The sequence below is a fragment of the Mesorhizobium sp. B2-5-4 genome (assembly GCF_006441095.1).
GTDB classification, from domain to species: Bacteria; Pseudomonadota; Alphaproteobacteria; order Rhizobiales; family Rhizobiaceae; genus Mesorhizobium; species Mesorhizobium salmacidum.
Genome location: NZ_VFUR01000015.1, coordinates 1 through 110568, shown reverse-complemented (window position 1 = coordinate 110568; position 110568 = coordinate 1). Strand labels below are relative to the sequence as shown.

112 protein-coding genes, 3 pseudogenes and 1 riboswitch (1 of these 116 only partly in view) are annotated in these 110568 nt (G+C 63.1%); of the genes and pseudogenes, 68 read left to right on the top strand and 47 right to left on the bottom strand.

From position 1 onward, the window contains the following. From FJ492_RS19650 to FJ492_RS19640, 3 genes are all read left to right on the top strand, one after another. A protein-coding gene (locus tag FJ492_RS19650) for a 2'-5' RNA ligase family protein (RefSeq protein WP_140771674.1) crosses the window boundary here: on the top strand, window positions 1–624 show its 3' portion. The gene continues 12 nt to the left of window position 1, outside the view; only the last 624 of its 636 coding nucleotides appear in the window; the start codon falls outside the window, past its left edge; it ends in the stop codon at window positions 622–624. A 123-nt stretch (window positions 625–747) separates the two neighbouring features. After that, window positions 748–1101, top strand: coding sequence for a nuclear transport factor 2 family protein (locus FJ492_RS19645; protein WP_140771672.1), 354 nt, complete (start codon window positions 748–750; stop codon window positions 1099–1101). Window positions 1102–1217: 116 nt separating this feature from the next. Continuing rightward, entirely contained in the window at window positions 1218–1571 is a 354-nt protein-coding gene (locus FJ492_RS19640; protein WP_140771670.1) for an ArsC family reductase, read from the top strand. 62 nt (window positions 1572–1633) lie between these two features. Here FJ492_RS19640 and FJ492_RS19635 read toward each other — a convergent pair whose 3' ends face one another. Genes FJ492_RS19635 through FJ492_RS19625 form a run of 3 tightly spaced genes read right to left on the bottom strand, consistent with a single transcriptional unit; the run spans window position 1634 to window position 4259 of the window. Then, the gene (locus FJ492_RS19635) at window positions 1634–1990 is read right to left on the bottom strand and encodes a DUF488 domain-containing protein (protein WP_140771668.1); all 357 of its coding nucleotides are present in this window, start codon (window positions 1988–1990) and stop codon (window positions 1634–1636) included. 14 nt (window positions 1991–2004) lie between these two features. Then, window positions 2005–3270 carry an aminopeptidase gene (locus FJ492_RS19630; RefSeq protein ID WP_140771666.1) on the bottom strand — a complete coding sequence of 422 codons (1266 nt, stop codon included), beginning with the start codon at window positions 3268–3270 and terminating at the stop codon, window positions 2005–2007. Beyond that, on the bottom strand, window positions 3267–4259 hold the full coding sequence (locus FJ492_RS19625) for a LysR substrate-binding domain-containing protein (protein WP_140771664.1): 993 nt from the start codon (window positions 4257–4259) through the stop codon (window positions 3267–3269). Before FJ492_RS19625 ends, FJ492_RS19630 begins: the two co-directional genes overlap by 4 nt. Window positions 4260–4354: 95 nt before the next feature. On the opposite strand from FJ492_RS19625, the gene FJ492_RS19620 reads away from it, so the two are divergent. The 3 genes from FJ492_RS19620 (at window position 4355) to sbmA (ending at window position 7191) form a co-directional block, all read left to right on the top strand. Then, on the top strand, window positions 4355–4579 hold the full coding sequence (locus tag FJ492_RS19620) for a propionyl-CoA synthetase (protein ID WP_140745759.1): 225 nt from the start codon (window positions 4355–4357) through the stop codon (window positions 4577–4579). A gap of 77 nt (window positions 4580–4656) precedes the next feature. After that, window positions 4657–5817 (top strand): YbfB/YjiJ family MFS transporter, encoded by a 1161-nt coding sequence (locus tag FJ492_RS19615; RefSeq protein WP_140771662.1) that lies wholly within the window; start codon window positions 4657–4659, stop codon window positions 5815–5817. 114 nt (window positions 5818–5931) lie between these two features. Beyond that, window positions 5932–7191, top strand: coding sequence for a peptide antibiotic transporter SbmA (gene sbmA / locus FJ492_RS19610; RefSeq protein WP_140507891.1), 1260 nt, complete (start codon window positions 5932–5934; stop codon window positions 7189–7191). A gap of 30 nt (window positions 7192–7221) precedes the next feature. Here the strand turns inward: sbmA and FJ492_RS19605 are convergent, their stop codons facing one another. Beyond that, the gene (locus FJ492_RS19605) at window positions 7222–8229 is read right to left on the bottom strand and encodes a polysaccharide deacetylase (RefSeq protein ID WP_140771709.1); all 1008 of its coding nucleotides are present in this window, start codon (window positions 8227–8229) and stop codon (window positions 7222–7224) included. A gap of 215 nt (window positions 8230–8444) precedes the next feature. On the opposite strand from FJ492_RS19605, the gene FJ492_RS19600 reads away from it, so the two are divergent. Both FJ492_RS19600 and der read left to right on the top strand, forming a co-directional pair. Further along, window positions 8445–9110: a tetratricopeptide repeat protein gene (locus FJ492_RS19600; RefSeq protein ID WP_140771660.1), complete on the top strand. Its 666-nt coding sequence runs from the start codon at window positions 8445–8447 to the stop codon at window positions 9108–9110. Beyond that, window positions 9107–10537, top strand: coding sequence for a ribosome biogenesis GTPase Der (gene der / locus FJ492_RS19595; RefSeq protein ID WP_140716919.1), 1431 nt, complete (start codon window positions 9107–9109; stop codon window positions 10535–10537). Before FJ492_RS19600 ends, der begins: the two co-directional genes overlap by 4 nt. 28 nt (window positions 10538–10565) lie before the next feature. Here the strand turns inward: der and FJ492_RS19590 are convergent, their stop codons facing one another. Then, entirely contained in the window at window positions 10566–11483 is a 918-nt protein-coding gene (locus tag FJ492_RS19590) for a LysR substrate-binding domain-containing protein (protein ID WP_140771658.1), read from the bottom strand. Window positions 11484–11599: 116 nt separating this feature from the next. Here FJ492_RS19590 and FJ492_RS19585 point away from each other — a divergent pair, with 116 nt between their 5' ends. The 7 genes from FJ492_RS19585 to FJ492_RS19555 all read left to right on the top strand — a co-directional run bounded on the left by FJ492_RS19585 (window position 11600) and on the right by FJ492_RS19555 (window position 17166). Further along, the gene (locus tag FJ492_RS19585; protein ID WP_140771656.1) at window positions 11600–12892 is read left to right on the top strand and encodes an MFS transporter; all 1293 of its coding nucleotides are present in this window, start codon (window positions 11600–11602) and stop codon (window positions 12890–12892) included. A 143-nt stretch (window positions 12893–13035) separates the two neighbouring features. Next, window positions 13036–14217 (top strand): cell wall hydrolase, encoded by a 1182-nt coding sequence (locus FJ492_RS19580; RefSeq protein ID WP_140771654.1) that lies wholly within the window; start codon window positions 13036–13038, stop codon window positions 14215–14217. A gap of 257 nt (window positions 14218–14474) precedes the next feature. Then, window positions 14475–14876, top strand: a complete 402-nt coding sequence (locus tag FJ492_RS19575; protein ID WP_027142300.1) for an AtpZ/AtpI family protein — start codon at window positions 14475–14477, stop codon at window positions 14874–14876. Window positions 14877–14933: 57 nt separating this feature from the next. After that, on the top strand, window positions 14934–15692 hold the full coding sequence (locus FJ492_RS19570) for a F0F1 ATP synthase subunit A (RefSeq protein ID WP_027142301.1): 759 nt from the start codon (window positions 14934–14936) through the stop codon (window positions 15690–15692). A gap of 85 nt (window positions 15693–15777) precedes the next feature. Further along, entirely contained in the window at window positions 15778–16002 is a 225-nt protein-coding gene (locus FJ492_RS19565) for a F0F1 ATP synthase subunit C (RefSeq protein WP_013896722.1), read from the top strand. A gap of 62 nt (window positions 16003–16064) precedes the next feature. Continuing rightward, a complete protein-coding gene (locus FJ492_RS19560) occupies window positions 16065–16664 on the top strand; it encodes a F0F1 ATP synthase subunit B (RefSeq protein ID WP_140771652.1) in 600 nt (199 codons plus the stop codon). A gap of 10 nt (window positions 16665–16674) precedes the next feature. Continuing rightward, the gene (locus FJ492_RS19555) at window positions 16675–17166 is read left to right on the top strand and encodes a F0F1 ATP synthase subunit B (protein WP_140716911.1); all 492 of its coding nucleotides are present in this window, start codon (window positions 16675–16677) and stop codon (window positions 17164–17166) included. Window positions 17167–17284: 118 nt separating this feature from the next. Here the strand turns inward: FJ492_RS19555 and FJ492_RS19550 are convergent, their stop codons facing one another. After that, a complete protein-coding gene (locus FJ492_RS19550) occupies window positions 17285–17983 on the bottom strand; it encodes a ribonuclease HII (protein ID WP_140771650.1) in 699 nt (232 codons plus the stop codon). Window positions 17984–18136: 153 nt separating this feature from the next. Beyond that, a complete protein-coding gene (locus FJ492_RS19545; protein ID WP_140771707.1) occupies window positions 18137–19291 on the bottom strand; it encodes a PA0069 family radical SAM protein in 1155 nt (384 codons plus the stop codon). Between the two features lie 151 nt (window positions 19292–19442). Between FJ492_RS19545 and FJ492_RS19540 the strand changes: the two genes are divergently transcribed. After that, window positions 19443–19970 carry a glycosyltransferase gene (locus FJ492_RS19540; RefSeq protein ID WP_140507875.1) on the top strand — a complete coding sequence of 176 codons (528 nt, stop codon included), beginning with the start codon at window positions 19443–19445 and terminating at the stop codon, window positions 19968–19970. Between the two features lie 31 nt (window positions 19971–20001). Here the strand turns inward: FJ492_RS19540 and moaB are convergent, their stop codons facing one another. The 6 genes from moaB to FJ492_RS19510 all read right to left on the bottom strand — a co-directional run bounded on the left by moaB (window position 20002) and on the right by FJ492_RS19510 (window position 23706). Continuing rightward, the gene (moaB, locus tag FJ492_RS19535; protein WP_140771648.1) at window positions 20002–20556 is read right to left on the bottom strand and encodes a molybdenum cofactor biosynthesis protein B; all 555 of its coding nucleotides are present in this window, start codon (window positions 20554–20556) and stop codon (window positions 20002–20004) included. Window position 20557: 1 nt separating this feature from the next. After that, window positions 20558–21445, bottom strand: coding sequence for a 4-(cytidine 5'-diphospho)-2-C-methyl-D-erythritol kinase (locus FJ492_RS19530; RefSeq protein WP_140771646.1), 888 nt, complete (start codon window positions 21443–21445; stop codon window positions 20558–20560). A gap of 26 nt (window positions 21446–21471) precedes the next feature. Next, on the bottom strand, window positions 21472–21657 hold the full coding sequence (locus FJ492_RS19525; protein WP_027142309.1) for a membrane protein: 186 nt from the start codon (window positions 21655–21657) through the stop codon (window positions 21472–21474). Window positions 21658–21740: 83 nt separating this feature from the next. Continuing rightward, window positions 21741–22604: a S49 family peptidase gene (locus FJ492_RS19520; RefSeq protein ID WP_140507976.1), complete on the bottom strand. Its 864-nt coding sequence runs from the start codon at window positions 22602–22604 to the stop codon at window positions 21741–21743. A gap of 77 nt (window positions 22605–22681) precedes the next feature. Continuing rightward, entirely contained in the window at window positions 22682–23482 is an 801-nt protein-coding gene (locus tag FJ492_RS19515; RefSeq protein ID WP_140771644.1) for a methyltransferase, read from the bottom strand. Beyond that, window positions 23482–23706 carry a DUF2007 domain-containing protein gene (locus tag FJ492_RS19510; RefSeq protein ID WP_027142312.1) on the bottom strand — a complete coding sequence of 75 codons (225 nt, stop codon included), beginning with the start codon at window positions 23704–23706 and terminating at the stop codon, window positions 23482–23484. The genes FJ492_RS19515 and FJ492_RS19510 overlap by 1 nt, the downstream gene beginning before the upstream one ends. Before the next feature lie 189 nt (window positions 23707–23895). On the opposite strand from FJ492_RS19510, the gene FJ492_RS19505 reads away from it, so the two are divergent. From FJ492_RS19505 to FJ492_RS19485, 5 genes are all read left to right on the top strand, one after another. Further along, on the top strand, window positions 23896–24912 hold the full coding sequence (locus FJ492_RS19505) for a polyprenyl synthetase family protein (protein ID WP_140507870.1): 1017 nt from the start codon (window positions 23896–23898) through the stop codon (window positions 24910–24912). A 108-nt stretch (window positions 24913–25020) separates the two neighbouring features. Next, on the top strand, window positions 25021–25689 hold the full coding sequence (locus tag FJ492_RS19500) for a GntR family transcriptional regulator (RefSeq protein ID WP_140507868.1): 669 nt from the start codon (window positions 25021–25023) through the stop codon (window positions 25687–25689). A 107-nt stretch (window positions 25690–25796) separates the two neighbouring features. Beyond that, window positions 25797–26390: a biotin transporter BioY gene (locus FJ492_RS19495; protein WP_140771642.1), complete on the top strand. Its 594-nt coding sequence runs from the start codon at window positions 25797–25799 to the stop codon at window positions 26388–26390. Further along, window positions 26387–26836: a DUF1284 domain-containing protein gene (locus tag FJ492_RS19490; RefSeq protein WP_140507865.1), complete on the top strand. Its 450-nt coding sequence runs from the start codon at window positions 26387–26389 to the stop codon at window positions 26834–26836. Before FJ492_RS19495 ends, FJ492_RS19490 begins: the two co-directional genes overlap by 4 nt. Before the next feature lie 142 nt (window positions 26837–26978). Further along, the gene (locus tag FJ492_RS19485; RefSeq protein WP_140771640.1) at window positions 26979–28754 is read left to right on the top strand and encodes a tetratricopeptide repeat protein; all 1776 of its coding nucleotides are present in this window, start codon (window positions 26979–26981) and stop codon (window positions 28752–28754) included. Between the two features lie 98 nt (window positions 28755–28852). Here the strand turns inward: FJ492_RS19485 and FJ492_RS19480 are convergent, their stop codons facing one another. Further along, window positions 28853–29314: a GNAT family N-acetyltransferase gene (locus FJ492_RS19480; RefSeq protein ID WP_140507863.1), complete on the bottom strand. Its 462-nt coding sequence runs from the start codon at window positions 29312–29314 to the stop codon at window positions 28853–28855. Between the two features lie 210 nt (window positions 29315–29524). Between FJ492_RS19480 and FJ492_RS19475 the strand changes: the two genes are divergently transcribed. After that, the gene (locus FJ492_RS19475) at window positions 29525–30457 is read left to right on the top strand and encodes a glycine--tRNA ligase subunit alpha (RefSeq protein ID WP_181165853.1); all 933 of its coding nucleotides are present in this window, start codon (window positions 29525–29527) and stop codon (window positions 30455–30457) included. A gap of 3 nt (window positions 30458–30460) precedes the next feature. Here FJ492_RS19475 and FJ492_RS28800 read toward each other — a convergent pair whose 3' ends face one another. Continuing rightward, the gene (locus FJ492_RS28800) at window positions 30461–30637 is read right to left on the bottom strand and encodes a hypothetical protein (protein WP_181165842.1); all 177 of its coding nucleotides are present in this window, start codon (window positions 30635–30637) and stop codon (window positions 30461–30463) included. Between the two features lie 194 nt (window positions 30638–30831). On the opposite strand from FJ492_RS28800, the gene glyS reads away from it, so the two are divergent. Together glyS and FJ492_RS19465 are read left to right on the top strand one after the other, a co-directional pair. Further along, window positions 30832–33219 carry a glycine--tRNA ligase subunit beta gene (glyS, locus tag FJ492_RS19470; protein ID WP_140771638.1) on the top strand — a complete coding sequence of 796 codons (2388 nt, stop codon included), beginning with the start codon at window positions 30832–30834 and terminating at the stop codon, window positions 33217–33219. Window positions 33220–33395: 176 nt separating this feature from the next. Beyond that, on the top strand, window positions 33396–33695 hold the full coding sequence (locus FJ492_RS19465; RefSeq protein WP_140771636.1) for an ATPase: 300 nt from the start codon (window positions 33396–33398) through the stop codon (window positions 33693–33695). 78 nt (window positions 33696–33773) lie between these two features. On the opposite strand, the gene FJ492_RS19460 is transcribed toward FJ492_RS19465, so the two are convergent. Together FJ492_RS19460 and FJ492_RS19455 are read right to left on the bottom strand one after the other, a co-directional pair. Beyond that, window positions 33774–34160: a hypothetical protein gene (locus FJ492_RS19460; RefSeq protein ID WP_140771634.1), complete on the bottom strand. Its 387-nt coding sequence runs from the start codon at window positions 34158–34160 to the stop codon at window positions 33774–33776. Window positions 34161–34300: 140 nt separating this feature from the next. Continuing rightward, window positions 34301–34747, bottom strand: coding sequence for a hypothetical protein (locus FJ492_RS19455; protein ID WP_246676073.1), 447 nt, complete (start codon window positions 34745–34747; stop codon window positions 34301–34303). Window positions 34748–34913: 166 nt separating this feature from the next. Here FJ492_RS19455 and FJ492_RS19450 point away from each other — a divergent pair, with 166 nt between their 5' ends. The 3 genes from FJ492_RS19450 to FJ492_RS19440 all read left to right on the top strand — a co-directional run bounded on the left by FJ492_RS19450 (window position 34914) and on the right by FJ492_RS19440 (window position 38085). Beyond that, window positions 34914–35876, top strand: a complete 963-nt coding sequence (locus FJ492_RS19450) for an L-threonylcarbamoyladenylate synthase (protein WP_181166695.1) — start codon at window positions 34914–34916, stop codon at window positions 35874–35876. A gap of 21 nt (window positions 35877–35897) precedes the next feature. Beyond that, window positions 35898–37328 (top strand): FAD-binding oxidoreductase, encoded by a 1431-nt coding sequence (locus tag FJ492_RS19445; RefSeq protein ID WP_140771628.1) that lies wholly within the window; start codon window positions 35898–35900, stop codon window positions 37326–37328. Window positions 37329–37518: 190 nt separating this feature from the next. After that, entirely contained in the window at window positions 37519–38085 is a 567-nt protein-coding gene (locus FJ492_RS19440; RefSeq protein ID WP_140507971.1) for a DUF6101 family protein, read from the top strand. 37 nt (window positions 38086–38122) lie between these two features. On the opposite strand, the gene ubiA is transcribed toward FJ492_RS19440, so the two are convergent. Further along, window positions 38123–39106 (bottom strand): 4-hydroxybenzoate octaprenyltransferase, encoded by a 984-nt coding sequence (gene ubiA, locus FJ492_RS19435; protein ID WP_181166699.1) that lies wholly within the window; start codon window positions 39104–39106, stop codon window positions 38123–38125. Window positions 39107–39174: 68 nt separating this feature from the next. Further along, a complete protein-coding gene (locus FJ492_RS19430) occupies window positions 39175–40086 on the bottom strand; it encodes a LysR family transcriptional regulator (RefSeq protein WP_140771626.1) in 912 nt (303 codons plus the stop codon). 90 nt (window positions 40087–40176) lie between these two features. Between FJ492_RS19430 and FJ492_RS19425 the strand changes: the two genes are divergently transcribed. Continuing rightward, the gene (locus FJ492_RS19425; RefSeq protein ID WP_181166694.1) at window positions 40177–40998 is read left to right on the top strand and encodes a phytanoyl-CoA dioxygenase family protein; all 822 of its coding nucleotides are present in this window, start codon (window positions 40177–40179) and stop codon (window positions 40996–40998) included. Between the two features lie 164 nt (window positions 40999–41162). Further along, entirely contained in the window at window positions 41163–42440 is a 1278-nt protein-coding gene (gene purD / locus FJ492_RS19420) for a phosphoribosylamine--glycine ligase (RefSeq protein ID WP_140771624.1), read from the top strand. Window positions 42441–42459: 19 nt separating this feature from the next. On the opposite strand, the gene FJ492_RS19415 is transcribed toward purD, so the two are convergent. Next, the gene (locus FJ492_RS19415; protein ID WP_140771703.1) at window positions 42460–43572 is read right to left on the bottom strand and encodes a glycoside hydrolase family 25 protein; all 1113 of its coding nucleotides are present in this window, start codon (window positions 43570–43572) and stop codon (window positions 42460–42462) included. A 384-nt stretch (window positions 43573–43956) separates the two neighbouring features. Further along, the gene (locus tag FJ492_RS29265; protein WP_140771622.1) at window positions 43957–44193 is read right to left on the bottom strand and encodes a hypothetical protein; all 237 of its coding nucleotides are present in this window, start codon (window positions 44191–44193) and stop codon (window positions 43957–43959) included. Window positions 44194–44402: 209 nt separating this feature from the next. Here FJ492_RS29265 and FJ492_RS19400 point away from each other — a divergent pair, with 209 nt between their 5' ends. Next, on the top strand, window positions 44403–46172 hold the full coding sequence (locus tag FJ492_RS19400; RefSeq protein WP_140771620.1) for an acyl-CoA dehydrogenase: 1770 nt from the start codon (window positions 44403–44405) through the stop codon (window positions 46170–46172). 19 nt (window positions 46173–46191) lie between these two features. Then, complete coding sequence (locus FJ492_RS19395) at window positions 46192–46944, top strand: crotonase/enoyl-CoA hydratase family protein (protein WP_140507836.1); 753 nt, start codon at window positions 46192–46194, stop codon at window positions 46942–46944. Between the two features lie 11 nt (window positions 46945–46955). Here FJ492_RS19395 and pdxH read toward each other — a convergent pair whose 3' ends face one another. Continuing rightward, window positions 46956–47573: a pyridoxamine 5'-phosphate oxidase gene (gene pdxH / locus FJ492_RS19390; protein WP_140771618.1), complete on the bottom strand. Its 618-nt coding sequence runs from the start codon at window positions 47571–47573 to the stop codon at window positions 46956–46958. 40 nt (window positions 47574–47613) lie between these two features. On the opposite strand from pdxH, the gene FJ492_RS19385 reads away from it, so the two are divergent. The 4 genes from FJ492_RS19385 (at window position 47614) to FJ492_RS19370 (ending at window position 50671) form a co-directional block, all read left to right on the top strand. Beyond that, on the top strand, window positions 47614–48075 hold the full coding sequence (locus FJ492_RS19385) for an RT0821/Lpp0805 family surface protein (RefSeq protein ID WP_140507832.1): 462 nt from the start codon (window positions 47614–47616) through the stop codon (window positions 48073–48075). Window positions 48076–48175: 100 nt separating this feature from the next. After that, window positions 48176–49108, top strand: coding sequence for a J domain-containing protein (locus FJ492_RS19380; protein ID WP_140771616.1), 933 nt, complete (start codon window positions 48176–48178; stop codon window positions 49106–49108). Between the two features lie 104 nt (window positions 49109–49212). Further along, the gene (gene fabI / locus FJ492_RS19375; RefSeq protein ID WP_140507828.1) at window positions 49213–50031 is read left to right on the top strand and encodes an enoyl-ACP reductase FabI; all 819 of its coding nucleotides are present in this window, start codon (window positions 49213–49215) and stop codon (window positions 50029–50031) included. 52 nt (window positions 50032–50083) lie between these two features. Further along, entirely contained in the window at window positions 50084–50671 is a 588-nt protein-coding gene (locus tag FJ492_RS19370) for a histidine phosphatase family protein (RefSeq protein ID WP_140771614.1), read from the top strand. Window positions 50672–50795: 124 nt separating this feature from the next. On the opposite strand, the gene FJ492_RS19365 is transcribed toward FJ492_RS19370, so the two are convergent. Then, complete coding sequence (locus FJ492_RS19365) at window positions 50796–51059, bottom strand: DUF1344 domain-containing protein (protein WP_023783490.1); 264 nt, start codon at window positions 51057–51059, stop codon at window positions 50796–50798. Between the two features lie 183 nt (window positions 51060–51242). Between FJ492_RS19365 and aroC the strand changes: the two genes are divergently transcribed. Further along, window positions 51243–52343 carry a chorismate synthase gene (gene aroC, locus FJ492_RS19360; protein ID WP_140507825.1) on the top strand — a complete coding sequence of 367 codons (1101 nt, stop codon included), beginning with the start codon at window positions 51243–51245 and terminating at the stop codon, window positions 52341–52343. Between the two features lie 108 nt (window positions 52344–52451). After that, window positions 52452–53552 (top strand): 3,4-dihydroxy-2-butanone-4-phosphate synthase, encoded by a 1101-nt coding sequence (ribB, locus tag FJ492_RS19355; RefSeq protein WP_140771612.1) that lies wholly within the window; start codon window positions 52452–52454, stop codon window positions 53550–53552. A 19-nt stretch (window positions 53553–53571) separates the two neighbouring features. On the opposite strand, the gene FJ492_RS19350 is transcribed toward ribB, so the two are convergent. Next, window positions 53572–54792: an MFS transporter gene (locus FJ492_RS19350; protein ID WP_140771610.1), complete on the bottom strand. Its 1221-nt coding sequence runs from the start codon at window positions 54790–54792 to the stop codon at window positions 53572–53574. Window positions 54793–54911: 119 nt separating this feature from the next. On the opposite strand from FJ492_RS19350, the gene FJ492_RS19345 reads away from it, so the two are divergent. Next, on the top strand, window positions 54912–55520 hold the full coding sequence (locus FJ492_RS19345; protein ID WP_140771608.1) for a TetR/AcrR family transcriptional regulator: 609 nt from the start codon (window positions 54912–54914) through the stop codon (window positions 55518–55520). Between the two features lie 87 nt (window positions 55521–55607). Continuing rightward, the gene (locus FJ492_RS19340) at window positions 55608–56591 is read left to right on the top strand and encodes a hypothetical protein (protein WP_246676072.1); all 984 of its coding nucleotides are present in this window, start codon (window positions 55608–55610) and stop codon (window positions 56589–56591) included. A gap of 164 nt (window positions 56592–56755) precedes the next feature. Here the strand turns inward: FJ492_RS19340 and bluB are convergent. Continuing rightward, window positions 56756–57265 (bottom strand): annotated as a pseudogene (gene bluB / locus FJ492_RS29260) (5,6-dimethylbenzimidazole synthase); the annotation flags it as partial. A gap of 171 nt (window positions 57266–57436) precedes the next feature. Then, window positions 57437–57619: riboswitch (cobalamin riboswitch) on the bottom strand. Between the two features lie 178 nt (window positions 57620–57797). On the opposite strand from bluB, the gene FJ492_RS19330 reads away from it, so the two are divergent. The 6 genes from FJ492_RS19330 (at window position 57798) to FJ492_RS28795 (ending at window position 62753) form a co-directional block, all read left to right on the top strand. After that, window positions 57798–58724, top strand: a complete 927-nt coding sequence (locus FJ492_RS19330) for a histone deacetylase family protein (protein WP_140507816.1) — start codon at window positions 57798–57800, stop codon at window positions 58722–58724. Window positions 58725–58727: 3 nt separating this feature from the next. Beyond that, window positions 58728–58979 (top strand): exodeoxyribonuclease VII small subunit, encoded by a 252-nt coding sequence (locus FJ492_RS19325; RefSeq protein ID WP_140771604.1) that lies wholly within the window; start codon window positions 58728–58730, stop codon window positions 58977–58979. Between the two features lie 91 nt (window positions 58980–59070). Continuing rightward, window positions 59071–59337, top strand: a complete 267-nt coding sequence (locus tag FJ492_RS19320; RefSeq protein WP_140771602.1) for a DUF2277 domain-containing protein — start codon at window positions 59071–59073, stop codon at window positions 59335–59337. A gap of 40 nt (window positions 59338–59377) precedes the next feature. Further along, on the top strand, window positions 59378–60298 hold the full coding sequence (locus FJ492_RS19315; RefSeq protein ID WP_140507812.1) for a pirin family protein: 921 nt from the start codon (window positions 59378–59380) through the stop codon (window positions 60296–60298). A gap of 75 nt (window positions 60299–60373) precedes the next feature. Continuing rightward, a complete protein-coding gene (dxs, locus tag FJ492_RS19310; RefSeq protein ID WP_181166693.1) occupies window positions 60374–62311 on the top strand; it encodes a 1-deoxy-D-xylulose-5-phosphate synthase in 1938 nt (645 codons plus the stop codon). A 148-nt stretch (window positions 62312–62459) separates the two neighbouring features. Continuing rightward, on the top strand, window positions 62460–62753 hold the full coding sequence (locus FJ492_RS28795) for a hypothetical protein (protein ID WP_181166692.1): 294 nt from the start codon (window positions 62460–62462) through the stop codon (window positions 62751–62753). Here the strand turns inward: FJ492_RS28795 and FJ492_RS19300 are convergent. Then, window positions 62750–63151 (bottom strand): GFA family protein, encoded by a 402-nt coding sequence (locus FJ492_RS19300; RefSeq protein ID WP_140716845.1) that lies wholly within the window; start codon window positions 63149–63151, stop codon window positions 62750–62752. The two genes, FJ492_RS28795 and FJ492_RS19300, sit on opposite strands and share 4 nt — an antisense overlap. 171 nt (window positions 63152–63322) lie before the next feature. Here FJ492_RS19300 and FJ492_RS19295 point away from each other — a divergent pair, with 171 nt between their 5' ends. The 3 genes from FJ492_RS19295 (at window position 63323) to FJ492_RS19285 (ending at window position 68164) form a co-directional block, all read left to right on the top strand. Then, window positions 63323–64087 (top strand): TlyA family RNA methyltransferase, encoded by a 765-nt coding sequence (locus tag FJ492_RS19295; protein WP_140771598.1) that lies wholly within the window; start codon window positions 63323–63325, stop codon window positions 64085–64087. After that, window positions 64084–65325: a class I SAM-dependent RNA methyltransferase gene (locus FJ492_RS19290; protein ID WP_140771596.1), complete on the top strand. Its 1242-nt coding sequence runs from the start codon at window positions 64084–64086 to the stop codon at window positions 65323–65325. Before FJ492_RS19295 ends, FJ492_RS19290 begins: the two co-directional genes overlap by 4 nt. Window positions 65326–65482: 157 nt before the next feature. After that, on the top strand, window positions 65483–68164 hold the full coding sequence (locus FJ492_RS19285) for a caspase domain-containing protein (RefSeq protein WP_140771594.1): 2682 nt from the start codon (window positions 65483–65485) through the stop codon (window positions 68162–68164). Between the two features lie 143 nt (window positions 68165–68307). Here the strand turns inward: FJ492_RS19285 and FJ492_RS19280 are convergent, their stop codons facing one another. The 4 genes and pseudogenes from FJ492_RS19280 to FJ492_RS19270 all read right to left on the bottom strand — a co-directional run bounded on the left by FJ492_RS19280 (window position 68308) and on the right by FJ492_RS19270 (window position 71504). Continuing rightward, entirely contained in the window at window positions 68308–68970 is a 663-nt protein-coding gene (locus FJ492_RS19280) for a transglutaminase-like cysteine peptidase (protein WP_181166697.1), read from the bottom strand. Between the two features lie 135 nt (window positions 68971–69105). After that, window positions 69106–69261 (bottom strand): annotated as a pseudogene (locus FJ492_RS29255) (AbrB family transcriptional regulator); the annotation flags it as partial. 81 nt (window positions 69262–69342) lie between these two features. Continuing rightward, complete coding sequence (tldD, locus tag FJ492_RS19275) at window positions 69343–70755, bottom strand: metalloprotease TldD (RefSeq protein ID WP_140771592.1); 1413 nt, start codon at window positions 70753–70755, stop codon at window positions 69343–69345. A 188-nt stretch (window positions 70756–70943) separates the two neighbouring features. Next, complete coding sequence (locus FJ492_RS19270; RefSeq protein ID WP_140771590.1) at window positions 70944–71504, bottom strand: invasion associated locus B family protein; 561 nt, start codon at window positions 71502–71504, stop codon at window positions 70944–70946. Between the two features lie 259 nt (window positions 71505–71763). On the opposite strand from FJ492_RS19270, the gene coxB reads away from it, so the two are divergent. The 13 genes and pseudogenes from coxB to FJ492_RS19205 all read left to right on the top strand — a co-directional run bounded on the left by coxB (window position 71764) and on the right by FJ492_RS19205 (window position 81915). Then, window positions 71764–72780 (top strand): cytochrome c oxidase subunit II, encoded by a 1017-nt coding sequence (gene coxB / locus FJ492_RS19265; protein ID WP_181166691.1) that lies wholly within the window; start codon window positions 71764–71766, stop codon window positions 72778–72780. Between the two features lie 37 nt (window positions 72781–72817). Continuing rightward, window positions 72818–74470: a cytochrome c oxidase subunit I gene (ctaD, locus tag FJ492_RS19260; protein ID WP_027142356.1), complete on the top strand. Its 1653-nt coding sequence runs from the start codon at window positions 72818–72820 to the stop codon at window positions 74468–74470. Between the two features lie 74 nt (window positions 74471–74544). After that, complete coding sequence (locus FJ492_RS19255; RefSeq protein WP_140507795.1) at window positions 74545–75489, top strand: heme o synthase; 945 nt, start codon at window positions 74545–74547, stop codon at window positions 75487–75489. Window positions 75490–75491: 2 nt separating this feature from the next. Further along, complete coding sequence (locus FJ492_RS19250) at window positions 75492–75653, top strand: hypothetical protein (protein WP_084636429.1); 162 nt, start codon at window positions 75492–75494, stop codon at window positions 75651–75653. Next, a complete protein-coding gene (locus FJ492_RS19245; protein WP_140771586.1) occupies window positions 75653–76285 on the top strand; it encodes a cytochrome c oxidase assembly protein in 633 nt (210 codons plus the stop codon). The genes FJ492_RS19250 and FJ492_RS19245 overlap by 1 nt, the downstream gene beginning before the upstream one ends. Window position 76286: 1 nt before the next feature. Then, window positions 76287–77168 carry a cytochrome c oxidase subunit 3 gene (locus tag FJ492_RS19240; RefSeq protein WP_140771584.1) on the top strand — a complete coding sequence of 294 codons (882 nt, stop codon included), beginning with the start codon at window positions 76287–76289 and terminating at the stop codon, window positions 77166–77168. A 166-nt stretch (window positions 77169–77334) separates the two neighbouring features. After that, a pseudogene (locus FJ492_RS19235) lies at window positions 77335–77520 on the top strand (L,D-transpeptidase family protein); the annotation flags it as partial. A 50-nt stretch (window positions 77521–77570) separates the two neighbouring features. Then, the gene (locus FJ492_RS19230) at window positions 77571–77957 is read left to right on the top strand and encodes a DUF983 domain-containing protein (RefSeq protein WP_027142361.1); all 387 of its coding nucleotides are present in this window, start codon (window positions 77571–77573) and stop codon (window positions 77955–77957) included. Continuing rightward, complete coding sequence (locus tag FJ492_RS19225; RefSeq protein ID WP_181165835.1) at window positions 77954–78709, top strand: SURF1 family protein; 756 nt, start codon at window positions 77954–77956, stop codon at window positions 78707–78709. Before FJ492_RS19230 ends, FJ492_RS19225 begins: the two co-directional genes overlap by 4 nt. Window positions 78710–78779: 70 nt before the next feature. Continuing rightward, the gene (ispH, locus tag FJ492_RS19220; RefSeq protein WP_140507789.1) at window positions 78780–79790 is read left to right on the top strand and encodes a 4-hydroxy-3-methylbut-2-enyl diphosphate reductase; all 1011 of its coding nucleotides are present in this window, start codon (window positions 78780–78782) and stop codon (window positions 79788–79790) included. Window positions 79791–79796: 6 nt separating this feature from the next. Continuing rightward, complete coding sequence (locus FJ492_RS19215; protein WP_140771582.1) at window positions 79797–80759, top strand: homoserine kinase; 963 nt, start codon at window positions 79797–79799, stop codon at window positions 80757–80759. Further along, window positions 80756–81289: a ribonuclease HI gene (rnhA, locus tag FJ492_RS19210; RefSeq protein ID WP_140771580.1), complete on the top strand. Its 534-nt coding sequence runs from the start codon at window positions 80756–80758 to the stop codon at window positions 81287–81289. Before FJ492_RS19215 ends, rnhA begins: the two co-directional genes overlap by 4 nt. 41 nt (window positions 81290–81330) lie before the next feature. Then, on the top strand, window positions 81331–81915 hold the full coding sequence (locus tag FJ492_RS19205) for a histidine phosphatase family protein (RefSeq protein WP_140771578.1): 585 nt from the start codon (window positions 81331–81333) through the stop codon (window positions 81913–81915). A gap of 2 nt (window positions 81916–81917) precedes the next feature. Here the strand turns inward: FJ492_RS19205 and FJ492_RS19200 are convergent, their stop codons facing one another. From FJ492_RS19200 to FJ492_RS19190, 3 genes are all read right to left on the bottom strand, one after another. Continuing rightward, complete coding sequence (locus FJ492_RS19200; RefSeq protein ID WP_140716829.1) at window positions 81918–82394, bottom strand: DUF2938 domain-containing protein; 477 nt, start codon at window positions 82392–82394, stop codon at window positions 81918–81920. 91 nt (window positions 82395–82485) lie between these two features. After that, a complete protein-coding gene (locus FJ492_RS19195) occupies window positions 82486–82968 on the bottom strand; it encodes a peroxiredoxin (protein WP_140771576.1) in 483 nt (160 codons plus the stop codon). A gap of 186 nt (window positions 82969–83154) precedes the next feature. After that, a complete protein-coding gene (locus tag FJ492_RS19190; RefSeq protein WP_140771574.1) occupies window positions 83155–83961 on the bottom strand; it encodes a protein-disulfide reductase DsbD domain-containing protein in 807 nt (268 codons plus the stop codon). A gap of 173 nt (window positions 83962–84134) precedes the next feature. Here FJ492_RS19190 and FJ492_RS19185 point away from each other — a divergent pair, with 173 nt between their 5' ends. Then, the gene (locus FJ492_RS19185; protein WP_027142370.1) at window positions 84135–84743 is read left to right on the top strand and encodes a YqgE/AlgH family protein; all 609 of its coding nucleotides are present in this window, start codon (window positions 84135–84137) and stop codon (window positions 84741–84743) included. Between the two features lie 7 nt (window positions 84744–84750). Here the strand turns inward: FJ492_RS19185 and FJ492_RS19180 are convergent, their stop codons facing one another. Genes FJ492_RS19180 through thrC form a run of 4 tightly spaced genes read right to left on the bottom strand, consistent with a single transcriptional unit; the run spans window position 84751 to window position 90952 of the window. Next, on the bottom strand, window positions 84751–87639 hold the full coding sequence (locus FJ492_RS19180) for an EAL domain-containing protein (protein WP_140507778.1): 2889 nt from the start codon (window positions 87637–87639) through the stop codon (window positions 84751–84753). Between the two features lie 2 nt (window positions 87640–87641). Beyond that, entirely contained in the window at window positions 87642–88238 is a 597-nt protein-coding gene (locus FJ492_RS19175) for a GNAT family protein (RefSeq protein WP_140716825.1), read from the bottom strand. Between the two features lie 12 nt (window positions 88239–88250). Further along, window positions 88251–89543, bottom strand: coding sequence for a pitrilysin family protein (locus FJ492_RS19170; protein ID WP_140507776.1), 1293 nt, complete (start codon window positions 89541–89543; stop codon window positions 88251–88253). Window positions 89544–89557: 14 nt separating this feature from the next. Further along, window positions 89558–90952: a threonine synthase gene (gene thrC / locus FJ492_RS19165; RefSeq protein ID WP_140771572.1), complete on the bottom strand. Its 1395-nt coding sequence runs from the start codon at window positions 90950–90952 to the stop codon at window positions 89558–89560. 130 nt (window positions 90953–91082) lie between these two features. Between thrC and FJ492_RS19160 the strand changes: the two genes are divergently transcribed. Next, window positions 91083–91808, top strand: coding sequence for a hypothetical protein (locus FJ492_RS19160; RefSeq protein WP_140745661.1), 726 nt, complete (start codon window positions 91083–91085; stop codon window positions 91806–91808). Between the two features lie 97 nt (window positions 91809–91905). Here the strand turns inward: FJ492_RS19160 and FJ492_RS19155 are convergent, their stop codons facing one another. Then, window positions 91906–93468 carry a winged helix-turn-helix domain-containing tetratricopeptide repeat protein gene (locus FJ492_RS19155; protein ID WP_140771570.1) on the bottom strand — a complete coding sequence of 521 codons (1563 nt, stop codon included), beginning with the start codon at window positions 93466–93468 and terminating at the stop codon, window positions 91906–91908. A gap of 109 nt (window positions 93469–93577) precedes the next feature. Here FJ492_RS19155 and FJ492_RS19150 point away from each other — a divergent pair, with 109 nt between their 5' ends. After that, window positions 93578–94039, top strand: coding sequence for a cupin domain-containing protein (locus FJ492_RS19150; protein WP_140507770.1), 462 nt, complete (start codon window positions 93578–93580; stop codon window positions 94037–94039). 139 nt (window positions 94040–94178) lie between these two features. Here the strand turns inward: FJ492_RS19150 and FJ492_RS19145 are convergent, their stop codons facing one another. Then, window positions 94179–94868 carry an HAD family phosphatase gene (locus FJ492_RS19145; protein WP_027142378.1) on the bottom strand — a complete coding sequence of 230 codons (690 nt, stop codon included), beginning with the start codon at window positions 94866–94868 and terminating at the stop codon, window positions 94179–94181. 176 nt (window positions 94869–95044) lie between these two features. Here FJ492_RS19145 and FJ492_RS19140 point away from each other — a divergent pair, with 176 nt between their 5' ends. Then, window positions 95045–96178, top strand: coding sequence for a site-specific DNA-methyltransferase (locus FJ492_RS19140; protein WP_140771568.1), 1134 nt, complete (start codon window positions 95045–95047; stop codon window positions 96176–96178). Between the two features lie 65 nt (window positions 96179–96243). Here the strand turns inward: FJ492_RS19140 and FJ492_RS19135 are convergent, their stop codons facing one another. Both FJ492_RS19135 and mutY read right to left on the bottom strand, forming a co-directional pair. Next, a complete protein-coding gene (locus tag FJ492_RS19135) occupies window positions 96244–96855 on the bottom strand; it encodes an HAD family phosphatase (protein WP_140507767.1) in 612 nt (203 codons plus the stop codon). Then, window positions 96848–97987: an A/G-specific adenine glycosylase gene (gene mutY, locus FJ492_RS19130; RefSeq protein WP_140771566.1), complete on the bottom strand. Its 1140-nt coding sequence runs from the start codon at window positions 97985–97987 to the stop codon at window positions 96848–96850. The genes FJ492_RS19135 and mutY overlap by 8 nt, the downstream gene beginning before the upstream one ends. A 53-nt stretch (window positions 97988–98040) precedes the next feature. Here mutY and FJ492_RS19125 point away from each other — a divergent pair, with 53 nt between their 5' ends. From FJ492_RS19125 to smc, 3 genes are all read left to right on the top strand, one after another. Further along, complete coding sequence (locus FJ492_RS19125; RefSeq protein ID WP_027142382.1) at window positions 98041–98541, top strand: DUF721 domain-containing protein; 501 nt, start codon at window positions 98041–98043, stop codon at window positions 98539–98541. A 165-nt stretch (window positions 98542–98706) separates the two neighbouring features. Then, window positions 98707–99450 carry a DsbA family protein gene (locus FJ492_RS19120; protein WP_140507764.1) on the top strand — a complete coding sequence of 248 codons (744 nt, stop codon included), beginning with the start codon at window positions 98707–98709 and terminating at the stop codon, window positions 99448–99450. Between the two features lie 123 nt (window positions 99451–99573). Continuing rightward, on the top strand, window positions 99574–103032 hold the full coding sequence (smc, locus tag FJ492_RS19115; protein WP_140771564.1) for a chromosome segregation protein SMC: 3459 nt from the start codon (window positions 99574–99576) through the stop codon (window positions 103030–103032). A gap of 136 nt (window positions 103033–103168) precedes the next feature. On the opposite strand, the gene FJ492_RS19110 is transcribed toward smc, so the two are convergent. The 6 genes from FJ492_RS19110 to FJ492_RS19085 all read right to left on the bottom strand — a co-directional run bounded on the left by FJ492_RS19110 (window position 103169) and on the right by FJ492_RS19085 (window position 110558). Next, window positions 103169–103924 (bottom strand): GGDEF domain-containing protein, encoded by a 756-nt coding sequence (locus FJ492_RS19110; RefSeq protein WP_140771562.1) that lies wholly within the window; start codon window positions 103922–103924, stop codon window positions 103169–103171. Window positions 103925–104061: 137 nt separating this feature from the next. Then, window positions 104062–104724 (bottom strand): thermonuclease family protein, encoded by a 663-nt coding sequence (locus tag FJ492_RS19105; RefSeq protein ID WP_140771560.1) that lies wholly within the window; start codon window positions 104722–104724, stop codon window positions 104062–104064. Between the two features lie 45 nt (window positions 104725–104769). Beyond that, complete coding sequence (locus FJ492_RS19100) at window positions 104770–105972, bottom strand: ABC transporter substrate-binding protein (RefSeq protein ID WP_140771558.1); 1203 nt, start codon at window positions 105970–105972, stop codon at window positions 104770–104772. A gap of 94 nt (window positions 105973–106066) precedes the next feature. After that, on the bottom strand, window positions 106067–106810 hold the full coding sequence (locus tag FJ492_RS19095; protein ID WP_140771556.1) for a transglycosylase SLT domain-containing protein: 744 nt from the start codon (window positions 106808–106810) through the stop codon (window positions 106067–106069). 28 nt (window positions 106811–106838) lie between these two features. After that, window positions 106839–107207: a hypothetical protein gene (locus tag FJ492_RS19090; protein ID WP_140771554.1), complete on the bottom strand. Its 369-nt coding sequence runs from the start codon at window positions 107205–107207 to the stop codon at window positions 106839–106841. A gap of 72 nt (window positions 107208–107279) precedes the next feature. Then, complete coding sequence (locus FJ492_RS19085; protein ID WP_210241544.1) at window positions 107280–110558, bottom strand: calcium-binding protein; 3279 nt, start codon at window positions 110556–110558, stop codon at window positions 107280–107282. Window positions 110559–110568 lie beyond the last annotated feature (10 nt).

The window sequence follows — 110568 nt, the reverse complement described above, 5'->3', positions numbered from 1 at the left end:
CCTGCATTCGGGACAGCAAGGAACGGCCAGACCTTTTTCCGATGGGAGCAGGCCGAGCGACATTTTCATAATCGAATATTCTTCGCTATCCTTGCTGAGAGTGCGACCGCGGCCATGGTCGCGCGAAAGGCTGTCGCCTTGAGTGGAGAGTTCGAACTACAGGGTCGGTTCGTTCCGGAAAAGCACATCCATATCTCGCTCGTCGGTCTCGGCGACCATCATGAATTTCCAGAAGAGCTGGTTGAAATCGCCCGGCATATAGGCTCGATGATCGTTGCAAAACCTTTCGAGGTTTCCTTCAATCGGTTGGCGGCTTTTGGTGGTGGTGCTCTGGTTCTGCGTAGCAGCGACGGCAATCCGGCGCTGCAGACGTTCTGGCGTGATCTCACCGCGGTGATTTCCGACAGTCCGCTGAAGCCTTTCATTACGAAATCCATCGAACCGCACGTCACATTGCTTCGCGACGAAGTGCGTGTTCCCAGGATACGCGAACGATCAATCGATCCGGTCGGCTGGACTGTACGGGATTTTGTGCTGGTCCACAGTCTTATTCGGAAGCGTGCCTACAGAGTGCACGGGCGTTGGGAACTGAACGGCCAGGACGATGCCCGGCCCGCGATCTAGAGGTTGGTCCTCGTGCCCGCCTCACCCATCCTGACAGCGCCATGTCAGCTATCGAACGGTCCGGCAATGGTCGGCCAGCAGGCGGTTCCCTATTTGCAATGGGTCTGAACAGGAGGAACACAAATGACGACAGCGGAAATTGCCAAGGATTTCACCGAGCTTCTCAAGCAGGGTGACAATGAAGGCGCTGCCGAGAAGTACAATGCCGACAATATCGCCAGCTACGAAGCCATGGAGGGGCCGATGGCCGTCAGCCACGGCAAAGCGGCTCTCAAGGAGAAGAGCCGGTGGTGGCAAGAGAACAACGAAGTCCATGGCGGCTCGGTCGAGGGTCCCTATGTCAATGGTGACCAGTTCGCGGTGCGCTTCACGTTTGACATAACGCCCAAGGCCACGGGCCAGCGTGTCACCATGGATGAGGTCGGCCTTTACACGGTCAAGAACGGCAAGATCACCGAAGAGCGATTCTACTATTGAGCTACCGGGCCGGAACGATCGGTTCCGGCCCACTTCGCGCCTACGATTTGCTGGCAAAGCGGGAAGGGCAGTTTTAGGCTGTGGGCGGATTCGACTGTCAGCCAGAGGACCACGCTTTGACGATCACCATGTACGGCATCACCACCTGCGACACGATCAGGAAGGCGCGCGTCTGGCTGGAGAGCCATGACGTTGCCTATCGGTTCCACGATTATCGCGCGGAAGGGATCGAGGCAGACAGGCTGAATGGCTGGGTCGGCAAGGTCGGCTGGGAAAAGCTGCTCAACAAGGGCAGCACGACGTTTCGCGAACTGCCGGAAGCGGACAGGCAAGGCCTCGACGAGAAGAAGGCGAAAGCGCTGATGCTGGCCAGACCGACAATGATCAAGCGGCCAGTGCTGGAAGTCGGCGACAGTATCCTCGTCGGGTTCAAGCCGGATGTTTATGAGGGGGCGGTGGGCGGGAAGTAGAACCGACTCTCACCCCCGCCGCGATCCTTCGCGCCCCCTTCTGTCCCGCCGGCGCCTCGATGTTATGCGTGGGCTCGCAAATACCCCGCCAGCGCCACGGCGTTGTTATGCGCTTCGTCATGGGCGCCATAGAGCAGCGTCACCTTGCCGTCGCCGAGCAGGGCGCGCAGTTGCGCCACCGCCTTTTCATTCCCATCCAGCTCGCCACGATACCGTTTCTGAAACTCCGCCCAGCGCGCCGGCTCATGCCCGAACCATTTGCGCAGTTCGTCACTCGGCGCGATCTCCTTGAGCCACAGCGCCAGCGCCGCATCCTTCTTGGCGACGCCGCGCGGCCATATCCGATCCACCAGCACCCGCTGGCCATCGTCCTTCCCGGGTGCTTCATAGACGCGCTTGACCGCGATATCGAAGGCCATCACACCTCCGCTGGCTAGAGCCCCTGGGCCCACTCGCCCTTGCGCATCACCGGCACGCGGCTGCCATCCCCGGCGACGCCGTCAATGTCGATCTTGTCCGACCCGATCATCCAGTCGATGTGGATGAAGCTCTTGTTGCCGCCGCGCGCCGTGATTTCATCCTGGCTGAGCGACGCGCCGTCGACGAAGCACTTCGAATAGCACTGGCCGAGCGCGATATGGCAGGCGGCGTTTTCATCGAACAGTGTGTTGAAGAACAACAGGCCGCTGGCCGAGATCGGCGAGGAATGCGGCACCAGCGCCACCTCGCCGAGGCGGCGCGCGCCTTCGTCGGTGTCGAGCACTTTCTTCAGGACGTCCTCGCCTTTCGAAGCCTTGGCGTCGACGATCCTGCCTTCCTCGAAGCGCACCGAGATGTCGTCTATCAGCGTGCCCTGGTAGGACAGCGGCTTGGTCGAAGAGACATGGCCCTCGACCCGCCTCGCATGCGGCGTGGTGAAGACCTCCTCCGTCGGGATATTGGGATTGCAGGTGATGCCGTTCTTGGCGGTCGAGGCGCCACCCATCCACTCATGGCCATCCGCCAGCCCGACCGTCAGGTCGGTGCCCGGTCCGGCAAAATGCAGCGAATGGAAGTTATGTTCGTTCAGCCATTTGGTGCGCTCGGCTAACGCTGCATTGTGCGCCTTCCAGTTGCCGATCGGATCCTCGACGTCGACGCGCGAAGCGGAAAAGATGGCCTCCGCGAGCTTCGCCACGGCGACATCGTCGGGCTCGCCCGGAAACACCTGTTTTGCCCAGGCCAGATCCGGATAGGCGACGATGTTCCAGTTAATGTCGAAGCCGGTGATCTTCTCCAGCGCCGGCTGGTAGGCCATCGAATTGGCCTTGTTGGCGCGCGCCACCTTCGCCGGGTCCTGCGCCGACAGCAGCGACGGATCCTCGCCGCGCACGGCAAGCCTGGCGGCGTTGTTGGAAAAGGCCTTCGCCATGCCTTCATAGAGCCAGCCGGCGGCGCGGTCGAAGCCGGCGTCGGCGCCAAAACGGTAGCGCGCCAGCGTCATCTCGTCATCGTTGAAGATCGGCGTCACCAGCCCCGCGCCGGCCTTGTAGGCATGCTCGACGATGCGCCTGGACAGCGGCAGCGCCGCGATCGACGATGTCAGCACCAGATCCTGTCCGGGCTGCAATTGCAGCCCGACCTTGATTGCGACCTCCGCCAGCCTGTCGAGCTTCACCGGGTCGATCGTTGCGGAAACGCCGCGCGAATGTGTGGTCATGATCCTGCCTGTCGTAGTGGGATGTCTGATTGAACATAGACCGGTGCCGCGGTGCTTTCCACCGCGATCGCGCCGCTTGGCTCCGCGACCGACGATCCGAACTGCGCCATCGTCGCCGCGATCTCTTCCTTGATCCAGATTTTGAAGTCCCGGACCTTGCGGCTCTCGGCTTTGGTGGTGGAGGTCACCAGCCAGTAGCCGAGTCCGCTCTGGGCGCGGATTCCGAACGGTGCCACCAGCCGCCCGTCGGCCAGCGCATCGGCCGTCAGCAATTGCCAGCCCAGCATCACGCCATGGCCGGCGATTGCTGATTCCAGGCACAGCATCGGGTCGGTGAAGCGCGCGCCTTTCTGGAAGGTGACGGGTTGAACGCCGGCTGCCGCGAACCAGCTTTCCCAGTTGATCATCGCCCGCTCGTCGGTGATGGCGCAGGTCTGGGCGAGGTCGCCGATCGACGTCAGTTTTCTGGCAATCCCGGGCGCGCAGACCGGGAAGACTTCCTGCGCCAAAAGCAGCTCCGCCTTTCCGCCCGGCCATTTGCCGTCGCCAAGCCGGATAGCAATGTCGACGTCCGAGTGATCGAGATTGGCCAGCCGCACCGAGGCATCGATACGCAGCAGCACGTTGGGATGCCGGTCGAAGTGCCGAGACAGCCGTGGCAGCAGCCATTTGGAGGCAAAGGCCGGTGCCGCCGAAACAACCAATGTGCACTGGCTGGCTTCGTCGGCCAGTGCCACGGCCTGGGCAAGCTCGCGAAATCCAGCGCCAAGGCGGGCCGCGAAGACGGTGCCGAATTCGGTCAGCACGAGACCGCTCGTCGTGCGCTCGAACAGTGCCTGGCCGAGCTGTTTTTCGGTGCGGCTGATCTGCTGGCTGACGGCGCTGACGGAAACATTGAGTTCGCCGGCGGCGCTCGCGAGCGAGCCGAGACGGGCGACGGTTTCCACGGCGCGAAGGCCGTTGAGATGAACGCGGTTGAGCATGGCCATTTGAGATTTTCTAAACCGATCCGGCCGAAATCTCAATTGAAAGACTCACCGAAACGGCTGTCTTTATTGATGGGAGAACCTCCCGGGAGCCGGAAATGCTGAGGATATTGTCGTCGCTGAAGGTCCTGTTCGCCGCCAGTTCGTCGGATGACACGCGCTGCGATATCGATACGCTGAGGTGGCTGACCGATCCGCTTGCGCATCCGGCGCTTGACGCTATGTCGGAGCGCGAGCTCGGTGATGTGCCGTTCCGGCTGACGGCGCGCCGGACCGTGCATGAGACCGTTTCACTGAGCGCCGGTTTCAGCGGGCGCTGCTGAGCGTGCGATCAGGGTACTGAACTGGCCCAACATAAGGCGGATTGTTTCACCCGCCCGCACATTTATTGTGCACTGCAATGACTTCGCCCCAATCGACAGCGCTGCGTTACGCCTTCGCCGGCATGATCGCCATGGCCGTCGCCATGGGCATCGGCCGCTTCGTCTACACGCCGATCCTGCCCGGCATGATGGAGGAACTGCATCTATCGCCGGCCGATGCCGGCTGGATCGCCTCGGCCAACTATCTCGGCTACCTCGTCGGCGCGTTGGCGGCGGCGGGCAACTGGGCGCATGGACGCGAGCGTTTGCTGATGCTCGTCGCCCTCGGTGCCAGCGCCATGCTGGCCGCCCTGATGGGGTTGACCGACGCCATGGCCGCCTTTCTCGCCATCCGTTTTCTGGCCGGTCTGGCGAGCGCCTTCGTCATGGTGTTCATGGCCAGCATCGTTTTCAGCCATATCGCCGCGGCCGGGCGCGGCGACTTGCAGGCCTGGCATTTCGGCGGCGTTGGCCTCGGCATCGCGATATCGGCGGCGATGATGGCCGTACTGGTCACGGGTCACGCCGGGTGGGCGCAGGGCTGGCTGTGGTCAGGTGCGATTTCGGCTTGCGGCTTCGTCGCCGTGGGGCTGCTGGCGAACCAGGGCCCGCTCACCAATGGCGAAGCCCTCCCTGAACCGGCGCTGCCGAAAGACCGGTCGCTGATGAAGGTGATCGTCGCCTATGGCCTGTTCGGTTTCGGCTATGTGGTGACGGCGACCTTCCTCGTCGCCATTGTCCGGCAAGGCGGCGGCAGCCGCGTCTTCGAGGCCGTGGTGTGGATGGTTGCCGGCCTTGCCGGTTTCCCTTCGGTCTGGCTGTGGCAGAAGGTAGCGGCGCGGATCGGGCTCTATGCCGCCTATGCCTTGGGATGCTTCGTCGAAGTTGTCGGCGTTACCGCGAGCGTCGCCGCCGGCGGGCGCACGGGGCCGCTGCTTGGGGGCGTGCTGCTTGGCGGCACCTTCATTGCCATCACGGCATTTGGCCTGCAGGCGGCGCGGCAGCAGGCGCCAGGGTCGCCCCGGCGCGTCTTTGCCCTGATGACCGCCTCCTTCGGTCTTGGCCAGATCATCGGCCCGATCGCGGCCGGGCTTCTGGCGCAGGCGTCGGGCGATTTCTTCCTCGCCTCCATCGTCGCCGCGGCCGTCCTGGTCGTCTCCGGCGCCGTCACATGGTCGGCTGCGCCAAAATCGCCATGATTTGCCGTCTTGCTCCGCGCCTGAGATCGGGCAGGCATTTTCTTTCCCCCTAATGTGTGACTTTATGCCCGCCGAACCCACCTGATTTGCGCATAGATCGAGGAATTCGCCACAGTGTTCGTATCCTTCTTCCCGCAGCCGAAGCTCTTCTTCTCTTCGGCCGCCATCTGGAGCCTTGCGGCGATCCTGTTCTGGTTTTTCGGCGGGGAGCAGTTGGGAGGCCTTGTGGGCCTTCCGCCGGCAGCCGCCGATGCGGCGCCCATCATCGGTATCGCCGTGCTGGCGTCGAAACCGTTCATCTGGTTTTATATCTATTTCGCGCTGTGCGTGGCCATCTTCTATGCGTTCTGGAGTTGGTATTCGCCGCATCCATGGCAGCGCTGGTCGATCCTGATGACGGCGGTCATCCTGTTCTTCATCTATTTCAATGTGCAGGTCAGCGTGGCCGTCAACGCCTGGTACGGTCCGTTCTTTGACTATGTACAGGGGTTGATGTCGGGGACCGGAAAGTCGACGAACGCGGAGTTCTATATCGGATTGGCCGACTTCTCATGGTTGGCGCTGGTCGGCATGAACGTGCAGGTGGTCAACGCCTTCATTGTCAGCCACTGGATCTTCCGCTGGCGCACGGCCATGAACAATTACTTTATCGAGAACTGGAGCAGGCTGCGCCATATCGAGGGCGCCTCGCAGCGTATCCAGGAAGATACGATGCGGTTCTCCCAGATCATGGAGGATCTCGGTTCCAGCTTCGTTCAGTCGATCATGACCCTGATCGCCTTCCTGCCGGTCATGATCCAGTTGCAGGCCCATATCAGCGAACTGCCGATCGTCGGCGCGATCCCGCAGCCATTGGTGGTCGCGGCACTTGCCTGGTGCCTGTTCGGCACGATTTCGGTGATGATTGCCGGCATGAAGCTTCCGGGGCTGCAGTTCCGCAACCAACGCGTCGAAGCCGCTTACCGCAAGGAACTGGTCTATGGCGAGGATCATGCGGACAGGGCGCAACCCGCCACCACCACCGAGCTGTTCGCCAATGTCCGGCACAATTATTTCAGGCTCTATTTCCACTACATCTATTTCAACGTCGTCCGGTACACCTACCTGCAGGCCGACAATATTTTCTCGCTGTTGATCCTGGGTCCGTCGCTGGTCGCGCACAAGATAACATTCGGTGCGCTGAACCAGATCTCCAACGCCTTCGGCAAGGTGACGGGTTCGCTGCAATTCCTGCTCACCTCCTGGTCGACCATCGTCGAACTTCAGTCCGTGCACAAACGCCTGCGCGCCTTCGAGGCGACGCTGCTGGGTGAGCCGCTGCCGGATATCGATCAGCGTTATCTCGCAAGGCACGGCGCCGAAGATCCGGCTTGAGGAAGCTCTGACGAAAGACGGGTTGGCGGTTTAACCGCCAACCGAGGCCTGCTTTTGGATGCCATCCTGCCGCGAAACATAATCGCGAAAACTGATGCATTCGACATCTGATTTGACGCAGACCTCGCCGGCAAAGCGTTCCAGCGCGTTCCAGTAGGCGCCGTCATTCATCAGCGTGAAGTGGAAGCCGAGTTCCAGCGGAATGCGCTTGCCCTGATATTGCGCATCGAACGCGGCGCGAAACGCCTGATAGGTCCGGTCGGCGAACTCCCCGGCCTTGCTCGGCCGCTCGAAGCCGCCGGAATGCCGGACATAGAGATTGTAGTCCATGGCGATCACCGGCCGCGATGTCGGTCCCTCCGGGATTAGCGGTAGGGAAAAACGGGTGATGCCGCCGACGGTCGGCGGCAGGGCAGGGCCCTTTGAAACGCCGCTGGCGTCGAATTTATAGCCGGCCGCCGGCAGTGCCTCGTAAAGCGCTTTGCCTGTCGACAGATACGGTGCCCGGAAACCCACCACCGCATGCCGCGCGAAATCACGCCAGCCCTCGGGTTCGGGCGCAATGCCGTTGATCGCATAGGCGTTCTCGAGAATGTGCTCGAAGGAGCCGAACTCTTTCAGCCAGTCGGCCTTGGTCCAGTCCTTGCCGTCGAAATGGCCGCAGACGTGGCTGGCGATGTCGTGGCCCTCGTGGGCAGCGAGGCCGATCTGTTCCAGCCGCTCGGCCACTTCCTGCCTGGAAATGGCAAAGCCGATGTTGGATTTGCCCGCGCTCTTGCCCGGCGCGGTATATTGGCCGCGTGTCTCGGGCGACAGCAGGAAGACGCAGGACAGGAAATAAGTAAAATGCGCGCCGGTGCGCTGGGCCAGCGCCCTGCTGCGCTTCCACTGCGAGATGTCGCGCGCGCTGTCGAAGGAGATGATGACGACCTGCTTCGGCCTTGCCGGTGCTGGTGGCGCGGGCGGATCGGCCAGGGCCGCGCCGGCGGTGGCGAACGAGGCAAGCGAGAATGCGACAGCGCGGGACAAACAAGGGATCGGCAAATTTACGGGCTCCGGGTGGTCGGCAAGCCGGCTATCGCGCAAATGTGGCGCCGGTGCGATTGGGGTTTTCGTGGGTTTGCCCCGGGGACAAACATTCGTTTGCCCCGGCAATAGCCGATTTTCCGCTCGAACCCCTTCCATGCTGACAAAATTTCGCTAAAACGCGGGCTCATGAACCGCCCCGGCCCGGGGCAGGAATGGTTTGATTGATGTCCGACGACAGTTTTATCCGCGAAGTCAATGACGAGATGCGTCGCGAACAGGCGCAGAAGCTGTGGGACCGTTTCGGCCCGGCCTTGCTTGTGATTGCCATCCTGGTGGTGCTCGGTACCGCCGCCTTCGTCGGCCATCGCTATTGGGACGAGACACGTGCCAACCGCTCCGGCGACGCCTTCTCGCAGGCGCTGAAGCTCGCCAATGACGGCAAGAACGATGACGCGCTGGCCGCGCTCATTCAGCTGGAGAAGGATGGCTACGGCGCCTATCCGCTGCTCGCCCGCATGCGCGCCGCGACCGTCAAGGCCAACAAGGGCGACGTCGATGCCGCCGTCAAGGATTTCGACGATGTCGCCGCCGACACCGCTATTCCCCAGGGTCTGCGCGACATGGCGCGGCTGAGGGCGGCGCTCCTGCTCGTCGATCACGGCTCCTTCGCCGACGTGTCGAGCCGCGTCGAGGCGCTGACATCGGACACCAACACGCTGCGCCACAGCGCACGCGAGGCGCTTGGGCTTGCCGCCTGGAAGGAAGGCAAGACCCAGGACGCCCTGAAACTGTTCGACCAGATCGCCTCCGATGACGGCGCCCCGCGCAACACGCGAGAGCGGGCGACCTTGATGTCCGAGCTGATCCGCGGGTCGGGCAGTGCATCGTGACCTTCAAAGTCGCCATCATAGGCAGACCTAACGTCGGCAAATCGACGCTTTTCAATCGGCTGGTCGGAAGGAAGCTGGCGCTTGTCGACGACACGCCGGGCGTTACCCGTGATCGCCGTGTCCATGCCGCCAAGCTTTACGATCTTCATTTCGATGTCATCGACACAGCGGGCTTCGAGGATGCCGGCGCTTCGACCTTGCCGGGACGCATGCGCGCGCAGACCGAAATCGCCATCCGCGAGGCGGATCTGATCTTCTTCACCATCGACGCCAAGTCCGGCCTGTTGCCGGATGATAGGACCTTTGCCGAGATCGTGCGCAAATCCGGCAAACCGGTTGTGCTGGTCGCCAACAAGGCCGAGGCGCGCGGCGCGCAAGGCGGCATGCTGGAAGCCTGGGAGCTCGGGCTTGGCGAGCCGATCCCGGTTTCGGCCGAGCACGGCCAGGGCATGCCCGACCTGCGCGACGCCGTGATCGAAGCGCTTGGCCAGGCGCGCGCCTTCGGTGAAGACGAGGACGGCGAAGACGAAGAAGCCGCCGCCAACGAAGTGCTGATCGGCGAGGACATCGCCGATCCGGATGCAGAGCCGGCCTATGACGACACCAAGCCGATGCGCATCGCCGTCGTTGGCCGTCCTAACGCCGGAAAGTCGACGCTGATCAATGCACTGATCGGCGAGGAGCGGCTGCTGACCGGACCGGAAGCCGGCATCACCCGCGATTCCATCTCCGTCGACTGGGACTGGCGCGGCCGCCGCATAAAACTGTTCGACACGGCCGGCATGCGCCGCAAGGCCAGGATCCACGAGAAGCTGGAAGTGATGTCGGTGCAGGATGGCTTGCGCGCCATCCGCTTCGCCGAGATCGTCATCATCGTGCTCGACGCCACCATTCCCTTCGAGAAGCAGGATCTGCAGATCGCCGACCTGATCATCCGCGAGGGCCGGGCACCGGTGATCGCCTTCAACAAATGGGACCTCATCGACAACCCGCAGGAGCTGTTGGCCGAACTGCGCGAGAAGACCGAGCGGCTGTTGCCGCAGGCGCGCGGCATCCAGGCCGTGCCGGTCTCGGCCGAGACCGGACGCGGCCTCGACAAGTTGATGGATGCGGTGCTGAAGACGCACAAGGTCTGGAACAGCCGTGTTTCGACCGGCAAGCTCAACCGCTGGCTCGAAGCCATCCTGACGCATCATCCGCCGCCCGCCGTTGCCGGGCGCCGGCTGAAGGTCAAATACGTCACCCAGGCCAAGACGCGGCCGCCGGGCTTCGTGGTCCAGTGCTCGCGGCCGGACGCGATGCCGCAAAGCTATGTCCGCTATCTGTCCAACAGCCTGCGCGAAGCCTTCGACATGCCTGGCGTGCCGATCCGCATCGCTCTCCGCACCTCGGACAACCCCTTCGCTGGCAGGGCGAAGAAGCGCTGAGGCTCGGCTCGGCTCGGCTCGGCAACGCTTAAGCGACTTTCAGCAGGTTCTCTTTCGTGTCGGCGTCAGGCAGCGCCTCGAACGCCGATTGCAGCAGGATGTCGGCCAGCCGCGCCGCGACCGGATCGAGCTCGGCATCCTTCTGCTGCAGGTGCAGCGCCATCTTCGGCAGCGGCGGCAGCCCGAGCACTCCGGGCGCGAGCGCCCTGACATTTGCGGGCAGGCCGATATCGGTGCGGATCGTCAGCCCGAGGCCTGCTGCCACCGCCGCCCATATGCCGCCAAGGCTAGGGCTGGAGAACGCCATGCGCCAGGGCCGCCCGGCACGATCCAGCGTCTCGGTCGCCACGGTGCGCAGCAGGCAAGGCGCCTCGAACACAACCAGTTGCAGCGTCTCGTCAGTGTGTGGGCCTGCCTCCATCGGTTTTGCCGGGCCGATCCAGCGCGCCTGCACGTCGGCGACATGCCGGCTGTATGGCAGCTTCGTGCCGTCATGCCAGGCGAGTGCGATGTCGAGATTGCCGGAGAGGATACGCTCGGCCAATTCGTGGCTGCGCCCGATCCGTGCTTCGATCCGAACTTTGGGATGGGCACGGGCGAAGCGACCGAGCACTTCCGGCAACACGGCTTCGCCGAAATCCTCCTGCAGGCCGAGCCGCACCCAGCCCTCCAATTCGACGTCACGGATGGCCAATGCTGCCTCGTCATTGAGCTCGATCAGGCGCCGCGCATAGCCGAGCATCGTCTCGCCGGCTTCGGTCAGTGACAGGCCGCGCCCCGCCTTGCGGAAGATCGGCGTATCGGCCTGCTCCTCCAGTTTCTTCAACTGTGCGCTGACGGCGGAGGTCGAGCGGCCAAGCCGCTCGGCTGCCCTGGCGAAACTTCCCAGTTCCATCCCGGTGATGAAAGTTCTCAGCACGTCAAGATCGAATGTGACACGTCGCATCGGATCGTCCTTGTTTTCAGGATTATTAATCAAAAACTTCCTGATTTTATGGATGAAGCTATGGCGCTACATCCATCCCGTCAAGGCCGCTCGACCGGCGTCACGGGAATGGAATCATGTCTGCCACCGTCATTCGCAACGATTACCAGCCATCCGGGCGAGGCGCCGCCACCATCCCAGCCGGCCGGACCTTCGGGCCTAATCATCGCTGGAAGGTCCTGGGTATCGGGGTTGCCGCGAACGCCGGTTTCTCGGCCACTTTTTCGGGCATACCGGCCACGGCGGTCGTGCTTCGCCAAGGCTATCACTTGAACAATGCCGAACTCGGCCTGGCGCTCGGCCTTCTCGGGCTGGGGGTTGCGCTCAGCGAACTGCCATGGGGTCTGCTCACCGACCGCTGGGGGGATCGCCGCGTGCTTCTGATCGGGCTTGGCGCGACGGCGGCGTGGCTGCTTGCAATGGCGATGCTCGTGGTGCCGACAAGGGCGGGCATTCCCGATGTCACGCTGCTGGCGGCAAGCCTGCTCGTCACGGGACTGCTCGGCGGCAGTGTCAACGGTTCGAGCGGTCGCGCCATCATGGCCTGGTTCAGCGAGAATGAGCGCGGTTTTGCCATGAGCATCAGGCAGACGGCGGTGCCGCTTGGCGGCGGCCTCGGCGCGCTCGTCCTGCCTTCGCTTGCCCTGGCTTTCGGTTTTGCCGCGGTGTTCGGGCTCCTGGCGGCGGCATCCGCTCTCTCCGCCCTGTTCGCCTGGCGTTGGCTGCACGAACCGCCGGCGGCGGGTGGCGGCCACGCCGTTCCGTCTGGCGTGGCCGGTCCGGCACCGTTGCGCAACACAGAGGTCTGGCGCATCTCGACCGCCATCGGCCTGCTCTGTTTTCCGCAAGTGGCGGTCCTCACTTTCGCATCGGTGTTCCTGCACGACTTTGCCGGACTTGGCACGACGGCGATCAGCACCAGCCTCGCCGCAGTACAGGTCGGTGCCATGGTCATGCGCGTCTGGAGCGGCCGCTTCACCGACCGCCACGGCAACCGCCGTCAGTTTCTTCGCTTGTGCAGTGCGCTGAGCGCCCTGGCCTTCGTGATGCTCTGGGTGCTGGTTCTGGCCGTACCCGCAATGCCTGGCAGCCAATCCTTCCTGATCGCTGTCCTGCCCTTGGTGCTCGTCGTCGCCGGCATCTCGGTCTCCGCCTGGCACGGCGTTGCCTATACCGAGCTTGCCACGCTGGCCGGTGCCGGCCATGTCGGAACCGCGCTCAGCCTCGCCAACAGCTTTGTCTTCGTCGGCTTCTTCCTGGTGCCGGTAGCCATTCCGGGGCTGCTGCACCTCTGGTCCTGGCCCGGCGTCTGGCTGTCGGCCGCGGTTTGCGCGCTGATCGCCTGGCCGATCTTCCTGCCGCGGGCCTGAGTTCCCGCCGCAAAACCGCCCGACTTCGAAGCCACGACCTTGAGCCGACCGGGAAAACCCGACCGATCCCGTTAACGTCCCATCAAGGTTAATGCATCATTTTGCTCTCCAGTGGGGTCAGTTGCGTTCCTGGAGAGAGTTCCGTGCATCGACGTCTGTTGAAGCGGCTGATGGCCGCCGCCGGTGAGAAACGCAGCCTTGTGTCTCCGTTCATCATCGGTCTCGGTATCTGGATCGGCTTTCCGACCGTCGCCGCCTACCAGGACATGACCAGCCTCGTTTCCGGCCTTGAATCGCCGACCGCGCGCTGGAACTCCTATGTCGAGAAATCCGTCGCCGGTTCGGTCCACGCGGCCGAGATGCCGTTCGTCGAGTCCGACATCACCGGCTCGATCTCGGGTTCCGGCGTTCGCCTTCCCGGCATCGGCTCCGTTTCGTTCCGCGGCAAGGGCGGCAAGGTCAGCGGGTCGCCCGACGAGGATCGCGTCGTGCGCGCCGACAAGAAGGGCCGCATCGTCCAGGTCTCTCCCGTAGCGCCGCCGAAGAACTTCAATGCCGGCTCGATCTTCCAGCGGACCTCCTCGCTGATGCGGCCGAGCATGGACAGCGACCTGAAAATGGCATTCGCCAAGCCTCAGATCAAAGGCAAGGAAATCCAGATCGCCGCGGCCTTCCACGCGCGTGAGGACAGGAAGCCGGATCCCGGCGTGCCGGCCATGCTTGCCCCCCTCGTCAACAACGACCATCCCGATGTGCTGGCGACCGCCTATGCGCAATCCGCGCCGGACTATGCCAAGGCCTCGCCCTTTGAAGCTTTGCTTCAGGACGAGCAGCCCAACAGCGGCCGCTTCATTCCGCCGATGGCCAAGGGCGACCACGCCTGGATCCAGAATCCGCTTCCTGCCGGCGTCTTCTCCAAGCCGGAGCAGAAATGCCTGGCCAACGGCATCTATTTCGAGGCACGCGGCGAAGCCGTGCGCGGCCAGGCCGCCGTCGCCCAGGTGATCCTCAACCGGGTCCGCAATCCCGCCTATCCCAATTCGATCTGCGGCGTCGTCTACCAGAACGACAACTGGTTCAACCGCTGTCAGTTTTCATTCGCTTGCGACGGCAGGAAGAAGCGCATCGACAATCCTGTCGCCTACCAGACCGCACAGGACATCGGCATGGCCGTCACCGCCGGCAAGATCTTCATTCCGGAAGTAGGATCGTCCACCCACTACTATGCCAATTATGTCCATCCCGGCTGGGCGCGCACAATGCAGAAGATGACCAAGATCGGCCTGCATATCTTTTACCGGACCTATGGTGGCGGCTGGAGTTGAGCGGCCCGCCGCCCGCCGTTCTTTTCGCGCCGTCGCGCGGTCGATCGGAGAGCCATTGTCTGGGGGATTCGCGCGGCGCATCCCCCAGATCGCCGCGGGCACGATGTCGCACCTTGCTAGTACATTGATTTCATTGTCTAAAATACACAGCTCGGAAGTTCCGTCCGTGGCTTGACGGGCGCAAACCCTCTAACTATGTTGCCGGCGACTTTAGAAGCGGACGGACGGTGACGGTCTGCCCGGGCAGGGGGGTTGCGATGGCCGAAAAAAAAGGGCCAGACGGAACCGGAGAAACCGGCCGTGGCAAAGAGCATGACCCCGAAATCCGCGACGACGATCTTGAGCGACGTCGGCGTGAACTTGGAGCATCGCTTGCGACAAGGCTGCCGAACCGGCTCGAGGGGAAAGACGACGCGAAACCAGTGACCGGATACGGTCAGGCGATCAAACTATCCAGCGAGTTTATCGCCGGGGTGGTGGTGGGCGCCGGCATCGGCTGGATCATCGACCGTATGGCGGGGACATCGCCGTGGGGTCTGATCGTTTTCCTGCTGCTTGGTTTTGGCGCCGGCGTGCTCAATGTCATGCGTTCGGCTGGCGTTGTGGCGGAATTCGGACAAGGTGCCAAGCCGCGCCATGACCGGGACGACAGCAAATGACCGCCCTTCAGGCGGCAATGGTAATTTAGCCGTACGCGGCATTGACGGGGTTTGAAAGTGGCAGCTGACAAGGTCGATCCGATCCACCAGTTCCATATCAACAAGCTGATACCGATCGAGATCGGCGGCTATGACCTGTCTTTCACCAATTCCGCCCTGTTCATGGTCGCCACCGTCGTCGTTGCCGCGGCGTTCCTGTTCCTGACGACGTCGAGCCGCAGCCTGGTTCCAGGCCGACTGCAGTCGGTCTCCGAAATGGCTTACGAATTCGTCGGCAACATGCTGCGCGACGCCGCCGGCACGCAGGGCATGAAGTTCTTCCCCTTCGTGTTCTCGCTGTTCATGTTCGTGCTGGTCGCCAATCTGCTCGGCCTGTTTCCCTATTTCTTCACTGTCACAAGCCACATCATCGTCACCTTCGGCCTCGCGGCCCTGGTGATCGGAACCGTGGTGGTCTACGGCTTCATGAAGCATGGTCTTGGTTTCCTCAAGCTGTTCGTCCCGCATGGCGTGCCGGTGTTCCTGCTGCCGCTGGTGGTGCTGATCGAGGTCATCTCCTTCGTGTCGCGCCCGGTCAGCCTCTCGGTTCGTCTGTTCGCCAACATGCTTGCCGGCCACATCACTCTCAAAGTGTTCTCTGGGTTCGTCGTCAGCCTCTCCGCGCTGGGCGCGGTCGGTGTGGCGGGTTCGATCCTGCCGTTGGCGATGGCGGTGGCGCTGACGGCGCTTGAACTGCTGGTCGCTTTCTTGCAGGCCTACGTCTTCGCCGTGTTGACCTGTATGTATCTCAACGACGCCCTGCATCCCGGGCACTGAGGCCAAGAGTTCCGGCCCAAGAGTTTCCAACATTGGTGCCGGATGAAATCGCAACGGAATTTTCAGATCCAAAGGAGTTGAACAAATGGACGCAGAAGCAGCAAAGTACATCGGCGCCGGCATCGCTTGCCTGGGCATGGGTGGCGCGGGCATTGGCCTGGGCAACATCTTCGGCAGCTACCTCTCGGGCGCGCTGCGCAACCCGTCGGCTGCCGACGGCCAGTTCGGCCGCCTGATTTTCGGCTTCGCTGTGACCGAAGCTCTGGGCATCTTCTCGCTTCTCATCGCGCTGCTGGCCCTGTTCGGCTGAGTACTGAGAAGATTGGACAGGCCAGCCGCGCTAGCGGCGGGCCTGATATCTGGGGATAGTCCATGTTCGTGACATCTGCCTTCGCGCAAGAGTCCGCGCCATCAGCCGACACCAGCCACGCTGTGACCGGAGGCGACACGCATTCCGGCACCAGCGTGCCTGCCGAAGCGCACGGCACGTTTCCGCCATTCAATCCGGAGACGTTTCCGTCGCAGCTTCTGTGGCTGGCGATCACGTTCGGGCTGTTCTACCTCTTCCTGAAGCGGGTCGTGATGCCGCGCGTCGGGGGCATCATCGACGTCCGCAACGACCGCATCAGCCAGGATCTCGACCAGGCAGCCAAGTTGAAGGGCGAGGCAGACGCCGCCGTTGCCGCTTACGAGCAGGAACTGGCTGAAGCCAAGAAGAACGCCAACTCGATCGGCCAGCAGGCCAACGATGCGGCCAAGGCGGAAGCCGAGACCGCGCGCAAGAAGATCGAGGCCGCGCTCGACGCCAAGCTTGGCGAGGCGGAGGCACGCATTGCTTCCATCAAGGCCAACGCCATGAAGGAAGTCGGCAGCATCGCCGAGGACACCGCTTCGGCGATCGTCGAGGCACTGGTTGGCGGCAAGACCAGCAAGGCCGAGATCGCGGCCGCGGTCAAATCCGTGGCCCGGTGAGGAGCGCATCATGGACGCTACATCTCTCGCAACGCTCTGGGCCACGATTGCCCTGATCATCTTCCTGGGCATCGCCGTCTACATCAAGGTGCCCCGCATGATCGCCAAGGCGCTCGACGCCCGCGCCGCCAGGATCAGCAGTGAACTCGACGAGGCACGTAAGCTGCGCGAAGAAGCCCAGCAACTGCTCGGTCAGTACAAGAAGAAGCGCAAGGAAGCCGAGCAGGAAGCTGCCGACATTGTCGCGGCCGCCAAGCGCGAGGCAGATCTGCTGGCCGCCGATGCCCACAAGAAGACCGAGGATTACGTTGCCAGGCGCACCGCGCTTGCCGAGCAGAAGATCGGCCAGGCCGAACGCGAAGCGATCGGCGAAGTGCGTGCTAGCGCCGTCGACATCGCTGTCGAGGCGGCACGCGCATTGCTCGCCACCAAGGTCGACTCCAAGGCCGGAGCCGACCTGTTCAGGTCCGCGCTGCAGGATGTGAAGGCGAAGCTGAACTGAGCTGAACGACCAATATTGAAGAGCCGCCCGGGCAACCTGGCGGCTTTTGTATGCGGTGCGTCAACGCTGCCAATCTCCCCCACAACGGGGGAGATCGGCCGACACCGCTGCCGTCGTTTTACTCCAGCCCGGCGAAGCTTTCTTCTTCTTCCGTCACCTCGGCGCCGCCCAACCGGAACGGCGCAAACGAGGTGCGGTGCAGCCGAGCGACGGGGCCATGCGCCTCGATCGCCGTACGGTGCCGGACCGTGGCGTAGCCCATATGGACTTCGAAGCCGTAGCGATCGTGATGATTGCCGCAGCCGCACATCATGCGGTCGCGCATGACCTTGGCCACGATCGAGGCCGCGGCGATCGACTGCGAGCGCTGGTCGCCCTTGATCAGCGCGCGCCCTTCGCAGGGCAGTCCCGGCGGCACGTCGCGCCCATCCGCCAGCGCGAGCTTTGCCTGGATGGGCAGCCCGACAAGTGCGCGGCGCATCGCTTCGAGGCTCGCCTTGAGGATGTTGCTGCCATCGATGCCTTCGGCGCTGACCGACGCCATCGAGACGCCGAGCGCGGAGCCGATGATGCGCAGAAACAGCGCTTCACGCTGCAAGTGGCTAAGCCGCTTGGAATCGTCGAGCCCTTCGGGAATGTTGGCGGGGTCGAGTACCACTGCCGCCGCGACCACCGGCCCGGCCAACGGGCCACGGCCGGCCTCGTCCATCCCTGCGACCGGCCACATGCCATCGGCCATCGCCTTCGTCTCGAAGGAGAAATCGGGTTTCTCGACGATTTCGAAGAGAAGCGGAGAATCAGAACGCGCGCGAGCCATGTTGCGGCGAGGTTCGCATCGGCTCTGATTCTCCGCAAGTCCCTCCGGGTCGGGTGGGGCGCCGGACCGGGAGGGCACCGTCTGCAGGCCGGGGCAGGCCGGACGGGATTTTTTTGCCACGGCGGTAATGAACAGCCGCGGTGTTTTTCGGCTTCAGAGCAGAATCAACTGCTCCTGGTCCTTACCGGCCGCGACGAACTGGTCGGTCCGCAGCGTGCGCCGTTCGGCATTGAGGCCGAGCCGCTTGGCGGTGATCTCGAAGCGCCGGCCGATCTGCCAGGCATAAGGTCCGGCACCCTTCATGCGCTTGCCCCACTCCGAATCGTAGTCCTTGCCGTCGCGCATCGAACGGATCAGCGACATGACGTGGCGATAGCGGTCGGGATAGTGGCGCAGCAGCCAGTCCTTGAAAATCGGGCTGACCTCCAGCGGCAGGCGCAGCACCACATAGCCGGCCTCGCGCGCACCGGCATGGTGTGCCGAGTCGAGGATGCGTTCCATCTCCTGGTCGGTCAGGCCCGGAATGATCGGCGCCACCATCACCGAAGCCGGGATACCGGCATCCGAAAGCTGCCTGATCGCTTCCAACCGCTTGGTCGGGGTCGATGCGCGGGGTTCCATCGTCCTGGCCAGCATGCGGTCAAGCGTCGTCACCGACAGCGCCACCTTGGCGAGCCCGCGCTCGGCCATGCGCGACAGAATGTCGATGTCGCGCACCACCAGGGCTGACTTGGTGACGATGCCGACCGGATGACCGCGTGCCTCCAGCACTTCGAGGATTTCGCGCATGATCCGGTACTGCTTCTCGATCGGCTGGTAGGGATCGGTGTTGGTGCCGATGGCGATGGTGCGCGGCTGGTAGCCATCCTTCGACAACTCCTTGTCGAGCAGGCGTGCCGCATCCGGCTTGGCGAACAGCTTGGATTCGAAATCCAGGCCCGGCGACAGGCCCATGAACGAGTGCGTCGGCCGCGCGAAGCAATAGACGCAACCGTGCTCGCAACCGCGATAGGGATTGATCGACCGGTCGAAGGAGATGTCGGGCGATTCGTTGCGGGTGATGATGGTGCGCGGCTTCTCCACCTGCACCACGGTCTTGAACGGGGGCAACTCCTCCAGCGAACTCCACCCATCGTCGAAGACATGCCGGCTGACAGGTTCGAACCGGCCAGACGGATTGATGCCCGCCGATCGGCCACGGTTGCGGTCCGGACGGACCCGCATGCCACTCTGCTCGATCATCGCGTTGGCCATCTCGGCTCGTCCTGCTCCGAAGGCCGCAATATCGGCGCGCATGATCGGTTCCATCTTCGCCCGCTCCCAGGGACTGTCCATGTTGTGTCGAATCGCTCTGCTCATGAAATTATTCCTATTTTATTGATGAGAACAAATCAAGAACTTTTCTATGGCGCGATGCAAAAACTGGCGTCGGTCAGTGGTTTCCGCTATTCGGCTCACGATGCTCAGTGTTCTCATCGAAACGCATAATGACGAGGAGGGTCTCGCCCGCACGCTGGCGACGCTGATTGGCGGCGCGGTCGAGGGCGTGGTGCGAGAGGTCGTCGTCTGCGACACCGGCTCCACCGACCACACGCATCGTGTCGCCGAGCATGCCGGCTGCCACTATGTGGGGAGCGGCGGCATCGCCGCCGGCATCCGCCAGGCCAAGGGTGACTGGCTGCTGTTTCTCGAACCGGGTGCGAGGCTGGTAGAGGGCTGGATCGACGCGGTCGTCGCCCATACGGCCAGGCAGACCATGGCCGCCCGGTTCGCGCGGGCGCGGGGCAGCCGTACGCCGTTCCTGGCTAGGGTCTTTTCCGCAAACCGTGCTCTCGCCGATGGACTGGTGATCAGCAAGCGGCAGGCGGCATCTCTGTCCAAGACTGCCGGCAGCGCCGAGGCGTTGGCGCGCGGTCTGGCGACTAAGAAGCTCGACGCCGAGATCTGGGTGGCGCCACCGAGGCAGGCGCAGCGCTCTCCCAGTTGATTTTTGCAGCTGCTCTGCGTGGCGTTGCTTTTTAAGGGGCCGATTTGCCGCGCCGCAGATGTTCGTCCAGGCGCGGCATGATCTCGACGAAGTTGCAGGGCATGTGCCGGTAGTCGAGCTGTGCCTTAAGGATGCCGTCCCAGGCATCCTTGCAGGCGCCGGGCGAGCCCGGCAGCACGAAGACGAAAGTGGCGTTGACGACGCCGCCGGTCGCCCGGCTCTGGATCGTCGAGGTGCCGATCTTGTCGTAGGAGATGCGGTGGAAAACTTCCGAAAAGCCATCCATGCGCTTTTCGAAAATCGGCTCCAGCGCCTCGGGTGTCACATCGCGGCCGGTGAAACCGGTTCCACCGGTGGTGATCACGACGTCGATGGCCTTGTCCCGCGACCACGCCAGAACGGTGTCACGGATTTTTTCGCGGTCGTCGGTGACGATATCCCGGCCGGCCAGGATGTGGCCGGCCTCGGTGATGCGATCGGCCAGCGTCTGGCCGGATTTGTCGTTGGCGAGGCTGCGTGTGTCGGAAACCGTCAGCACCGCGATGCGCACCGGAATGAAGGCACGGCCCTCGTCAATCCTGGCCATCTCACTCAGCCTCCGATGCAATGCTGCGTGTTGCGGCGACGAACCAGTCGGGCTGGCGGCTGCGGATCTCGGCCGCCGCGCGCTTGGCGACATTGCCGGTCTCGAACAGGCCGAAGCATGTCGCGCCAGATCCGGACATTCGTGAAAAACCCGATCCGGCCTTATCAAGCCATGAAAGCGCCCTGCCTATGGCGGGCCGCATCGCAAGGGCCGCAGGTTCGAGATCGTTGCGGGTGATCTCCAGCCAGTTGCGCAGGCTGTGAAACTCGATGTCGCGCGGCAGCGGCGGCAGTGGCTCATTGTCGCGCCGGGACAGTGCTGCGAAGATTTCCGTCGTCGAGACCGGCGTGCCCGGATTGACCAGCACCAGACCGAGCGCCGAAAAATCCGGCACCATCGACAGCTCCTCACCGATGCCGCGCGCCACCAGCGGCTTTGCCGCCAGGCACATCGGCACATCGGCGCCAAGCGAGAGACCGATCCGCGCCAGCTCGGCGCTATCGATGTCCAGCCCCCAGCTGTCGGCCAGCCCGCGCAGCACGGCCGCCGCGTCGCTCGACCCTCCGCCCACGCCGGACGCGACTGGAAGGTTCTTTTCGAGCCTGATGATCACGGGCGGCGTGCTCCGAAGACCGGTGGCCTGCCGTAGCGCGTCGCGTGCCTTGAGCACCAGATTGTCGCCATCGGGCGGAACGTCCGGCGCGTAGCGGCCGGATACGGCGAAGTCGTCGCCTTCAGCCGGCGCGATCTCGATCCTGTCGCCAAAGCGCGTGAACACAGCCAGGCTTTCGATGAGATGATAGCCGTCGGGGCGCCTGCCGGTGACGTGCAGGGCAAGGTTTATCTTGGCGGGTGCTGCCCATGTCCGGACATGCGGACCGGACTCCACAGTCTCGATTGCGAGTGAAATGAGGGTCAGTCCTTGGCCAGCCGGTATTCGCCGGTCTTCGGATCCTTGACCAGCGTTCCCATCGCGCCGTTGGCCGCCTGCTTTTCGGTCCGCCGTACCTTGGCCGTCACGCGCTCAGCCTCGCGCAGGAAGGTGCGGTAGCCGAAATAGGCGGCAATGCCGACGACGGCGAAGAAAATAAGTTGCGGCATGTCAAAACTCCTACCACGCTGGGCCGGTAAGGGCGGCCGGTCGGGTCTTTCGGGCAACCATGCTAGACGCTTTCACGGCTTTTTCAAAGCCCGAAGCGCGCCCACAATGCGCGCTCTTCCGCCGCATCAATGACGCCGCTGGCCGCTGCCGCGGCGATATCGGGCGCTGAAAAGCCCTTGCTCGAGCCGAACAGGCCGAAGCGGCCGAACAGACCGCGCGGCGCCGTTATCAGCTTGAGCTGGGTCTTCGGCCCGAAGCGGGTCTTCAGTACCGTGCGCATGTCGCCGAGTGCATCGACGAGGCCGAGTTCCAAGCCTCTCTTGCCGGTCCAGAACAGTCCGGTGAACAGCTCCGGATCGTCCGCCAGCTTCGTGCCGCGCCGCTCCTTGACCAGATCGATGAAGGTCTCGTGCACTTCGAGCTGCAGCACCTTCAGCCGCTCGACGTCTTCCTTTTTCTCAGGCTTGAACGGATCGAGCACTGCCTTGTTCTGGCCGGCGGTGTGGACACGGCGCTCGATGCCGATCTTCTTCATCAGTTCCGGGAAACCGAACGAGGCCGACACCACGCCGATCGATCCGACGATGGAGGAGGGGTCGGCGAAGACCTCGTCGCCGGCGACAGCGATCATGTAGCCGCCAGACGCCGCGACATCCTCGACGAAGACAAGCACCTTTTTGTTCTTCTCGACCGCAAGGTCACGAATTCGCTTGAAGATCAGCCGCGACTGCACCGGGGAGCCGCCGGGGGAGTTGATCGAGATCGCGACTGCCGGCGCGTCGAAGGAAAACGCCTTTTCGATCAGCCCAGCGGTGGAGGCAAGCGACAGGCTCGGCCGGAACGGACCGCCGCCGGCCATGATGGTGCCGTGCAGCCGGATGACCGGAATGGTGTCGACGGTGGAGCGCCACGACTTCGGCAGCAGACGGTTGAAAAGACGTTTCACGATGAAGTGGTCTCCGGCGATGGTTGCAGGCATGTAGTGATTTCCCGGCCAACGGCAATGTTCAGGCCGCGAACAGCTCAGTCTCCGAACAGCGAGGCGAGCCCGTTGGTTATCATTTCGCTGCGCTCGTCGGGGCCGTTGCCCGATCGCGCGTGAAGCATCAGGGGCGGACGGATGGCGAGCTTTCCCCGCGCCCCAAGCGCCGCCCGCACGATAATGCGGATCGCCGCCGCGTCGGGGCGAGGGTGCACGGCGAGCATCTCGGCTTCACCGAAGCGGCCTGAAATCGCGTCGAGAATGGAGCCGAGCTGTTCGGGGCGGGCGATCACGGCAAGCCCGCCGCGCGGCCTGACAACCGCTGCCGCACTGCGGATCCAGTTTTCGAACAGGCCATCCTCCATGACATGGGCCTCTTTTCGCAGGCGGTCCGATGTGGCGCGGTCCCGTGCGGCGTTGAAAGGTGGGTTCATGATGACGAAGTCGAAATCATTGTCGGCAAGGCCGGCGGCGGCCCGGGCCCGGCCCGAAACGGTGACATCGGCGACAAGCACGGCCGCGCGATCGCTGAGATGCGCATTGCCGGGATGGGCAAGCGTGGCCGCCGCGAAGGCAGCCATCTCAGGCGCGCGTTCGACCAGCACAGCCTGGGCGTCCGGACAGCGCGACAGCACTGCCAGACCGGCAGCACCGGCGCCGGCCCCGAAATCGGCGAGCCGCCCGCCAAACGAGGATGGCACCGATGCGGCCAGCATCATCGCATCCATCCCGGCGCGATGGCCGCCATGCTTGGGCTGCACGAGCCAGAACCGGCCGCGGTGGAAGGCATCGACCGTATGGGCCGGCATATCCGTGTCAAGGGTGGCTGGCGCGGCGGACATTATTTCTGGCGGATCTCGTTGGCGATGCCAGCGTCGGTCAGGATGCGTCGCGCTGCGTCGGCCTGGTCGGCGTCGACCATGACGCGCCGCGGCAGGATGCCGAGCGAGCCGTCGAGCACGCTCATATTCTGGTCGGCGACGAAGCAGCCGATGCCGGCGTCGCGCATCAGCGATTCGACAAACGAGATGATGACGGCGTCGTTGGTGCGGATTAGCTCTATCATCGCAAGAAACTCGCAGGTTGCAGCATGCATGTAAACGTGTGGCCGCGCTCCCGCATTTGCCGACGTTGACAGGTTGTCGTCGCCGCCGCGCCAATTCGCCACTTGCCGTGGCCGTGCCCGCCGCCCTAGAGTCCGTGCCGGGACTAAGGGTGCCGTCGCACGCGTTATACCAAGACGGGAGTGATTGTCGTGGGTGTCGTTCTCAACATCGAAAACGGGAAGCGGGAGCCCGCCTCCATCCAGGATTTGATCGATCTGACGGCGGCCGATATGGGGCGCGTCAACAAACTGATCCTGTCCAAGGCCGGCTCCGACGTCGAGATGATTCCCGAAGTCGCCAACCATCTGATCTCGTCCGGCGGCAAGCGGCTCAGGCCAATGCTGACGCTGGCTGCGGCGCAGATGTTCGGCTATGCCGGCGAGGGCCACGTCAAGCTCGCCACTTCGGTCGAGTTCATGCATACGGCCACGCTTCTGCATGACGACGTTGTCGATGAAAGCGGCATGCGGCGCGGCAAGAAGACCGCCCGCATGATCTGGGGCAACCAGGCCAGTGTGCTGGTCGGTGACTTCCTGCTCGGCCAGGCCTTCCGCATGATGGTCGATGTCGGCTCGCTCGAAGCGCTCGACATCCTGTCGAGCGCCGCCTCGATCATCGCCGAGGGCGAGGTCATGCAGCTTGCCGCCGCCAAGAACCTCGAAACCACCGAGGACGAGCACTTCGCCGTCATCAAGGCGAAGACCGCAGCGCTGTTTTCGGCCGCCGCCGAGGTTGGCCCGGTTATCGCCCAGGCGACCCGCAACGATCGCGCTGCGCTGCGCTCCTACGGAATGAATCTCGGTCTTGCCTTCCAGCTCATCGACGATGCGCTGGACTATGGCGGCACCAGCAAGGATCTCGGCAAGAATGTCGGCGACGATTTCCGCGAGGGCAAGGTGACCTTGCCGGTCATCCTCGCCTACCGGCGCGGCAGCAAGGCCGAACGCACCTTCTGGAAGCGTGCCATCGAGGACAATGTGGTCGACGACGCCGGGCTGGAAAAGGCGATCGGCCTGATGACCCGCCACGGCGCCATTGCCGACACGATCGGGCGCGCCCGCCATTTCGGCGAGATCGCCCGCGACGCCTTGGCGCCTCTGGAAGAGACGCCGCAGAAATCGGCGCTGATCGACGTCATCGATTTCTGCATCAGCCGGGTGAACTGAGGCGACCGGCTTTCGCTGGGCTTTCCGGGGCTGCGCCAGTGAAAAGACGCCTGTGAATTCGCCCCTGCCGTCTCGACAAGCCGCCTTGCCGCAAATTATCTATAAATCATGGCAAAGGGCACGGACGACACCATAGCGGTGCGCATCAGCAAGGTATTGGCGGATCGCATCATTTCCGGCGCGATCGAGCCGGGGGCGAGGCTGCGGCAGGATCATGTCGCCGAGGAATTCAACACCAGCCATGTTCCCGTGCGCGAGGCCTTCCGCCGCCTCGAGGCGCAGGGGCTCGCCGTCAGTGAGCCGCGCCGTGGCGTGCGTGTCGCAGCCTTCGATCTGGGTGAGGTCAAGGAGGTCGCCGAAATGCGGGCGGCGCTCGAAGTGCTGGCACTGCGCCACGCCGCGCCGCATCTGACCTCGGCCATTCTCGACCAGGCCGAGGAGGCGACCAAGGCCGGCGACAAATCCCGCGATGTCAGGTCGTGGGAGGAGGCCAATCGCGCCTTTCACCGGCTGATCCTGGCGCCATGCGGCATGCCGCGCCTGCTTGCCACCATCGACGACCTGCACGCGGCAAGCGCGCGCTTCCTGTTCGCGGCATGGCGCTCGGAGTGGGAGACGCGCACCGATCAGGACCATCGGGCGATCCTCAGCGCCTTGCGGCAGGGAAATACCGAATCGGCCGCGGCAACACTGGGACGGCATGTCCAATGGATTGGCCGCAAGCCGGTCAGGACAGCGTCCGGCGCCACGCGCGAAGCCTTCGCGATCGTGGGTTAAACGCCCTTTTCCCAAGCCTGGGCTTGCTATCGCTCCAAAAATGTGGATTCGATAATAGATCGAAAGCATAAATTATCTATAATTTTGGATTGACCAAAGGGAAGCCTATGACCAACCTCGCATTCTCGTCCGCCAGATCATCCTTCAGCCCGCTGCGCCTCCAGCAGCGATCGCTCGGCTGGCAGGCCGGCGCCGTCGTGCTCGGCACGCTCTTCCTTGCGCTCTCCTCCTACATCGAGGTGCCGATGGTGCCTGTTCCCGTGACCATGCAGACCTTCGCGGTAACGCTGATCGGCGCGCTCTATGGCTGGCGGCTTGGCGCGGTGACGATCGCCGCTTGGCTGGTCGAAGGTGCTGTCGGCTTCCCGGTCCTGGCCGGCGGCGCTGCCGGCATACAGCATTTCGTCGGCCCGACGGGCGGCTATCTCTTTGCCTTCCCCATCACCGGCGCGCTGGTCGGCTGGTTGGCCGAACGCGGCTGGAACGGCAACAGGGTTTTGCTTGCCTTCGCCGCCATGCTGCTCGGCAACGTCGCCTGCCTGGCTCTCGGTACGGCCTGGCTTGCCGTCATGATCGGCGCCGAGAAGGCCATCACCTTCGGCTTCGTTCCGTTCATCGTCGGCGGGTTGCTGAAGTCGGCGCTTGGCGCCGCGACACTGATGGCGCTCCCGCGCGGCAAGATGAACTTGCCGAAGCCGTGACGATCAGGCTTCGCGCCCATCATCTCCTTTGCCTGCTCACCTATGTGGGCAAGGGATACAGCCCCGCCTTCACCGCCAATTATGACGGGATCGCGGAGCGCCTGAGCCGGGGCGAGGACATCCTCCTCGTCTCCGGCCCGGACGACATCTGCGCCCCGTTGCTTGGCGAGCCGGAACCGCACTGCTTGCGCGACAGCGCGGCCGGGCGGGACCGGCAGGCCGGCGATGACGTGGAAGCGCTGCTGGCTCGGCCGATCCGGGACGGCGTCCGCCTCGATCTCGATGCCGCGACCCTGATGCGGCTGCGGCTGGCGTTTTCGGCCGGCCACGTGCGCAAGGCATGCGGGGGCTGCGAATGGAGCGGGCTGTGCGGCACGGTGGCAAGTGGCGGCTATCGCGATACGCGGTTGCAACGGCCCGTTAAGACGCAAAACTGTCCCTTTTAGCCATGGTTTGTTAATCGGGTGACCCGATTGTGAATTTCGGGCGGATTGAAGCGCGACCCCAAAAAGGCCATGCTTTGCTTGGAAGATCGAGTCTGGGTCGATCCCGCTGACGCGGAGATGGCGCCTGGCTGAAAGGGATATGATGCAGCAAGGACGTGCGCGCTGGCTGACAAGGCTGGCAATTGTGACGGGCATGGCGATCTCGGCTTTGCCGGCCTATGCCAAGCAATCCACCGAACCGGTCAAGATCTCGTCGTTCTCGGGCGCTTATCTGGCTGCCCGGATCGCCGAGGGCGACAACGACCTCGACAGCGCTATCGCGTACTACAAGCAGGCCTTGGCCTTCAATCCGAGCGACACCGCACTGCAGCAGAGCCTGATGCTATCGTTGATCGCGCAAGGCCGCTTCGACGAATCGCTGGTCTATGCCGACAAGCTCAAGGAAGTGCCCGATGTGGAGCGCTTCTCGCGCCTGGCGCTGGCCGTCGATTCCTTCCACAAGAAGGATTTCACCAAGGCGCAGTACTGGCTCAAGCTGTCGCTGGAATCCGACCTCGACCGGCTGATTTCCGGCGTCATGTCCGGCTGGGCCGAACAAGGTACCGGTCAGGCCAGCGAAGCGATGGCTTCGATCGACAAGTTGCAGGGGCCGGATTGGTTCGGCCTGTTCAAATCCTTCCACCGCGCCCTGATCGCCGATGCGTCTGGTATGCCCGAAAAGGCCGAGGCGATCTACGCGGCGACGATGCAGGATACCACGGCCGGCGGTGCGGCACCTGAAACCTGGATGCGCAACGCGCAGGCCTATGCATCGTTCCTGGCCCGCAAGGGTGACAAGGCCAAGGCGATCTCGGTGCTCGACCAGGCAGAGGCGTTCTCGCCGGGCAAGCTGGAAATCGTCGCCTTGCGTGACAGGATCAGCAAGGGCGAGAAAATTGCGCCCTTCGTTTCCGGTCCGTCCGACGGTGCTTCCGAAATCCTGCTCGATCTTGCCACCGCGCTCAACCGTGGCGGCGGCGAGCCATTCGTGCGCCTCTATCTGCAATATGCCTTAGCCCTGAAGCCCGACAGTGACGCGGCCCTCGTGCAGCTCGCCGCCGTCGCCGAACAGCTGAAGGACGGGGAAGGCGCCATCGCGCTCTATCGGCGCATCCCGGACTCTTCGCCGCTGAAGGAGATTTCGGACCTGCAGCTTGGCCTCAATCTTGCCGACCTCGACCGCCATGACGAGGCGATCACGCATTTGAAGGCCTTCGTCGAAGCCCATCCCAATGACATGCGCGCCTATCTGGCGCTTGGCGGAGTCTACTCCTCAAAGGATGATTTCCGCTCCGCCGCAAATCTCTACGACAAGGCCGTCGAGGCGCTGAAGACGCCAACCGCCGCCAACTGGAACATCTTCTATCAGCGCGGTATCGCCTATGAGCGGCTGAAGGAATGGCCGAAGGCCGAGCCGAATTTCCGCAAGGCACTGGAATTGCAGCCGGATCAGCCGCAGGTGCTGAACTATCTCGGCTATTCCTGGGTCGACATGAACACCAACCTGAAGGAAGGCCTGGAGATGATCCAGAAGGCCGTCGATCTCAGGCCAAGCGACGGCTACATCGTCGATTCCCTGGGTTGGGCCTATTTCCGCCTCGGCCGCTTCGATGACGCCGTGCGCGAGATGGAACGCGCGGTCGCGCTGAAGCCGGAAGATCCGGTTCTGAACGACCATCTCGGCGACGCCTATTGGCGCGTCGGCCGCAAGCTGGAAGCCACCTTCCAGTGGAACCAGGCCCGCGACCTGAAGCCCGATCCCGATGTGCTGGCCACCCTGCAGCAGAAGCTGATGAAGGGCCTGCCGCCGATCGAATCCAACACGGCGCAGGAGACCCCGAAGGTCAAGCCGGAGCCGGTTCCGGCCCCCAAGGGCTGAAAATCGCCTTTTTTGGAATGCGAACGGGGCTCTCAGGGCCCCGTTTTCGTTGATATCCGTTCCGCTCAAAAATGCCTGCCGGCGCGCCGGAAACGTCCTCAGAACATCTTACGATAGACGACGAAGCCCGAGCGTTCGCCGACCGTGTCATAGAGCTTCATTGCCGTGTGATTGGTTTCATGCGTCAGCCAATATACCCGGCCGGAACCGGCCGCCTGGGCGCGCTCGTAGACGCCTTCGATCAGCGCCCGGCCGATGCCTTTGCCGCGCGAGCCCTCGTTGGTGAAAAGGTCCTGCAGATAGCAGTTCGGCGCGATCGCCGTGGTGCTGCGGTGGAACAGGTAATGGACGAGGCCAAGAAGCTGGCCCCCGCTCTCGGCGACCAGCGCATGGACCGGCTCGTAGGCGTCGAAGAAGCGCGACCATGTCATCGCGGTGACGTCGCTTGCCAGCGCCGTCTCGCCCGAACGGCCATAGAACGCATTGTAGCCGTCCCACAGCGGCATCCATCGGTCGAAATCCTGGCGCGTGACGGGGCGGATGGTGATCGGGTTGGACATGGCTGAACCTGCTGTGCTTGAAGCGGACGCTTTGTTGGATCGCGGAGCGTGGCGGCGAGCAATGGGCCAGTCGCACGCAAAGTTTTCAACATCGCCCGGCATGCTCACGACGGCCGGCATCGGACGCGCCTTGCTTGACGCTTCGCCGCCGTGTCTCTAGGACGTGGCCGCAAGCTAGCCTGTGTCGCCGAGGCCACCGTGACGATTGAAATGTCAGCCCATATGCATCCCAGCCGCTCCTTCCAGGGGCTGATCCTGACCTTGCACAATTACTGGGCGGCTTATGGCTGCGTTATCCTGCAGCCCTATGACATGGAGGTCGGGGCCGGCACGTTTCATCCCGCAACGACGCTGCGCGCGCTCGGGCCCAGGCGCTGGAACGCCGCCTATGTCCAACCATCGCGACGTCCGAAGGACGGCCGCTACGGCGAGAACCCCAACCGGCTGCAGCATTACTATCAGTACCAGGTGATCCTGAAGCCCAACCCGCCGAACCTGCAGGAGCTTTACCTCGGCTCGCTTGCGGCGATCGGCGTCGACCCGTTGCTGCACGACATCCGCTTCGTCGAGGACGACTGGGAAAGCCCGACGTTGGGCGCCTGGGGGCTTGGCTGGGAATGCTGGTGTGACGGCATGGAAGTGTCGCAGTTCACCTACTTCCAGCAGGTCTGCGGCATCGAATGCGCGCCGGTCGCGGGCGAACTCACCTACGGCCTGGAGCGCCTGGCCATGTATGTGCAGGGCGTCGACAATGTCTACGACCTCAACTTCAACGGCCGCGAGGGCGCCGACAAGGTCACCTATGGCGATGTGTTCCTGCAGGCCGAGCAGGAATATTCGCGCCACAATTTCGAATACGCCAACACGGCGATGCTGCTCAGGCATTTCGAAGACGCCGAGGCCGAGTGCAAGGCGCTGCTCGAGGCCGGCGCGCCGGCCTCAAACGACAATCTGCCGATACACGAGATGGTCTTCCCGGCCTACGACCAGTGCATCAAGGCGAGCCATGTCTTCAACCTGCTCGACGCGCGTGGTGTGATCTCGGTCACCGAACGGCAGAGTTACATCCTGCGGGTGCGCAATCTGGCGAAAGCCTGCGGCGAGGCGTTCTTGAAGACGCAAGCCGGTGGCCTGGCGGCCTGAGTCTCAACCGCCGTTGATCATTTCGAGGGAAGCGTTGATCGGCGGCAGGATCTGGCCGCTCGGACCAGCCATCGTCCGCAGCGCCTGCCGCACGCCCGGCATCGAGAAGGCGCCGTGAGCCTGCGCGGCGAAGCAGGCGCTGAGCGCGAGGATCTGAAGAAGTCTGGATGCCGTTTTCATGATCGTTCAGCCAATAGTTCCCTGCCTGAGCGTGGGTCGCTTCAGCGCTGCGTTCGGTTCATGGAAATCTTTGATCCAAGGACGGGCCGGATCGCATCATCCCGACAGGAGGGTCAAAATTTCCGGAAAGGGTGACAGCGGCCAGCCGAGTTGCTATGCCCCGCGCGGACCATTTTGCCGCGTGAGCCCCAACCATGCCTGACCTGCTTCTAGAACTTCGCTCGGAAGAGATTCCCGCTCGCATGCAGCGCAAGGCGGCGGGTGATCTGAGGAAGATGCTGGCCGACGGTCTGGTCGAGGCGGGGCTGACCTACGAGGCGGCGCGTGAGTATTGGACGCCGCGGCGCCTCACCCTCGATATCCGTGGCCTCAACGCACGCTCGAAGGATATTCACGAGGATATCAAGGGGCCGTCGACATCGGCGCCTGAACAGGCGGTCCAGGGTTTTCTGCGCAAGGCCGGGTTATCTTCTATCACCGAGGCGCATGTCCATTCCGACCCGAAGAAGGGCGACTTCTATGTCGCGCACATTTCGAAGCCGGGCAGGGCGGCCGAAGAGATCATCGCCGGTCTGGTGCCAGATATCATCCGCACTTTCCCCTGGCCGAAATCGATGCGCTGGGGGCCGGCCTCGGCCAAGCCCGGATCACTGCGCTGGGTGCGGCCGCTGCAATCGATCCTGTGCACCTTCGGCCCCGAGACCGAGGAGCCGGTCGTGGTCGATTTCGAGATCGACGGCATCCGCTCGGGCAACATCACCTATGGCCACCGCTTCCATGCGCCGGGCGAAATCACCGTGCGCCGCTTCGACGACTATGTGTCGAAGCTGGAGGCGGCCAAGGTCGTGCTCGATGCAGACCGGCGCAAGGAGATCATCCTCGCCGATGCCCGCAATCTCGCTTTCGCCAACGGGCTCGACCTTGTCGAGGACGAGGGACTGCTTGAAGAAGTGTCCGGGCTGGTCGAATGGCCTGTCGTGCTGATGGGCGAGTTCGAAGAGGCTTTCCTGGCCATTCCGGCGGAGGTGATCCGCCTGACCATCCGCGCCAACCAGAAATGCTTTGTGACGCGGCCGCAGGGCGAAGGCGAGGCGCTCTCCAGCCGTTTCATTCTCACCGCCAACATCGAAGCCAGTGACGGCGGCAAGGAAATCGTGCACGGCAACGGCAAGGTGGTGTGCGCCCGCCTGTCCGACGCGCTCTATTTCTGGAAGACGGACCAGGGCGATCTGCCTGATCTCGTTGAGCTGGAAGCATCGGCTGAAAAGTTCGGGCTCGATCTGAAGAAGCCGCTCGACCAGCGCATGGCTCGGCTCGACCATCTCAATGTGACTTTCCATGCCAAGCTTGGCACGCAGGGCGAGCGGGTGCAGCGCATCAAGCGACTGGCGGAAGAACTGGCGCCGATCGTTGGCGCCGATCGTTTGCCTGCAGGTCGCGCTGCCGTTCTGGCCAAGGCCGATCTCACCACTGAAGTCGTCGGCGAATTTCCCGAGCTGCAGGGCGCCATGGGCCGCAAATACGCGCTGCTGCAAGGCGAGCATTCCTCGGTCGCCGCAGCGATCGAGGAGCATTACAAACCGCAGGGCCCGTCCGATCGTGTGCCGACCGATCCGGTATCGATCGCTGTCGCGCTCGCCGACAAGCTCGACACGCTGGTCGGTTTCTGGACAATCAACGAGAAGCCGACGGGATCCAAGGATCCGTACGCGTTGCGAAGGGCGGCGCTCGGGGTCGTGAGAATTTTGATTGAGAACGGGATTCGGTATCCACTTCTGCAATTGCCGGTGTACGAGATTATAGAGCCCAGCTATCGACCGAAAGTGTCTATAGTTGATGATCTGACTTCCGATGATTTTTACCGCGATGATTTCGACAACATTATCGAATCGATCGAGGACGATCAGGTGGAGCAGGTCGATCGCGAGTTGTTGGAAAGAGCGATCAGATTTGCGCGTAGGCAATTCGATCTTGGGAAGTTCGAAGATTCAAAATCTGAAGAAGATGGCTCACGGTATCACATTGAGATCAAGGGGCCGGTTTTTGATTTTGCCAACCCTCACCGCGACCTCCTCGCCTTCTTCCACGACCGCCTTAAAGTCTATCTCCGCGACCAGGGCGCGCGCCATGATCTGATCGACGCGGTGATCACGCCTCAGTCCGACGACCTGCTGCGGATCGTGCGTCGCGTCGAAGCGCTTGGTTCCTTCCTCGACACCGAGGACGGCAAAAACCTGCTCGCCGGCACCAAGCGTGCGGCCAACATTCTGGCTGCCGAGGAGAAGAAGAAAACGGCGGTCGCCGAAACCGTTGAGCCGGCGTTGTTCCGGCAAGATGCGGAGAAGTCGCTGTTTGCCGCGGTGAATCAGGCCGAGAAGCAAGCCGGCGAAGCGATTCAAAACCAAGACTTTTCGGCTGCCATGCTGGCGCTTAGCGTGTTGCGTGAACCCGTTGATTCATTCTTTGAGCATGTTCTCGTGAATGATGAGGACTTGTCGGTACGTGCCAACCGTCTTGCGCTGCTCGCCCGCATTCGGACCGCTACCGGCCAAGTCGCCGATTTCTCGAAAATCGCCGGCTGAGAAACATGATCCCGAAAAGTGGGCACCGGTTTTCGGACAAGATCATGCAGGGATAAACCGGGCTGTAGGCCCACGAAAAATATCTCCCAGCCGGTCGTTCGAGCCGGCTTACAGTCATATGACGATGATCTCTCCGTGGCAAAAGGGACATGTTCCCCAACCCAACGGAGGCTTCCATGAATTCCGATCACGAAATCGAAGTGACAGAAGAAATCTCGGCGCCCGCCGAGGCGATTGAATCCGCTTCCGAAACCGCCCTCGATCATGCCGCCGCCGCCACGTTCGAAGCCGCGGATCTGTCTGATGAAGACGAGGATGGCGATGACGAAGATGGCGATGATGAAGACGGCGAAGAGTCTGACGAAGACGACGCCGATGACGCTGTGAAGGCCGAAGGCGACGACGCCGAGGGCGAAGAAGAATCCGACGACGGCGAGTCCGACGAAAAAGACGACGACAAGGAAGAAGCGGCCTGATTTCAGGTGACAGGTTTTCTCGAGGAATGGGCGGTGCTTTGGCGCCGCCCTTTTGGTTGTCTTCTCAAACTGATTTGATCAGTTCTCCAGAATGCTGACGCGCACGCTGTGTTCATAGACGTCGACCTGGATCAGCGGCTCGCCGTTAACGATGGCGCGCTTGGTCGAGGAACTCATCGCGCCGGGGCGCTCCAGCATGCGCTGCAGGTCGGCGCGCTGATCGTTGGTCATGAACCAGGCATCACCCTCGTCGTCGCTGTCGCGGCGATGGAATTTGTGCCAGTTGGCGCGGTCCTGCCGCACCATCTGCGCGGCGCCATCCAGCGCATAGCCGTCGCTTGCCTGGTGATCGCGATCGGAAATGCGCGCGACATAGGACCCCAGCATGTCGTCCGCATGAGCCGCGCCGCCAAGCAATGACGCCAGCAGAAGCCCTGCCACTGTAACGGTCTTCGATTTTTTCATGAGCAACCCCCTTGCCTTGAACAATGCAATCCCGTCTGCGGAAGCGGCTACGCCGGACGAAATTTGCCTGACAATGGTGCGCAGCGCGCCAGACCGCCGTCAAGCAGCCGAGCATTTGACTGCCCGGTTTGGCGAGGTCGCTATTTGACCTTGCCGGCTCCCGAAGCGGGCTGTCGGGCTGCCGGCCGTGGTGCGGCTGCCGCCGGTGCCGCTGCTTTCCCTTGCACTGCAGGCGCGGGGGCGGCCGAGGCGGTCGCCGTGGCGGGGACGGTTGCCGCTGCCGGGGTTTTGGCCTGCACCGGTGTCGAGAAGGCGCCGCCGACGACCCCGCCGCGAATGATCATCGGGCTCTGCGGGAAGGCGTGCCTTGCCCCGGCCTTGTCCGGGATTGCCGCCACCTTTTCATCGGTGACGTCAGGCTCGCCGAGCGCAACGACGGACACCACGTCGCTCGCCTTGCCGTCGGCGGCCTTCAGGACAAGGATGGAAGGCGTCGAGGCCGGCGCACCGGGAAAGACCAGCGACGAGGCCTGAGCCCCGCCAGCCATAGCAGCCAGACTGATAGCAAGCGTTCCCCAGATACGCATAGACACTGACATAGCTCCTCATTGCCCAGAAGCCGCACGATAGTGCCCGGCGATTGATACCGGCTTTCATGGAAACATAGCATTTTAGGAATTGGTGAATTGCCAATGCCCGCTTGCCCCGGCGGCGCTGTCGTACTACGCAGCCGGCATCCGCGAGGTGACGAGAGTGGCTGAAATACTTGCCGTCGGCGAAGCGATGGAACCGGCGCTGGCGCTGCTTGAGGGCGGCGATGTCGTCGCCATTCCGACCGAGACCGTCTACGGGCTGGCCGGCGACGCCACCAACGGCATTGGCGTGGCGCGCATTTTCGAAGCCAAGGGGCGGCCGCGTTTCAATCCGCTGATCGCCCATGTCGCCGACATGGCGATGGCCGAGCGCATTGCCTCGTTCGATCCGCTTTCGAAGAAGCTCGCGCTTGCCTTCTGGCCGGGTCCGCTGACGCTGGTGCTGCCGCAGCGCTCCGGCAACGGCATTCATCCGCTGGTCACCGCCGGGCTCGACACGATCGCCTTGCGCATGCCGAGGGGTTTTGGCGGTGACCTGATCGCAAGGCTTGGCCGACCGCTTGCGGCACCGAGCGCCAATTCATCCGGCAAGATCAGCGCGACGACGGCGCAAGCCGTTGCGGCGGACCTCGGCGCCCGCATCAAGCTGGTGGTCGATGGCGGCGCAACACCGGTCGGGCTGGAATCGACCATCGTCAAGGCCGAAGGCGAGAGATTGCACCTGCTTCGGCCCGGTGGCATTGCCGCAGGGGAAATCGAGGCGGCCACCGGCATCGACCTGCTGCGCGGCGGCGCTGCCGGCGTCGAAGCGCCGGGCATGCTGGCCTCGCACTACGCGCCGGGTGCCGCGGTGCGGCTCAATGCGCGGGCGGTCGGCGAGGGCGAAGCGCTGCTCGGCTTTGGCAGCCAGAGAGCGGAAGGCTGGCGCGGCGCAACCGCTTTCCTCAACCTGTCGGTTTCAGGCGACCTGCGTGAAGCGGCAAGCAATCTCTTCGCCTACATGCAGGATCTCGACCGCAGCGGCGCGCGCACCATCGCGGTCGAGCCGATACCCTTTGACGGCCTCGGCGAGGCTATCAACGACCGGCTCTCCCGTGCCGCCGCTCCTCGTGACAATGCATAGCCCTCGACGTAGTTTTGCCAGATGACCGAAACTGCAAAGACACTCGATCCCGCTCTCGTCGATCGTTTCGCGGCGATCGTCGGCGACAAATATGCGCTGCGCGACCAGCAGGACATCGCACCTTATCTGATCGAGCGACGCGGCCTCTGGCATGGCGCGACGTCCCTGGTGCTGCGGCCGGGCAGCGTCGACGAGGTCAGCCGGATCATGCGGCTGGCGACAGAGACCGGAACGCCAATCGTGCCGCAAAGCGGCAACACCGGGCTGGTCGGCGCGCAGGTGCCGGACAAATCCGGCCATGAAATCGTCCTGTCGCTGTCACGGCTGAACCGCATCCGCGAGATCGATGTCTTGTCGAACACGGTCACGGTCGAGGCCGGTGTCATCCTGCAGACCTTGCAGGAAGCGGCCGACGCCGCCGACCGGCTGTTCCCGCTCTCGCTCGCCGCGCAAGGCTCCTGCCAGATCGGCGGCAATCTGTCGTCCAATGCCGGCGGCACCGGCGTGCTTGCCTATGGCAATGCGCGCGAACTCTGCCTCGGCGTCGAGGTGGTGCTGCCGACCGGCGAGGTGTTCGACGATTTGCGCAAGCTGAAGAAGGACAATACCGGCTACGACCTGAAGAACCTGTTCGTCGGTGCCGAAGGCACGCTCGGTATCATCACCGCCGCCGTGCTCAAACTGTTTCCGAAGCCGAAGGGGCGCGACGTCGCCTTCGTCGGCCTGTCGTCGCCCGAGGCCGCTCTTTCCCTGTTCAGCCTGGCCATGGACCGCGCCGGGGCAGCGCTCACCGCCTTCGAACTGATCGGCAAGCGGCCATACGATTTCACGCTGGCGCATGCCCCGGGCGTGACGCGGCCGCTGATGGAGGATTGGCCCTGGTATGTGCTGATGCAGGTATCGTCCGGCCGCTCATCGGAGGATTCTCGGGCGCTGATCGAGGACGTGCTTTCCGCGGGCCTCGAGCAGGAATTCGTCGGCGACGCGGTCATCGCCGCCAGCCTCGGGCAGGGCGACGCCTTCTGGGATTTCCGCGAGCTGTTGCCCGAGGCGCAGAAGCCGGAAGGCGCTTCGATCAAGCACGACATTTCAGTGCCGATCGCATCGATACCGCGCTTCATCGCGGAGGCCGCTGGCGCGGTAGCCTCGGTCAGTGCTGGCGCCAGGGTGGTCTGTTTCGGCCATATGGGAGACGGCAACCTCCACTATAACATCTCGCGGCCCGTCGACGGCGACGACGAGGCATTTCTGGCGCTCTATCATGCCATGAACAAGGCCGTGCATGACGTGGTGCGCAGCCTGCATGGTTCGATCTCGGCAGAGCATGGCATCGGTCAGTTGAAGCGCGACGAACTGATCGCCACCGCGCCGCCGACGGCCATCGATCTGATGCGCCGGGTAAAGGCTGTCTTCGATCCGGCCGGCATCATGAATCCTGGTAAGGTTATCTGATCCTTTCAACATCTTGTGGCTGGTGGCATTCCGATAACCATCCCTGAGATCAGCAAAATTTAACCGACTTTCTTAAGCGCGGCGGTAAGGAGCCGGCGCTACTGTTTCCCCATAACGAGGCCGGGAAAACTGGCCCGGAGAGAACCGGACACCGGCTCTCAGGAGACAGACAGGAAGGCACTCTATGAACGTGAACACTGGACTGAAGCCAGTCTGGGCGGGACGCAACATGCGTCTCGACCCATTCCGCCTGCCGCAGGTAGTGAGCTACGCGACACGCGACGATTACGGCGACGTGACCTTCACCATCGACCAGCGTGGCGCCGTGATCCGCCGCCTGCTCGAGATGAGCGGCCTGCCGGCGATCATTGTGCTGCCCGCCAATGCATTTCGCGGTGTCGCCGCTCGTGCGATGGAGGATCCGGAAGGCAATGTCACGGTGACCCTTGAACTCCTGCACAACGATCCGATGTTGTCGGTGCCGCTGCTGGTGGCTGACGATCTCGAAGACGTCGCCGCCGACTGGCGCGCCTGGGCCGATGCCTACCGCCTGCCGATGCTGTTGATCGAATCCGACGGCGTCGCCCGCACCCTGGAAGAATCGCTCGGCGCCGCCATCAAGACATTGCCGCCGCGGGAGCGCCGCAAGGGCCGCGTTTCCAATATGCGCCGCCCCCGCTTCCTTGCCCGCCGCAGACCCGGTGACCTCGGCCTCAGGCTGGTCATCGGCGGCCAGGAGATCATTGCGCGGGAATAAGCACCTTTACTGTTCCGGATTGCCGACACTGGGGCCGCTACACCAGCGGCTTCAGCGCCACCCACAGCGCGCCGCCGATCAGGCCGAGGAAGATCAGCCAGCCGACTTGGTTGTTCGACCGAAACAGCCGCAGGCACTGGTCCGGATCGTCGATATCCAGAACCGCGATCTGCCGGGCCATGTGGGCGCCGGCGGCGATCAGTCCCGCCAGTGCCACCACCGGGGCCTGTGCCGAGGCGAAGGCGATGGCGAAGCAGATCAGCGTACCGCCATAGAGCCCCGCGAGCCATGCCTTGGTGTTGTCGCCGAACAGCCGCGCGGTCGAACGCACGCCGACAATGGCGTCGTCTTCCTTGTCCTGATGGGCATAGATCGTGTCGTAGCCGATCACCCACAGGATCGAACCGATATAGAGCATGATGGCGGGGCCATCGAGATCACCGAACTCGACCGCCCATCCCATCAGCGCGCCCCAGGAAAAGGCGAGGCCGAGAAACAGTTGCGGCCAGTTGGTTATCCGCTTCATGAATGGATAGACAGCCACGATCACCAGCGAGCAGACGCCGAGCAGGATGGCGAAGCTGTTGAACTGCAACAGCACCGCCAGGCCGACCAAGGCCTGCAGCACAAGAAACAGCCAGGCCCGCCGGCGCGTGGTCTGGCCGGATGGCAGCGGGCGTGAGCGGGTGCGTTCGACCTGGTTGTCGATGTGCTCGTCGACAATGTCGTTATAGGTGCAGCCGGCGCCACGCATGGCAATGGCGCCAATCAGGAACAGCACGAGATAGAGTGGCGCCGGCAGCAGCGAAAGCAGCGGGTCGCCGGGCCGGGGATAGGCGCTCGCCGCCAGTGCGGCCGACCACCAGCATGGCCACAAAAGCAACTGCCAGCCGATCGGCCTGTCCCACCGTGCAAGCTGTGCATAGGGCCAGATCGCGCGCGGCAGCACGCGGTAGACCCAATGGCGGTTCGGCGCATCGGAGACGCGGCCCTGGGACGCTTTCGACTGGACAGGTTCCATTGGCATGGAGTGGCAGCAGCGGCGGAAACCGTCAAGCGGCAAGCAGGGCAGGAGCGTCCGTCCACCCGTCAGGAGGTGAAGATGTCGCGTGTGGAAAACCAGACTTTCGCCACCTCGATGAAAGCCAGCGCCGCATTCGACACGCGCTGATGCGTATCGTGGGTGAGGATGATGCGCTGCATGGGCAGCGGATCCGACAGCGGTTTGCAGACGAGGCGCAAGCCGTCATAGCTGTGGTCGCCATGCGGGCGGGTATAGCTGACCGCGACGCCGAAGCCGTTCGCCACCATGCTGCGTTGGAGTTCGAACGAGCTTGTGCGCATGTCGGCGACGGGTGACAGGCCACGGCTGCGGAACAGGTCAAGCATATGCTGCCAGCTATGCGGCTGGTCGGTCGTGATCAGCGGGTAGGCGGCCAGATCCGCCAGGCTGACCTCCTGGCGGTTCGCCAGCGCATGGCCCGCCGGCAACAGCGCATGCGGCCGCAGCTCGTGCAGCAGGATGCGGGCGAAATGCGACGGCAGGCCGAGATCGTAGCTGAGGCCGAGATCGACGGCGGCGTCCGCCAGGCGTCGCCCGAGTGTCTCGAACGTCTCGTCGCGGACGATGACGGCGACCGCTGGATGGCGTTCGGAGAAGGCGCGGATGAGGCCCGGCGCGAAATAGGGCGCCAGATCCTCGAAGCAGCCGAGCACCAGCTCGCCGCCGATCGCCGAGTTGACCTTTCCCAGGGCAAGGAGTTCGTCTGTCTCGGCAAGAACCTGCTTTGCCTTTGCCACGGCGGTACGACCGAAAGAGGTCAGCGAGACACCGCTTCCACGCTGGCGCACGAACAGTTTCTGGCCGAAATCCTGTTCGATGGCGTCGATCGCCACCGAAATAGACGGTTGCGAAATGTTGAGCGCCCGGGCCGCGCCCGTGACGCTGCCATGGCGGGCGACGGCGACGAGATAGCGTAGCTGGGTAAGCGTCAGGCTCATAGTTCAAACCTATGTGTCAGATGAGAAGTTATTATTTTACTGAATGAGCGGCCGTTGCGATAGTCGCCTCGATCCTGAAAGGAGGACAACATGGCTTCCCAACCCGCTCCACCGGCAATGGACACCGAAATCATCGATGCGCGGACAATCGCCGACTACCAGCGCGACGGGGCGGTCTGTGTCCGCGGCGCCTTCAAGGGCTGGGTCGACACGATCGCCGCCGGCATCGAGCGCAACATGCGGAGCCGCAGCGCCACCGCCTCCGACATCGCTGGCGGCAAGGGCAGCTTCTTCGACGACTACTGCAACTGGGAGCGCATCCCCGAATTCGTCAAGGTGGTGCGCGAATCGCCCGCGGCGCGACTGGCAGCCGCGGTGATGCAGTCGCGTACCGCGCAGTTCTTCCACGACCACGTGCTGGTCAAGGAACCCGGTACGCAGAAGCCGACGCCGTGGCACCAGGACATTCCCTATTATTTCGTCGACGGCCAGCAGACGGTGAGCTTCTGGATCCCCATCGACCCGGTGAAGGAGGCGACGCTGCGTCTGATCGCCGGCTCGCACAAATGGGACAAGATGATCCTGCCGGTACGCTGGCTGGACGACGGCAATTTCTACGCCGCCGAGGGCGATTATCGTCCGGTGCCCGATCCCGACACCGATCCATCGATGAAAGTTATCGAATGGGAGATGGAACCGGGCGACGCCATCCTGTTCGACTTCAGGACGGCGCACGGCGCCCGCGGTAACATGACCTCGGCCCGGCGCCGGGCGCTGTCGCTGCGCTGGGTCGGCGACGATGCCCATTATGTCGAGCGGCCGGGTCGCACCTCGCCGCCCTATCACGGTCATGGCATGCAGCCGGGGCAGAAGCTGCGCGAGGATTGGTTTCCGGTGGTCTTTCAGGGCTGAACGAGAGCCAGAATAGGGGCCGCCGGTGGCCTGCGCCCCCTATTCGGCAGGCATAACGTTCCCGTGTGCAATTCCGATCAATCCACCCTGATGCCTTGACCCGTCGTCCAGAGAGCAATAGCGGGTTGTTCTCTCTATGGGATAGTCGGCATCATGAGGTGGCCATGAACGTTCTTCTTCTCGGCTCCGGCGGCCGCGAACATGCGCTGGCCTGGAAGATCGCCGCTTCACCGCTGCTGACCAAGCTCTACGCGGCTCCCGGCAATCCGGGCATCGGCGCCGAGGCCGAACTGGTGAAGCTCGATATCGCCGATCATGCCGCCGTAGCCACCTTCTGCCGCGAGAAGAAAATCGATCTCGTCGTGGTCGGTCCGGAAGGGCCGCTGGTCGCCGGTATCGCCGATGATCTGCGCGCCGAAAACATCCGCGTCTTCGGGCCTTCGAAGGCCGCCGCGCGGCTGGAAGGCTCGAAGGGTTTCACCAAGGATCTCTGCGCCCGCTACAACATCCCGACCGCCGCCTATGGCCGGTTCGGCGATCTGGCCTCCGCCAAGGCCTATGTCGAGAAGATGGGTGCGCCGACCGTCATCAAGGCCGATGGGCTCGCAGCCGGCAAGGGTGTCACCGTCGCCATGACGATGGTTGAAGCGCAGGCGGCACTCGCTTCCTGCTTCGACGGGTCCTTCGGCGCCGCCGGCGCGGAGGTGGTGATCGAGGAATTCATGACCGGCGAGGAGGCGAGTTTCTTCTGCCTCTGCGACGGCACAACGGCGCTTCCCTTCGGCACCGCGCAGGACCACAAGCGCGTCGGCGACGGCGATGTCGGTCTCAACACCGGCGGCATGGGCGCCTATTCGCCGGCCCCGGTGATGACGCCTGACATGATCGAGCGCACCATGCGCGAGATCATCGAGCCGACCATGCGCGGCATGGCCGATCTCGATGCGCCTTTCGCCGGCATTCTGTTCGCCGGGCTGATGATCACGGAAAACGGGCCGAAGCTGATCGAATACAACACCCGCTTCGGCGATCCTGAATGCCAGGTGTTGATGATGCGGCTGAAGGACGATCTTCTGGTGCTGCTCAATGCCGCCGTCGACGGCCAGCTTGCGCATACCTCCGTGCGCTGGCGCGACGAGGCGGCGCTGACCGTTGTGATGGCGGCGAGGGGCTATCCCGGCACGCCGGAGAAAGGCTCCGTCATCCGCGGCGTCGAGGACGCCGCGGGGGAAGGCGTCCAGATTTTCCATGCCGGTACAGCCATCAATGGCGGCGCGCTGGTCGCCAATGGCGGCCGTGTGCTCAACGTCACGGCGACCGGCGCCACCGTTGGCGAGGCGCAGGCGCGGGCCTATTCCGCGCTCGACCGGATCGACTGGCCGGACGGGTTCTGCCGCCGCGACATCGGCTGGCAGGCCGTGGCGCGCGAGCAGGCAGGCTGAAGCTCCGACCGGGTGGCGGCTACCGCTGGCCGCCGTCGAGAGTTGTCGAGGCCGTGCTCAGCGGGTCGGCGGCCGTTGCGAAGGCTGCGTCGAGTTGCTCGGGTGAACGCTGCCCGGCCCGCTTCCAGGCGACATATTGGACAATACCGAAGCCCGGCCCTCGCGGCACCATCTTCACGACAGGCATGCGGAACCCGTCGCGGAATTTCGACCAGCGCGAACCGAGCACGGCGGCCATTTCCTCGAATGTCGGCGGCGTCGCCACATCGGCATAGATGATGGTCGCTTTGCCGGCCAGGGCGGCTTCCCGCGAGAGCGGCACCGGCACGCTGGCAAGATAATCGGGAGGCACGTCAATCAGGCCGCCGAAAGGCCATTGCTGGCGTAGCGTGACGGCATCCGTGGGCGCCACGTTGACGTCGATGTTGTCGGGCGTGCCGGCAACCCTGTAGGGGCAACGGAAGCGCCCGCAATTGGCCTGCGCCGAAAACTGCCAGAGCGCGTAGCCTTGCCAGTTGCCCATCGGAAAATGCACGTCGATGTCGGGCTTGTAGCGCGCGTACCACAGAGGCAGGCGCGACAGGAGCCGGTATTTGTAGCGGTTGTCGGCGATATATTGTGCGGTCTTGCCATTGGTGTAGAGCACCGGGAAGCGGCCGACGCGCCGATGCACCTGGCGCGCGAACTCCTCGGCGTCATCGAGCGACATCCATTGCGAGGGATCGTTGCCCTCGAGGTCGAGAGCCATGAGATCATCCGGCGCGGGGTCGGCGAAATCGAGGAAATTGTTGGCCTGCTCGACCGGATTGCCGGGACGGGCGAGATGATAGGCGCCCCATTTCATGCCGAGCGCCTTGGCCACGACCCTGCGTGTTTGGAACAATTCACGCGTCACCGCGTGGCGTTTCCACAGCGCCTTGCACAGCTTCACGTCGGTGTCGCTGCCGAAACAGAAGTAGGGCGGCGGCATGCCGTCGGACGCCTTGTTGATGAAAGCGACGATGCGCTTGTCGGTGGCAAGCCGGGCCCAGTCGATGGAATTGTACTCGTAGGCATCGACCACCAGGGCACGGTCGGCACTTTTCCACGGCTCGGAAAAATCCGAGGCCTTTGCCGCCATCGACAGCGCCATTGTCGCCGCAAGAGCGAGAAGCGCTGTGCGGCGAAGGAAACACGCCTTCCTTTTCAAACAGGGAATCCCCGTTGATCAAAGGCAAATCCTGGACCGCTATGGTTAAGGAAATGCTTCGGGAATGGCCAGGATCGACGCGGTCCTTGGCAGATAGCTGGCAAGCGCGAAATTTACCGGGAATCCACGACCAGCCTTTTGTAAGCATTGGCGGCTGCGCGTAGCGCTTCATTCGGTTCGGGCGGATTCACAATCGCCTACGCCCAGGCGATCTGATCCTCGATTGAGAGGCGCATGACTGCGGCCTCGTCAGGGGAGGGCAGCGCTGACCGGGTCCGCGCAATAACGGCCTGCTTGTTTGGCATCATGTCTCCTCTGGCCCAGCTTTCACCGCTGGCTGAGCGGCTGAAATTCGAACGGGTCCGGCGCGGGCTCTTGCTGCAATGTCCCTTCGGCGGCGCGTTTGCGGTGGTGGGCAAGCGAGCATCGCGGCGAGCACAATATGCCGCGATCCGACCAGTAGGCGGCACCGTTTGCCACGTCGCCGTGATAGCAGGAAAATCCCGCTGCCCGATAGGATAAGCCGCATTCAATACAGCGATAGGCGTCAGGTCTAGCAAGCATTGGAATGTTCCGGTCGGCTGGTTTTCTGTCGCCGTTCGATCTGATCCGACATCGGTCGAATTTAATATAGGCCGGCCCGATTGCAAAATCCGCGTGACAAATTTGACGTTTACGTAAAAAGAAATGGGAGACCGCCCAAAGGCGGATGGTTTTGCGGCGGCACTGGCTCTAGGGTCGGCGAGGCCGGTGCATCAGGAGGATCGAGCGGCATGTATCGGGCACCGGTCGAGGATATTGCGTTCACCCTGAAGCACGTCGCCGGCATGAAATCGGCCATCGATGCCGGTGCGTTCGGCGATCTTGGCGAGGATCTGGTCGATGCCGTCCTTGGCGAAGCTGGCCGCTTCGCCACCGAGGAGATGGCACCCCTTTATAAGATCGGCGACGAACAAGGCGCCCTGTTGAAGGACGCGGTCGTCACCACCCCGCCGGGCTGGAAGGAACTCTATCGCCGCTGGATCGAAGGCGGCTGGAACGCGCTCTCCGGGCCGGAAGAGTATGGCGGTCAGGCATTGCCGACCATGCTCGGCGTCGCCGCGCTCGAAATGTGGAATTCGGCCGCCATGGCGTTCGGCATCGGCCCGACGCTGACGATGGGCGCGGTCGAAGCGCTGGACCAGCACGCCTCTGAAGACCTCAAAGCGAAATATCTGGCAAAGCTCGTCTCCGGCGAGTGGATGGGCACGATGAACCTGACCGAGCCGCAGGCCGGATCGGATCTCGCCGCCCTGCGCAGCCGCGCCGAGCCGGCCGGCGACGGCACCTACCGCATCTTCGGCCAGAAGATATTCATCACCTATGGCGAGCACGATTTCACCGACAACATCATCCATCTGGTGCTGGCGCGGCTGCCCGATGCACCGGCCGGAACGCGCGGCATCTCGCTGTTCCTGGTGCCGAAATTCCTGGTCGACGACGATGGCACGCTGGGTGCGCGCAACGACGTCTTCTGTTCCGGCCTCGAGCACAAGCTCGGCATCCATGCCTCGCCGACCTGCACCATGATTTATGGCGATGGTTTCCAGGGTGCCCAACCCGGCGCCATCGGCTGGCTGATCGGCGAGGAGAACAAGGGCCTCGCCTGCATGTTCACCATGATGAACAATGCGCGGCTTTGCGTCGGCATGCAGGGCGTCGCTGTCGCGGAAGCCGCGACCCAGAAAGCGATCGCCTATGCCAATGACCGGCGTCAGGGCAAGGCGGCAAGTTTTGGTGGCACCGGCTTGGCGCCGATCGTCCATCACCCGGACGTGCAGCGCAATCTCCTCACCATGAAGGCGCTGACACAGATCGCCCGCGCGATCAGCTATTCCTGCGCCCACGCCATCGATCTCGCGCGCGTATCGTCTGGTGACGAGGCGGCGCATTGGCGCGACCGTGCCACTCTCTTGACGCCGCTCGCCAAGGCCTTTTCCACTGATGTCGGCGTCGAGGTCGCCTCGCTTGGCGTCCAGGTGCATGGCGGCATGGGCTTCATCGAGGAAACGGGTGCGGCAGCCCTCTACCGCGACGCGCGTATCGCGCCGATCTATGAAGGCACCAACGGCATCCAGGCGATCGATCTGGTGATGCGCAAGCTGCCGCTTGGTGGCGGCGAGCACGTGCATGGCTATATCGACGAACTGGCTGGTATTGCCAATGCGGTGCGAACGTCGAACCTCGAAGGGTTTGGCCGCACCGCTGATGCTCTCGATCAGGCGCTCTTCGATTTGACGCAGGCAACGCGCTTCCTGCAGAAATCGTCGGCCGACGGCCGGACGGAGGAGGCGCTGGCGGGTGCGACGCCTTATCTCAGGCTGATCTCGCTGGCCGCCGGCGGCGCCTATCTGGCGCGGGCCGCTCTCGCCGACCAGGGCCGCATCGCGCTTTGCCGCTTCTTCGCCGAAAACCTGCTTGGCGAAGTCGGCGCTTTGAAGGAGCGCGTGATCGGCGGCGCCGAAAGCCTGGCTGCTGCCGGCAAGGCACTGATTTCTGCCTGACCTTCACAAGGAAAAGACCGTGACAGACCACATCCTCGTCGAGCGCCAGGGCGCCATCCAGATCATCCGCATGAACCGCCCGGACAAGAAGAACGCCCTGACGCGCGCCATGTATGCCAAGATGTCGACGGCCCTTGCCGAAGGCGACGCCGATCCGGCGGTCCGCGTTCATGTCTTTCTCGGTGTGCCCGGGGCCTTTTCATCCGGCAACGACCTTGCCGATTTCATGGTTATGGCTACCGGCGGCGATGGTGGCACCGAAGTCTGGGATTTCCTGCTGGCGTTGGCCCGGGTCGAAAAACCCATCGTCTCTGGCGTCGACGGCATCGCGGTCGGCATCGGCACCACGATCAACCTGCATTGCGATCTGACCTTCGCCACGCCACGCACCGTGTTCCGCACGCCCTTCGTCGATCTCGGCCTCGTGCCGGAAGCTGGATCGAGCCTTTTGGCGCCGCGCATCCTGGGTCAGCAAGCTGCGTTTGCGCTGCTTGCCCTCGGCGAAGGCTTCTCGGCCGAGCGCGCGAAGGCCGCTGGAGTGATCTACGAGGTGGTCGAGGAGGGCGCTCTGGAGGCCTCGGTCCTCTCGGCAGCCGGCCAGATCGCGGCCAAGCCCCCGCAGGCTCTCAAGATCGCGCGCGACCTGATGCGCGGCTCACGCGACGATCTGGTTGCCCGCATCGGAGTGGAGAGCGAGCATTTCCGTGAGCGGCTGAAATCCGATGAGGCGCGCGCGGCCCTCACGGCATTCATGACCAGGAAAAAGGGCTGAACCTTACCCTTTCAGGGATAAAGCCTCGTCTTGCTCCAACCGCCATCGGCGTCGCGTGAGAAGACCACTCGGTCATGCAGCCGGAACGGCCTGTCGTGCCAGAATTCGATCGTCTTCGGCACGATGCGGAAGCCCGACCAGTGCTTGGGCCGTGGAATCTCGCCGATAGCGTAGCGCGCTGTGTATTCCGCGACGGCCTTTTCCAGGGCAAAGCGGCTTTCCAGCGGCCGCGACTGCTTCGAGGCCCAGGCGCCGATGCGGCTGCCGCGTGGCCGCGTTGCGTAATAGCTGTCGGCCTCGGCGTCGCTGACGATTTCCACCGGACCGCGAATGCGGACCTGGCGGCGCAGCGATTTCCAGTGGAAACACATCGCCGCCTTCATGCTGCCTAGAATCTCCTGGCCCTTGGCGCTTTCGAAATTCGTGTAGAACACAAAGCCGCTTTCATCGAACCCCTTGAGCAGCACCATCCGTACGTCCGGCATGCCCTCGGCATCGACGGTCGCCAGCGCCACGCCGTTGGCATCGTTGATTTCGCTCTTGCTGGCGTCGTCCAGCCATGCGGCAAAGAGACGAAACGGCTCGGCCGCTTCGGTAAAGTCACTGGTTATTAACGCTGTGTCACTCATAGTTTTTCTCAAATTGTCACGAGATCAGGGAGGTTGCCGATTGTCGCGTATCGCGCAAGCTTTTGACAGCAGGCAATGGGGCGTTATCGCTTCAGCCAGCGCGAAAGCGGCGATCGTGGCAATCGCCCTGCCGCTTGCCGGCTGCGGTGCGGGCGGCTTCAGCCTGGACAAAGCCGAAGTCGACCGCTCGATCCTGACCAGCAGCACATCGGCTTCGGCCAAGCCGGCCGATTCGGATCGCGACTCCGACCAGACGACGATCGGCAATGCGGTATCCTCCGCCGACATCGAGCAACTCAGTGGCCAGGCCGTGCCTTGGGCGAATGCCGGCACCGGCTCGCGCGGCTCCATCACGGAACTGGCGGAATTGAAGGACAGCGGCCAGACCTGCCGCCGCTTCAGGGCTTCGCGCGAGAGCTTTGACGGCGTTGCCATGTTCGAAGGCGAACTCTGTCTTGCCAGCGCCGGCGGCTGGCGCATGCAGGGCTTCAAGGCACTCTGATTTTCCGGCCTTGATATGATGCACCGCTACTGGAATTTCTTCCTATGCGAGCGCATATAGGGGGCAAGTATGGACTCACTCCTTTTCCAGGGCAGGAAGCATGCGCGACCCCTATGAGGTGCTGGGCGTTGCAAAGAACGCATCGGCCAAGGACATAAAATCGGCGTACCGGAAACTCGCAAAGAAACATCATCCGGACCAGAATCCGAATGATCCCAAGGCGAAGGACCGTTTTGCCGCGGCCAATCAGGCCTACGAGGTCATCGGCGACGAGAAGAACCGTGCCGCTTTCGATCGTGGCGAGATCGATGCCGACGGCAAGCCGCGTTTCCAGGGTTTTGAAAGTGCGGCCGGCGGCGGTGACCCCTTTGCCGGGTTTCGCCGCCAGCAGCAGGGCGCCGGCGGCTCGCGATTCGAGTTCCGCTCGGGCCGCCCCGGTGGCGATCCGTTCGACGGCAACAGCGACATCTTCAGCCAGATTTTCGGCGATGCCTTTTCAGGCGCGCGCGGGCCAGGGGCAGGCGACCGCCGCCAGCCGGCGGCATCAGCTGACCTGAACGTCACGCTCGACGTCACCATCGAGGAAGCTGCGAACGCCGAAAAGGTCACGGCGATGTTCCCGGACGGCCGCAAGGTGGCGGTCAAGCTGCCGGCCTATGTCGAGGATGGCCAGACCATCCGGTTGAAAGGCCAGGGCGAGCAGGGACCGGGCCAGCCCGGCGACGCACTGGTCAAGATCCACATCCGCCGCCATCCGCGCTACCGCATCGAGGGTCGCGACCTGCACGCCGATCTGCCGGTTTCGCTGGCCGATGCTGTGCTGGGCGCCAAGGTGCCGGTCGAGACGCCGACGGGCAGGCTCGCTGTCAACGTTCCCGCTTGGTCCAGTTCCGACAAGGTCCTTCGGCTCAAGGGCAGGGGCTTGCCGGAGAAGGCCGGCGGCCATGGCGATCTCTATGCCCATGTGCGCATCATGCTGCCGGAAGGCGGCGACAGCGCGCTGGAATCGCTGTTGCGCGGCCAAAAAGGCTGATCAAGAGCTTTTGTCCCCCGAACTGTCCGGTTTGAACGCTTGAAGGGGCTGTGTGCCTGTGCGATAGGCACTCCACAAAGAGAAACCTTGCGGAGAGCGCTGACATGGCGGGTGGACAGGGCCTAATGGCCGGCAAGCGCGGCCTTATTCTTGGCGTCGCCAATAACAGGTCGATCGCCTATGGCATTGCCAAGGCCTGCGTCGATCACGGCGCCGAGATCGCACTGACCTATCAGGGCGAAGCCTTCAAGAAGCGGGTCGAGCCTCTGGCGGCGGAACTGGGCGCCTTTGTCGCCGGCCATTGCGACGTCACCGATTCCGCGAGCTTGGACGAGGTTTTCGCTAATGTCGCCAAGCATTGGGGCAAGCTCGACTTCCTCGTCCATGCCATCGCTTTTTCCGACAAGGACGAGCTGACCGGCCGTTATGTCGAGACGACGCGCGACAATTTCCTGCGCACCATGGACATTTCGGTCTATTCCTTCACCACCATCGCCAAGCGCGCCGAAGCGCTGATGACCGAGGGCGGTTCGCTGCTGACGCTGACCTATTACGGCGCCGAGAAGGTGATGCCGCACTATAACGTCATGGGCGTCGCCAAGGCGGCACTCGAGGCCAGCGTACGTTACCTCGCGGTTGATCTTGGCGCCAAGAAGATCCGCGTCAACGCGATTTCCGCCGGCCCGATCAAGACGCTTGCCGCCTCCGGCATTGGCGATTTCCGCTACATCCTGAAGTGGAACGAATACAATTCGCCGCTGAAGCAGACAGTCACGCAGGAAGAAGTCGGCGATTCCGGCGTCTATTTCCTGTCCGACCTGTCGCGTGGCGTCACCGGCGAGGTGCACCATGTCGATTCCGGCTATCATGTCGTCGGCATGAAGGCGGTCGACGCGCCGGATATTTCGACGGTCAAGGATTAGTTCTCTCCGCCTATCCTCCGTCCAGGCCCTGGGCCTATCTCCGGAAGAGCTGATGTACCCGCTGGTTTATATCGCGCGCCACGGCCAGACCGCGTGGAACGCCGAGTTCCGGCTTCAGGGCCAGGCCGACACCGATCTCAATGCTCTCGGCCGCGAGCAGGCGACCAGAAACGGCCATCGGCTGGCCGAACTCGTCGGCGATCCCAACGAGTTCGACTTCGTCGCCAGCCCAATGAGGCGGACGCGCGAGACAATGGAGCGCATCCGCGCCGCCATGAAGCTCGATCCGCTCGCCTATCGAACCGATATCAGGCTCATTGAAGTCAATTTCGGCGATTGGCAGGGCTTTACCTTTGCCGAGCTCGATACGCGGTCTCCCGGGGCAAGCAGGACGCGTGCTCGCGATAAATGGAATTTTCAGCCGCCGGGCGAAGGTGCCGAGAACTACCAGATGCTGCTTGAGCGGGTGAAGCCATGGTTCGACGAGATCGACCGCAAGACGATCTGTGTCACGCATGGCGGTGTCATGCGCGCCCTGTTTCGCTTCGTGCTTGATAGGCCCGAGGACGAGGCCGCGAACCTGGAGATACCGCACGATCGCGTGCTCAAACTCGAAGGCAACAGCCTGGAATGGCTTTAGGACGCCTGGTAAAGGCCAATTCCTAACGCATGTCGCCCAAAGTGACCTCGGTTTTTGGGAAGACGACATGCACAAAAACAAGACCTAAAGCGTGTCGCATGAATCCGTTTCGACGCGACGCGCTTTAGTTCGTGTCGCTGTCTCCCGGCAACTGCATGTCGGTGACGACGTTTTCGCCATCGGTCACATCGTAAGCGATGACGATGTCCATGCCTGGCTTCAGCGCGTCGAGATCGGTCTCGGCGTTCAGCTTGTAGGATTTGCCGTCATCAAGCGTCAGCGTCAATGCGTCCTTGTCGACCTTCTTGATCAGGCCTTCGGTCTGGCCGGCAAAGGCGGCGGTGGAAAGCAGCAGCGTGGCGGCAACAGCGCCAATCAGGGTACGCATCATCGTCCTCTTTGGTCATTGCGCCGGCCTGGGTGGCGGCGGATCCTCAACGGCGAATGGAGCAGAGCAGAAACCAACCGAATGTGTCAAAACTAAATCCGCCAGATCACAGTTTGACCACTGTGGAAAACGCCAATAGAAGGCTGGCTTCAGCCGGTTTCGATGCCGGGCAGGGCACTTTCCATGTCTCACAACACGTTTGGCCATCTTTTCCGCGTCACCACCTGGGGCGAGAGCCATGGCGCGGCGCTCGGCTGCGTGGTCGATGGCTGTCCGCCGGGTATCCGTTTCACGCGCGATGAAATCCAGGCCGAACTCGACAAGCGCCGACCCGGCCAATCGCGCTTCGTCACCCAACGCCGCGAGCCGGACGAGGTGAAGATCCTCTCAGGCTTCGTCCTCGACGAGGACGGCGCGACGATGATCACTACCGGTACGCCAGTCTCGATGCTGATCGAGAATGTCGATCAGCGCTCGAAGGACTATGGTGAGATCGCCCGCCAGTTCCGGCCGGGCCATGCCGACTACACCTACGAGGCCAAATACGGGGTACGGGACTATCGCGGTGGCGGCCGCTCTTCCGCACGCGAGACCGTGGCCAGGGTCGCCGCCGGCGCGCTCGCCCGCAAGGTGGTGCCGGGCATGGTCGTGCGCGGCGCGTTGGTGTCGATGGGCGAAAAGTCGATCGACCGAGCCAACTGGAACTGGAATTTCATCGGCGACGCGGAAAATCCGTTCTTCACCCCCGATCCCGCTTCCGTTCCTGTTTTCACGCAATATCTCGACGCCATTCGCAAGGCCGGCTCCTCGGTCGGCGCGGTGATCGAGATCGTCGCTGACGGCGTGCCTCCCGGCCTCGGCGCGCCGATCTACGCCAAGCTCGACCAGGACATTGCCTCCGGCCTGATGTCGATCAACGCCGTCAAGGGCGTCGAGATCGGCAACGGCTTCGAGGCCGCCCGCATCACCGGTGAGCAGAATGCCGACGAGATGCGCATGGGCAATGACGGCGAGCCGGTGTTCCTGTCTAATAATGCCGGCGGCATCCTCGGCGGCATCTCCACCGGCCAGGCGATCGTCGCGCGCTTTGCCGTGAAGCCGACGTCGTCGATCCTGACGCCGCGCAAATCGATCGACAAGGACGGCAACGACGTGGAGGTGATGACCAAGGGTCGCCACGACCCTTGCGTCGGCATCCGCGCCGTGCCGATCGGCGAGGCCATGGTTGCCTGCGCCATCGCCGACCACTATCTGCGGCACCGAGGACAGACAGGAAGGGGATAGGGACTAGGGGACTAAGCTTGGCTGCCACGCCAAAACGGCCAAATTTTCCTTTTCCCTAATCCCGCACTACCCTATTCCCCTACTCCCTGCGAGTGAAACGAGCGCTTTATGCCTTACGACCAGAAGAAAATCGTCGAAGCAATTCGGGCCTTCGAACGCGGCGAGATCGTCGTCGTCATGGACGATGACGGGCGTGAGAACGAGGGCGACCTGATCGTCGCCGCCGTCCACTGCACGCCGGAGAAGATGGCCTTCATCGTGCGCAACACGTCGGGCATCGTCTGTACGCCGATGCCGCGCGAGGAGGCCAAGCGGCTGAACCTCGCGCCGATGGTGGCCGACAATGATTCGGCCCACACGACCGCCTTCACCGTCAGCGTCGACTTCAAGCATGGCACCACGACAGGCATTTCAGCCGACGACCGCACGCTGACCGTTCGCAATCTTGCCAACGGCAATGTCGGCGCCTCCGATTTCGTCCGCCCCGGCCACATCTTTCCGCTCATCGCGCGCGAAGGCGGCGTGTTGATGCGCTCGGGTCACACCGAGGCCGCGGTCGACCTCTGCAGGCTCGCCGGCCTGCCGCCGATCGGCGTGATCTCGGAACTGGTCAATGATGACGGCACCGTCAAGCGCGGCCCGCAGGTCGCGGCCTTCGCCGAGGAGCACGGTCTCAAGCAGATATCGGTCGCCGACCTCATCGCTTACCGGCAGCGCAAGGAAACGCTGGTCGAGCGCGTCGCCTGTTCCGACATCGAGACGCTGGGTGGCAAGGCGCAGGTCTTCACCTACACGCTGCCCTGGGACACGATGCATCACGTCGCCATCGTCTTCGGCGATATCCGCGACGGCGAGGACGTCCCGGTGCGACTGCATTCGGAGGACGTCGTAACCGATGTGTTCGGCACCAGCCACCGCCTCGACGGCATCATGAAGGCGATGGGCGAGCGCAAGCGCGGTGTCATCGTCTATCTGCGCGAGGGCTCGGTCGGCGTCGCCCACCAGGAGCGCAACCGGCCGGCGCCGGGCGATCGCGAGGACCATGAAGAGGCGCGCCGGCGCGAGAGCGAATGGCGCGAGATCGGCCTTGGTGCGCAGATCCTGAAGGATCTCGGCATTTCCTCCATCAACCTGATCGCCTCGCGCGAACGCCATTATGTCGGTCTCGAAGGGTTTGGCATCCACATCGCCAAGACCGAGATTATCTGAGCTCAAGAAATCCTGGCTGTCACTCGGCCGGGATTGCCGCCTCGCATCCTTCCAACTCGCATTCATGGGTGGCGAGGCTGCGCTGGCCGAGCAGCACCGTGACCAGTGCGATAACGCCTGATGCCACCGAAACCCAGAACCCGTTCTGGGCGCCGAACGCATCCACCACGGCGCCGGCAGCGAACGAACCGAGCGCCATGCCGATGCCGATGCCGGTGGTCACCCAGGTGATGCCTTCGGTCAGCATCGTCTCAGGCACATGCCGTTCGATCAGGCCGAAGGCGGTGATGAAGGTCGGCGAGATCGCCACGCCGCTGATGAAGACAGTCAGCGCGAGCACGGGCACGGTGCTGGCGGTAAGCGGCAGCAGTGTGCCGAGCGCGACCAACGCGATCGCGATGGCGAGCTGGCGCTGCAGCGGTGCTTTCAGGTTGAGCGCGCCGATGATGATGCCGAGCACGAAGGAGCCCAGCGCATAGACGCCGATGACGAGACTTGCGGCGCCTGGCTGGCCGAGTTCCTTGGTGATCGCCACCGTGCTCACCTCCGTCGTCGCGAAAGTCGCGCCGATGAAGATCATGGCGAAGGTGATGATTTGAACCGGCCCCAGGCGGATAGCCGAGCCGGTTGAGCCATGGTCCACCGGTCGCACCTGCGGTTCGGTCGAACGCTGCAGGATGAAGGCTATCGAGCCCAGGGCCAGGAACAGCGTGCTGACGAGCACGCCCGCTTCCGGGAACAGCGCGGCGCTGAGACCAACCGACAGCGATGCGCCGGCGATGTAGACCAGTTCGTCGGCCGCCGACTCGAAGGCGAAGGCGGTGTTCATCTCGGGCCGGCCCCGGAAAAGCTCGGTCCAGCGCGCGCGTATCATGGCCGGCATGCTTGGCATCGCCGCGGCCAGCAATGCCGACACGAATAGCGTCCATATCGGCCAGTCCTGGTTGGCCGATGCGATCAGGGCCGCGAATGCGAGCACGGAGATGATGGTGGCGGGGACGACAACCCGCGTCTGGCCGAGGCGGTCGACCAACCTCGATATTTGCGGCGCCAGGAAAGCATTGGCCAAGGCGAATGTCGCCGAAACCGCACCCGCCAGCCAGTATTCGCCACGCGTCTGCGACAGCATCGCCACGATGCCGATCGGCGCCATGGCGATCGGCAGGCGCGCCATGAAGCCGGCGGCGGCAAAGCCCCTGGCGCCAGGAGCGCGAAAGATTTCCGAGTAGGGGTTTTGCATGATCCTGTTCCTCGACAAGGGGCGATTCGACAATTACATACGAGACGTATAAGTGTTAAATAGACCATACGTCGCGTATGTCAATTGGCATACGGAGCGTATGTAGATAAGGCCAGAGCATGCACCGACCCCGCAGAGAGATGATCGCCGAGACGCGTGCCAAGCTGATCGCCGCGGCGCGCCAAGCCTTTGGCACCATCGGTTATGCCGAAGCGTCGATGGACGATTTCACCGCATCGGCCGGACTGACGCGCGGCGCCCTCTATCATCATTTCGGCGATAAGAAGGGACTGCTGCAGGCGGTTATCGCGCAAATCGATGCGGAAATGGCCGCGCGGGTGAATGAGGTCGCGTCGAGGGCGCCGACCCGCTGGCAGCATTTCGTCGACGAATGCACGACCTACATCGAAATGGCGCTGGAGCCGGAAATCCAGCGCATCATGTTCCGGGACGGTCCGGCCGTGCTGGGCGATCCGGCACAGTGGTCGAATGCCAATGCCTGCGTCGGTTCAATGACCGATCATCTGACCGCGCTGCAAGAGGAGGGGGTGGTCGTGCCGGGCCTCGATCCCGAGACCGCGGCGCGGCTGATCAACGGGGCGAGCAGCCAGGCCGCACAGCGGATCGCCAACTCGAACGATCCCGAAGCGACGTCGAGGAAGGTGGTGGCAGCGTTCAAGCAATTGCTCGAAGGCCTGCTCGAAAAGCCGGAAGCGCGGCCAAACTGAGCCACCGTGGCGCTCCCGCCACCGCCTGCAATTGACAATAGACGGTTTGGGCGCATCCTCCACAGCCACCTCTGGGGGATTCGGGGCATGTGGGATTTCGATATCGGCAGGTCGGTGTCCATCATGATGCGGACCTGGCCTTTCATCGTCTTTCGCATGATCGTCTATTTCGGCATCACGCTGGCCTATATCATGGCCACCGGCACGGGCGCCTCCGTCGGCTATGGCGTCGGCCATATCTCCACCGATCCCGACGGACCGCTGTCCTTTGCCATGTGGGGCGGGATTGTTGGCTTCGGCCTCGTCTCGATCGCCGTCTACTGGATCCGCGAATACATCCTCTACGTCGTCAAGGCAGGCCATATCGCCGTCATGGTGCATCTGATCGACGGCCATGACATACCCGACGGCCAGAACCAGATCGCCTACGCGAAAGAGGTTGTGACCGAGCGTTTTGCCGAAGCGAACATCCTTTTCGTCGTCGACCAGCTGGTCAAGGGCGCCATCCGTGCCATCACCGGCCTGCTGGGCGGCATTGCGGCTTTCCTGCCCATTCCGGGCCTGAGCGGCCTGGTCTCATTCCTCAACACGGTGATCCGCCTGTCGCTGACCTATGTCGACGAGATCATTCTCGGCTACAACATCCGCATCAATTCGTCCTCACCCTTCGAGACCGCACGGCAAGGCGTCGTGCTCTACGCCCAGAACGGCAAGATCATGGTCAAGAACGCAGTCTGGCTGGCGTTGATCATGTGGGGGGTCTCCTTCGTCATCTTCCTGCTGATGCTGGCTCCGGCGGCCGCCATTCTTGACGTCATGCCCGGACAGCTCGCCGGCTGGGCCTTCGTTCTGGCCATTGTCTTTGCCTGGGCCTTCAAGGCGGCGTTCATCGAACCTTTCGCTATTGCCTGCCTGATGCAGGTCTATTTCAAGACCATCGAGGGCCAGGTGCCCGATGCCGCCTGGGACGCACGGCTGGCCGATGCCTCGTCGAAGTTCCGGGAACTCAAGCGCAAGGCGCTCTCCACCTTCGACGGTTCGCGCTGGGGCACGGCCGGCGCGACGCGCTGATCGGCGGGGTTTGCCGGCGCAGCGGCGACGGTGTTGAGGCGGGCCACCGTAGATTTGAGCGAGGCTTCACCCTGGCCGCAAAAAGTCTCGCTCATGATCAGTTCGGGCAGCGGCAGCCGTCGGCCCCAGCCATGCGTTTCGAGGTCCGGTTTCGGCGCAAACTCCGAGACACGGCCGACGCAGAGATAGGCGATCGGCGTCACGTGGTCGGGGATGGACAGCAGGCTTTTTAGCGCTTGCGCCTCGATGATGCTGACCCAGCCGACGCCAACGCCCTCGGCGCGGGCCGCCAGCCAGAAATTCTGTACCGCGCAGACCGTACTGTAGAGATCCATTTCCGGATTGTGCCAACGTCCCAGCGGCGAGCCTTTCGAGCGCTCGTGGTCGCAGGTGATACAGATGTTGAGCGCGCTTTCGCAAATGCCTTCGAGCTTGAGCTTGCGGTAGAGCGCCCGCCGGTCCGCCTCGATTGCCGGCAGTTCCTGTTCGCGCGCGGCAAGGAACAGGTCGCGCACCTTCGCCCGTCGCGCGGCATCGCGAATGACGATGAAATTCCAAGGCTGCATGAAGCCGACCGATGGCGCGTGATGGGCAGCAAGCAGCAGCCGCGCCAGCACCTCGTCGTCGATCGCTTCCGATGTAAAATGGCTGCGGACGTCGCGCCGCGTGAACATGGCGCGGTAAACCGCGTCGCGCGCGATCTGATCAAATCCATTGGCCGTTGGAGCGGTCATAGCTTCCGGCATCGCTTGTCCCCTTGCGATTGCAGCAGTTCAAATTCTCAGAGCGTACTTTGTGCGTCCAGGAGGGCGCACGTCGTTCTGATGCCATCCGCCTGACCATGCGGATGACGATGCCTGCCAGGCCGGTCTTCTGGCTCGGGATCAACCCGCGTCCGGTGCCTTCCCGTCATCGACAGTGGCACTTACCGGCGCGGTCCCCCTCACAGCGTTGGGCACGCCACGGTATCAAACCGTGTTCCCGATTCTCCCGCCAGAGCATTTGCAGCCAAGTGGAATCACTTGGCGTCGCAGAATGCGGCTAAAACAAACAGACCGGCGGGCACCAGGCAGTGGCGGCGACCTTACGCCGAAGCGCCGGCGACGCCAATGCCCGCAGCGACATGAATGGACGCAGCCGTGATTTTCCCCAGCGATCAAGCCGCAACGCATGGCCATCACGGCGCCGGGGCACTAGATAGGGGACATGGCCACTCGTCTCTACACGCACCCGATCTTCCTCGAACACATCACCCCGCCAGGTCACCCCGAGCGGCCCGACCGCTTGCGCGCCATCGAGCGCGTGCTCGACGACGAAGCTTTTGCCGCGCTTGACCGCGCCGAGGCACCGCAAGGCGACGAGGCTACCATCCTCTATGCGCATCCCGCCGATTTCGTCGCGCGCGTGCGCGCCGCCATTCCCGCTGAAGGCCTCGCCCGCATCGACGCCGACACCACCGCCAGCCCGAAGAGCTGGCAGGCGGTGATCACCGCGATCGGCGCCGCCAATGCCGCCGTCGACGACGTCTTTGCGGGCCGCGCCGACAATGTCTTCGTCGCCGCCCGGCCGCCTGGCCATCATGCTGAAAAGAACACGGCCATGGGCTTCTGCTTCTTCAACACTGCGGCTATCGCTGCCCGCTATGCGCAGAAGAAGCATGGCGCGGAGCGTGTCGCCGTCGTCGATTGGGACGTGCACCATGGCAACGGCACGCAGGATATTTTTTGGGACGATCCCTCGGTGCTCTATTGCTCGACGCACCAGATGCCGCTCTATCCCGGCACCGGCGCGAAGAACGAGACCGGCGCCGGCAACATCGTCAACGCGCCGCTGGCGCCGCAGACCGGCAGCGAGGTGTTTCGCGATGCTTTCCTGTCGCGCGTGCTGCCGGCACTCGACAATTTCGCGCCCGACCTGATCATCATTTCGGCCGGCTTCGACGCGCACCATCGCGACCCGCTGGCGGAGATCAATCTTACCGAGGACGATTTCGACTGGGCGACCGGCCAACTGATGCAGCGCGCCGCACGCCATAGCGGCAACCGGCTCGTCAGCGTGCTCGAGGGCGGCTACGATCTGCAGGGATTGGCATTTTCGGTCGGCGCCCATGTCGGGCGACTGATGAAAGGATGAATGATGACTAGTGAGATCAACGAAGACATCAAGGCGATGAGCTTCGAGCAGGCACTCGACGCGCTGGAGAAGATCGTCGATGATCTGGAGCGTGGCGACGTGCCGCTCGACCAGTCGATCCGGATCTACGAACGCGGCGAGGCGCTGAAGGTGCATTGCGACCGGTTACTGAAGGCCGCCGAGGACAAGGTCGAGAAGATCAGGCTGTCGCGCGACGGCAAGCCGGTTGGAACCGAGCCGCTCGACGCGGACTGAGGTCCGGAGCAGGCTTACCGACTTTGAACACGATCATGATTGAGGATACAACTCGTCCCGATTGAAACGGACAAGAGGAGATACGGAAGCGATGTGCAGAAACATCAAGACCCTGTTCAATTTTGATCCGCCGGCAACCAATGACGAAGTCCGCGACGCGGCACTCCAGTTTGTCCGCAAGCTCAGCGGAACGACGCGACCGTCGAAACAGAACCAGCATGCGTTCGATTATGCGGTCGAAGCCATCGCGGCATCCGCACGCGAATTGCTTGATTCCCTCGAAACCCACCAGCATCCGCGCAATCGCGAAGAGGTGGCAGCCAAACTGAGAGCAAAGGCGGCGATCCGGTTCGCCTGACATGTCCAAAGCGGCCACCGAGCGCTGACCAGGAGAGTTCATGAGCTTCTTCCCGGGGAAAGACCCTGAGGCCGGCGATGCCTTCGCCAGCGACCAGATCGAACTGATGGTCATCCCCAACGCCAAGGATATTGGCGGCTTCGAGGTGCGCCGCGCCTTGCCGACCGCCAAGAGAAGGCTGGTCGGGCCGTTCATTTTCTTCGATCGCATGGGCCCCGCGATCATGCGCACCGGCCAGGCGCTCGATGTCCGTCCCCACCCGCATATCGGCCTGTCGACCGTGACCTATCTGTTCGATGGCAAGATCAGGCATCGCGATTCGCTCGGCACCGAAATGGTGATCGAGCCCGGCGACGTGAACCTGATGACTGCGGGCCGCGGCATCGTCCACTCCGAGCGCACGCCGCAGGAATTGCGCGGCGCGCCGATGTCGATCTCCGGCCTGCAGACCTGGCTGGCTCTGCCGGACGGCAAGGAAGAGGTTGCACCGGTGTTCGAGAACACAGCGGCGCTGCGGCTTCCAGAGATCGATGCCGAAGGCGTCAGCGGCCGCGTCGTCATCGGTGACTTCCAAGGATTGCGGTCCCCGGTGCGGGCAGATTCCGACACGCTCTACGCCGATTTGCGGCTGGGGCCCGGTGCCAGCGTCAAAATCCCGGCCGATGCGGAAGAGCGCGCCATCTACACGCTGGAGGGCGAAGTCTCGATTTCGGGCGACGTCTTTCCGGCCGAACGGCTGCTGGTGTTCCGGCCCGGCGACGAGATCGTCATATCGTCGCAAACCGGTGCGCATTTCATGCTGTTCGGCGGCGCCTCGCTCGGTTCGAAGCGCTACATCTGGTGGAATTTCGTCTCTTCGTCGAAGGAGCGCATCGAGCAGGCCAAGCAGGAATGGAAGACCGGCCGCTTCGATATCGTTCCTGGCGATGAGAAAGAGTTCATTCCGCTGCCGGAAGGCTGAGCGGAGCGGTGAGGGGCTGACCGTCCGCGTCACCGACACGCATTTACTTTCGCCGGCCGGCGGCCTATCCCGCCGATGAAAAGAGAGTCTGGGCCCAACGTGAACGCAACGCCGCATACGCCGCTTCTCGACAAGGTTCGCGTCCCGGCCGACCTGCGCACGCTGGCCGAGAGCGAATTGCCGCAACTGGCGTCCGAGCTACGCGCCGAACTGGTCGATGCTGTCTCCCACACCGGCGGCCACCTTGGTGCCGGCCTTGGCGTGGTCGAACTGACGGTGGCGCTGCATTATGTCTTCAACACACCCGATGACCGGCTGATCTGGGATGTCGGCCATCAGGCCTATCCGCACAAGATCCTGACTGGACGCCGGGACCGCATCCGCACCTTGCGCCAGGAAGGCGGCCTGTCGGGCTTCACCCGCCGAGCCGAGAGCGAGTATGACCCGTTCGGCGCCGCCCACTCCTCGACGTCCATATCGGCTGGTCTCGGCATGGCCGCCGCCCGCGACCTTTCAGGCGGCCGCAACAATGTCATTTCAGTCATCGGCGATGGCGCAATGTCGGCCGGCATGGCCTATGAGGCGATGAACAATGCGGGCGCGCTCGATGCCCGCCTCATCGTCATCCTCAACGACAACGACATGTCGATTGCGCCGCCGACCGGCGCCATGAGCGCCTATCTGGCGCGCCTGGCTTCCGGCAAGGCCTATATCGGCTTGCGCGACTTTGGCAAGAAACTGACCTCCTATCTCGGCAAGCGGGCCGATCGAGCCATCACCCGCGCGGTCGAGCATGCGCGCGGCTATGTCACCGGCGGCACTTTGTTCGAGGAACTCGGCTTCTATCACATCGGCCCGATCGACGGTCACAATCTGGAGCATCTGATCCCGGTCCTGAAAAATGTCCGCGACAACGGCAAGGGTCCGGTGCTGATCCATGTCGTCACCCAGAAGGGCAAGGGTTATGCGCCGGCGGAAGCGGCCGCCGACAAATACCACGGCGTCAATAAATTCGACGTCATCACCGGCGCGCAGGCCAAGGCGCCAGCCAACGCGCCGGCCTACACCAAGGTGTTCGCCGAAAGCCTGATCCAGGAGGGCCGCGAGGACGATCGCATCGTCGCCGTCACCGCCGCCATGCCGAGCGGCACCGGCCTCGATCTGTTCGGCGAGGTGTTCCCGTCGAGGACCTTCGATGTCGGCATCGCCGAGCAGCATGCGGTGACCTTCGCCGCCGGCCTGGCGACGGAAGGCTACAAGCCGTTCGCGGCGATCTATTCGACGTTCCTGCAGCGCGCCTACGATCAGGTCGTCCATGACGTCGCGATCCAGAAAATACCGGTGCGTTTCCCCATCGATCGCGCCGGCTTTGTCGGCGCCGATGGCGCCACCCATTGCGGCGCGTTCGACACCACCTTCCTGGCAAGCCTGCCCGGCTTTGTCGTGATGGCTGCCGCCGACGAAGCGGAGTTGCGCCACATGGTGCGCACCGCCGCCAGCTATGACGATGGGCCGATCGCCTTCCGCTATCCGCGCGGCAACGGGGTCGGCGTCGACATGCCCGAGCGCGGCTCGGTTCTCGAGATCGGCAAAGGCCGCATCGTCCGGGAAGGCAGCAAGGTTGCCCTGCTGTCCTTCGGCACGCGCTTGCAGGATTGCCTCATCGCCGCCGAGGAACTCGGCGCGGCCGGGCTTTCCACCACCGTTGCCGACGCCCGCTTCGCCAAGCCGCTCGACCAGGATTTGATCCGCCGGCTGGCCCGCTCGCATGAGGTGCTGGTGACGGTGGAGGAGGGCGCTATTGGAGGCTTCGCCAGCCATGTACTGCAGTTCCTTGCCCATGAAGGACTGCTGGAAAATGGCCTGAAGGTACGCCCGCTGGTACTGCCGGACGCCTTCACCGACCACGCCAAGCCGGAGAAGATGTATGCCGACGCCGGCCTCGACGCCGCCGGGATCGTGCGCACTGTTTTCACGGCCCTCGGCCATACGGTCCGCGCCCAGCGCGCCTGAATCAAAACCTGAACAGCTTGGATCAGTTTGCCGGCTTTATCTTGTAACGCGTTGTTAACGCTGCCGTTTGGCGTTTCGCTTACTGTGTCCCTTGGCCGTTTTTCAACGGCACCCTGCTAGACCGGCGTCAGGCAGGGAGACAACAACAATGAAGACGGTTCTGTGCGGCGCGGCATTCTTGGCCGTGATGGTCTTGCCGGCCGCGGCCGAAACACCCTATGACCGCAATCTTGAAAAGGCGGCGCTAGGCATTGTTGCCGGCAAGATTGGCGATATTCGCGGCGGCTTTTCCTACAAGCAGGTGCCGCAGCTTGTGGCGCTGCCGGACCCCGCACCTCCGTCCGCTGTTGTGACCGAACATCCACGTGAACAGGCGCCGGGGAACCGGGACGATGGTCTGTCTCCCGCTGTCGAGCGCCAGGTTTTACGGACCATCTTTTAAAACCACATGTCGCGCACACAGCGGCCATCGCGGGGCAGATCGTCGTAAGTGTCGAGGCCATCGAAATGGTCGATCGGCAAGTCGGCGACGGCTTCGGGTGGTGCCAGCCGCACATTGACTGCGATCCGTATTCGGCCAGAATCGCTGGCGCGCAAGCCGCGCCATGCCAGCACACAGGCGCATATCGGGCAGAACAGGATTTCAAGTGACGGCGTGTCCTTTCCGGCGCGCGTATAGCTGGCCGTCCGCCCTGAAACGCGAATACGTTCGTTGACATAATCATAGGCCCAGAGCGCGCCATAGCGGCGGCAAAGCGTGCAGTTGCAGGCCGTCACCGGGCCGGGATCGCCTTCCAGGGTCCAGTGGGCCGCGCCACAGTGGCAGGTTCCCATCAGCATTCGTCCTCCGTGTCGCGACAACAGTGGTCCTCCTCGACTAATATTCTGCCGGACCCAATGCGATGCGCGCAAGCCGCGGCTTGGCTCGCCGCACCAGCCGCTCTCGCACGACGTCACCTTGTTCGGTGTAATGTTCTTGCCTTCACCGCAGGCTTTCGTCAGAGAAGGCCGATGAATTCGCCTCTGCCAGCCAGCACACGCCAGCGGCTCGACGACCTGCTCGTCCAGCGCGGGCTGTTCGCCAGCCGCTCGCGTGCCCGCGACGCGGTCGAGCGCGGCACGGTGACAGTTGACGGCGCCATTGCCCGCAAGCCCGGTAAGAACGTTTCGCCGCAATGCCTTGTTGTCATCGATGATCCGGCGCAAGGCTATGTCTCGCGCGCGGCGCTCAAACTTATCGGCGGACTGGACCATTTCGGCCTCGACCCCGCTGGCCGCGAAGCCCTCGACATCGGCGCCTCGACAGGCGGGTTCACCCAGGTGTTGCTCGAACGCGGCGCCCGCCATGTCACGGCAATCGATGTCGGGCACGGCCAGATGCATCCTGATGTCGGCGCTGATCCGCGCGTAACCGTGATCGAAGGCCTGAACGCACGCGATCTCACGGCTGCCGATCTTGCCGGTCGCAGTCCGGATTTCATCGTTTCCGACGTCAGTTTCATCTCGCTGAAACTTGCGCTGCCGCCGGCGCTTGCTCTTGCCAAGTCCGGTGCCGGCGCGGTCTTTCTGGTCAAACCGCAATTCGAGGCGGGCCGCGAGGCGATCGGCAAAGGGGGTCTGTTGAAGGATCCCTTCGATGCCGCCCGTGTCGCGGGCCTGCTGCAGGATTGGCTGGATGCCGTTCCCGGCTGGCGTTCGCTCGGCATGCATCTGTCGCCGATCGAAGGTGGCGACGGCAATCGCGAATTCCTGCTCGGTGGAGCCAAGGACCGATGAGCGCACGCTTCACAATACGAAAGCTCGGATCGCAGGGCGACGGTATCGCCGAAACCGAAAGCGGCGATCTGTTCATTCCCTTCACGCTGCCGGGCGAGACCGTCACCGCCGCGCGCGAAAGGGATCGTGCGGCGCTGATGTCGGTGCTGGAAGCCTCGCCGCTGCGCATCGAACCCGCCTGCCGCCACTTCACCGAATGCGGCGGTTGTGCCCTCCAGCATCTGGAAGCCGAAGCCTACCGACAGTGGAAGCGTGAAAAGGTGGTGCACGCATTGAAGGGCAAGGGCATCGAGTGCGAAATCGGAGAGTTGGTCGCCTCCGCACCGCAGTCGCGCCGACGTGTGGTGCTTGCCGCCCGGCGCACCGAAACAGGCATGTTGCTCGGCTTCAATCGCCATCTGTCGCCGGAGATCATCTCCATATCCGAATGCCCGATCTCACTGCCCGAGATCGTCGCGGCACTCGGCCAGCTGAGGGCGCTGGCCGAATTGATATGCGCCACCACCAAATCGTTCCGGATGGCGGTCACCGTTACGGGTTCCGGCCTCGACATCGCGGTGCATGATTCCGGCAAGTTAGGCGAACACCAGCGCCGTATCGCCGCCAATTTTGTCATTGCACAGGGCTTTGCCAGACTGTCCATCGATGACGAGATCGTCATTGAGCCAAGGAAGCCGGTCGTCATGTTCGGCAGCGTCGCGGTGGCGCTACCGCCGGGCGCCTTCCTGCAGGCGACCGAGGCAGCCGAACGGACCATGGCCGAGATCGTCGGCGGACATCTGAAGCGTGCAAAAAGGGTCGCCGACCTTTTTGCCGGTTGCGGCAGCTTCGCCTTGCGGTTGGCCGCGACGTCGGAAGTGCACGCGGTCGAAGGCGATGCGGCCGCACTTTCGGCGCTCGACCGGGGATCCCGCTTCGCGACAGGCATCAAGCGGGTGACGGGCGAGCGTCGCGACCTGTTTCGCCGGCCACTGACGTTCAAGGAGTTGAACGCCTTCGACGGCTTGGTCTTCGATCCGCCGCGCGCCGGTGCCGAGGACCAGTCGAAGCAGATCGCCCGCTCGGATGTTCCATTCATTGCCGCGGTGTCCTGCAACCCGGTAACGCTGGCTCGCGACCTGCGCATCCTCATCGACGGCGGCTACACCTTGAAAAGCGTGACGCCGATCGACCAGTTCCTGTGGTCGCCCCATGTCGAAGCGGTCGCGCTGCTGGGGAAGCCGAAGCGGCGGCGGTAGTTCACGACCGCCGGTTCGCACGAAATTTCTGAAGCCTCTGTTCTTTCGACGGAATTGCGCCCTAATGCCGCCTTTGTGCGGGCTCCTAATTTCGCATCTTTGGGAAACATTTCGGCCTATTCGTCGTTACTAATATGAATCGATGGCGATAGCGGACATGCAGGCGCTTCAGAAATTCATCGGCCTCATCGTCGTTCTTATCTTTTTCGCGGTCAGCTCCGCGACCGGAGCCCTCGCGCAAGGTGAAAAGCGCCTGGGGTTCGTCATCGGCAATGGCGCGTATCAGTCCGGCGAGCTCGCCACCGCCGCCAATGATGCGGGCCTGATCGCGCAGACCTTGCAGGCGGCGGGGTTCGATGTGGTGGGCGCGCGCGATGTCGATCAGGAATCGCTGCGCGGCGCATTGCGTGATTTCCTCGGCAAGGTCTCCGCCGCCGGTCCCGACGCGATTGTCTTCGTCTATCTCGCCGGCCACGGCGTGCAGTTCGAAGGCGAGAATTACTACTTGCCGATCGATGCCCAGATTGCCAGTCCAGCCGACGTGCCGCTTCAGGCGATGCGGCTCTCCGATGTCACCAAGTCGCTGGCCGGATTGCCGACGAAGGTCAACATCGTCGTGCTCGATGCGGCACGGCCAAATCCCTTCCAGAAGTGGAAAGAGCCGCTGGCCGGCGGCCTTGCGTTGGTCGATCCCGATCCGAACATGCTGATTGCCTTCAACGCCGCTCCCGGAACGGTCGCGCCCGAAGGCAAAGGCCCCTACGGCGCTTATGCCCAGGCGCTGGCCGAGATGATACGCGAGGGCGGATTGTCGCTTGACGACGTGTTCGACCGCACACGACTGCGCGTCAACGAGGTGACGCAAGGTGCGGAAGTGCCGTGGAACGTCTCGAAAATCACCACGCCGTTCGTCTTCTTCGACCGTGCCGCGGACGCGCCCGCACCCAAGGTTTCGGAGGCCGAATCCCGGTCCAATCGGACCAGGGCGATCCGCGACTTCAACGCTCATGACGCCTATGTCGCGGCTCTCGACCGCGACACGATGCGCGGCTACGAGGATTTCCTCGGCGCTTATCCACACGATCCGATGGCCAAGCGCGTGCGCGCCATCATCGCCGCGCGGCGCGAGGCGATGACGTGGCGCGAGACCTGGCTGCAGGACACGCCGGAAGCCTATTGGTCTTATCTGCGGCGCTATCCGCATGGTCCGCATGCTTGGGACGCGCGCCGGCGGCTCGAACATTTCGATGCGGCCCTGGAGCCGCCGGAGGAATTCACCGTCTATGAGTATGATTTGCCGCCGCCGCCGGAGGAGGAAATCGTCTACGTCGACAGGCCGGTGCTCTATTTCGACGATCCCGATTTCGACTTCGAACCGCCGCCGCCGATCGCGGTGATCTTCCTGCCGCCGCCGCCGCCGGATTTCGTGGTGCTGGTGGCGCCGCCGCCGCCGGTAGACGTCTTCGTCCTGCCAACGCCGGTGTTCGTGCCGATACCTGCGTTCATCAACCCGCCGCGTCACATCGTGCCGCCGCCGAACGACATCATCTTCAACAACATCCACAACACGACCGTCATCAACAACATCAACACCACGATCAAAAACGAGACCATCAATCACAATGCTCAGGGTGGCCTCGCTACAGGCCAGAACACGGCCGGAGGCACGGTTGGGGCCGGCTCGGCTGCACTGGAGGCCAGGGTCGCGCTGCCGCCGCTGCTGAAAAAGAGAGCGGCCATGTCCGGTCAGGCCCCGTCCAGTCAGCAACAGGGTGGCTTGCCGCAGAAGCCTGGCCAGCGTGTGATACAGGGCCAGCAGCCTGGTGCCGCGACTCCGCTGTCGAAGGACTTGTCGACCGGCAAGCTTGAAACCGACCACGCCCTGCCAGGAGCCAACGGTAAAAAGCTGCCGCTCGTCAACGGTAAGCCGGCGCTGAACGGTGAGAATTTGCCCAGCAACAGGTCCAGGCAGCAGCTTGGCAAGCAAGGCATCGTGGGCGGGAACCAAGAGGCGACCGGAAATGCCGGTGCTGCTGTTGCCGGAGAGCAGGGCACGGCTCAGCAGAAGGGCAAGAAGTTCCGCAAGCTGCCGACCGTCAACGGTGCTCCGGCCGAGAACGGGCCGAGTGCCGAGGAGAGGTTCAGGAAAAACAATCCGAACGCCTTCTCCGACCAGAACACCGGCAAACCGAAAAAGCTGACGCGCAGGGACTTGTCCGCCGGCCAGTCCGCTGTCGAATCGAACGATCAGGGCCTGGCCAGTGGAAAGGACAAGGGCAGGAAGTTGCGCAAGGTGCCGACCGTCAACGGTGCGCCGGCCGAAAATCGGCCTGGCGAGCAGGAGCGGCTCAGGAAGAACAATCCGGAGGTGTTCTCCAACCAGGATCAAGGCCCGGCCAGCGGAAACGACAAGAGCAGGAAGTTCCGCAGACTGCCGACCGTCAACGGTGAGCCAACCGACGGATCGGGCGTGCAGAAACGGTTCAGGAGGAACAATCCGGCCGTGTTCTCCGACGAGAATCAGGGCTCCGCCAGCAGGAACGACAGGGGCAGGACGTTGCGCCGGCTGCAGAACAGCGAACAGGGCGCTGCCGGCCCGGAGGTTAACGTCCAGCGCAACCTCAGGATCAGCCCGAACGAGAATGCGCAGCGTCAGTTGAGACCGGAAAGGCCTAACGAGCAGGTGCTCCGGCCGCAGAGATCGGAGCCGAAGCCGGAATTCCGCGCGCAGCCGAGACAGCAGATGCAAGAGCGGCGTCTCCCGCAGGAGCAGCCGCCACAGCAGCTCAAGAAGAAGCCGTCTTGCGGACAGCAGGGCGAACCGGCCTGCAACCAGTAAGCTGTCGCGGCCGGTCACCTTCCCGTTCGCGGGGCGCACATCCCGCCCATGACCTTGCGAGAGGGGATCTCTGGTTTGTGGCGCGTCAGCCTGTCAAAGGCGGTTCGCTCCGGCCGCTCAAACTACGAGCTTGGCGGCATCCGTCAGGTTTTTGGCGTGCCGCCTCGCTGGTTGAGCGAAACCCAGATGTTCGGGTTCTGTTGCGATTGGCGTTTCAGGAAATAATAGCCGGTTGCATTCCAGGGACGGATTTCGTCGACCATATTGTCTAGGATGAGATCGCCCTTGTCGGTCTTCACCGTCAGGATGGTGTGACCCTCATTGTTCAGGTCGCGCACCACCGTCATCAGCAGCGCCTGCCGGGGAAATCCCGCCTCCCGAAGAAGCTTGCGCTTGTAGAGCGCGTAGATCTTGCAGTCGCCCTTGCCGTCCACCGGATAGTCCCAGTGGTCCATCGTCGTACCCCAGTGATCGTAGTTGCTGACGGGCTTGATGGAGCGGTTCGCCTTTTGGTTTATCCGTTTGAGGATGCTCAGGTTCTGCGCTGTCAGCCTGACGCTCGTGGCGGGCAGGGCCGGCACCTTGCACTCTTTCGGCCGGCGATGGCAGAAATCGACCCAGCCATACGGAACGCTGGTGCGTCCCCCGACCGCGACTGAGTTTGCACCGGCCGCAGGTTGCGTCGATGTTCGCTTGAACCATGTCGACTGCGCCGCCGCCGGACTGACACAGAGCGACGAAACACCAACCAACGAAACGAAGCCAAAGAGGAAGGAAGAGGTCAGGACGTGAGGGAAACGCAGCACTGCCAACACCACCACAACGAGAAGACTTGCGACAAGCTAATGCGCAAACGCCAATTCGGGCAATTGAACAATTAATAATATCCTAACACGATTGTGTTTCGCATAAGGCAGAGGTTGCTGCGCCGTAGGTAAGCATCAATCGCGAGCATGGCCCTGCTGCGCTTCGGCACGTACACCCGGGTCCATATCCTCCAATGTTTTTGGCCCGCCGGCGTGCTGCAGGATTCCAAACACGTCCTGCGGCCGCGTCGGAGCAAAGGCCGGCATCGGTTTCAGATGGACGTCCTCTGGCGCGTTCCCTGATTTGGACACGAAGGCTGCACGCCCGGAAAATATCGTTGGCGGGCGATGATTCCAGAACGCCCCGACGCCTCAGACCCTCGTGCCGCCGACTGTCATCCGGTTCATCCTCAGATGCGGCTGGCCGACGCCGACGGGTACGCCCTGGCCGGCCTTGCCGCACATGCCAATGCCATTGTCGAGCTTCATGTCGTTGCCGACCATCGTGACGCGGTGCATGGCGTCAGGCCCGTTGCCGATCAGCATGGCGCCCTTGATCGGCTGCGTCACCTTGCCGTTCTCGATCATGTAGGCCTCGGTGCAGCCGAACACGAATTTGCCCGACGTGATGTCGACCTGGCCGCCGCCGAAGGAGACGGCATAGATGCCGTTCTTGACGGAAGCGATGATCTCGTCCGGCTCCATGTCGCCTGAGGTCATGTAGGTGTTGGTCATGCGCGGCATCGGCTGGTGCGCATAGCCTTCACGCCGGCCATTGCCGGTGGCTTTCATGCCCATCAGCCGCGCGTTCTGCCGATCCTGCATGTAGCCGACCAGCTTGCCGTCCTCGATCAAAACGTTGCGGGCCGAAGGCGTGCCTTCGTCGTCGACGGTGAGCGAGCCGCGCCGTTCGGGGATGGTGCCGTCGTCAACGACGGTGACGCCCTTGGCGGCCACCTGCTGCCCCATCAGGCCGGCGAAGGCCGAGGTCTTCTTGCGGTTGAAGTCGCCTTCCAGTCCGTGCCCGACAGCTTCGTGCAGCATCACGCCCGGCCAGCCGCTGGAAAGTACGATGTCGAAAGTGCCGGCCGGTGCCGGGATCGCCTCCAAATTGACCAGCGCCTGCCGGAGCGCCTCCCTGGCGGCGTGCTTCCAGCTATCCTCGACGAGGAAGTCGCCGAACGCCTTGCGTCCACCCATGCCATAGGAGCCGCTCTCCTGGCGGTCGCCGTCGCCGACGACGACCGAGACGTTGACGCGGACCAGCGGCCTGATATCGCGTACCATCTGGCCGTCGGCGCGCACTAGCTCGACATGCTGCCAGGATGCGGCGATCGAGGCCGTCACCTGGCGCACGCGTGGATCCTCGGCGCGCAGCCAAGCGTCGATTTCCTGCAGCAGCTTCCCCTTGGCCTCGAAGGAAGGCGAGGGGATCGGGTTCTCGTCGCCATAGAGATGGCGGTTGGTGCGGGCGGGGGCTGCGGCAAGCGTACCGGAATAGCCACCCTTGACGGTCGACACGGCTTCGGCCGCGCGCAGCAGCGATGCCTCGGACAGGTCGCTGGAATGGGCGTACCCGCTGGCTTCGCCCGCGACCGCACGCAGGCCAAAGCCCTGGTCGGTGTTGAAATTGGCGGTCTTGAGCCGGCCGTTGTCGAACATCAGCGCTTCGCTTTCGCTGTATTCGAGGAAAAGCTCGCCGTCGTCCGCACCCTTGATGGTGTCGGCGACGATCTGCTTGATGCGGTCGTCTGAAATGTCGAATTGGCCGATCAGACTGTTCATGGCGCGTCCGTCCGTGGGATGATTGCTTTCCCCCGATGTAGGCGTGAAGCCGCGCCCACACAATCGGCAATGAAGATCAGTGCCGACGAATGACATCGTACGGTTGATGCAAGCCATGCTTCTGGGTCGGCAAAAGCCGCGTCCAGGTCTGATTCAGCGTCCAAGTCTTGTTCAGCGCAGAGCCGCGATCAGGGCAGGGCGGCAAAGCCGTCGGCGAAACCCTTGAGGTCGACCGGGATGCCGATGCCTTCCTCAGGCGTCTGGAAGACGATGAACGTTGCCGACGTGCCGGTCTTCAGCGTGTCGAGCAGCGGCTTTTCGAGAATGACCTCGGCGTAGCAGCCGTCCTGGAAGCAGCGCACGAAATAGGCGCGGCCGATGTCCTTGCCGTCGACGTTGAGGCCGAGCCCGTTCGGCAACAGCACGCCGAGCGGCGCCAGCACGCGCAGGATCTCGGCCTTGTTGTCGGCGGTGCGCAGCACGACGACCGAAAGTCCCATCTCCGGACGGTCCTCGGCGACGACGTTCTGCATCATCACGCATTGTTCCGCGGTGGCGCCGGCCGGCGTGTCGCAGATGATCGACCACGCGCCATGCGTCGAGCGCACCGTGCCGCTCGGCTGGGCGGCATTGGCCTGACCGGCGACGAACAGGCCGACCGCGGACAGGACGGCGAGAAACACGACGTTCGCCAGGGTTCTCGAAAGTCCCGGTCGCGTATGCCTCAGTCTCGAAAGCCAAGAGTTCATGACGGCTCCATTGCGAATCACGGCACTTTAAGCCGCGCCAATACCAAGTAAAGGACGAGACCGCGGCCGGACTGTCCCGAAACAGGCAATACAGCGCTTTTCCCTGCCAAATTCGCCTGAATTACGACGCTTTGCGGGCGCCGCCAGCATAGGGCGGACAGACCGCCGAACATACTCGATTCGCTACCGTGGCCATTGCCCTGGAAGAGCTATGTCAGCTTGCGCGCAAAAATGCCGCACGGTTTCGACCGCTCCTTTCTTGCGGAGGGAAAAAGAGTATGGTTTGAACCAGCTTGAGACTGTCGGGATTCCCGTCCCGGCATTGTTCGTTATTCTCGTTGGCACCGCCGCGAGGAACTGGGAGACGAAGAGGGCGATGAGAAATTTCCTAGCTAGCGCCAGGTTTCTAGCAAGTGCCAAGTTTCTGAGTGCTTGTGCCGCTGCCACGATTTTTGCAGGCACATCCGCCCATGCCGATCAGCCCGTGGAGTGGGAGACCACCTTCCAGGCGCCGGCGACCGACATGATGCGGCAGATCGAGTGGTTCGGAAACTACACGATGTGGTTCATCGTTCCGATCACCATTCTGGTGCTGCTTCTCCTTGCCTACTGCATCGTGAGGTTCCGCGCGAGCGCCAACCCGGTTCCCTCCAACACCAGCCACAACACGCTGATCGAGGTGATCTGGACCGTCGGCCCGGTCGTCGTCCTGCTCTGTCTCGCCATTCCCTCGTTCCAGCTCTTGACCGCGCAATACACTCCGCCGGAAGAGGCCAAGCTGACGGTCAAGGCGACCGGCAACCAGTGGAACTGGGATTACGAATACCAGACCGACAACACGCTCGCCTTCAACTCCGCTATCCTCCAGGACGGTGACCGCGCCGCCGCCGGCAAGGAGGACCGCAAGGCCTATCCGCGCCTGCTCGCTGTCGACAATGAGCTGGTGGTGCCGGTCAACACCATGACCCGCGTGCTCGTCACCGCGACCGATGTGATCCACTCTTTCGCCATGCCGTCCTTCGGCATCAAGATCGACGCCGTTCCGGGGCGCACCAACGAGACCTGGTTCAAGGCGGAGAAGGAAGGCCTGTATTATGGTCAGTGCTCGCAACTCTGCGGCAAGGACCACGCCTTCATGCCGATCGCCATCCGTGTCGTCTCGGATGCGCAATTCAAGACCTGGCTGGCGGCAGCCAAGACCAATCTGCCGGGCGCCAACAAGACGCTCATGGCCGAGGTCGATGGCCAGAACAAGGTAGCGGCCGTCGGCAATTGATGTCGCGGGTTAGCAAGATTTAGGAACGGAGCGGAACATGGCAGACGCTGCAGCTCACGACGGGCACGACCATAAGCCGTATCATGGCTGGGTGCGGTGGGTTTATTCGACCAACCACAAGGACATCGGTACGCTCTACCTGATCTTTGCGATCATGGCCGGCATCATCGGCGCCGCGCTTTCGGTCGCTATCCGCATGGAGCTGCAGGAGCCTGGTATCCAGATCTTCAGCGGCCTGGCGCAGATGGTCTATGGCATGAACGGTGACGCCGCGATCGACGGCGGCAAGAGCATGTACAATGCCTTCGCAACCGCGCACGCCCTGATCATGATCTTCTTCATGGTCATGCCGGCGCTTATCGGCGGTTTTGCCAACTGGATGGTGCCGATCATGATTGGCGCTCCCGACATGGCGTTCCCGCGCATGAACAACATTTCGTTCTGGCTGCTGCCGCCGGCGTTCATCCTGCTGCTCACCTCGATGTTCGTTCCGAGTGCGCCTGGCGCCTTTGGCGTGGGCGGCGGCTGGACGCTCTATCCGCCGCTGTCGACTTCGGGCCAGCCCGGACCGGCCATGGATCTGGCGATTCTGTCGATCCACATCGCCGGCGCCTCGTCGATCCTCGGCGCCATCAACTTTATCACCACCATCTTCAACATGCGCGCGCCCGGCATGACCCTGCACAAGATGCCGCTGTTTGCATGGTCGGTGCTGATCACCGCATTCCTGCTGCTGTTGTCCTTGCCGGTTCTGGCCGGTGGCATCACCATGCTGCTCACCGACCGCAACTTCGGCACGACGTTCTTCGCGCCTGATGGCGGTGGTGACCCGATCCTGTTCCAGCATCTGTTCTGGTTCTTCGGTCACCCGGAAGTCTACATCCTGATCCTGCCGGGCTTCGGCATCATCAGCCACGTCATCTCGACCTTTTCGCGCAAGCCGGTGTTCGGTTATCTCGGCATGGCTTACGCGATGGTCGCGATCGGCGCCGTCGGCTTCATCGTCTGGGCGCACCACATGTACACGACCGGCCTGTCGCTCGACACGCAGCGCTATTTCGTCTTCGCCACCATGGTCATCGCGGTGCCGACGGGCGTGAAGATCTTCTCCTGGATCGCAACGATGTGGGGCGGGTCGATCTCGTTCAAGACGCCGATGCTGTGGGCGCTGGGCTTCATCTTCCTGTTCACCATCGGCGGTGTCACCGGCGTCCAGCTGGCCAATGCCGGCCTCGACCGGTCGCTGCATGACACCTATTTCGTCATTGCCCACTTTCACTACGTGCTGTCGCTGGGCGCGGTGTTCGCCATCTTCGCGGGCTGGTATTACTGGTTTCCGAAGATGACCGGCTACATGTATTCGCCTGTCATCGCCAACACCCACTTCTGGGTCACCTTCGTCGGCGTCAACCTGATCTTCTTCCCGCAGCATTTCCTCGGCCTCGCCGGCATGCCGCGCCGCACCATCGACTATCCCGACGCGTTTGCGGGCTGGAACTATGTGTCGTCCATCGGTTCTTATATCTCGGCCGTCGGCGTCCTGATCTTCCTCTACTGCGTGTTCGAAGCGTTCCAGAAGAAGCGGGTGGCCGGAGCCAACCCATGGGGCGAGGGCGCAACGACTCTCGAATGGCAGCTGCCTTCGCCGCCGCCCTTCCACCAGTGGGAGCAGCTGCCGAAGATCAGGTAAGGCGGCTCCCCTCGAATGCAAAACCGCCGGTCCGCCGGCGGTTTTGGCCAACGGAATAATGGACTTGAGTACGCATGGCCCTAGTCGACAAAACCAGCATTGACGAAGCGGGCTTCCGCATGTCGGAAGCGACGGCGGGCGATTTCTTCGCCCTCCTGAAGCCGCGCGTCATGTCGCTGGTGGTGTTCACCGCCTTTGTCGGGCTAGTCGCGGCACCGGTGACCATCAACCCGCTGCTGGCGGTGATAGCCATCCTGGCTATTGCGATTGGGGCCGGCGCCTCGGGTGCTCTCAACATGTGGTACGACGCCGACATCGACGCGGTGATGACCAGGACCGCCAGCCGCCCAATCCCGTCCGGTCGTATCCAGCCGCACGAGGCGCTCAGCTTCGGCCTGGTCCTTTCGGTCCTGTCGGTGATGACGCTCGGCGTGCTGGTCAACTGGCTGGCCGCGACGCTGCTGGCCTTCACCATCTTCTTCTATGCCGTCGTGTACACGATGTGGCTGAAACGCTCGACGCCGCAGAACATTGTCATCGGCGGTGCCGCGGGCGCCATCCCGCCGGTTATCGGCTGGGCCGCGGCGACCGGATCGGTCAGCCTCGAAAGCATCATCCTGTTCCTGATCATTTTCCTGTGGACGCCGCCGCATTTCTGGGCGCTCGCGCTGTTCAAGTCCGAGGACTATGGCCGCGCCGGCATCCCGATGATGCCGAACGTTGCCGGCCATGCATCGACCCGCCGTCAGATTTTCGCCTACGCAGTGGTGCTGGCCCCGGTCGGCGTGCTGCCCTGGCTGCTCGGCTACACGACGCCATTCTATGGCGTGGCCGCTCTGCTGCTGGGCGTTGGTTTCGTCTGGTATGCCTGGAAAGTGCTTGGCATGGCCGACGACGACCGCGCCATGAAGCCGGCCAAGGCCCTGTTCGCCTATTCGCTGCTCTATCTCTTCGCCATCTTCGCCGCCTATCTGGCCGACTGTGTCGTCGAACGCGCGCTTGCCATGGGTGGGGCATGACTATGGTCGAGAAAGAACTCGAGATGGTCACCTTGACCGATCGCCAGAAGAAGGCCCAGCGCAGCCGTTCCATTGCGATAGGCGTAGCGCTGGCTCTGCTGGTCGTGATTTTCTACATCGCCACGATCGTGAAGTTCGGCCACAATTTGTCGGGCAAGATGTGATGAGCGTCGAGACGCCCAGAAAGACGGCCGGCAAGACCAGCAACCGCGCCGTCGCGGCCGTCTGCCTCGCCTTCTTCACCGGCATGATCGGCATGGCCTATGCAGCCGTGCCGCTCTACAAGATGTTCTGCCAGGCGACCGGTTACGGTGGTACCACGCAGCGTGTCGAGAGGCAGTATGCCGGCCGCGTGCTTGACCGCGAGGTCACCGTCCGCTTCGACGCCAACATTGCCGGCGTGCCTTGGGAGTTCCAGCCGGTCCAGCGCTCGATGATCATGAAGATCGGGCAGACCGTGCAGGCGCACTATCAGGCGACCAACAAGTTCAATCGCCCCGTCACAGGCCGCGCCACCTTCAACGTGCAGCCGGAACTGGCCGGTCCGTACTTCAACAAGGTCGAATGCTTCTGCTTTACCGACACGACGCTGAAGCCCGGCGAGACGCTGGACATGCCGGTCCTGTTCTATGTGGACCCCGACATCGTGAATGTGCCGGAACTGAAGGACATCAAGACTATCACCCTGTCCTATACGATGTTCCCGGTCGAGAAGAACAAGCCGGTCGCCTCCTCGGAGCCGGCCAAGGGCAACAGCAAGACAGTTTCAGATACCGAAGGAAATCCCGGGGGTTGATATGGCAGACGCTCACGCAAAACCACACCATGACTACCATCTCGTCGACCCTAGCCCGTGGCCCTTCGTGGGATCGGTCGGAGCGCTTGTCACCGCTTTTGGCGGTGTCTGCCTCATGGAATACCTGAAGGGCGGCTCCTTCCCGATCTTCGGCTTCAACATCGCCAATCCGTGGCTGTTCTTCATCGGCATCGTGATCGTCCTGTACACCATGTTCGCCTGGTGGTCTGACACGATCAAGGAAGCGCATGAGGGCCACCACACGCGCGTCGTGTCGCTCCACCTGCGCTACGGCATGATCATGTTCATCGCCTCGGAGGTGATGTTCTTCGTCGCCTGGTTCTGGGCCTATTTCGATGCCAGCCTTTTTGCCGGGGAGGTGCAGAACTACGCGCGCCACACGTTTACCGGTGGTGTCTGGCCGCCGAAGGGCATGGAGGTTCTCGATCCCTTCCATCTGCCGCTTTACAACACCGTCATCCTGCTGCTGTCGGGCACCACGGTCACCTGGGCGCATCACTCGCTCCTCCATGGCGACCGCAAGGGGCTGGTCAACGGCCTGGTGCTGACCGTCGGCCTCGGTATGCTGTTCACCATGGTGCAGGCCTACGAGTACATGCACGCGCCGTTCGGCTTCAAGGATTCCATCTACGGCGCCACCTTTTTCATGGCGACCGGCTTCCATGGCTTCCATGTCATCATCGGCACCATCTTCCTGCTGGTCTGCCTGATCCGCGCGATGAAGGGCGACTTCACCCCCAAGCAGCATTTCGGCTTCGAGGCGGCCGCCTGGTACTGGCACTTCGTCGACGTGGTCTGGCTGTTCCTGTTTGCCTCGATCTACGTCTGGGGATCGGTCGGCGCGGTGGTCGAAGGTCACTGATCCCGCCTTTGGGATTCGATTTAGGGAGGCGGCCGCGGCGACGTGGCCGCCTTCTTCTTTTCGGCGCTATGATCGTCGATCGATGGAAGATGCGGCTGATCTCGGTAGTTTTCGCGTTTATCGTCTTGGCATTCCCGGCTCTTGCCGGTGACAGGGTCGATCTGAGAAGGCACGCAATGTCGATCCCGGCGGCATGATCATGATCCACGGCCAGCCGAACGGCTTCGGCCGGTGGGGCTGGCTGCTTCAATTGGTCGACTGGACCGATGGCTGCATTGGGGTTACGGACTCCGACATGGACGAAATCTGGGCAATGGTGGCCGATGGGACGCCGATCGATATCGGGCAATGACCGTGAGTGAAGACAACCATGAGTGAAGACAACCATGAGTGAAGACAACCATGAGTGAAGATAGGGCGATCTGGCCTCCGATCGATCCGATCTCGGCCGGCCTGCACGGCCGTTGCCCGCGTTGCGGCGAGGGGCGGCTGTTCTCCGGCTTTCTCACCGTCGGCAAGCGCTGCGTCAATTGCGGCCTCGACTATTCCTACGCCGATGCCGGCGACGGGCCGGCGGTCTTCGTCATCCTGATCATCGGCTTCATCATCGTCGGCCTGGCGCTCTGGGTCGAGGTGACGCTGAGCCCGCCGCTCTGGCTGCATCTACTAATATGGATCCCACTGGCCCTGGTGCTGTGCCTGACGGCGCTCCGGTTGATCAAGGGCGTGCTGCTCACCCTGCAATACCGCAACAAAGCGGCCGAGGGTCGGCTGGACCGCGGCGAATGAGCGAGGCTTCCGTCAACGTCGGCGGCCGTTCGCGGCCGAGATCGGCACTGTTGTTCGCCCTTGGCCTTGTGCTGTTCTTGGTCTTGCTGGCGCTCGGCACATGGCAGGTCCAGCGCCTGCACTGGAAGGAAGGCCTGCTGCAGACCATCGACCAGCGCACGCATTCGGCGCCGCTGCCGCTGGCCGAGGTCGAGAAGGAATTCGCCTCGACCGGCGACGTCGACTACACGCCGGTCACTGTCACCGGCACTTTCCTGCATTCCGGCGAACGGCATTTCTACGCGACCTGGCAAGGGGATGCCGGCTTCAATGTCTACACGCCGCTGGCCCTTGACGATGGCCGTTTCGTCCTGATCAACCGTGGCTTTGTGCCCTACGACCTCAAGGACGCCGCCAAGCGCGCCAAGGGACAGGTGGCGGGCAAGGTCACGGTCACCGGGCTTGCCCGCAACCCGCTTCCGGCAAAGCCCTCCATGATGCTTCCCGACAATAACGTGGCCAAGAACATCTTCTACTGGAAGGACCGCGACGTCATGGCCGCGAGCGCCGGCCTGCCTGCCGGCTTCACGCTGGTGCCGATCTTCATCGATGCCGACAAGACGCCAAATCCAGGCGGCCTGCCGGTCGGAGGCGTCACCATCATCGATCTGCCGAACAGCCATCTGCAATATGCTGTCACCTGGTACGGGCTTGCCGCGGCGCTTGCCGCCGTACTCATCCTACGGCTTCGCCGGCCGGCGAAAGAGGACTGAATACGAGCGATACCCTTGACAGGGCAGGGGTGGGCACCTCATTTCGGCGCTGACGAACCGGCAGGATTTAATGCTTCACACAATCGCCAAGCCTCCTCTGACGATCCGGCTCTGCCAGCCGCGCGGTTTTTGCGCGGGCGTCGACCGTGCCATCCAGATTGTCGTGCTGGCACTGAAGAAATATGGCGCGCCGGTCTATGTCCGCCACGAGATCGTGCACAACCGCTATGTTGTCGAGGGGCTGCAAAGCCTCGGCGCCGTCTTCATCGAGGAACTTTCCGAAATTCCGGCCGAACACCGGCAGTCGCCGGTCGTCTTTTCGGCGCACGGCGTGCCCAAGTCGGTGCCGGCGGACGCGCAGGCGCGCAACCTGTTCTATCTCGACGCAACCTGTCCGCTGGTCTCCAAGGTCCACAAACAGGCGATGCGTCACCAGCGGCTTGGCCGCCACGTTCTGCTGATCGGCCATGCCGGGCACCCCGAGGTGATCGGCACCATGGGGCAGTTGCCGGAAGGCGCGGTAACGCTGATCGAGACCGAAGCCGATGCCGCCCGGCTTGTGCCGGCCGATCCCAAGGCACTCGGTTTCGTCACCCAGACCACGCTCTCGGTCGAGGATACCGCCGGCATCATCCGCGCACTGCAGGAGCGCTTTCCGGACCTTCAGGCGCCGGCGGCGGAATCGATCTGCTACGCCACCACCAACCGCCAGGAGGCGGTCAAGGACACCGCCCCGGGTGCTGACCTCTATCTGATCGTCGGCGCTCCCAATTCCTCGAATTCGCGCCGCCTCGTCGAAGTTGCGGAACGCGCCGGCGCCGCCATGTCGCTTCTCGTGCAGCGCGCCGCTGAAATTCCGTGGAATGAGATCGGCGGCATTTCGACGCTTGGCCTGTCGGCCGGGGCATCGGCGCCGGAGATCATCGTCGACGAGATCATCGACGCGTTCCGCCAGCGTTTCGATGTGACCATCGACCTGGCCATCACGGCCACCGAAACAGAGGATTTTCCGGTCATGCGGGTATTGCGCGATGTCGAACTGACGCCGGCCGACATGGCTTTCGTCAACGGGGCCGCGTGAACGGCCATGGCGGTCTATACAGACGTTGCGGAGGGCGAACTCGGCGCTTTCCTGAAGCACTACCCGGTCGGCGATCTCCTGTCCTACAAGGGCATCGCCGAGGGCACCGAGAATTCGAACTTCCTGCTGCACACCTCCAGCGGCTCCTACATCCTGACGCTCTATGAAAAGCGGGTCGAGAAGAAGGATCTGCCGTTCTTCCTCGGGTTGATGGGCCATCTCGCAAACAAGGGGGTGTCCTGCCCGCTGCCGGTGACCGCGCGTGACGGCAGCGTCATCGGCACGCTGGCAGGCCGGCCGGCGGTCATCATCACCTTTCTCGAAGGGCTTTCGCTGCGGCGACCGGCCGCGACGCATTGCGCCGAGGTTGGCAAGGCGCTGGCCGCGCTGCATCTGGCTGGCGCCGATTTTTCCATGAGGCGCCCGAACGCGCTCGCTCTCGATGGCTGGCGCAAGCTTTGGGATGCGTCTCGCGAGCGCGCCGACGAGGTCGAGCCGGGCCTTGCGGCCGAGGTCGATGCCGACTTCGCCGATTTCGAGCAGAACTGGCCCAAGGGCCTTCCCGAGGGCATCATCCATGCCGATCTTTTCCCGGACAATGTCTTTTTCCTGGGCGAGAAGTTATCGGGGCTGATCGATTTCTATTTCGCCTGTGACGATCTCTACGCCTACGATGTCGCCACCTGCCTCAATGCCTGGTGCTTCGAGAAGGATTTTTCCTTCAATCTCACCAAGGGCAAGGCATTGCTTGCCGGTTATCAGAGCGTGCGCCCCCTGAGCGCGGAGGAGAAGGCGGCGCTGCCGATGCTGGCGCGCGGCTCGGCGCTACGCTTCATGCTGACCCGGCTTTACGATTGGCTGACCGTCCCCGATGGCGGGCTAGTGATGAAACGCGATCCGACCGAATACATCAGAAGAATGCGGTTCCATCGGGCGATCAGGTCTCCTTCGGAATATGGATTGGCATGAGCAAGCAGGTTGAAATCTTTACCGATGGCGCCTGTTCAGGCAATCCCGGCCCCGGCGGCTGGGGCGCCATCCTGCGCTTCAACGGCACCACCAAGGAGCTTTTCGGCGGCGAGGCCGAGACCACCAACAACCGCATGGAATTGCTGGCGGCCATCTCGGCGCTGAACGCCTTGAAGGAGCCTTGCACGGTCGAGCTTCATACCGACAGCAAATACGTCATGGACGGCATTTCCAAATGGATCCATGGCTGGAAGAGGAATGGCTGGAAGACCGCAGACAAGAGGCCGGTCAAGAACGGCGAGCTCTGGCAGGCGCTGGACGAGGCCAACCGGCGCCACAAGGTCACCTGGAACTGGGTGAAGGGCCATGCCGGCCATACCGAGAACGAGCGTGCCGACGAACTGGCAAGGGAAGGCATGGCGCCGTTCAAGAAGGGACCTTTCAGGCCGGCGGTGTCGGCACCGAAGCCCGATGTCCAGGCAAAGCAGCCGCTGGTCACGAAAGCACGTCGTTCGACCCAGAGCTATTGAGCTTCTGTTCGCGGCGGCTGACCGGCCGGAGAGTTTCTGTCATGCCGATCGCCTACTACATCACCCATCCTCAGCTTCAGATCGACGCCACTATTCCGGTACCGGATTGGGGCCTGTCCGACATCGGCCGGGCCAGGGCGCACGCAATGCTGAACCAGCCGTGGATCGCATCGATCGGACATGTGGTGTCGTCGGCCGAACGCAAGGCCATCGAAACCGCCGAAGTGCTCGGGCGGCATCTAAATCTTGCCGTAGAGGTGAGGCAGCGGATGCATGAGAACGACCGGTCGGCGACGGGTTTCCTGCCGCCTCCGGAGTTCGAGGCGGTCGCCGATCAGTTCTTCGCCAATCCGCACGAAAGCATCCGTGGCTGGGAGCGGGCCATCGACGCGCAGCAGCGCATCATGAGCGAGGTCGAGGCCGTGCTCGATGCCGGCGGCGCCGGCAACATTGCTTTTGTGGGCCATGGAGGCGTGGGAACACTCCTGCTGCTGTCGCTGAGTGGCAGGCAGATCAGCCGCGAAGCGGATCAGCCGGCGGGCGGCGGCAATTATTTTGCTTACAATATCGGTGCGCGCCACGTTATCCATGGATGGCAGCCGATCGACAGGCTGGAACAGCCCTGATTTTAGCGGATCAGCAGCGCCGTAACCCAAAGGCCGAGCGCGAACACCGTGTGCGAGACCAGATTGAGGGCGCGGATCTGCATCGGATTCGGCCGCTTTGAAGCCGCCCAGCCGGCGCCCATGCCTGGCGCCAGCAGGAACCACCCGGCGCCGACGGTGACGATGCCGAGGATGAAGGCCGGTAGGAAGGTCGGGGAGGCCAGCCAGCCTGCGCCCGCCAGCACCACCAGGATAATGCCGTAGACGATGCCGACGAAGTAATGGAAAGCCCAGCCCAGCGCCTTCTCATGAGCGTAGGGCGCCGCATCACCGATATCGTCATGAAACACCTTGTCGCCGAGGTGCCAGACCCAGCGTCCGACCGGCCCCCAGTTCGGCCGTGGCTGGCCAAACGCCTTGTGCAGGAAAAAGGCCCAGACGTCCATCAGAACGGTGGCGCCGACGCCGATCGCGATAGCGCGCCAGAAGATATCAAACATCGTTGATCCCCCGAAAATCGGCAGTTCTGGAGCGCAGCCGCATGTCGGGCGAGGCCAGCCGTTGCGGCCTCGCCTGACCGGCCGTCGAAGCTCAGAGCTGGCCGAGAATATGAGCCGCGCCTGACTCATCGACACCGGGTTTGGTCTCGACATTGAGCGCGGTGACCTTGCCGTCGTCGATAATCATCGAAAAACGCTTCGAGCGCAGGCCCATGCCGCCACTGGAGTAGTCCGCGTCAAGACCGACCGCCTTGGCGAAATCGCCATTGCCGTCGGCGAGGAACAGGATCTTGCCTTCGCCGCCGGTGAAGCGCGCCCAGGCGCCCATGACGTGGACGTCGTTGACTGAAACGACTGCGATAGTGTCGACGCCACGCGCCAGGATCGCATCATGGTTCTCGAGATAGCCGGGCAGATGGTTATTGCTGCAGGTCGGCGTGAAGGCGCCGGGAACGCCGAACAGCACCACTTTCTTGCCCGGAAAAATCTCGGCCGACGTGATCGGCTTCGCGCCGTCGGCCGTCATGGTCTTGAAGGTCGCCTCGGGCAGCTTGTCGCCAACGGAGATGGTCATGAGTTCCTCGCTTGGGGAATGGGGAAGGACGCGTGCTTGCCTAGCGAACTCGGTGGCTTCCTGCAACCATCGCGGCAGTAGCTTCAGTATATGTCGCCCAAAGTGCGCAGCGGTCTTGGGCCGACGACATGTACAAGAAGATGACCTTGGAGCGCATCATACGGGTTCGTTTCAATACGACGCGCTTTAAGGGAAAGGCAGCAGCCCTTCGACCGCGCCCGCCGAACTCGTCAGCGTGTAGTGGAGCCCGCCGTCCGTCGGCGTCGTCGAGGGGCGATCGAGGATCGGCACGGTGAAGATCAACCTGCCGTCTTTTTCCTCGCGGGAGGAGGTGCCGAACACATAATCGCGCTCGCCGGCGACGAAGAAATCCGCTGCCTGCGGATCGCCAGGGAAGCTCGCCTCGACAACCAGCGTTTCGTGATCGCCCGGCAGCACCTTGACGCCAAAATCGGGTTTTGCAGGTGCCGGCAATGCCGTGAAACTCGCCTTTACCAATGCCGCGTCGTCGGCATTGTCGGGATCGGAAGCTGGGTCGACGCTCAGCCGTGTCTGCACCGGGATGCAGATGGTTTCACAAATGCCGAGAAAAATGTCGGCATCGATGACGGCCGGCTGGTCCGGCGTCGCCAGCGTGAACGTCACCGGCAGCGAAACCGGATAGTTGTAGCCGGCCCATTTGCCATAACCATCGTCGTGGCGCTGCGGTGCGGGAAACGACAGTGTCGCATCGGCGATATTGGTGCTGGCCGAAATGTCCAGCTGCGGCGGCACACCTGCGTCACCCGGGTCGCGCCAGTAAGTCTTCCAGCCGGGTTTGAGCGCGATATCGAGAACACCCTGGATGCGGCCGGCGTCGTCCGGTTTGCCGCTGGTCACCAGCCGCACCTTGCCGCCCTCGCTGTTGTACCAGGCTGATGAGGAGGCGGTGGCGGGGAGGGCGACCGCCAATCCGATGGCAGTACCGAGCAACAGGATTTTCAAGCTTTGCATGGCGATGATTTGAGCGTCCCTTCGTGGCCACGCAATGATTTCATGGCCCTTGCCGATATCATATTTGCGTGACCTGCGCGGACAAGCCAAGGCCGGCCCCGCAATGTGGGCTTTGGTCGAATCCGGTACTGCGCATCTTTTCGGCGCCCGGGAAACGCGTTACGCTCCCTGGCATGGATTTGTTGCGCCACAAGAAGACAGCCGCCGGACGCGGCTTTCTCGACGATCAGTTCCTGATTGCCATGCCCGGCATGAAGGACGACCGTTTCACGCGCTCGGTCATCTACATCTGCGCCCACAGCGATGAAGGCGCGATGGGCCTGATCATCAACCAGACGCAGCAGATGCTGTTTCCGGACCTTTTGGTGCAGCTCGGCATCATGAACGAGCTGGAGGCGATCCGCCTTCCGGCGCAGGCGCGCGATTTCGTCGTGCGCAATGGCGGGCCTGTCGACCGCAGCCGGGGCTTCGTCCTGCATTCGGGCGACTACCGCGTGGACTCCTCGCTCACCGTTTCCGACGACATCTGCCTGACCGCGACCGTCGACATATTGCGGGCGATATCGTCAGGGCGAGGGCCGCGCCGCGCGCTGATGGCGCTCGGCTATTCGGGTTGGGGCGCCGGCCAACTGGAAACCGAGATCGCCGAGAATGGCTGGTTGACCTGCCCGGCGACGCCGGAATTGCTGTTCGACGCCGATATCGAGCGCAAATACGATCGCATACTCGCGTCGATCGGCATCGATCTCGCCCATCTCAGCCTGGCCGCCGGACACGCCTGAGATTCTCTCAGGCCTGGGTCAGCGGATACTGCTCCTTCAGTGTCTTCAGCACCTGGTCGCCCGGCATCGGCGCGCCGAACATGAAGCTCTGCACATATTCGCAGCCCATCTGACGCAGCTCCAACGCATCGCGCTCGTCTGATATGCCTTCGGCGACCACCGACAGGCCGAGCTCATGCGCCATGTTGACCATGGATTTGAGCAGCACCGCGCGTTTTGGCGTGCTGTCGTCGACGAAGCTCTTGTCGATCTTGATGGTGTCGAACGGGAACCGCGTCAGATAGGCGAGCGATGAATAGCCGGTGCCGAAATCGTCCAGCGACAGGCCGATGCCGAGCTGCTTCAGCTTGGTCAGTACGTGGGCCGTCTGCTCGGGATTGTCCATGACCAGGGATTCGGTGAGTTCGAGCCGGAAGCAGCGCGGCTTCAAATTGGCGCGCGCGATCACGGAACGCACATCGCTGACGAGGTCGCGGCGGATGAGCTGGCGGCTGGACAGGTTGACCGAGACCGACAGCGGCGCGTCGCCGATCTGCTTTTGCCATCCTGCGAGATCCTCGGCTGCCTGCTGCATGGCAAACAGCCCAAGCTGCACGATCAGCCCGCAGCTTTCGGCGACCGGGATGAAATCGGCCGGCGGGATCATGCCGCGGCGTGGATGGTCCCAGCGCAGCAACGCTTCGAAGCCGGCGACGCTGCCGTCTTCCAGGCGCACGATCGGCTGATAGGCCAGCGTGAATTCGCGCCGTTCGATGGCGCGACGCAGGTCGGATTCGAACTGCAGACGGTCGGTGCCGACTGTGCGGAAAGCCGGCCGGAACGGCTCGATCCTGTCGCCGCCGAAACGCTTGGCCTGATGCATGGCGAGCTCCGCATCCTTGACCATGTCCTCGGCCGAGGTCTGCGCCGAGGTCCAGGTGATCAGGCCGATCGAGGCGGTCAGCACGATCTCGCGCTTGGCAAAGGTGATCGGATTGTTGATCGCATGCTTGATCGCATCGGCCACGCCGGCGATGCGGGCGGGATCCTGCTCGGACAGCAGCATCAGCGCGAACTGGTCGCCGGCGAAGCGCGATAGCGAATCCTTCGGCTTCAACAGCCGGTGCAGGCGCCGCGCTATGGTGAGCAGGATGGTGTCGCCGGCCGAGATGCCGAGCCCATCATTGACCTGCTTGAAGCGGTCGATGTCGATCACGAAGACGGTCGGCCGCACCTTCTCTTCGGTGCGGGCGATCGAGATGATCGCCTCCAGCCGGTTCATGAACAATTCGCGGTTCGGCAGGCCGGTCAGATTGTCGTGCACGGCGTCGTGCAGCAGCCGCTCCTCGGATTTCTTTTGTTCGGTTACGTCGACCATGGTGCCGACGCAGCGGATCACCTCGCCGTCCGACCCGATCACCGGGCGCGCGCGCAGGGCAAACCAGTGATAGTGCCCGTCGGCGCCGCGCAGGCGGAAATTCTGCGCCACCTTGCCGCGGCGATGCTCCAGAACGACGTCGAGCGTCGTGCGGAACGTGTCGCGGTCATCGGCATGCAGCACCGGCAGCCAGTTGCGCGCGGCACCGCCCAGGCTGTTGGGGGCAAGGCCGAGCTGGATGCTGACATCGGGTTTGGTCACCACGCGGTCGCGCAGCACGTCCCAGTCCCACACCGTATCGCCCGACCCGGCGACGGCCAGCGCCTGTCGCTCGAGATCGGAGAACAGCCCCTGATGCAGCGCACCGCCTGCAAAGGCGTGCTGCATGACGGTGAAGCCGATCAGCAGGATGATCAGGATCAGCCCACCGCCGAGCGCCGGCTGGGCGATGTCGTTGTCGAGCATGCCGGTGATCGCCATCCACGATCCGCATAGCCATAACAGCACCATGACCCAACTGGGCACCAGCATGATCGCTCGGTCATAACCACGAATACCGAGGAAGATGATCAGGCCGAGCCCGGTCAGCGCCGTGGCGGCAAACGAGATGCGGGCGATGCCGGCGGCAACCGCCGGATCGACGATGGCGACGCCGGCGATCAGCAGCAGGCCCAGAATCCAGACCAGGGCGCCATAGCTGAAATGGCCATGCCATCGGTTGAGGTTGAGATAAGCGAACAGGAAGACCACGAAGGTCGCCGCCAGCGCCACCTCCGTTCCGGCCCGCCACATTTGCTCGTTGCCGGGCGAAATCTCGATGACCTTGTTGAGGAAGCCGAAATCAACGCAGATATAGGCAAGCACCGCCCAGGCAAGGGCCGCCGTCGCCGGGAACATCGACGTGCCCTTGACGACGAACAATATGGTCAGGAACAGCGCCAGAAGGCCTGCGATGCCGATGACGATGCCACGAAACAGCGTGTAGGAATTGACCGAGTCCTTGTAGGATTCCGGATCCCAGAGGTAGACCTGCGGCAGCTTCGGCGAGGCAAGCTCAGCGATGAAGGTGATCACCGTGCCGGGGTTCAGCGTCACCCGGAACACGTCGGCGTCGGGGCTGGTCTGGCGGTCGAGCGCGAAGCCTTCGCTGGGCGTGATGGCCGCGATGCGCGTCGAGCCCAGATCCGGCCAGAAGATGCCGGAATTGACCAGCCGGAAATGCGGCGCGACGATCAGCCTATCGAGCTGCTGGTCGGTGGTGTTGGCGAGCGCGAAAACCGCCCAGTCACCGGTCGAGCGGGCATCGTTGGCCTCGACCTCGATGCGCCGCACGATGCCGTCCGGCCCGGGCGCGGTCGACACCTGGAAGTTCTCACCCTGGTTGCGGTAGATCTCGACAGCGCGCGAAAGGTCGAGCGCGACATCGTCGCGCGCAATCTTGATGGGTTCGACGGCAAAGGCCGATGAAGCGGCGCACAGCGTCAGCATCGTCGCCAGCAGAACGGCGATCAGCGGCCCGTTTCGCAGGAAATTCGTCAAAATCAGTCCTTCGTTCCAGCGCCCGGCGGATCGTCGGCGATCCGGGCGTAGAGGTAGTGGTCCTGCCAGACGCCGTTGATCCTGAGATAGGATCGCAGAAGTCCTTCGCGCCGGAATCCGGCTTTTTCAAGCACGCGGATCGACCTGATATTGTCGGGAATACAGGCGGCTTCGATCCGGTGCAACCTCAGCGTATCGAAGGCGAAGCGGGCCACCACCTTGACCGCATCGGTCATCAGGCCGCGGCCGCCGAACCGCTCGCCGATCCAGTAGCCGACATGGCCACTTTGCGAGACGCCGTGGCGTATGTTGCCGAGCGTGATGCCGCCCGCGAGCTTGCCGCTCGACTTCTCGAAGATGAAGAAAGCGATCGCGGTTCCCTGCGCATAGTCCTCGCGATAGCGGCTGATGCGCAGGCGCCATGCCGTGCGATCGAGTTCGTCCGGGGTCCAGCGCGGTTCCCATGGCTCCAGGAACGCCCGGCTTTCGCCGCGCACCGTCGACCACTCGCGGTAGTCGTTGGTGAACGGCACGCGCAGCGTGACCAGGTTGCCCTTCAGTGCCGGCAGGTCACGGCGAAAGAAAGGGAGCGCGAACACGGCGCTGGGGACTTAGACGGCGAGCCTGCGGGCCGTGGTCTGCGTGCCCGGAAGCGAATCAAGGATCGCCTCGTATGGCGCCAGCGTACCCACGGGCCCGACAGCGGTAAGCGTCGGCTTGGTCGAGAACATCCGCGACGACAGATCGGTCAGGCGCTCGACCGTCAGCGCCGCTAGCCGCTCCATCAGCTCTTCCTTTGCGATCGGCCTGCCGAAAAGGAGCAGTTGCCGCGCGATCTGCGAGGCGCGGCTGGCCGGGCTTTCGGCGGACATGATCAGCCCGGCGCGATACTGCGCGCGTGCACGGTCGAGCTCTTCCTGCAGGATGCTGTCGCCGACCTTCTGCAACTCGTCGACGATGACGGGCACCAGTTTGGCGATGTCGCTTTGCCCCGTGGCGGCATGGACGCCGAATATGCCCGTGTCGGAAAAGCCCCAGTGAAAGGCATAGACCGAGTAGCAGAGACCGCGTTTCTCGCGAACTTCCTGGAACAGACGCGACGACATGCCGCCGCCGAGAATCATCGACAATACCTGCGATGCGTAGAAATCGCGCACATGGTAGGCGCGGCCCTCGAAGCCCAGCACGATCTGCGCGTCCATCAGGTCGCGGTCCTCGCGGAAATCCCCGCCCACATATTGCGCGTATTGCGGAATGGTGCTGTCGGCTTTGCTGCGGAAACCGCCGAGCCGGTTTTCGACCTCGCGCACGAACTTGTCGTGCTTGATGTCGCCCGCGGCCACGATCACCATCCGCTCGGCGCCATACTGGCGTTCGATGAAATCGTGCAACTGCTTGGAAGTGAAGGATTTTACGGTTTCGGGCGTGCCCAGGATCGAGCGGCCAATGGTCTGGTGGCGGAAGGCCGTCTCGGTGAAACGGTCAAAGACGATGTCGTCTGGCGTGTCGTGCGCGGCGCCGATCTCCTGCAGGATGACATGCTGCTCGCGCTCGAGTTCCTGCGGGTCGAATTCGGACTCCTGCAGGATGTCGGACAGGATGTCGACGGCCAGCGGCACATCGTCGGAGAGCACCCTGGCGTAGTAGGATGTGGTCTCGACGCTGGTGGCGGCATTGATCTCGCCGCCGACGTCCTCGATTTCCGAGGCGATCTCGAAGGCGCTCCGCCGCTTCGTCCCCTTGAACGCCATGTGCTCGAGCAGATGGGCCATGCCATGCTCTTCTTCGCGTTCATTGCGGGCACCCGATTTGACCCAGGCACCCAATGCAACCGATTCGATACTTGGAAGGGTTTCGGTGGCGACTGTCAGGCCGTTCGACAGACGGCTTACCTCAACACCCATATGGCTCGTACTCCTTAACGCGCCGCCCGCGCGCGGCGGCTGACGTAATCTTCCACCATTTTGAGGTCGGATGGAAGTACCGTGTATTTTTCCTCAAATGTCATCAATCCCCCTAGCCATGCGGGCAGGGCGGGCGAGACGCCGCTGGCGGCCTCGACGGCGGCCGGGAATTTCGCCGGATGGGCGGTGCCCAGCACCACCATCGGCACCGCGCCAGCCTTGTCCGCCGCCACGTGCATGGCTGCCGCCGTATGCGGATCGAGCAGGTAGTTGCTGTTTGCCAGCGTCGAGCGAATGGTGGCGGCGACCTCGTCCATGTCAGCGCGGCCGGCATCGAATTCGGACCGCATCCCAGCGATTTCCGCGGCTTCGATGGTGAAGGCGCCCGACTGTTTGAGGCCTGCCATGTAGCGTCGAACGGTCGCCGCGTCGCGGTTCGACGCCTCGAACAGCAGGCGTTCGAAATTCGACGAAACCTGGATGTCCATCGACGGCGAAGTGGTCGCAAAGACTCCCTTGGTCCGGTATTCGCCGGTCGCGAAGGTGCGTGCCAATATGTCGTTGTCGTTGGTGGCGATGACCAGCCGTTCGATCGGCAGGCCCATCTTCTTGGCGGCGTAGCCGGCGAAGATATCGCCGAAATTGCCGGTCGGCACCGTGAACGACACCGGCCTGTCCGGCGCGCCGAGCGACAGCGCCGAGGAGAAATAATAGACGATCTGGGCCATGATGCGCGCCCAGTTGATCGAATTGACCCCCGACAGCGACACCCGGTCGCGGAAGCCGTGATCGTTGAACATATCCTTCAGCAGGCCCTGACAATCGTCGAAATTGCCCTCGATCGCCAGCGCATGGACATTTTCAGCCGTCGACGTTGTCATCTGCCGCTGCTGCACCGGCGAGACGCGGCCATGCGGAAAAAGGATGAAGATGTCGGTGCGGCTGCGCCCGGCGAAGGCATCGATGGCCGCGCCGCCGGTATCGCCCGACGTGGCGCCGACGATGGTCGCATGCTGGCCGCGTTCGGCAAGCACATGGTCCATCAACCGGGCAAGCAACTGCATCGCCACGTCCTTGAACGCCAGTGTCGGCCCATGAAAGAGTTCGAGGACAAAAGTGTTGGCGCCGGTCTGCACCAATGGGCAGACAGCCCCATGGCGGAAGGTGGCATAGGCTTCGCGGACGAGGCGCTCGAAGACCGCCGCGGCGATCTCGCCGCCCAGAAATGGCGTCAACACGCGGATGGCGAGGTCGGGATAGGCAAGGCCGCGCATGGCGCGGATGTCGGCTGCCGAGAAGCGCGGCCATTCGCGCGGCACATAGAGCCCGCCATCGCGCGCCAGCCCAGCCAGGATGGCGTCGGAAAATCCAAGCGCGGGCGCTTCCCCGCGGGTACTCACATAATGCATGTCACAGATCCGTTTGCCGCCTGGTTTTTCCGTTCACCACAAGGTGGTTAATTTCTGCACCGGCTCTAGTCGCATTTTTGCCGCGCGGTTGATATACGTCACCAGCTTTGCGAGAGGGAAGTGCAGTTTCATGGCGTTTCGTATATCAAGTAGTCGCTTTTTGGCGGGTCTTGCGCTCACGGGCTTTATGCTTGCCGCCGCCGGCTGCCAATCAGGCGACAATGGCATCCTGAACCTCGGTTTCGGCAAGAAGGACCCGACGGCGCCTCCGCCGCCACAGGATCCCAAGGTGCTGGCCAGCCAACTGAACGCCTATTGCCCGAGGGTGACGGTGCGCGATGGCACGGCGTTCTTCAATACCTATGTCAACGAGGTCCAGAAGCCCAAGCCGAAGCTCAAGAAGACCGGCGACGCGGCTGCGGATGCCGCGGCCCAGGCCGCGGCCGATGCCGCTGCTGCTACGCCGCCCGACGATTCGGCGAGGATCATTTATCAGGCGTCGATCAGCGACGTGACCCGCGATTGCAGCCGTGCCGACGGGCAACTGACGATGAAAATCGCGGTCGCCGGCAAGATCGTACCCGGACCGAAGTTCACGCCGGGCACCATCACCATGCCGATCCGCACGGCGGTCATGCATGGCACCGACGTACTTTATTCGCAGATCCACCAGTATCAGGTTCAGGTGACCGATCCCTCGGTCGCCACCCAGTTTGTCTTCACCGATTCCAATGTCGTCGTACCGGCGCCGACGGCCGCGGACTATCAGGCTTATGCCGGCTATGATGAAACCGCGCCCAAGGCAACGACCGACAAGCCGAAGCGCAAGAGGAAGAAAGCCACGGCAACGAACTGAACGAAGCCCAGGCGCTCGCGGCAAGTTTGCCGAGGCGCATCGTCACATGCAGGGGACAACGGCCGCGTCGCTGGCGAACCCCACGCAGCCCGTCGAGTTACTCGGGCAGTCCTGCGCGCCGTAGTGCGCTTGCGAGAGCCTCCGCGAGTGCCGGCGCGCAGTTCACGCCTGCGAACTGGCGGCTGTAGCGAAAGCCAGGCTGAAGCTCGAGCACGCGAGTGGCGGCCACCTTCGCTTCATCCAACCGGTCCAGGTTGGCCAGCGCGGCGGCCAGTTGCACATAAGTGATACTGTGCGCCGGGTTGGCTTGAACGGACTTGTAGGCCGCACGGCAAGCTTCTTCGTAACGACCGCGCAGCAAATGGCTCATTGCTTGAGCGTCAAATGCCGCCCAAGTCCACGAATCGAACGGACTAAGCCGCATACCCTGCTCGCTCCATTCTATCGCGCGCTCAGCTTCGCCGCTCCATCCGAGGATGACGCTGCCAAGAATGTAGGTCAGCGCCGATGACGGGCTGATGGCGAGGGCGGCTTCCAATGCGGCGAATGCAGCGGCGCGATCGTGCGCATCCATTCCGATGGAAAAGCCGGCCCAGGTCAGCGCGAGCGCATCGTCCTGGCCATGGACAATGGCAGACCGGGCGTGCCGGATCGAAGACGCACGGTGGATCTCCTGCAGCCCGGCGCGAAGAAACAGGCAATGGTGGCACATCGAGGCATTGCCATGTGCCAGCGCATAAGTCGGTTCGAGCGCGATAGCGCGGTCAAGAAGCAGCAGCGCTCTGGTCACCTGCCTCGGCATGCCTGAATCGACGTCGGGCTGGGCTTGCAGCACGAGATCGTAGGCATCGAGACTGTCAGGCCGCTTCCGCCTGACACGTTCGATTTCGGCTTTCCGCACGCTGGGCGCAATTGCGCCCACCGCCGACAGCGCGATCTCGTCTTGAAGCGCAAAGATGTCTTCGGAGCTGCGGTCGTAGCGCTCGGCCCATACATGAGCACCGGTCGATGCATCGATCATCTGCCCGGTAACGCGCACATTACCGCCGGCCTTGCGCACACTGCCTTCGAGGACATAGCGAACGCCAAGCTCGCGACCGACCTGCTTCACGTCCACGACGCGACCCTTGTAGGTGAAGGTCGAATTTCGGGCGATGACGAACAACCACTTGATGCGTGCCAGGCCTGTGATGATGTCGTCCACCATTCCATCGGCAAAGTATTCCTGCTGCGGATCGCCGGTCAAGTTGGAGAACGGCAGGACCGCGATGGAAGGCTTTTCAGGCAAAGTCGGTGCCGACGCGGCACGGACGGCGGCCGAAGTATCAGGAACATTCATCGTGACAGCCGGGCCGACATAGCGATAGCCGCGGCGCGGCAATGTTTCGATCCAGCTCTCGACATTCGCTGTGTCGGCCAGGACGCGACGCAAGGCTGCGATCTGAACCGTCAAATTGTTATCGGCAACCGCCAATCCGCCCCAGCCGGCCTCGATCAGCGCGTCCTTGGATACGGGAACGCCCGCATTCTGGATCAGCAGGCGCAGCAGCGCGACGGCGCGTTGCCCAAGTATGGTCGGCTCACCCCAGCAAAAAAGAATGCCCACCTCCGGATCGAGGCGGAACGGGCCGAACTGGTAGAGGTCGCCCCTTACGGTCATCAGAGTCTTTTAGCAAATTTTTGGGAACGGATTCATGACTTTCCGCCGCGACCAGCCGATCTTGGCCAAATGCTTGTTAAAAGCATGCGCCCAGCCAAAGGAGGGTCATATGAGCGCCAATGCCTTCATCCGCAGGCCCGATGAGAAGAAAGGCGTCATGCTGCGTGGTCATCCCATGGCTTTCCTCGTAACCGGCGAGAATACCAGGCACACCAGCATGTTCGATTGGACGATCCCGCCGCAGTTCGCCACCGGGCGGCATGTGCACCGGGTGCAGGAGGAGACCTTCTACCTGCTCGACGGCGAGTGTGAATGGCATTTCGGCGACGAGACGATCCGCGCGACGCCTGGAACCTTTCTGTTCATCCCGCCGGGGGTGCCGCACAACATCACCAATATCAGCGAGAAACCGGCTCGCGTGCTGATGACCGTTTCTCCGCCTGGCCATGAGCATTATTTCGAAGAGCTCGCCAGCCTCGCGGCGCGGGGGGCGCCGGATCCAAAAGCGCTCGCCGATCTGCGAAATCGCTATGACACTGACCAACTCTCGACTCTGACGACGCGCGCGTAGGCTCGTCACCAAACTTCGATGGCCACTCCGGGTTTTTCTGAGTTCGGACCTTTCTACCGCGAGCCGCCGGACACGGGAACGACACCGGCTAAGCGGATGCGCTGGAAAATCTTCGCGAGCAGAGTTTCCGGCAGCCGCCCTAAGCGTCTTCCGACCATTCCGACAGCGCCGCGATCACGCTTTTCAACTCCGCCCAGCGGCGGATCACCGTTTCGGCACCGGCCTCCGTCAGGGCATCGGCATGGCCGGGATAGCTGTGGCTGGCGCCCGTAAAACCGATCACGCGCATGCCGGCGGCCTTGGCGCCGGTGACGCCGTGCACGGAATCCTCGATGACGAAGGTGTTCGCCGGGTTGGCGGCGAGCTTTTCGGCGGCATGCAGGAACACGTCAGGAGCCGGCTTGGTCTTTCCGGTCGGCGTCTCCATCGCCGAGAAGATGCGCCCGGCGAAGAATGGCAGCAGATGCACCTTCTCCAGCATGAACTCGATCCGCTCCGAACGTGAATTGGAGCAGATGCAGCGCTGCGCCGTGACCGAGGCGACCGCTTCGCGCACACCCTCGATGGCACGCACGTCGCTGCGCAGTTTGCGGTCGACCAGTTCCTCGGCGCGATCGATCAGCGACACCTGAAACGGGATTTTGGACTTCTCCTCGATCCGGATCAGGATGTCCTTGAAGGTCAGGCCCGCATAGGTCTCGGCAATCTCCTCCGCCGAGATTTCATATCCGGCCAAGGTGATCAATTCGGCCTCGACCCGCGCGGCGATGATTTCGGAATCGACGAGCACGCCGTCGCAATCGAAGATGACAAGATCTGGCTGGGGCATGGTGATCCGGACGATGGAGGATGGAGGGATGGCCACTCAGGGCTCAAGCGGCGCGGCATACACCAACGGCCGGACCTTCGCAAATCTGGTGGCCATCCGCGCGCCTTCACCGAATATTTACGCTGATCGGTAACCATAACGGGGAGTAAACAGTAACGCGTGCCTTGGGTGTAAAAATGTCAGCCGTGCGTCTTCTCGACGAGCTCTCCCACGCTCCCCAGCAGTCCGAATGGCTGGACACCATCCTGAAAGGCGATTGCGTCGCGGCCCTTGACCGCCTGCCGGAAAAGTCGATCGACGTCATCTTTGCCGATCCGCCCTACAATCTGCAGTTGGACGGCGATCTGCACCGTCCCGACCAGTCCAAGGTCAACGCGGTCGACGACGACTGGGACCAGTTCGAGAGTTTTGAGGCCTATGACGCCTTCACCCGCGCCTGGCTGCTGGCGGCGCGCCGCGTGCTGAAGCCCAACGGCACGATCTGGGTCATCGGCTCCTACCACAACATCTTCCGGGTTGGCGCCAAGATGCAGGATCTCGGCTTCTGGATCCTCAATGACGTGGTCTGGCGCAAGACCAATCCGATGCCGAATTTTCGCGGCCGCCGCTTCCAGAACGCGCATGAGACGATGATCTGGGCCTCCCGCGATCAGAAGGGCAAGGGCTATACCTTCAACTATGAAGCGCTGAAGGCGTCGAACGACGATATCCAGATGCGCTCCGACTGGCTGTTCCCGATCTGCACCGGTGGCGAGCGCCTGAAGAACGACAATGGCGACAAACTGCATCCGACGCAGAAGCCCGAGGCGCTGCTTGCCCGTGTCATGATGGCCTCGACCAAGCCGGGTGACGTCGTGCTCGACCCGTTCTTCGGCTCCGGTACGACGGGTGCCGTGGCCAAGCGCCTCGGACGCCACTTCGTCGGCATCGAGCGCGAGCAGGCCTATATCGACGCCGCCAATGAACGCATCGATGCTGTGCGGCCATTCGACGAAGCGGATCTTACCGTGCTTACCGGCAAACGCGCCGAGCCGCGCGTCGCCTTCGTCAGCCTGATCGACACTGGGCTGATGACGCCCGGCGCCACGCTCTACGACGCCAAGAAGCGCTGGGCTGCCAAGGTTCGCGCCGATGGCACGGTGGCGATCGGCGACAGCGCCGGCTCGATCCACAAGATCGGCGCCGAGGTGCAGGGGCTGGACGCCTGCAACGGCTGGACCTTCTGGCATTATGAGCGCAGCGGCGGATTGACCCCGATCGACGAACTGCGTCGCATCGCCCGCCTCGGTATGGAACGGGCAGGGGGCTGACCCCCTGCCGCTTGCATCATATTCGTTGATTCAAATTCTCAACGGATCGCCGCAAGCGATAGAGATCACGCCTTGATTCCAAAGCGTTCAAGATCTGCCTGAAGCGTACTGGCATCGGTGAACAGCACCGCTTGCCAGCCGGCGGCCTTGGCGCCGTCGACATTTTTCTGGCTGTCGTCGATGAACAGCGTCGCCGACGGCTCGAGGCCGAACGCAGCCACGTGATGGTCGTAAATGCCGCGGTCCGGCTTGATCTTGCCGATCTCGCCCGAGATGGTGACGCCACGCGGGCGATCGAGGAAATCGAAGCGTTCACGCGCTTCTGCCAGCGTGTCGGAGGCAAAGTTGGTCAGCATCGTCACATCGTGGCCGCTGTCGATCAGCCCGAGCATGATGGCGACGCTGTCGTCATAGGCATGCGGAACCATCTCGTGCCAGTGGCGGCGGAAATTGCGGATGTTTTCGGCGTGCTCGGGATGCTCCGCGATCAGCAGCGCTTCGGCCTCTTCCCACGTCCGCCCGCGATCCTGTTCGATGTTCCAGTCATGCGTGCAGACATTGTCAAAGAACCACTTTCGCTCTTCGACATCGGGAATGAGGCGGCTGAACGGAATGTTCGGATCGTAATGGATCAGCACGCGGCCGATGTCGAAAACGATGTGGCGGATTTCAGTCATGGGGCCTCTTTGCACTCAATGGCGACGGCTTTTTCGTCGCGCCGGGTATCGCAGCCTCGATTGCCTTTTTCATGACAGTGGGCAGCGCCTCGCCTGAAATGTCATGGGCCGGCGACCAGAAATACCCTGCCGGTGCATCACCTTTGATGGGAGCGCGAAAGACTTCGAGTTCGAGCGCGAAATGGGTGAAGACATGCGTGATTTTTCCGGCGCGCAGCCAGTTGCCGGGAAAAGGCGCCGCCGCTTGCGTGGTGGCTCCGTCCGCCCGCGCCGTCCAGGCGGTGGTAGGCACTTCCGTCATGCCGCCAAGCAGGCCCTTTTCCGGCCGCTTGCGCAAAAGAATGGCGCCGTCCTCACGTGTGGCCACGAAAGCCGCGCCGCGCCGCAGCGGTTTGTCGGCTTTTGGCAGCCGCACCGGGAAATTCTCGGGGTCGCCTGCAATGACGGCGCTGCAGTCCTCGCGCAGCGGGCACAGCATGCAGCGCGGCCGGCGCGGCGTGCAGATCGTCGCGCCGAGATCCATCATCGCCTGGGCGAAGTCGCCGGGCCTTGTCGCCGGCACCATGCGCTCGACATGGGCTCGTATCTCGGTCTTGGCTTCGCTCAGCGGCGTCGTGATCGAAAACAGCCTTGAGATGACGCGTTCGACATTGCCGTCGACAACGGCCGCGGGACGGTCGAAGGCGATTGCCGTGATGGCAGCCGACGTATAGGCGCCGATCCCCGGCAATTCTCGAAGTTCGGTTTCGGTATCTGGAAACCGGCCGCCGCGTGCCGCCACCAGATCGGCACAGGCCTTGAGATTGCGGGCGCGGGAGTAATAGCCGAGCCCCGCCCAGGTTTTCATCACATCCTCGGTCGGCGCCGCTGCCAGCGCTTCGACGTCGGGCCATTTCTCGACAAAGGTGCGGAAATAGGATTTCACCGCTTCGACGGTGGTCTGCTGCAGCATCACTTCGGACAGCCAGATGCGGTAGGGGTCGGGCCGCACACCGCGTGCATGCTCGCGCGGCGTCACGCGCCACGGCAATTCGCGATGATGCGCGTCGTACCAGGCGAGCAGGCGCGACGCCCTATCGTCTGAGATGGCCATGCTGGTCAGGGCCTTGCGGGTCTGGTCTGCTGGTGCCATTGATCTTGCGTTGGCCTGGCCGGTATCTGCTGGGTCGTGGCTGGAGAACGCACATGGCAGGGAAAAGGCCCTTCGGCAATCCCGTTCCGGTGAGCGACCTCGCCACCGAGATCCTCGACCCGGTGCTGCGCAAGCGGGCAGGCATATCGATCGGTCTTGTCCAGTCCTGGGAAGAGATTGCCGGACCGCGCCTGGCCATCCACTCGCGGCCCGAAAAGATCCAGTGGCCCCGCCGCCTGCACGAAGACGATCCGTTCGAGCCGGCCGTGCTGGTCATCGCCTGCGAAGGCATGGCCGCGCTTCATCTGCAGCATGAGACCGGCGAGATCATCAACCGGGTGAACGCCTTCCTGGGTTTCAGGGCGATAGGCCGGATCAGGATCGTGCAGAAGCCGGTAAGCTCGGGAAGAGCCCGGCCCAAACCTGCCCTCAGGCCACTGAGCGCGGCGGAAAAGGCGAAATTGGCCGATACTGTCGGCTTGATCGAGGATGACGGGCTGCGCGCCTCGCTGGAACGGCTGGGTGCGACCATTCTGGGCGCAAGGAAGGCCTAGTTATAACTGGCAACGGTCATAGGTTTGTCGTTAATCTCTCGCATTCGTGATCACCCTCGTCAGGTTTCGCGATTGGATTGGGGACAGGGATGCCTTAATTCGCGCCAACTCTCGCTTTTTCGTGCCATTGCATTGCAAAATCCAAACCCTTATCAGGTGATTCGTATGAGCCGTACCCCGTTTGGCCAAAGCTTCTCTCGCAGAAACGTCCTGACTTCGCTGGCCGCCATCCCGGCGGTGGCCCTGCTCGCCGCCTGCAGCGATTCCGGCGAACAGGCCAAGGCTGCGGATGTGAAGCCCGCGGACCCTGCGGCGCCCGCAAAGCCGGCCACGCCCGCCGCGGTCCAGGTGCCGGAAGCGCAGGGCACCGTCGACATGACCGAACTGATGAAGCCGGGTGCGCTGCCCGACAAGCAGCTCGGCAAGGATGACGCCAAGGTCACCATCGTCGAATATGCCTCGATGACCTGCCCGCACTGCGCGCATTTCGCCGAGACCACCTTTCCGGATTTGAAGACCAAGTATATCGATACCGGCAAGGCCCGTTACATCCTGCGCGAATTCCCGTTCGATCCGAGCGCCGAAGCAGGTTTCATGCTGGCGCGCTGCGCCAAGGACAACTATTTCCCGATGGTCGATGTCCTGTTCAGGCAGCAGGCGAACTGGGTCGGCGTGTCCAACACAAAGGATGCGCTGCTGCAAATCTCCAAGCTTGCCGGTTTTACACAGGAGTCCTTCGAGGCCTGCTTGACGGACCAGAAACTTCTGGACGATGTGAGATCGGTCCAGAAGCGTGGCGCCAATGAATTCAAGGTCGACTCGACACCGACCTTCTTCATCAACGGTAAGACCTACAAAGGGGCGATGTCGATTGAGGAAATGTCGGCCATCATCGACCCTCTGCTCTGACATCAGCTCAGCGCCGAAGCGGCAGCGCTCCGGCGCTGCTTGCCTCTCTATCTGTTCGCGCGCTATGCGCCCTGTCGCAAAACCTCGGTACAGTTTTGCAGAACCGGTGTATGAGGCGCGTGAATGAAGTTTTCGCGCCTCCGCCTCCTTGGTTTCAAGTCCTTCGTCGAACCTGGCGAGTTCGTCATCGAACGCGGCCTGACCGGCATTGTCGGGCCGAACGGGTGCGGCAAGTCGAACCTCGTCGAGGCGCTGCGCTGGGTGATGGGCGAAAGCTCCTACAAGAACATGCGCGCGTCCGGCATGGACGACGTGATCTTTTCCGGCTCGGGCACGCGCCCCGCCCGCAACACCGCCGAAGTCACGCTGTTCCTCGACAACAGCGACCGCTCGGCTCCATCAGCGTTCAACGATGCCGACGAACTGCAGGTGTCGCGCCGTATCGAGCGCGAGGCCGGCTCGCTCTACCGCATCAACGGCAAGGAAGCGCGCGCCAAGGACGTGCAGCTTCTGTTCGCCGATCAGTCGACCGGCGCGCGCTCGCCCTCGATGGTCGGGCAGGGCCGTATCGGCGAACTGATCCAGGCCAAGCCGCAGGCGCGCCGCGCGCTGCTCGAAGAGGCGGCCGGCATTTCCGGCCTGCACACCCGCCGCCATGAGGCGGAGCTGCGGCTTAAGGCGGCCGAGCAGAACCTCGAACGCCTGGACGATGTCGTCGGCGAACTGGAAAGCCAGATCGAAAGCCTGAAGCGCCAGGCGCGCCAGGCTTCCCGCTTCAAGAACCTGTCGGCCGACATTCGCAAGGCCGAAGCAACGCTCTTGCATCTGCGCTGGACGTTGGCCAAGACGCAGGAAGGCGAGGCGCGTTCGGCACTGGCGACGGCCACGGCGCTCGTCGGCGACCGCGCCGCCACGCAGATGAACGCGGCCAAGGAGCAGGGCATCTCCGCCCATCGCTTGCCCGACCTGCGCGACGCGGAAGCCGCGGCTGCCGCGGCCTTCCAGCGGCTGTCGATCGCCAGGTCGCAGATCGAGGAAGAAGCCGGCCGCATCCGCACCCGTCAGGCCGAACTCGAGCGCCGGTTGCAGCAACTCGACGGTGACATCGCCCGCGAAGAGCGGATGGTGCGCGACAATGCCGACGTACTCGAGCGCCTGCGCGCGGAAGAGGCCGCGCTGAACTCCGAAAACGCCGGCGCCGCGGAGCGAGAGGCCACTACCCGCGCGGAATTCGAACAGGCCGCCTCGACGCTTGCGCAAAGCGAAGCCAAGCTCGCCGCGCTGACCGCCGAGCGCGCCGAGGCCGCCGCCTCGCGCCATCAGATCGAACGGACTTTGCGCGAAACCGCCGAGCGGCGCGATCGCTTCGCCCGTCAGCTCGCCGATGTCGATCGGGAGTTATCGGACATCCTCGCCAAGGTGGCCGGCCTGCCCGATCCGGCCGAGAAACGGATCCTGGTCGAACAGGCGATGGCATTGCTGGAAGAGTCCGAGGCCTCGGTGGCGCAGGCCGAGCAGTCGGTCATCGACGCTCGTGGCGCCGAAAGTGCCGCTCGGCCCCCGCTTCAGGACGCCAGGGCGGAACTGGCCGGGATCGAGACCGAAGCGCGTACGCTGGCCAAGATCCTGAACGCGGCCAGCGGCGATCTCTTCCCTTCCGTGCTGGAGCAGATCAGCGTCGAGCGCGGCTTCGAGACGGCCCTGGGCGCGGCCTTGGGCGAAGACCTGGACGTGCCGCTCGACCGTAGCGCACCGGCGCATTGGGGCGAAAGCGAAATCCAGCCCGGCGACGCCGCGCTCCCGGAAGGGATCAAGAGCCTTGCCAGCGTGGTTCGCGCGCCGGCACAACTTGCCCGACGCCTGGCGCAGATCGGCATCGTCGAGGCCGCTGACGGGCGCCGGTTGCAGGGGCTTCTGGCTCCCGGCCAGCGCCTGGTCAGCCGCGAGGGCGCGTTGTGGCGCTGGGACGGTCTGACCGCCAGCGCCGATGCACCGACCGCCGCGGCACAAAGACTGGCGCAGAAGAACCGGCTTGCCGAACTCGATGCCGAAGCGGTGCAGGCGACGCTCGTCCTGCGCCAGGCCGAGGAGACGCTGGCACAGGCCGAGCAGACGCTGCGCCAGGCAAGCGAAGCGGAGCGAACCACACGCCAGGCCGGACGCGAAGCCCAGCACCGGCTGGACGCCGCCCGCAATGCGTTGGCCGAGGCCGAAAAGGCCGGCGGTGAACTGTCGAGCCGGCGTGCCGCGCTGGACGAAGCGCGCGCCCGCATCGTCGACAGCCACGAGGAGACATCGGCGGCTTTCGTCGAGGCCGAGATGCTGCTGCAGGACGCGCCGGATCTCGGCGACCTGCAATTGCAGCTCGAACAGTCCTCGGCCAATGTCTCTCGCGACCGCGCCACGCTTGCCGACGCGCGTGCCGTCCATGAGGGGTTGCGGCGCGAAGCCGAGGCCCGCACGCGACGGCTGGACGCCATCGGCGCCGAGCGCAGCAACTGGCTGGTGCGTGCCGAAAACGCCTCGACACAGATCGCCTCGCTCGGCGAACGCAAGGCCGAGGCCGAGGCCGAGCGCGAACGGCTGGCCGATGCGCCCGACGAGATCGACGTCAAGCGCCGTGCGCTGCTGTCGCAACTCACCGAGGCCGAGACCTTGCGCAAGGCGGCCGCCGACCGGCTGCAGGAAGCGGAGAACAGGCAGGCCGAACTGGACAAGGCGGCCACATCAGCCATCCAGTCGCTGGCCGAAGCGCGCGAAACCCGCGCCCGCGCCGAGGAACGGCTGACGGCGGCGGACGAACGCCGGCTGGAGGTCGAGGCGCGTATCCAGGAAACGCTGAACACGCCGCCGCATCTGGTCATCCGCCACACCGGCCTGGAAGCCGGCGACCCGATGCCCGAGATGCCCGAGATCGAACGCCAGCTCGACCGGTTGAAGATCGAGCGCGAACGGCTCGGCGCCGTCAATTTGCGCGCCGAGGAAGAGCAGAAGGAGCTTTCCGATCGCCTGGAGGCAATCGTGTCCGAGCGCGAGGACATCATCGAAGCGATCCGCAAGCTCAGGCAAGCAATCCAGAGCCTCAACCGTGAAGGCCGCGAGCGGCTGCTGGCCGCCTTCGATGTGGTGAACAGCCATTTCCAGCGGTTGTTCTCGCATCTGTTCGGTGGCGGCACGGCAGAATTGCAACTGATCGAATCGGAGGATCCGCTGGAGGCGGGACTTGAGATCCTGGCCCGCCCGCCCGGCAAGAAGCCGCAGACCATGACGCTGCTGTCGGGCGGCGAGCAGGCGCTGACGGCGATGTCGCTGATCTTTGCCGTGTTCCTGACCAATCCGGCGCCGATCTGCGTGCTCGACGAAGTCGATGCGCCGCTTGACGATCATAACGTCGAGCGCTTTTGCAATCTCATGGACGAGATGGCCAACACCACCGAGACACGTTTCGTCATCATTACCCACAATCCCATCACCATGGCCCGCATGGACCGGCTGTTCGGCGTGACCATGGCCGAGCAGGGCGTCAGCCAGTTGGTCTCCGTCGACTTGCAGGCCGCCGAAGCGATGCGCGAGGCGAGCTGACGCTGCGGGATCTGCGCGTTCGCCCTCAGCCAAGGATCGTAGCGAAGGGATCGCGGGCGGTAAGCCACGCATTCTGGAATCGACTTTCCCGATTATCGCAAAAGTCGCGGCAAAACCGAACAAGTCTTGGAGGGCGTCAGGCTGAAGCGGGTTGAATGCGCGACAGTGCAAAACCGCCTTTGCCCGACAGGCTCTCTTCCGCCGGCCGGAACATGTCCTCGAAGTCCAGGTCCTGCTCGAAAACTACGCCTCCGACGGTGACGGCCAGGATCTCCTCGGCGCCTTGAGGGGCAAAATAGACCTGCGAGACACTGGCGCGGATACGCTCGCCAACCGTCCTGGCTTCGGCCTCGCTCGTTCCAGGAAGGAAGACGCCGAACATGGACGCGCCTATGCGGCCGACGACGTCTTGCGAGCGCACGCAAGAGCGGATGGTCGAGGCTATGAGGCGCAAGGCTTCGTCGCCCCAGCTCAGGCCGAAGCGCAGATTGATGGCGTTCAGATGTTCAGGATGAACGACTAGGAAGGCGCCCGATCGCTCGCCAGGTGGCGAAGACCTGATTGCCCGTCTCTCGATCAGCGACGTGAAAACCTTGCCGTTCAGGCAACCGGTCAGTGTATCGAAGGTAGCGGCCCTGTTGAGTTCCCGCCTATAGCGACGGATCTCGGCCAGTTTCAGGCCTATGAACACAAAAAGCGGCAGGCAGATCACCAAAGGCAAAAGCGTTGCGGTGATCATGCCGCGCTCGAAAGGCGTCAGCGTCTCGCTGAACAACAGCAGATAATTCAGGATCAGGGAGACGCACAGGCTGCCGATGGTTCCAAGGAAAGCCAACCAGGCGACATTCTTCCATTCGTGATGGGCCGGGACATTAGCTGCTGCGTTGCTCATCGTCGATCTCCGTTCGAACGCCAAGCATAAGACCGGCAAGTTACGATTTCGGTCTCGAAGAACAATACAATTTGAGACGTATCGCCACTTTCTGAACAGACGATGCGGCCCTTTGTGGCGAATCCGGTTGCTGCCGCCTACGGGGGGCCGAAGATTCCCATCTCCGCCGTCCGGGCTGCTGCTTCGGCCTTGCCATAGATGCCGCTCGGCAAGGCCAGCGCCCAGCCATTCGATACGAGCCAGGCGCCGACATCCTGTTTGCCCAGCCTGCATGTCGCCGCGACAGGGAAGCGGTCGACCGTCGGAGGCACGAAACAGCTCAGCGCCCGCCCGCGCATCCAGTTGTTGAAAGCCACGCGCGCCCGCTGCCCGCAAGGCCAGGCACTCTCGTGAAACAGGCAGACCCTGTCGATCGCAACGCTTTGGGTTCCGCTGATGAACAATTTCCGCCCCATGGAGTCGAAACCGGCCGACGACGTGGCCACCGGACGGTACAGCGGTGTTTCCAGCCAATCCTTGGGCATCGATGGCTTGGGTTGTGGGGCGAGGCCGAGGTCGCCAAGGGGCAAGCGAGGTTCCACCCGCTCCATGTCGGTCCCCTCGATCTGCGGCGGTGCGATGAGATCCTCGGCAATCTTGCGGGCCGAATTGACGATCGATCGAACCGGGTGCTGCGCGACTTCATCGCTGGCTTCCGGGGCCGGGTTGGTGACGGTCCGTTCGACAGGGAACAGGGTCGCTGCCCTGATCAGAAGCAGGATGCCGACGAGAAGCTCGAGGCTTGCGACCGTGATCATCATGCGAAGGCGTCCGACTTGTGCCATCAGGCCGCCGCGCCCAATTCGCTAGAAGCTGGACGTCGATTTGGCAACCGGTTTGAGCGCGCCCTTTTCAATCCGGTAAAACGGCATCGAGCGTTCGCTGGATCCATCCGCGCGGAACCTGAACAAGCCGGTCGATCCGCGAAATCCACCTCGGTTCTCGAAAACCTGCCTGTTGAAACCGTTAGGTCCGGCAGCGCTCGCGATCCCCGCGGTCAGGGCAACCATGTCATAGGCATAAGCGACATTGACGTCGGCCTGGTAGTTGAAGGTTGCCTTGAAACGATCCGAGATCGGACCTGTTTCGTGTTGATCGAGCGTCGCGATATAGGCGCCTTCGAAAAGTGGACTGGTCGGGTGCTCCAGCCAGCGGTTCGTGCCAATCACGGAGGTCGATTTTCCAGGAATGCCCTTTGCCTTCAGGGCGATCAGGATTGGCGACGGATTGCTGTCGCCGCTGGCAACGATCACGGCATCGGGAACGTCCACCAGCGAGCCCATGTCCGTCACCGCCTTTGCCGCGCTGTCGGCGCTCGTATAGGGTATGGTGATTGCAAGGGCGGCTCCATACACGCTGAGGCTGTTGGCGACCCGCTTCTCCATGATGTCGGCACTCGCGCCCGCCGGCACCAGCAGAACGAACTTCTTGCCGCCCTTGGCCGCGATCGCGCCAGCTCCCGCGGCCGCGCTGTCCGCCTCGCTGAGGCATACCGCATAGACGCCCGGGCCACCGGCAAAATTGTCCGCAAGAGCCAGAACCACCGGCCGGTTTGAGCCCGACAGTTTTGCGACATGCTGCGCCGCCGCCAGTTCGGTCGGACCGATGACCACTTTCGCTCCCGAAGTAATGGCTTTAACCGCCAGTTGCTGGGAGTAGGTCGCGTCTCCCCTTGTGTCCTCGATGGTAAGCGTCAGCAGCGGGTTGCCGAGATCAGTCATCGCGAGCTTGGCGGCGTCGAGCATCTTTCTGCCGTTTTCGCCCGCGGATCCGGAAGCGGACAGCGGCAGCAGCATGGCGACTTTGGTTGGTCCCGTGCCGAGGGACTGCGTCGCCTGGCTTGCGTTTGCCACAACAACAACAGCAGCCGGCTGATTGGGGGCCTGGATGGCGGCGGGATCGAGCGCGTCGGACACCGCGCCTTTCGATTGGCAGCCGAGCAACGACATAGCCAGCATGGAAGCGACCACCCATGTCCGCGGGCCGTGGACCGGCCGGTCAAATTCCATTTTCTGCTCCCACCCTGTCTGCCGCGCATGGCGACATGTCTTTCCCGATCTCGTCCGCACGATATATCATGGCGGCTCCATTCGACCGAAGTGCTCAGTCACGGAACAGCTCGGCCCTGAGCGCTTTGATGCGTCTGGCCTGCTCCACGGTTCGATAGTCGGCACATCTCATGTAGCGTGGGCCGGGCACGAAAAACCTGCGCACACAGACACGCTTTGCCCCTGTCGGCATGTCTTCCTGCGAAAGGGCGGAAAACCCGAATGTCGCCACAGGCAACGGCCCGGCTACCTCCAGGCCGTCCCTTGCCAGTATGGCTCTCGCACGCTCGCAATAGCGAACGGAAAGTGCCGAGAACCGGGTCTCGTTGTGGCCAGCGCGATATTTCATCACGGTCGTGCACAGATCGCCGCCGGCGAGCTTGTTCGCGAGCGCCAGATACTCGACGCCAAACGCGATATTGGTCGCGGGCGCGCTGAGATTCTCGAGCGAACCGCGAAAGCCGAGCATGCGCGCGGTCGCCGGCATGACTTGCATCAGTCCGATTTCTCCAGCACCCCCGCGTGCGTCAGGATCGAAGCCGCTTTCGATCTCGATCACGGCATGCGCCAGTGCCGGTTGAAGACCGTAGATCGATGCCTGACAGGTCGCGAACGCCTTATAGGTCTCGCGCGACCACTGGGATGCGGCGCTGCAGTGCGTCCGCCGCGTTGCGATGGCCGATGTTGCCTGGTCGACGGAAGACGGCTCGAATTCCCTGGCTGGCGCCGCCGGCATCAGCCAACCGGTCAGCGCAATCGCCCCGGCGATCACGGCGAGCGATGCGCGATCGCCAATCATCGGACCCGCTGGCGCGCTCTCGCTGCGGTCAGTTCATGTACTCGACCATGCGATCGTGAAAACACTCGCACTTGTTGAGCGTGTCTTCGTCCTTATAGTTGGTCTTCAGGTAGCCGTAAGCCATGCCGCAGGCGACCTTGGCTTCCGATGCCCAGACGAAGACCGGCCGGGATGAATGGATCCATTCCGGGCTGTTGGCGACGGCGACCGACTCGTCCATCAGCTTCACGACCTGTTTCGTGAGGTCGACCGTGTTGTCGGTCAGCACGAGATTGGACGTTCCAACGGTGCGACAATAGTCGGCCACGGGTCCCTCGATGATGTCGGCGGCAAAGCCGGTCGATCCAGCCAGGAACAGCGCCGTGGCCGAAATCAGCAACCTTGAACGAATTCTCATGTAAGCCCCTCTCCAAATTGCCATTTCATGTCCCGCTAATGCATAGCATGGGAGCACGAGCACGCAGAAGCGCTAAATCGTGACATGCTGCTGCGTGTGTGTTGTGTCGTCATAGAGGATGTTGATGGTGCCGGCTGCTGGCGCGTTCTGCAGTACAGCCACATCCACGAAGTTTGCCGCGTTGCCTGAGCCGCTGGTGTCGACGCTCACCGTGCTGGTCGCGCTATTGTAATGCACGTAGTCGGCGATATTGCCGGCCGGTGCCTTATCAAACAGAGCCGTCAGGTCGATCTTGTCGCCCTCGGCGCCATGGTAGTCGGCGATCAGATCCTTGATGTTCAGATTGTCGATCTTGAACGTGTCGGCGCCTGAGGTGCCGGCGAGGGCCATCGACTGCTGCGCCGGGGCAACCAGTGAAGTATCAAGTTCCACCTCGACATAGTTGCCGCTCGTGCCGTCGGCCATCTGGAAAGTGCCGTTGCCGGTCACGGTCTGCCCGTCGATTTCGCCGACAGCAGGGTGCGCTGCCGTGCTGATGGAGACAATACCGTTGTCTGCAAGGTGCGACAATTCCCCGGCGTCGCTGATGCCGTCGGCATTGGCGTCGTTCCAGATCAGCAGGCTGCTGAACGCCGTGTCGTTGTGGTCGATCACGCTATCGTGGTTGCTGTCGAGCGATGCCAGAGCGGCCGCGCCGCTGGCGAAGTGGCCGCCGTTGAAGTTCGGCGTGAACAGCTCCGTGCCATCGTCGATCTTGCCGTCATGATTGAGGTCGACCGCCAACATGCCATCATGGGATGTATTCCAGGCGATCTGTTCCTTGGTGCCATCGCCATTCATGTCGAACTGAACACCGTGGCTTACATCCGAAAAGGCAAAGCCATTGTGGTTCAGATCGAGAATGATGGGGTCGATCGATCCTCCAATGAGGGTGTTCAGGTCCGTAACCGTGACGTTCTGCAGGTCGACCAGCGTTCCGCCGCCGGCATCGGCAGTTGTCTGAGTGTAGACGAAGGTGTGGTTTATCCCCGAGATCGTCGCCGCGAAAGCGAGCGTTGCCCCCGCATTGCCGATGTCCGTAGCGTTAAGATACTGGACAGCCGCCGCCAGGCTGGCGGCGGACGTGACTGCCAATGGTGTGGTAAAGCTGTCGGTGCCGAAGAAACTGGCCATGCCGTTCGTGACCGAGTGGGACTGAACCGTGTCGCCGCCGATCGTCAATGCGGAATCCCCGCCATTGACGTTGCCTGCGGTCGCAGCCACCAGCCCACCCGGCAGGGTCAGCTTGTCGGTGCCGGCGACGAAGTCGGTGATGATGTCATAGCCGGAGATCGTGCCGGCGTTGCCCGATCCGCCGATGGCCGGGGTAGAATCCCCTGCGCCGATCACAAAGATGTCGTTGCCGATGCCGCCGGTCATCGTGTCCGCGCCGGCGCCGCCGACGAGGGTGTCGTTGCCATCGCTACCGTTTAGAATGTCGTTACCTGAGCCGCCGATCAGCAAATCGTTGCCGCCCGCACCGTTCAGGGTGTCGTTACCGTCCAGGCCGGCCAGAACATTCGCCGAGCCATTCCCGGTAAGCGAATCCCCAAAATTCGAGCCGATGATATTGTCCACGCCCGCGCCGGCTGTCTCATTCACCAAAGAGCCGGAACTTGAATGATCCGTGGTCGCGCTGCCTGACGAAAGCAGGTCGACGACCAGAGGACTGGTGGAAGTATCGCCATCTGCGTCCGTCAATGCGAGGTTGAAGTTGAGTTCGACTGAGGGGACATTTGTGACGGTGCTGACGAATGCAAATGCACCAATATCGAATGCCTCGCCATCGAGGCTGGGGTTCACGCCGTTGATGGAACGGGCATTCTCGATTTCAATCCTGTCATAGCCGGTCCCGGACGCTGTCACGAGGACGGTGTCATTGAGGTCGAGACCTTTGATCAGGTATCCGCCAAGCCCGTCGGTCGTCAGCAAAGCAAGGTTCAGACTCACGCCGTTCACCTTAATATCGGTGATGGTGTTGAGCTGCGGGTCGTTCGCTAGCGCTGCGGAGTCGTTCGCGGTGTTGGGGTCATCGCCCGCATTGTAGATACGCACCCAGGTTTCGATGGAATCTGCGGGAGGACTGCCGTTCACCTGGACGATGGCGAACTGGAAACTGTTGACGTTGTAATGCGTCGTGTAACCATATGAATTGTTGTTGCCGGATGAGGCAGTCGCACTATTTACAAAGTCAATACGCAAATTGTCGCCGTCATTCATCGAGTTGTTGGCGACGCCGATACCAGTCGTACTTGCCGAGACCGACGATCCCGATGCGGCGTTGCTTGTACCATTCGCTTGGCGTTCGTAGCCGGAGAACAGCACGTCCTGAGTGGTGCCAGCCACGTCCAGCACCTTGAATTGCTGCGTGTTCGAGCCAAGCGCCGAAAAATTGTCGATGTGCGTCTGTTGCGTGGCACCAATCGCGGCGAACACTTGAACCTGGTAATGGTCGGCACTGGAGGCCAGGCTTCCGTCGGGTTGCAGCGTTATCTGGAAGATCTCGGTTCCGGTGCCCAGACCACCTGTCCACCCTTGCAGTTGCAGCGGGGTGGCGGGGTTGAGGTCGTGATCGACAAGGAACAACTGGATAGGCTGACCTCCCGATGTCAGATTGACCGAAGCCCCATTTATGATGCCGGTGGCCAACTGGCCGTTCGTGATGTTGGAAAAGTTTATCGAGCCAAGCTGGTCGGCGCCAACATTGTTGTCAATATTGGCATCCGCATCCAGGTCGAATGTGGCGGTGCTGCCAGCGATGTTGACGAGAACTGCCCTCTCTGGAGACAGCATCGTCGGCACGTCGTCGACGACATGGACGACGAGATTGTCGCTGGCGGTGGTTCCGCCGACACCGTTGACGGTCAGGGCGACGCTGTCGTTGAAGCCGGTGGCGTTGACGCTGTCGTTGCCGGTCGGCACCTTGCTGTCGTTGTCGATGGTCGCCGACAGGGTGTAGCTGTAGTTGACGGTGCCCGAGTGGGCGTCGCCGGTATAGCCGGTGAGCGTCAGGATGCCTTCGCCGGTGTTGACGGTCTGGGTGCCGTTGAAGCCCTGGACCTGTGCGAACGAGAAGGCGGTGCCGCCGATGACGATGTCGTGGATGCCGTCGGTGGCCGAGATGGTGAAGGATCCGGTGTCGGTCTCGGTGTTGGCGGCGGCGTTGGAGCCGTTCGGGTTGAGGCCGGATTCATAGACGGTGTTGTCGGCGCCCTGGCCGGCCGCGCTGGTCACCACGGATGCGGTGTCGTCGGCGCCGGCGATGGTGATGGTGAGCGTCGCCGGCGAGGTGTCGCCGTCGGCATCCGTCATGGTGTAATGC

Excerpts from the sequence above, each read along its gene's own strand:
- FJ492_RS19645 (WP_140771672.1), top strand. The coding sequence starts at position 748 with ATGACGACAGCGGAAATTGCCAAGGATTTCACCGAGCTTCTCAAGCAG.
- FJ492_RS19635 (WP_140771668.1), bottom strand. The coding sequence starts at position 1,990 with ATGGCCTTCGATATCGCGGTCAAGCGCGTCTATGAAGCACCCGGGAAG.
- FJ492_RS19630 (WP_140771666.1), bottom strand. The coding sequence starts at position 3,270 with ATGACCACACATTCGCGCGGCGTTTCCGCAACGATCGACCCGGTGAAG.
- FJ492_RS19625 (WP_140771664.1), bottom strand. The coding sequence starts at position 4,259 with ATGGCCATGCTCAACCGCGTTCATCTCAACGGCCTTCGCGCCGTGGAA.
- FJ492_RS19620 (WP_140745759.1), top strand. The coding sequence starts at position 4,355 with ATGCTGAGGATATTGTCGTCGCTGAAGGTCCTGTTCGCCGCCAGTTCG.
- FJ492_RS19615 (WP_140771662.1), top strand. The coding sequence starts at position 4,657 with ATGACTTCGCCCCAATCGACAGCGCTGCGTTACGCCTTCGCCGGCATG.
- FJ492_RS19600 (WP_140771660.1), top strand. The coding sequence starts at position 8,445 with ATGTCCGACGACAGTTTTATCCGCGAAGTCAATGACGAGATGCGTCGC.
- FJ492_RS19590 (WP_140771658.1), bottom strand. The coding sequence starts at position 11,483 with ATGCGACGTGTCACATTCGATCTTGACGTGCTGAGAACTTTCATCACC.
- FJ492_RS19585 (WP_140771656.1), top strand. The coding sequence starts at position 11,600 with ATGTCTGCCACCGTCATTCGCAACGATTACCAGCCATCCGGGCGAGGC.
- FJ492_RS19575 (WP_027142300.1), top strand. The coding sequence starts at position 14,475 with ATGGCCGAAAAAAAAGGGCCAGACGGAACCGGAGAAACCGGCCGTGGC.
- FJ492_RS19565 (WP_013896722.1), top strand. The coding sequence starts at position 15,778 with ATGGACGCAGAAGCAGCAAAGTACATCGGCGCCGGCATCGCTTGCCTG.
- FJ492_RS19560 (WP_140771652.1), top strand. The coding sequence starts at position 16,065 with ATGTTCGTGACATCTGCCTTCGCGCAAGAGTCCGCGCCATCAGCCGAC.
- FJ492_RS19555 (WP_140716911.1), top strand. The coding sequence starts at position 16,675 with ATGGACGCTACATCTCTCGCAACGCTCTGGGCCACGATTGCCCTGATC.
- FJ492_RS19550 (WP_140771650.1), bottom strand. The coding sequence starts at position 17,983 with ATGGCTCGCGCGCGTTCTGATTCTCCGCTTCTCTTCGAAATCGTCGAG.
- FJ492_RS19545 (WP_140771707.1), bottom strand. The coding sequence starts at position 19,291 with ATGGAACCGATCATGCGCGCCGATATTGCGGCCTTCGGAGCAGGACGA.
- FJ492_RS19540 (WP_140507875.1), top strand. The coding sequence starts at position 19,443 with ATGCTCAGTGTTCTCATCGAAACGCATAATGACGAGGAGGGTCTCGCC.
- moaB (WP_140771648.1), bottom strand. The coding sequence starts at position 20,556 with ATGGCCAGGATTGACGAGGGCCGTGCCTTCATTCCGGTGCGCATCGCG.
- FJ492_RS19525 (WP_027142309.1), bottom strand. The coding sequence starts at position 21,657 with ATGCCGCAACTTATTTTCTTCGCCGTCGTCGGCATTGCCGCCTATTTC.
- FJ492_RS19515 (WP_140771644.1), bottom strand. The coding sequence starts at position 23,482 with ATGTCCGCCGCGCCAGCCACCCTTGACACGGATATGCCGGCCCATACG.
- FJ492_RS19510 (WP_027142312.1), bottom strand. The coding sequence starts at position 23,706 with ATGATAGAGCTAATCCGCACCAACGACGCCGTCATCATCTCGTTTGTC.
- FJ492_RS19500 (WP_140507868.1), top strand. The coding sequence starts at position 25,021 with ATGGCAAAGGGCACGGACGACACCATAGCGGTGCGCATCAGCAAGGTA.
- FJ492_RS19495 (WP_140771642.1), top strand. The coding sequence starts at position 25,797 with ATGACCAACCTCGCATTCTCGTCCGCCAGATCATCCTTCAGCCCGCTG.
- FJ492_RS19485 (WP_140771640.1), top strand. The coding sequence starts at position 26,979 with ATGCAGCAAGGACGTGCGCGCTGGCTGACAAGGCTGGCAATTGTGACG.
- FJ492_RS19480 (WP_140507863.1), bottom strand. The coding sequence starts at position 29,314 with ATGTCCAACCCGATCACCATCCGCCCCGTCACGCGCCAGGATTTCGAC.
- FJ492_RS19475 (WP_181165853.1), top strand. The coding sequence starts at position 29,525 with ATGTCAGCCCATATGCATCCCAGCCGCTCCTTCCAGGGGCTGATCCTG.
- FJ492_RS28800 (WP_181165842.1), bottom strand. The coding sequence starts at position 30,637 with ATGAAAACGGCATCCAGACTTCTTCAGATCCTCGCGCTCAGCGCCTGC.
- glyS (WP_140771638.1), top strand. The coding sequence starts at position 30,832 with ATGCCTGACCTGCTTCTAGAACTTCGCTCGGAAGAGATTCCCGCTCGC.
- FJ492_RS19465 (WP_140771636.1), top strand. The coding sequence starts at position 33,396 with ATGAATTCCGATCACGAAATCGAAGTGACAGAAGAAATCTCGGCGCCC.
- FJ492_RS19460 (WP_140771634.1), bottom strand. The coding sequence starts at position 34,160 with ATGAAAAAATCGAAGACCGTTACAGTGGCAGGGCTTCTGCTGGCGTCA.
- FJ492_RS19455 (WP_246676073.1), bottom strand. The coding sequence starts at position 34,747 with ATGCGTATCTGGGGAACGCTTGCTATCAGTCTGGCTGCTATGGCTGGC.
- FJ492_RS19445 (WP_140771628.1), top strand. The coding sequence starts at position 35,898 with ATGACCGAAACTGCAAAGACACTCGATCCCGCTCTCGTCGATCGTTTC.
- ubiA (WP_181166699.1), bottom strand. The coding sequence starts at position 39,106 with ATGGAACCTGTCCAGTCGAAAGCGTCCCAGGGCCGCGTCTCCGATGCG.
- FJ492_RS19430 (WP_140771626.1), bottom strand. The coding sequence starts at position 40,086 with ATGAGCCTGACGCTTACCCAGCTACGCTATCTCGTCGCCGTCGCCCGC.
- FJ492_RS19425 (WP_181166694.1), top strand. The coding sequence starts at position 40,177 with ATGGCTTCCCAACCCGCTCCACCGGCAATGGACACCGAAATCATCGAT.
- purD (WP_140771624.1), top strand. The coding sequence starts at position 41,163 with ATGAACGTTCTTCTTCTCGGCTCCGGCGGCCGCGAACATGCGCTGGCC.
- FJ492_RS19415 (WP_140771703.1), bottom strand. The coding sequence starts at position 43,572 with ATGGCGCTGTCGATGGCGGCAAAGGCCTCGGATTTTTCCGAGCCGTGG.
- FJ492_RS29265 (WP_140771622.1), bottom strand. The coding sequence starts at position 44,193 with ATGCTTGCTAGACCTGACGCCTATCGCTGTATTGAATGCGGCTTATCC.
- FJ492_RS19400 (WP_140771620.1), top strand. The coding sequence starts at position 44,403 with ATGTATCGGGCACCGGTCGAGGATATTGCGTTCACCCTGAAGCACGTC.
- pdxH (WP_140771618.1), bottom strand. The coding sequence starts at position 47,573 with ATGAGTGACACAGCGTTAATAACCAGTGACTTTACCGAAGCGGCCGAG.
- FJ492_RS19380 (WP_140771616.1), top strand. The coding sequence starts at position 48,176 with ATGCGCGACCCCTATGAGGTGCTGGGCGTTGCAAAGAACGCATCGGCC.
- fabI (WP_140507828.1), top strand. The coding sequence starts at position 49,213 with ATGGCGGGTGGACAGGGCCTAATGGCCGGCAAGCGCGGCCTTATTCTT.
- FJ492_RS19370 (WP_140771614.1), top strand. The coding sequence starts at position 50,084 with ATGTACCCGCTGGTTTATATCGCGCGCCACGGCCAGACCGCGTGGAAC.
- FJ492_RS19365 (WP_023783490.1), bottom strand. The coding sequence starts at position 51,059 with ATGCGTACCCTGATTGGCGCTGTTGCCGCCACGCTGCTGCTTTCCACC.
- aroC (WP_140507825.1), top strand. The coding sequence starts at position 51,243 with ATGTCTCACAACACGTTTGGCCATCTTTTCCGCGTCACCACCTGGGGC.
- ribB (WP_140771612.1), top strand. The coding sequence starts at position 52,452 with ATGCCTTACGACCAGAAGAAAATCGTCGAAGCAATTCGGGCCTTCGAA.
- FJ492_RS19350 (WP_140771610.1), bottom strand. The coding sequence starts at position 54,792 with ATGCAAAACCCCTACTCGGAAATCTTTCGCGCTCCTGGCGCCAGGGGC.
- FJ492_RS19345 (WP_140771608.1), top strand. The coding sequence starts at position 54,912 with ATGCACCGACCCCGCAGAGAGATGATCGCCGAGACGCGTGCCAAGCTG.
- FJ492_RS19340 (WP_246676072.1), top strand. The coding sequence starts at position 55,608 with ATGTGGGATTTCGATATCGGCAGGTCGGTGTCCATCATGATGCGGACC.
- FJ492_RS19330 (WP_140507816.1), top strand. The coding sequence starts at position 57,798 with ATGGCCACTCGTCTCTACACGCACCCGATCTTCCTCGAACACATCACC.
- FJ492_RS19325 (WP_140771604.1), top strand. The coding sequence starts at position 58,728 with ATGACTAGTGAGATCAACGAAGACATCAAGGCGATGAGCTTCGAGCAG.
- FJ492_RS19320 (WP_140771602.1), top strand. The coding sequence starts at position 59,071 with ATGTGCAGAAACATCAAGACCCTGTTCAATTTTGATCCGCCGGCAACC.
- FJ492_RS19315 (WP_140507812.1), top strand. The coding sequence starts at position 59,378 with ATGAGCTTCTTCCCGGGGAAAGACCCTGAGGCCGGCGATGCCTTCGCC.
- dxs (WP_181166693.1), top strand. The coding sequence starts at position 60,374 with ATGAAAAGAGAGTCTGGGCCCAACGTGAACGCAACGCCGCATACGCCG.
- FJ492_RS28795 (WP_181166692.1), top strand. The coding sequence starts at position 62,460 with ATGAAGACGGTTCTGTGCGGCGCGGCATTCTTGGCCGTGATGGTCTTG.
- FJ492_RS19300 (WP_140716845.1), bottom strand. The coding sequence starts at position 63,151 with ATGCTGATGGGAACCTGCCACTGTGGCGCGGCCCACTGGACCCTGGAA.
- FJ492_RS19295 (WP_140771598.1), top strand. The coding sequence starts at position 63,323 with ATGAATTCGCCTCTGCCAGCCAGCACACGCCAGCGGCTCGACGACCTG.
- FJ492_RS19290 (WP_140771596.1), top strand. The coding sequence starts at position 64,084 with ATGAGCGCACGCTTCACAATACGAAAGCTCGGATCGCAGGGCGACGGT.
- FJ492_RS19285 (WP_140771594.1), top strand. The coding sequence starts at position 65,483 with ATGCAGGCGCTTCAGAAATTCATCGGCCTCATCGTCGTTCTTATCTTT.
- tldD (WP_140771592.1), bottom strand. The coding sequence starts at position 70,755 with ATGAACAGTCTGATCGGCCAATTCGACATTTCAGACGACCGCATCAAG.
- FJ492_RS19270 (WP_140771590.1), bottom strand. The coding sequence starts at position 71,504 with ATGAACTCTTGGCTTTCGAGACTGAGGCATACGCGACCGGGACTTTCG.
- ctaD (WP_027142356.1), top strand. The coding sequence starts at position 72,818 with ATGGCAGACGCTGCAGCTCACGACGGGCACGACCATAAGCCGTATCAT.
- FJ492_RS19255 (WP_140507795.1), top strand. The coding sequence starts at position 74,545 with ATGGCCCTAGTCGACAAAACCAGCATTGACGAAGCGGGCTTCCGCATG.
- FJ492_RS19250 (WP_084636429.1), top strand. The coding sequence starts at position 75,492 with ATGGTCGAGAAAGAACTCGAGATGGTCACCTTGACCGATCGCCAGAAG.
- FJ492_RS19245 (WP_140771586.1), top strand. The coding sequence starts at position 75,653 with ATGAGCGTCGAGACGCCCAGAAAGACGGCCGGCAAGACCAGCAACCGC.
- FJ492_RS19240 (WP_140771584.1), top strand. The coding sequence starts at position 76,287 with ATGGCAGACGCTCACGCAAAACCACACCATGACTACCATCTCGTCGAC.
- FJ492_RS19230 (WP_027142361.1), top strand. The coding sequence starts at position 77,571 with ATGAGTGAAGATAGGGCGATCTGGCCTCCGATCGATCCGATCTCGGCC.
- FJ492_RS19225 (WP_181165835.1), top strand. The coding sequence starts at position 77,954 with ATGAGCGAGGCTTCCGTCAACGTCGGCGGCCGTTCGCGGCCGAGATCG.
- ispH (WP_140507789.1), top strand. The coding sequence starts at position 78,780 with ATGCTTCACACAATCGCCAAGCCTCCTCTGACGATCCGGCTCTGCCAG.
- FJ492_RS19215 (WP_140771582.1), top strand. The coding sequence starts at position 79,797 with ATGGCGGTCTATACAGACGTTGCGGAGGGCGAACTCGGCGCTTTCCTG.
- rnhA (WP_140771580.1), top strand. The coding sequence starts at position 80,756 with ATGAGCAAGCAGGTTGAAATCTTTACCGATGGCGCCTGTTCAGGCAAT.
- FJ492_RS19205 (WP_140771578.1), top strand. The coding sequence starts at position 81,331 with ATGCCGATCGCCTACTACATCACCCATCCTCAGCTTCAGATCGACGCC.
- FJ492_RS19200 (WP_140716829.1), bottom strand. The coding sequence starts at position 82,394 with ATGTTTGATATCTTCTGGCGCGCTATCGCGATCGGCGTCGGCGCCACC.
- FJ492_RS19195 (WP_140771576.1), bottom strand. The coding sequence starts at position 82,968 with ATGACCATCTCCGTTGGCGACAAGCTGCCCGAGGCGACCTTCAAGACC.
- FJ492_RS19190 (WP_140771574.1), bottom strand. The coding sequence starts at position 83,961 with ATGCAAAGCTTGAAAATCCTGTTGCTCGGTACTGCCATCGGATTGGCG.
- FJ492_RS19185 (WP_027142370.1), top strand. The coding sequence starts at position 84,135 with ATGGATTTGTTGCGCCACAAGAAGACAGCCGCCGGACGCGGCTTTCTC.
- FJ492_RS19170 (WP_140507776.1), bottom strand. The coding sequence starts at position 89,543 with ATGGGTGTTGAGGTAAGCCGTCTGTCGAACGGCCTGACAGTCGCCACC.
- thrC (WP_140771572.1), bottom strand. The coding sequence starts at position 90,952 with ATGCATTATGTGAGTACCCGCGGGGAAGCGCCCGCGCTTGGATTTTCC.
- FJ492_RS19160 (WP_140745661.1), top strand. The coding sequence starts at position 91,083 with ATGGCGTTTCGTATATCAAGTAGTCGCTTTTTGGCGGGTCTTGCGCTC.
- FJ492_RS19155 (WP_140771570.1), bottom strand. The coding sequence starts at position 93,468 with ATGACCGTAAGGGGCGACCTCTACCAGTTCGGCCCGTTCCGCCTCGAT.
- FJ492_RS19150 (WP_140507770.1), top strand. The coding sequence starts at position 93,578 with ATGAGCGCCAATGCCTTCATCCGCAGGCCCGATGAGAAGAAAGGCGTC.
- FJ492_RS19145 (WP_027142378.1), bottom strand. The coding sequence starts at position 94,868 with ATGCCCCAGCCAGATCTTGTCATCTTCGATTGCGACGGCGTGCTCGTC.
- FJ492_RS19140 (WP_140771568.1), top strand. The coding sequence starts at position 95,045 with ATGTCAGCCGTGCGTCTTCTCGACGAGCTCTCCCACGCTCCCCAGCAG.
- FJ492_RS19135 (WP_140507767.1), bottom strand. The coding sequence starts at position 96,855 with ATGACTGAAATCCGCCACATCGTTTTCGACATCGGCCGCGTGCTGATC.
- mutY (WP_140771566.1), bottom strand. The coding sequence starts at position 97,987 with ATGGCACCAGCAGACCAGACCCGCAAGGCCCTGACCAGCATGGCCATC.
- FJ492_RS19125 (WP_027142382.1), top strand. The coding sequence starts at position 98,041 with ATGGCAGGGAAAAGGCCCTTCGGCAATCCCGTTCCGGTGAGCGACCTC.
- FJ492_RS19120 (WP_140507764.1), top strand. The coding sequence starts at position 98,707 with ATGAGCCGTACCCCGTTTGGCCAAAGCTTCTCTCGCAGAAACGTCCTG.
- smc (WP_140771564.1), top strand. The coding sequence starts at position 99,574 with ATGAAGTTTTCGCGCCTCCGCCTCCTTGGTTTCAAGTCCTTCGTCGAA.
- FJ492_RS19110 (WP_140771562.1), bottom strand. The coding sequence starts at position 103,924 with ATGAGCAACGCAGCAGCTAATGTCCCGGCCCATCACGAATGGAAGAAT.
- FJ492_RS19105 (WP_140771560.1), bottom strand. The coding sequence starts at position 104,724 with ATGATGATCACGGTCGCAAGCCTCGAGCTTCTCGTCGGCATCCTGCTT.
- FJ492_RS19100 (WP_140771558.1), bottom strand. The coding sequence starts at position 105,972 with ATGGAATTTGACCGGCCGGTCCACGGCCCGCGGACATGGGTGGTCGCT.
- FJ492_RS19095 (WP_140771556.1), bottom strand. The coding sequence starts at position 106,810 with ATGATTGGCGATCGCGCATCGCTCGCCGTGATCGCCGGGGCGATTGCG.
- FJ492_RS19090 (WP_140771554.1), bottom strand. The coding sequence starts at position 107,207 with ATGAGAATTCGTTCAAGGTTGCTGATTTCGGCCACGGCGCTGTTCCTG.
- FJ492_RS19085 (WP_210241544.1), bottom strand. The coding sequence starts at position 110,558 with ATGACGGATGCCGACGGCGACACCTCGCCGGCGACGCTCACCATCACC.